This is a genomic window from Ruegeria sp. CDSA141 (genome assembly GCF_059612005.1).
In genome coordinates, this window is sequence record NZ_JBXWPT010000001.1 from 618,126 (window position 1) to 733,066 (window position 114,941).

103 protein-coding genes and 5 tRNA genes (2 of these 108 cut by a window edge) are annotated in these 114,941 nt (G+C 57.8%); 53 read left to right on the top strand and 55 right to left on the bottom strand.

Annotated features, from left to right (window positions below; translation table 11 throughout):
* The 6 genes from AC2FLP_RS03145 to AC2FLP_RS03170 all read right to left on the bottom strand — a co-directional run.
* Positions 1-611: the start of a replicative DNA helicase gene (locus tag AC2FLP_RS03145; protein WP_117868773.1), read on the bottom strand. The gene continues 880 nt to the left of window position 1, outside the view; 611 of the gene's 1,491 nt are visible here — the first part of the coding sequence; its start codon is at positions 609-611; the stop codon falls past the left edge of the window.
* A 260-nt stretch (positions 612-871) separates the two neighbouring features.
* Positions 872-1,549 (bottom strand): orotate phosphoribosyltransferase, encoded by a 678-nt coding sequence (locus AC2FLP_RS03150; RefSeq protein WP_117868774.1) that lies wholly within the window; start codon positions 1,547-1,549, stop codon positions 872-874.
* A 142-nt stretch (positions 1,550-1,691) separates the two neighbouring features.
* On the bottom strand, positions 1,692-2,873 hold the full coding sequence (locus AC2FLP_RS03155) for an ammonium transporter (RefSeq protein ID WP_117868775.1): 1,182 nt from the start codon (positions 2,871-2,873) through the stop codon (positions 1,692-1,694).
* A gap of 197 nt (positions 2,874-3,070) precedes the next feature.
* Entirely contained in the window at positions 3,071-3,547 is a 477-nt protein-coding gene (locus tag AC2FLP_RS03160; RefSeq protein ID WP_496680787.1) for a CinA family protein, read from the bottom strand.
* Positions 3,544-4,041, bottom strand: coding sequence for a phosphatidylglycerophosphatase A family protein (locus tag AC2FLP_RS03165; protein WP_496680784.1), 498 nt, complete (start codon positions 4,039-4,041; stop codon positions 3,544-3,546). Before AC2FLP_RS03165 ends, AC2FLP_RS03160 begins: the two co-directional genes overlap by 4 nt.
* Positions 4,038-5,168, bottom strand: a complete 1,131-nt coding sequence (locus AC2FLP_RS03170; RefSeq protein ID WP_117868778.1) for a bifunctional 2-C-methyl-D-erythritol 4-phosphate cytidylyltransferase/2-C-methyl-D-erythritol 2,4-cyclodiphosphate synthase — start codon at positions 5,166-5,168, stop codon at positions 4,038-4,040. The genes AC2FLP_RS03165 and AC2FLP_RS03170 overlap by 4 nt, the downstream gene beginning before the upstream one ends.
* Before the next feature lie 182 nt (positions 5,169-5,350).
* On the opposite strand from AC2FLP_RS03170, the gene dusB reads away from it, so the two are divergent.
* The 5 genes from dusB to ntrX all read left to right on the top strand — a co-directional run bounded on the left by dusB (position 5,351) and on the right by ntrX (position 12,580).
* Positions 5,351-6,334, top strand: a complete 984-nt coding sequence (gene dusB, locus AC2FLP_RS03175) for a tRNA dihydrouridine synthase DusB (RefSeq protein WP_496680782.1) — start codon at positions 5,351-5,353, stop codon at positions 6,332-6,334.
* On the top strand, positions 6,331-7,419 hold the full coding sequence (locus AC2FLP_RS03180) for a two-component system sensor histidine kinase NtrB (RefSeq protein WP_496680780.1): 1,089 nt from the start codon (positions 6,331-6,333) through the stop codon (positions 7,417-7,419). The genes dusB and AC2FLP_RS03180 overlap by 4 nt, the downstream gene beginning before the upstream one ends.
* Positions 7,419-8,786 carry a response regulator gene (locus AC2FLP_RS03185; protein ID WP_496680778.1) on the top strand — a complete coding sequence of 456 codons (1,368 nt, stop codon included), beginning with the start codon at positions 7,419-7,421 and terminating at the stop codon, positions 8,784-8,786. Before AC2FLP_RS03180 ends, AC2FLP_RS03185 begins: the two co-directional genes overlap by 1 nt.
* 123 nt (positions 8,787-8,909) lie before the next feature.
* Positions 8,910-11,174 carry a sensor histidine kinase NtrY-like gene (locus AC2FLP_RS03190; RefSeq protein ID WP_496681603.1) on the top strand — a complete coding sequence of 755 codons (2,265 nt, stop codon included), beginning with the start codon at positions 8,910-8,912 and terminating at the stop codon, positions 11,172-11,174.
* Positions 11,171-12,580: a nitrogen assimilation response regulator NtrX gene (ntrX, locus tag AC2FLP_RS03195; RefSeq protein WP_117868782.1), complete on the top strand. Its 1,410-nt coding sequence runs from the start codon at positions 11,171-11,173 to the stop codon at positions 12,578-12,580. Before AC2FLP_RS03190 ends, ntrX begins: the two co-directional genes overlap by 4 nt.
* 77 nt (positions 12,581-12,657) lie before the next feature.
* On the opposite strand, the gene AC2FLP_RS03200 is transcribed toward ntrX, so the two are convergent.
* On the bottom strand, positions 12,658-13,137 hold the full coding sequence (locus tag AC2FLP_RS03200) for a hypothetical protein (protein ID WP_171632096.1): 480 nt from the start codon (positions 13,135-13,137) through the stop codon (positions 12,658-12,660).
* A gap of 96 nt (positions 13,138-13,233) precedes the next feature.
* Here AC2FLP_RS03200 and trkA point away from each other — a divergent pair, with 96 nt between their 5' ends.
* The 5 genes from trkA (at position 13,234) to AC2FLP_RS03225 (ending at position 18,117) form a co-directional block, all read left to right on the top strand.
* Positions 13,234-14,610, top strand: coding sequence for a Trk system potassium transporter TrkA (trkA, locus tag AC2FLP_RS03205; protein ID WP_117872734.1), 1,377 nt, complete (start codon positions 13,234-13,236; stop codon positions 14,608-14,610).
* Positions 14,610-16,148: a TrkH family potassium uptake protein gene (locus tag AC2FLP_RS03210; RefSeq protein ID WP_117868784.1), complete on the top strand. Its 1,539-nt coding sequence runs from the start codon at positions 14,610-14,612 to the stop codon at positions 16,146-16,148. Before trkA ends, AC2FLP_RS03210 begins: the two co-directional genes overlap by 1 nt.
* A gap of 132 nt (positions 16,149-16,280) precedes the next feature.
* On the top strand, positions 16,281-16,520 hold the full coding sequence (hfq, locus tag AC2FLP_RS03215) for an RNA chaperone Hfq (RefSeq protein WP_005982826.1): 240 nt from the start codon (positions 16,281-16,283) through the stop codon (positions 16,518-16,520).
* Positions 16,520-17,797, top strand: coding sequence for a GTPase HflX (gene hflX, locus AC2FLP_RS03220; RefSeq protein ID WP_496680774.1), 1,278 nt, complete (start codon positions 16,520-16,522; stop codon positions 17,795-17,797). The genes hfq and hflX overlap by 1 nt, the downstream gene beginning before the upstream one ends.
* A gap of 14 nt (positions 17,798-17,811) precedes the next feature.
* The gene (locus tag AC2FLP_RS03225) at positions 17,812-18,117 is read left to right on the top strand and encodes a putative quinol monooxygenase (RefSeq protein WP_496680772.1); all 306 of its coding nucleotides are present in this window, start codon (positions 17,812-17,814) and stop codon (positions 18,115-18,117) included.
* 1 nt (position 18,118) lies between these two features.
* Here the strand turns inward: AC2FLP_RS03225 and AC2FLP_RS03230 are convergent, their stop codons facing one another.
* From AC2FLP_RS03230 to hemB, 4 genes are all read right to left on the bottom strand, one after another.
* Positions 18,119-18,514, bottom strand: a complete 396-nt coding sequence (locus tag AC2FLP_RS03230) for a nuclear transport factor 2 family protein (protein ID WP_299893730.1) — start codon at positions 18,512-18,514, stop codon at positions 18,119-18,121.
* A gap of 109 nt (positions 18,515-18,623) precedes the next feature.
* The gene (locus AC2FLP_RS03235; protein WP_496680769.1) at positions 18,624-21,086 is read right to left on the bottom strand and encodes a penicillin acylase family protein; all 2,463 of its coding nucleotides are present in this window, start codon (positions 21,084-21,086) and stop codon (positions 18,624-18,626) included.
* 168 nt (positions 21,087-21,254) lie between these two features.
* Complete coding sequence (locus AC2FLP_RS03240; RefSeq protein WP_117868788.1) at positions 21,255-21,827, bottom strand: lipid-binding SYLF domain-containing protein; 573 nt, start codon at positions 21,825-21,827, stop codon at positions 21,255-21,257.
* Between the two features lie 141 nt (positions 21,828-21,968).
* Positions 21,969-22,967 carry a porphobilinogen synthase gene (gene hemB / locus AC2FLP_RS03245; protein ID WP_496680765.1) on the bottom strand — a complete coding sequence of 333 codons (999 nt, stop codon included), beginning with the start codon at positions 22,965-22,967 and terminating at the stop codon, positions 21,969-21,971.
* Positions 22,968-23,087: 120 nt separating this feature from the next.
* Between hemB and AC2FLP_RS03250 the strand changes: the two genes are divergently transcribed.
* Both AC2FLP_RS03250 and mfd read left to right on the top strand, forming a co-directional pair.
* Positions 23,088-23,612, top strand: coding sequence for a component of SufBCD complex (locus tag AC2FLP_RS03250; protein WP_496676474.1), 525 nt, complete (start codon positions 23,088-23,090; stop codon positions 23,610-23,612).
* Between the two features lie 21 nt (positions 23,613-23,633).
* The gene (gene mfd, locus AC2FLP_RS03255; RefSeq protein ID WP_496680763.1) at positions 23,634-27,092 is read left to right on the top strand and encodes a transcription-repair coupling factor; all 3,459 of its coding nucleotides are present in this window, start codon (positions 23,634-23,636) and stop codon (positions 27,090-27,092) included.
* A 144-nt stretch (positions 27,093-27,236) separates the two neighbouring features.
* Here mfd and AC2FLP_RS03260 read toward each other — a convergent pair whose 3' ends face one another.
* From AC2FLP_RS03260 to AC2FLP_RS03275, 4 genes are all read right to left on the bottom strand, one after another.
* Positions 27,237-28,895 (bottom strand): hypothetical protein, encoded by a 1,659-nt coding sequence (locus AC2FLP_RS03260; RefSeq protein WP_496680760.1) that lies wholly within the window; start codon positions 28,893-28,895, stop codon positions 27,237-27,239.
* A 58-nt stretch (positions 28,896-28,953) separates the two neighbouring features.
* Entirely contained in the window at positions 28,954-30,162 is a 1,209-nt protein-coding gene (locus AC2FLP_RS03265) for a multidrug effflux MFS transporter (protein WP_299893715.1), read from the bottom strand.
* Between the two features lie 76 nt (positions 30,163-30,238).
* Entirely contained in the window at positions 30,239-30,898 is a 660-nt protein-coding gene (locus AC2FLP_RS03270; RefSeq protein ID WP_117868793.1) for a DsbA family oxidoreductase, read from the bottom strand.
* Complete coding sequence (locus AC2FLP_RS03275) at positions 30,895-32,412, bottom strand: class I adenylate-forming enzyme family protein (RefSeq protein WP_496680757.1); 1,518 nt, start codon at positions 32,410-32,412, stop codon at positions 30,895-30,897. The genes AC2FLP_RS03270 and AC2FLP_RS03275 overlap by 4 nt, the downstream gene beginning before the upstream one ends.
* Positions 32,413-32,476: 64 nt before the next feature.
* Between AC2FLP_RS03275 and AC2FLP_RS03280 the strand changes: the two genes are divergently transcribed.
* Positions 32,477-33,100, top strand: a complete 624-nt coding sequence (locus AC2FLP_RS03280) for a helix-turn-helix domain-containing protein (RefSeq protein ID WP_117868795.1) — start codon at positions 32,477-32,479, stop codon at positions 33,098-33,100.
* Here AC2FLP_RS03280 and AC2FLP_RS03285 read toward each other — a convergent pair.
* Positions 33,089-33,328, bottom strand: a complete 240-nt coding sequence (locus AC2FLP_RS03285; RefSeq protein ID WP_117868796.1) for a hypothetical protein — start codon at positions 33,326-33,328, stop codon at positions 33,089-33,091. The two genes, AC2FLP_RS03280 and AC2FLP_RS03285, sit on opposite strands and share 12 nt — an antisense overlap.
* A gap of 558 nt (positions 33,329-33,886) precedes the next feature.
* On the bottom strand, positions 33,887-35,704 hold the full coding sequence (locus tag AC2FLP_RS03290) for an extracellular solute-binding protein (RefSeq protein ID WP_496680754.1): 1,818 nt from the start codon (positions 35,702-35,704) through the stop codon (positions 33,887-33,889).
* Between the two features lie 298 nt (positions 35,705-36,002).
* On the opposite strand from AC2FLP_RS03290, the gene AC2FLP_RS03295 reads away from it, so the two are divergent.
* Positions 36,003-36,776: a 3-hydroxybutyrate dehydrogenase gene (locus tag AC2FLP_RS03295; protein WP_496676456.1), complete on the top strand. Its 774-nt coding sequence runs from the start codon at positions 36,003-36,005 to the stop codon at positions 36,774-36,776.
* Positions 36,777-36,843: 67 nt separating this feature from the next.
* Positions 36,844-37,869 carry a patatin-like phospholipase family protein gene (locus AC2FLP_RS03300; RefSeq protein ID WP_496680751.1) on the top strand — a complete coding sequence of 342 codons (1,026 nt, stop codon included), beginning with the start codon at positions 36,844-36,846 and terminating at the stop codon, positions 37,867-37,869.
* Here the strand turns inward: AC2FLP_RS03300 and AC2FLP_RS03305 are convergent, their stop codons facing one another.
* The 3 genes from AC2FLP_RS03305 to AC2FLP_RS03315 form a co-directional block, all read right to left on the bottom strand.
* Positions 37,870-38,547 (bottom strand): DUF502 domain-containing protein, encoded by a 678-nt coding sequence (locus AC2FLP_RS03305; RefSeq protein WP_117868800.1) that lies wholly within the window; start codon positions 38,545-38,547, stop codon positions 37,870-37,872. It abuts the gene before it with no gap.
* Between the two features lie 64 nt (positions 38,548-38,611).
* On the bottom strand, positions 38,612-39,523 hold the full coding sequence (locus tag AC2FLP_RS03310) for a pseudouridine-5'-phosphate glycosidase (RefSeq protein ID WP_299893702.1): 912 nt from the start codon (positions 39,521-39,523) through the stop codon (positions 38,612-38,614).
* Complete coding sequence (locus AC2FLP_RS03315; RefSeq protein ID WP_299893700.1) at positions 39,520-40,413, bottom strand: PfkB family carbohydrate kinase; 894 nt, start codon at positions 40,411-40,413, stop codon at positions 39,520-39,522. Before AC2FLP_RS03315 ends, AC2FLP_RS03310 begins: the two co-directional genes overlap by 4 nt.
* 171 nt (positions 40,414-40,584) lie before the next feature.
* On the opposite strand from AC2FLP_RS03315, the gene AC2FLP_RS03320 reads away from it, so the two are divergent.
* Positions 40,585-41,727 carry a HupE/UreJ family protein gene (locus tag AC2FLP_RS03320; RefSeq protein WP_496680748.1) on the top strand — a complete coding sequence of 381 codons (1,143 nt, stop codon included), beginning with the start codon at positions 40,585-40,587 and terminating at the stop codon, positions 41,725-41,727.
* On the opposite strand, the gene AC2FLP_RS03325 is transcribed toward AC2FLP_RS03320, so the two are convergent.
* On the bottom strand, positions 41,724-42,344 hold the full coding sequence (locus AC2FLP_RS03325; protein ID WP_496680745.1) for a thiamine phosphate synthase: 621 nt from the start codon (positions 42,342-42,344) through the stop codon (positions 41,724-41,726). The genes AC2FLP_RS03320 and AC2FLP_RS03325 overlap by 4 nt on opposite strands.
* Before the next feature lie 155 nt (positions 42,345-42,499).
* On the opposite strand from AC2FLP_RS03325, the gene AC2FLP_RS03330 reads away from it, so the two are divergent.
* The 4 genes from AC2FLP_RS03330 to AC2FLP_RS03345 all read left to right on the top strand — a co-directional run bounded on the left by AC2FLP_RS03330 (position 42,500) and on the right by AC2FLP_RS03345 (position 46,820).
* Positions 42,500-43,243: an RNA methyltransferase gene (locus AC2FLP_RS03330; RefSeq protein WP_117868805.1), complete on the top strand. Its 744-nt coding sequence runs from the start codon at positions 42,500-42,502 to the stop codon at positions 43,241-43,243.
* Positions 43,244-43,302: 59 nt separating this feature from the next.
* The gene (ctaA, locus tag AC2FLP_RS03335; RefSeq protein ID WP_299893691.1) at positions 43,303-44,448 is read left to right on the top strand and encodes a heme A synthase; all 1,146 of its coding nucleotides are present in this window, start codon (positions 43,303-43,305) and stop codon (positions 44,446-44,448) included.
* A gap of 4 nt (positions 44,449-44,452) precedes the next feature.
* Positions 44,453-45,922 carry a carboxypeptidase M32 gene (locus AC2FLP_RS03340; protein WP_496680742.1) on the top strand — a complete coding sequence of 490 codons (1,470 nt, stop codon included), beginning with the start codon at positions 44,453-44,455 and terminating at the stop codon, positions 45,920-45,922.
* 175 nt (positions 45,923-46,097) lie between these two features.
* Positions 46,098-46,820: a CE1 family esterase gene (locus AC2FLP_RS03345; RefSeq protein WP_496680740.1), complete on the top strand. Its 723-nt coding sequence runs from the start codon at positions 46,098-46,100 to the stop codon at positions 46,818-46,820.
* 157 nt (positions 46,821-46,977) lie between these two features.
* Here the strand turns inward: AC2FLP_RS03345 and trhA are convergent, their stop codons facing one another.
* Positions 46,978-47,640, bottom strand: coding sequence for a PAQR family membrane homeostasis protein TrhA (gene trhA / locus AC2FLP_RS03350; protein WP_117868810.1), 663 nt, complete (start codon positions 47,638-47,640; stop codon positions 46,978-46,980).
* 131 nt (positions 47,641-47,771) lie between these two features.
* Positions 47,772-50,498: a DNA gyrase subunit A gene (gyrA, locus tag AC2FLP_RS03355; protein ID WP_496680737.1), complete on the bottom strand. Its 2,727-nt coding sequence runs from the start codon at positions 50,496-50,498 to the stop codon at positions 47,772-47,774.
* A 193-nt stretch (positions 50,499-50,691) separates the two neighbouring features.
* Between gyrA and AC2FLP_RS03360 the strand changes: the two genes are divergently transcribed.
* Positions 50,692-50,961 (top strand): usg protein, encoded by a 270-nt coding sequence (locus AC2FLP_RS03360; protein ID WP_117868812.1) that lies wholly within the window; start codon positions 50,692-50,694, stop codon positions 50,959-50,961.
* Positions 50,962-51,062: 101 nt separating this feature from the next.
* Positions 51,063-51,740 carry a lipid-binding SYLF domain-containing protein gene (locus tag AC2FLP_RS03365; protein ID WP_299893682.1) on the top strand — a complete coding sequence of 226 codons (678 nt, stop codon included), beginning with the start codon at positions 51,063-51,065 and terminating at the stop codon, positions 51,738-51,740.
* Here the strand turns inward: AC2FLP_RS03365 and AC2FLP_RS03370 are convergent, their stop codons facing one another.
* The gene (locus AC2FLP_RS03370) at positions 51,741-52,694 is read right to left on the bottom strand and encodes a radical SAM protein (RefSeq protein WP_299895687.1); all 954 of its coding nucleotides are present in this window, start codon (positions 52,692-52,694) and stop codon (positions 51,741-51,743) included.
* 163 nt (positions 52,695-52,857) lie between these two features.
* Between AC2FLP_RS03370 and zwf the strand changes: the two genes are divergently transcribed.
* From zwf to AC2FLP_RS03390, 4 genes are all read left to right on the top strand, one after another.
* Complete coding sequence (gene zwf, locus AC2FLP_RS03375) at positions 52,858-54,312, top strand: glucose-6-phosphate dehydrogenase (protein WP_496680733.1); 1,455 nt, start codon at positions 52,858-52,860, stop codon at positions 54,310-54,312.
* A complete protein-coding gene (gene pgl, locus AC2FLP_RS03380; protein ID WP_299643068.1) occupies positions 54,309-54,980 on the top strand; it encodes a 6-phosphogluconolactonase in 672 nt (223 codons plus the stop codon). The genes zwf and pgl overlap by 4 nt, the downstream gene beginning before the upstream one ends.
* 4 nt (positions 54,981-54,984) lie before the next feature.
* Complete coding sequence (gene pgi / locus AC2FLP_RS03385; RefSeq protein ID WP_496680730.1) at positions 54,985-56,589, top strand: glucose-6-phosphate isomerase; 1,605 nt, start codon at positions 54,985-54,987, stop codon at positions 56,587-56,589.
* 185 nt (positions 56,590-56,774) lie between these two features.
* Positions 56,775-58,394, top strand: a complete 1,620-nt coding sequence (locus tag AC2FLP_RS03390; protein ID WP_299893676.1) for a long-chain-fatty-acid--CoA ligase — start codon at positions 56,775-56,777, stop codon at positions 58,392-58,394.
* A 21-nt stretch (positions 58,395-58,415) separates the two neighbouring features.
* Here the strand turns inward: AC2FLP_RS03390 and AC2FLP_RS03395 are convergent.
* From AC2FLP_RS03395 to AC2FLP_RS03405, 3 genes are all read right to left on the bottom strand, one after another.
* Positions 58,416-58,490, bottom strand: a tRNA-Asn gene (locus AC2FLP_RS03395).
* A 126-nt stretch (positions 58,491-58,616) separates the two neighbouring features.
* Positions 58,617-58,691: transfer RNA gene (locus AC2FLP_RS03400), tRNA-Asn, on the bottom strand.
* A 76-nt stretch (positions 58,692-58,767) separates the two neighbouring features.
* Positions 58,768-59,682: an MBL fold metallo-hydrolase gene (locus tag AC2FLP_RS03405; RefSeq protein ID WP_299893675.1), complete on the bottom strand. Its 915-nt coding sequence runs from the start codon at positions 59,680-59,682 to the stop codon at positions 58,768-58,770.
* A 44-nt stretch (positions 59,683-59,726) separates the two neighbouring features.
* Between AC2FLP_RS03405 and AC2FLP_RS03410 the strand changes: the two genes are divergently transcribed.
* Positions 59,727-61,046: an ATP-binding protein gene (locus AC2FLP_RS03410; RefSeq protein ID WP_299893673.1), complete on the top strand. Its 1,320-nt coding sequence runs from the start codon at positions 59,727-59,729 to the stop codon at positions 61,044-61,046.
* Between the two features lie 97 nt (positions 61,047-61,143).
* Positions 61,144-61,701 (top strand): hypothetical protein, encoded by a 558-nt coding sequence (locus AC2FLP_RS03415; RefSeq protein ID WP_117868833.1) that lies wholly within the window; start codon positions 61,144-61,146, stop codon positions 61,699-61,701.
* Between the two features lie 53 nt (positions 61,702-61,754).
* Here the strand turns inward: AC2FLP_RS03415 and AC2FLP_RS03420 are convergent.
* Positions 61,755-61,831, bottom strand: a tRNA-Ile gene (locus tag AC2FLP_RS03420).
* Positions 61,832-61,938: 107 nt separating this feature from the next.
* On the opposite strand from AC2FLP_RS03420, the gene purM reads away from it, so the two are divergent.
* The 3 genes from purM (at position 61,939) to rnd (ending at position 64,850) form a co-directional block, all read left to right on the top strand.
* Entirely contained in the window at positions 61,939-62,985 is a 1,047-nt protein-coding gene (gene purM / locus AC2FLP_RS03425) for a phosphoribosylformylglycinamidine cyclo-ligase (RefSeq protein ID WP_299893669.1), read from the top strand.
* On the top strand, positions 62,982-63,578 hold the full coding sequence (gene purN / locus AC2FLP_RS03430; protein ID WP_496680725.1) for a phosphoribosylglycinamide formyltransferase: 597 nt from the start codon (positions 62,982-62,984) through the stop codon (positions 63,576-63,578). The genes purM and purN overlap by 4 nt, the downstream gene beginning before the upstream one ends.
* 114 nt (positions 63,579-63,692) lie before the next feature.
* Positions 63,693-64,850, top strand: a complete 1,158-nt coding sequence (rnd, locus tag AC2FLP_RS03435) for a ribonuclease D (protein WP_496680722.1) — start codon at positions 63,693-63,695, stop codon at positions 64,848-64,850.
* A gap of 6 nt (positions 64,851-64,856) precedes the next feature.
* Here rnd and AC2FLP_RS03440 read toward each other — a convergent pair whose 3' ends face one another.
* Positions 64,857-65,387, bottom strand: a complete 531-nt coding sequence (locus tag AC2FLP_RS03440; protein ID WP_496680720.1) for a hypothetical protein — start codon at positions 65,385-65,387, stop codon at positions 64,857-64,859.
* A gap of 139 nt (positions 65,388-65,526) precedes the next feature.
* Here AC2FLP_RS03440 and AC2FLP_RS03445 point away from each other — a divergent pair, with 139 nt between their 5' ends.
* Complete coding sequence (locus AC2FLP_RS03445; protein WP_117868838.1) at positions 65,527-65,937, top strand: SufE family protein; 411 nt, start codon at positions 65,527-65,529, stop codon at positions 65,935-65,937.
* 1 nt (position 65,938) lies between these two features.
* Here AC2FLP_RS03445 and AC2FLP_RS03450 read toward each other — a convergent pair whose 3' ends face one another.
* The 3 genes from AC2FLP_RS03450 to AC2FLP_RS03460 all read right to left on the bottom strand — a co-directional run bounded on the left by AC2FLP_RS03450 (position 65,939) and on the right by AC2FLP_RS03460 (position 68,559).
* Positions 65,939-66,598, bottom strand: coding sequence for a DUF1638 domain-containing protein (locus AC2FLP_RS03450; RefSeq protein WP_299893660.1), 660 nt, complete (start codon positions 66,596-66,598; stop codon positions 65,939-65,941).
* Between the two features lie 77 nt (positions 66,599-66,675).
* Positions 66,676-67,713: a Hint domain-containing protein gene (locus AC2FLP_RS03455; RefSeq protein WP_496680716.1), complete on the bottom strand. Its 1,038-nt coding sequence runs from the start codon at positions 67,711-67,713 to the stop codon at positions 66,676-66,678.
* 147 nt (positions 67,714-67,860) lie between these two features.
* A complete protein-coding gene (locus AC2FLP_RS03460; RefSeq protein WP_117868841.1) occupies positions 67,861-68,559 on the bottom strand; it encodes a corrinoid protein in 699 nt (232 codons plus the stop codon).
* A 274-nt stretch (positions 68,560-68,833) separates the two neighbouring features.
* Between AC2FLP_RS03460 and AC2FLP_RS03465 the strand changes: the two genes are divergently transcribed.
* On the top strand, positions 68,834-69,901 hold the full coding sequence (locus AC2FLP_RS03465) for a PA0069 family radical SAM protein (RefSeq protein ID WP_496680713.1): 1,068 nt from the start codon (positions 68,834-68,836) through the stop codon (positions 69,899-69,901).
* Positions 69,902-70,031: 130 nt separating this feature from the next.
* Here AC2FLP_RS03465 and gltA read toward each other — a convergent pair whose 3' ends face one another.
* Both gltA and gltX read right to left on the bottom strand, forming a co-directional pair.
* Positions 70,032-71,327 carry a citrate synthase gene (gene gltA / locus AC2FLP_RS03470; protein WP_117872740.1) on the bottom strand — a complete coding sequence of 432 codons (1,296 nt, stop codon included), beginning with the start codon at positions 71,325-71,327 and terminating at the stop codon, positions 70,032-70,034.
* Positions 71,328-71,448: 121 nt separating this feature from the next.
* Positions 71,449-72,849 (bottom strand): glutamate--tRNA ligase, encoded by a 1,401-nt coding sequence (gltX, locus tag AC2FLP_RS03475; protein WP_496680711.1) that lies wholly within the window; start codon positions 72,847-72,849, stop codon positions 71,449-71,451.
* A gap of 78 nt (positions 72,850-72,927) precedes the next feature.
* Here gltX and AC2FLP_RS03480 point away from each other — a divergent pair, with 78 nt between their 5' ends.
* Positions 72,928-74,976 carry a ComEC/Rec2 family competence protein gene (locus AC2FLP_RS03480; RefSeq protein WP_496680708.1) on the top strand — a complete coding sequence of 683 codons (2,049 nt, stop codon included), beginning with the start codon at positions 72,928-72,930 and terminating at the stop codon, positions 74,974-74,976.
* Here the strand turns inward: AC2FLP_RS03480 and lexA are convergent.
* The 6 genes from lexA to AC2FLP_RS03510 form a co-directional block, all read right to left on the bottom strand.
* Positions 74,970-75,668 (bottom strand): transcriptional repressor LexA, encoded by a 699-nt coding sequence (lexA, locus tag AC2FLP_RS03485; protein WP_299893653.1) that lies wholly within the window; start codon positions 75,666-75,668, stop codon positions 74,970-74,972. The two genes, AC2FLP_RS03480 and lexA, sit on opposite strands and share 7 nt — an antisense overlap.
* Positions 75,669-75,746: 78 nt before the next feature.
* On the bottom strand, positions 75,747-76,919 hold the full coding sequence (locus tag AC2FLP_RS03490) for a molybdopterin molybdotransferase MoeA (RefSeq protein ID WP_496680706.1): 1,173 nt from the start codon (positions 76,917-76,919) through the stop codon (positions 75,747-75,749).
* Positions 76,916-77,389, bottom strand: a complete 474-nt coding sequence (gene moaC, locus AC2FLP_RS03495; RefSeq protein ID WP_299893649.1) for a cyclic pyranopterin monophosphate synthase MoaC — start codon at positions 77,387-77,389, stop codon at positions 76,916-76,918. The genes AC2FLP_RS03490 and moaC overlap by 4 nt, the downstream gene beginning before the upstream one ends.
* Positions 77,389-78,201 (bottom strand): indole-3-glycerol phosphate synthase TrpC, encoded by an 813-nt coding sequence (gene trpC / locus AC2FLP_RS03500; protein ID WP_117868847.1) that lies wholly within the window; start codon positions 78,199-78,201, stop codon positions 77,389-77,391. The genes moaC and trpC overlap by 1 nt, the downstream gene beginning before the upstream one ends.
* Positions 78,198-79,217, bottom strand: a complete 1,020-nt coding sequence (trpD, locus tag AC2FLP_RS03505; RefSeq protein ID WP_299893645.1) for an anthranilate phosphoribosyltransferase — start codon at positions 79,215-79,217, stop codon at positions 78,198-78,200. Before trpD ends, trpC begins: the two co-directional genes overlap by 4 nt.
* Complete coding sequence (locus AC2FLP_RS03510) at positions 79,214-79,795, bottom strand: anthranilate synthase component II (protein WP_117868849.1); 582 nt, start codon at positions 79,793-79,795, stop codon at positions 79,214-79,216. The genes trpD and AC2FLP_RS03510 overlap by 4 nt, the downstream gene beginning before the upstream one ends.
* A 174-nt stretch (positions 79,796-79,969) precedes the next feature.
* Here AC2FLP_RS03510 and AC2FLP_RS03515 point away from each other — a divergent pair, with 174 nt between their 5' ends.
* On the top strand, positions 79,970-81,427 hold the full coding sequence (locus AC2FLP_RS03515) for a polysaccharide deacteylase family 2 protein (RefSeq protein ID WP_299893641.1): 1,458 nt from the start codon (positions 79,970-79,972) through the stop codon (positions 81,425-81,427).
* Between the two features lie 58 nt (positions 81,428-81,485).
* On the opposite strand, the gene trpE is transcribed toward AC2FLP_RS03515, so the two are convergent.
* The 5 genes from trpE to fabI form a co-directional block, all read right to left on the bottom strand.
* Complete coding sequence (gene trpE / locus AC2FLP_RS03520) at positions 81,486-82,997, bottom strand: anthranilate synthase component I (RefSeq protein WP_117868850.1); 1,512 nt, start codon at positions 82,995-82,997, stop codon at positions 81,486-81,488.
* A gap of 11 nt (positions 82,998-83,008) precedes the next feature.
* Positions 83,009-84,850 carry a peptidylprolyl isomerase gene (locus tag AC2FLP_RS03525; protein WP_496680701.1) on the bottom strand — a complete coding sequence of 614 codons (1,842 nt, stop codon included), beginning with the start codon at positions 84,848-84,850 and terminating at the stop codon, positions 83,009-83,011.
* Between the two features lie 80 nt (positions 84,851-84,930).
* Positions 84,931-86,106 carry an aminotransferase gene (locus AC2FLP_RS03530; protein ID WP_496680699.1) on the bottom strand — a complete coding sequence of 392 codons (1,176 nt, stop codon included), beginning with the start codon at positions 86,104-86,106 and terminating at the stop codon, positions 84,931-84,933.
* A gap of 21 nt (positions 86,107-86,127) precedes the next feature.
* Positions 86,128-86,637 (bottom strand): xanthine phosphoribosyltransferase, encoded by a 510-nt coding sequence (gene gpt, locus AC2FLP_RS03535; RefSeq protein WP_117868852.1) that lies wholly within the window; start codon positions 86,635-86,637, stop codon positions 86,128-86,130.
* Between the two features lie 4 nt (positions 86,638-86,641).
* Positions 86,642-87,448 carry an enoyl-ACP reductase FabI gene (gene fabI, locus AC2FLP_RS03540; RefSeq protein WP_299893634.1) on the bottom strand — a complete coding sequence of 269 codons (807 nt, stop codon included), beginning with the start codon at positions 87,446-87,448 and terminating at the stop codon, positions 86,642-86,644.
* Between the two features lie 135 nt (positions 87,449-87,583).
* Between fabI and pdxH the strand changes: the two genes are divergently transcribed.
* The 4 genes from pdxH (at position 87,584) to AC2FLP_RS03560 (ending at position 89,431) form a co-directional block, all read left to right on the top strand.
* Positions 87,584-88,189: a pyridoxamine 5'-phosphate oxidase gene (gene pdxH / locus AC2FLP_RS03545; RefSeq protein ID WP_117872743.1), complete on the top strand. Its 606-nt coding sequence runs from the start codon at positions 87,584-87,586 to the stop codon at positions 88,187-88,189.
* Positions 88,190-88,331: 142 nt separating this feature from the next.
* A complete protein-coding gene (locus AC2FLP_RS03550; protein ID WP_371415306.1) occupies positions 88,332-88,838 on the top strand; it encodes a cold-shock protein in 507 nt (168 codons plus the stop codon).
* 5 nt (positions 88,839-88,843) lie between these two features.
* Positions 88,844-89,311 carry a DUF192 domain-containing protein gene (locus AC2FLP_RS03555; protein WP_496676095.1) on the top strand — a complete coding sequence of 156 codons (468 nt, stop codon included), beginning with the start codon at positions 88,844-88,846 and terminating at the stop codon, positions 89,309-89,311.
* A 43-nt stretch (positions 89,312-89,354) separates the two neighbouring features.
* Positions 89,355-89,431: transfer RNA gene (locus tag AC2FLP_RS03560), tRNA-Pro, on the top strand.
* A gap of 11 nt (positions 89,432-89,442) precedes the next feature.
* Here the strand turns inward: AC2FLP_RS03560 and AC2FLP_RS03565 are convergent.
* Positions 89,443-89,877 carry a hypothetical protein gene (locus AC2FLP_RS03565; protein ID WP_496680695.1) on the bottom strand — a complete coding sequence of 145 codons (435 nt, stop codon included), beginning with the start codon at positions 89,875-89,877 and terminating at the stop codon, positions 89,443-89,445.
* Positions 89,878-90,419: 542 nt separating this feature from the next.
* Between AC2FLP_RS03565 and AC2FLP_RS03570 the strand changes: the two genes are divergently transcribed.
* Both AC2FLP_RS03570 and AC2FLP_RS03575 read left to right on the top strand, forming a co-directional pair.
* Positions 90,420-94,040, top strand: a complete 3,621-nt coding sequence (locus tag AC2FLP_RS03570; protein ID WP_496680693.1) for a vitamin B12-dependent ribonucleotide reductase — start codon at positions 90,420-90,422, stop codon at positions 94,038-94,040.
* A gap of 540 nt (positions 94,041-94,580) precedes the next feature.
* The gene (locus tag AC2FLP_RS03575) at positions 94,581-94,826 is read left to right on the top strand and encodes an EF-hand domain-containing protein (RefSeq protein ID WP_496680691.1); all 246 of its coding nucleotides are present in this window, start codon (positions 94,581-94,583) and stop codon (positions 94,824-94,826) included.
* Between the two features lie 45 nt (positions 94,827-94,871).
* Here AC2FLP_RS03575 and AC2FLP_RS03580 read toward each other — a convergent pair whose 3' ends face one another.
* Positions 94,872-96,416, bottom strand: a complete 1,545-nt coding sequence (locus AC2FLP_RS03580; RefSeq protein WP_496680689.1) for a trimethylamine methyltransferase family protein — start codon at positions 96,414-96,416, stop codon at positions 94,872-94,874.
* Between the two features lie 401 nt (positions 96,417-96,817).
* Here AC2FLP_RS03580 and AC2FLP_RS03585 point away from each other — a divergent pair, with 401 nt between their 5' ends.
* On the top strand, positions 96,818-97,348 hold the full coding sequence (locus AC2FLP_RS03585; RefSeq protein WP_299893618.1) for an outer membrane protein: 531 nt from the start codon (positions 96,818-96,820) through the stop codon (positions 97,346-97,348).
* A gap of 8 nt (positions 97,349-97,356) precedes the next feature.
* Here the strand turns inward: AC2FLP_RS03585 and AC2FLP_RS03590 are convergent, their stop codons facing one another.
* Positions 97,357-98,544, bottom strand: coding sequence for a pyridoxal phosphate-dependent aminotransferase (locus AC2FLP_RS03590; RefSeq protein ID WP_496680686.1), 1,188 nt, complete (start codon positions 98,542-98,544; stop codon positions 97,357-97,359).
* A gap of 56 nt (positions 98,545-98,600) precedes the next feature.
* The gene (locus AC2FLP_RS03595) at positions 98,601-99,098 is read right to left on the bottom strand and encodes an MmcQ/YjbR family DNA-binding protein (RefSeq protein WP_496680684.1); all 498 of its coding nucleotides are present in this window, start codon (positions 99,096-99,098) and stop codon (positions 98,601-98,603) included.
* Between the two features lie 66 nt (positions 99,099-99,164).
* On the opposite strand from AC2FLP_RS03595, the gene cysS reads away from it, so the two are divergent.
* Genes cysS through AC2FLP_RS03610 form a run of 3 tightly spaced genes read left to right on the top strand, consistent with a single transcriptional unit; the run spans position 99,165 to position 102,975 of the window.
* A complete protein-coding gene (gene cysS, locus AC2FLP_RS03600) occupies positions 99,165-100,562 on the top strand; it encodes a cysteine--tRNA ligase (protein ID WP_496680682.1) in 1,398 nt (465 codons plus the stop codon).
* Positions 100,562-102,196, top strand: a complete 1,635-nt coding sequence (gene cimA, locus AC2FLP_RS03605; RefSeq protein ID WP_496680680.1) for a citramalate synthase — start codon at positions 100,562-100,564, stop codon at positions 102,194-102,196. Before cysS ends, cimA begins: the two co-directional genes overlap by 1 nt.
* 2 nt (positions 102,197-102,198) lie before the next feature.
* The gene (locus tag AC2FLP_RS03610; protein ID WP_299895679.1) at positions 102,199-102,975 is read left to right on the top strand and encodes a squalene/phytoene synthase family protein; all 777 of its coding nucleotides are present in this window, start codon (positions 102,199-102,201) and stop codon (positions 102,973-102,975) included.
* On the opposite strand, the gene AC2FLP_RS03615 is transcribed toward AC2FLP_RS03610, so the two are convergent.
* Positions 102,976-104,202: an MFS transporter gene (locus AC2FLP_RS03615; RefSeq protein WP_496680678.1), complete on the bottom strand. Its 1,227-nt coding sequence runs from the start codon at positions 104,200-104,202 to the stop codon at positions 102,976-102,978. It lies immediately after the preceding gene.
* Between the two features lie 97 nt (positions 104,203-104,299).
* Between AC2FLP_RS03615 and AC2FLP_RS03620 the strand changes: the two genes are divergently transcribed.
* Genes AC2FLP_RS03620 through AC2FLP_RS03630 form a run of 3 tightly spaced genes read left to right on the top strand, consistent with a single transcriptional unit; the run spans position 104,300 to position 106,097 of the window.
* The gene (locus AC2FLP_RS03620; protein ID WP_299893608.1) at positions 104,300-104,932 is read left to right on the top strand and encodes a DNA-3-methyladenine glycosylase family protein; all 633 of its coding nucleotides are present in this window, start codon (positions 104,300-104,302) and stop codon (positions 104,930-104,932) included.
* On the top strand, positions 104,929-105,594 hold the full coding sequence (locus AC2FLP_RS03625; protein ID WP_496680676.1) for an alpha/beta hydrolase: 666 nt from the start codon (positions 104,929-104,931) through the stop codon (positions 105,592-105,594). Before AC2FLP_RS03620 ends, AC2FLP_RS03625 begins: the two co-directional genes overlap by 4 nt.
* A gap of 20 nt (positions 105,595-105,614) precedes the next feature.
* Positions 105,615-106,097, top strand: coding sequence for a GNAT family N-acetyltransferase (locus AC2FLP_RS03630; protein ID WP_496681583.1), 483 nt, complete (start codon positions 105,615-105,617; stop codon positions 106,095-106,097).
* On the opposite strand, the gene AC2FLP_RS03635 is transcribed toward AC2FLP_RS03630, so the two are convergent.
* Both AC2FLP_RS03635 and AC2FLP_RS03640 read right to left on the bottom strand, forming a co-directional pair.
* Positions 106,082-106,507, bottom strand: coding sequence for a VOC family protein (locus tag AC2FLP_RS03635; RefSeq protein WP_117868867.1), 426 nt, complete (start codon positions 106,505-106,507; stop codon positions 106,082-106,084). The genes AC2FLP_RS03630 and AC2FLP_RS03635 overlap by 16 nt on opposite strands.
* A 32-nt stretch (positions 106,508-106,539) precedes the next feature.
* On the bottom strand, positions 106,540-107,145 hold the full coding sequence (locus tag AC2FLP_RS03640) for an rRNA large subunit pseudouridine synthase E (protein WP_496681581.1): 606 nt from the start codon (positions 107,143-107,145) through the stop codon (positions 106,540-106,542).
* A 213-nt stretch (positions 107,146-107,358) separates the two neighbouring features.
* On the opposite strand from AC2FLP_RS03640, the gene AC2FLP_RS03645 reads away from it, so the two are divergent.
* On the top strand, positions 107,359-107,946 hold the full coding sequence (locus tag AC2FLP_RS03645) for an HNH endonuclease (protein WP_117868868.1): 588 nt from the start codon (positions 107,359-107,361) through the stop codon (positions 107,944-107,946).
* Here the strand turns inward: AC2FLP_RS03645 and AC2FLP_RS03650 are convergent.
* Together AC2FLP_RS03650 and AC2FLP_RS03655 are read right to left on the bottom strand one after the other, a co-directional pair.
* Complete coding sequence (locus tag AC2FLP_RS03650; RefSeq protein WP_496680672.1) at positions 107,943-108,413, bottom strand: disulfide bond formation protein B; 471 nt, start codon at positions 108,411-108,413, stop codon at positions 107,943-107,945. The two genes, AC2FLP_RS03645 and AC2FLP_RS03650, sit on opposite strands and share 4 nt — an antisense overlap.
* On the bottom strand, positions 108,410-108,988 hold the full coding sequence (locus AC2FLP_RS03655; RefSeq protein WP_117868870.1) for a YqaA family protein: 579 nt from the start codon (positions 108,986-108,988) through the stop codon (positions 108,410-108,412). The genes AC2FLP_RS03650 and AC2FLP_RS03655 overlap by 4 nt, the downstream gene beginning before the upstream one ends.
* Before the next feature lie 147 nt (positions 108,989-109,135).
* Here AC2FLP_RS03655 and AC2FLP_RS03660 point away from each other — a divergent pair.
* Positions 109,136-109,221: transfer RNA gene (locus AC2FLP_RS03660), tRNA-Leu, on the top strand.
* A gap of 391 nt (positions 109,222-109,612) precedes the next feature.
* Here AC2FLP_RS03660 and AC2FLP_RS03665 read toward each other — a convergent pair.
* A complete protein-coding gene (locus tag AC2FLP_RS03665; protein ID WP_496680670.1) occupies positions 109,613-110,230 on the bottom strand; it encodes a DUF4329 domain-containing protein in 618 nt (205 codons plus the stop codon).
* A 995-nt stretch (positions 110,231-111,225) separates the two neighbouring features.
* Between AC2FLP_RS03665 and AC2FLP_RS03670 the strand changes: the two genes are divergently transcribed.
* From AC2FLP_RS03670 to AC2FLP_RS03680, 3 genes are all read left to right on the top strand, one after another.
* Positions 111,226-112,194: a TAXI family TRAP transporter solute-binding subunit gene (locus AC2FLP_RS03670; protein ID WP_117868872.1), complete on the top strand. Its 969-nt coding sequence runs from the start codon at positions 111,226-111,228 to the stop codon at positions 112,192-112,194.
* A gap of 98 nt (positions 112,195-112,292) precedes the next feature.
* Positions 112,293-114,902: a TRAP transporter permease gene (locus tag AC2FLP_RS03675; RefSeq protein ID WP_299893597.1), complete on the top strand. Its 2,610-nt coding sequence runs from the start codon at positions 112,293-112,295 to the stop codon at positions 114,900-114,902.
* Positions 114,899-114,941 carry the 5' end (the start) of a universal stress protein gene (locus AC2FLP_RS03680; protein ID WP_299893595.1) on the top strand. 389 nt of this gene lie beyond the right edge of the window, so only the first 43 of its 432 coding nucleotides appear in the window; its start codon is at positions 114,899-114,901; the stop codon falls past the right edge of the window. Before AC2FLP_RS03675 ends, AC2FLP_RS03680 begins: the two co-directional genes overlap by 4 nt.

Consider the following 114,941-nt stretch of genomic DNA (forward strand, 5'->3'; position numbering starts at 1 on the left):
GCCAGACCGGTGGAAATCCCAGCCATGCCGCCACCGCGCTGGTAGGCCTCGTTGGTGACGTTGACGGCTTCGGTGACAGCCTTGAGGAAGGATTGAAAGCCTTGCTCGGTCTGGCCCTGCTCGGACAGCTGATAAAGCAGTTGCTCGGCCTCGACGATCTGTTCTTTCGGCTCGCTGGCGATATCGACCCGCGCCGCCTTGTCCGAGATATCGCGGCCCAGCCGGATCAATTCGCGCCGGATGGCGAGGTCATAGATCATCTGGGCATAGTCGTGCACCGCGAATGCGCTGATCGAGGCACCGGCCAGCTTGACCAGGTAGGCGGGACCGCCCAGTTCTTTCAGGCCCTCATCCTCGGCCATGAACGATTTGAGCGTTACGGGCGAGGCGAGCGCATTCTTTGCGATACGGGCCGCGGCCACTTCGTAAATCCGGGCATGGACCGGATCGTAGAAATGTTCAGCCCCGATGATCGAGGCGACCCGGTCATACAGGTCGTTATTGGTCAGGATCGCACCCAGGAGCTGTTGTTCGGCTTCAATGGAATGCGGCATGGTTTCGGCGTTCTGAATCTGTGCCGCTGCCTGCTCGATGCTGCTAATCTCGTTCATTTTTGTCCCCGCTGCCCGTTCCGAGGTTCTACACGCGAAGCCCCGGTTCAGGCTATCTGCAAATGAATGGGGGTAAGTTGGGATAACCACCCCCGGCCTCGGGATAACTGCCCACCTTAATGGGGATAACTTCCGTCCAGTTTTGCACGGCAGTGAGGTTATCGCAACATTTGGTGTCGTAACTGCAATTTTCGCCTAGATAGGCACGATTTCGGACGATTCGAATATCAACTATCCCCAATTCGCCCACAGGCTTGAGGTCACGACTTATGGGCTTCCTGCCATCCGCGCGGGTCATTCAGGAAGGCCTCGACACCGTCAAGTGTTTCTTGGTCAAAGGTTTTCTGCGCCTTGGCCTCGGCCAGAACGTCCCACCATGTGCAAAGGCTGTGCAATTGAACCCCGTGATCGCCCAGTGTCTTCTCGGTCTCGGGGAAGATGCCGTAATAGAAGATCACTGCAGTATGGCTACAAGTAGCACCGGTTTCGCGGATCGCGTCGACAAAGGACAGTTTCGAGCCGCCGTCGGTTGTCAGGTCTTCGACCAGCAGTACACGTTCGCCTTCGCTCATCGCGCCTTCGATACGGGCATTGCGGCCGTAGCCCTTGGGTTTCTTGCGGACATAAGTCATGGGCAGGGCCATGCGTTCGGCGACCATGGCGGCAAAGGGGATCCCCGCCGTTTCCCCGCCTGCGATGTTGTCGAACGCCTCGAAGCCTGCGTCGCGCATTACTGTGACGGTCAGGAAATCCATCAGGGTCGAGCGGATACGCGGGTACGAGATCAGTTTGCGGCAGTCGATATATGTTGGGCTGGGCAGGCCGCTGGCCAGCGTGAACGGTTCGCGCGCATTGAAATGCACGGCTTTGATCTCCAGCAACATCCGCGCGGTCAGGCGGGCGATTTCGGTGCTGTCGGGAAAGGAACTGGGGATCATGGTGCAAACCTCGGGGCTGAAAACACGTTGCGGGCTGATAGCCCGACCCTTGTGCCGGAGTCGAGAGGGATTGGACAAAAGAAAAGCGGACCCCCAAGAGGTCCGCTTTTGCCCTTACGGGCGATGGGCAGCCAAGGTGGGCTTAACTGCTCATGTCATAGGCCCGCTCGCCATGTACCGAGAGGTCGAGGCCATTTGTCTCGGTCTCGGCGTCTACGCGAAGTGGCGTGATCTGTGCAACCAGTTTGACCAACACAAACGTGACAACTGCCGTAAAGGCACCCACGATAATCAGCCCACCCAACTGCGCGGTCCAGGTTCCGAGGCCAAACAGGGCGATCATGATCGTGCCGAAGATACCGCCGACGCCATGCACGGCGAACACATCCAGCGTGTCGTCGATATTCAGCTTGTTGCGCACGACGCTGACGGCTTCCTGACACAGAACGCCGGCCACCGCGCCAATGATCAGGGCCTGAACCGGACCGACGAAACCCGAAGCGGGCGTGATCGAGGCCAGACCGGCGATTGTGCCCGTGACCAGACCAACCATCGAGGCCTTGCCAAAACGGATACGTTCCCACAGGGCCCAGCTTAGGGATGCGGTGGCAGCGGACAGGTGCGTTACGGTCAGGGCCATCGCTGCTCCGCCATCGGCGGCCAGTTGCGAGCCACCATTGAAACCGAACCAGCCAACCCAAAGCATTGCGGCACCGATCATGACATAGCCGGGATTATGCGGAGGCGTGGTACGGTTACGCCGAGGGCCGAGGATAACCGCGATGATCAGGGCTGCCAGACCAGCGGTTTCATGCACCACGATGCCGCCAGCAAAGTCGCGCACTCCGATCTCGCCCAGAATGCCGCCATCAGCCAGCATCCCGCCACCCCAGATCCAGTGCACCACCGGTGCATAGCACAGTAGCATCCAAAGGGCCGAGAAGGTCAGGACAAAGCCAAAACCCACACGCTCGACATAGGCGCCCACAATCAACGCCGGAGTGATTATGGCGAAGGTCATCTGAAAGGCAAAGAACAGGATCTCGGGCAGGGTTCCTGCAAGGCTGTCCACGTCGACGCCGTTGAGGAAGGCTTTGCCCAAACCACCCCAAAGTCCGCTTTCACCGGGGCCGAACGCGATGGAATACCCTGCGACCAGCCAAAGGACGCTCATCAAACAGGCAATTGAAAAGCAGTGCATGAACACGCTGAGGACATTTCGGGCACGCACGAGGCCGCCATAGAACAGGGCGAGGCCTGGCAATGTCATGAAAAGGACCAATGCGGTTGCAACGATGATCCAGGCTGTATCTGCTCCGTTCATGGGCCATTCTCCCTTCCGAATGAGTGCGCCGGTCCGTCGAAACTCGGCACAGATCGGCGCTGTGTGAGCGGTGTGGGCTGTTTCAATCCACCGTCGGTTGGAGAAAAAAGAGGCAAGGCGAAAAAAAGCGCCTGTTTTGGCAGCCTTTTTTCAACTGACTTCAAAAGAAGCGGTTTCAGGGGCCATGTGCTGAAAGTTTAGGCGTCTGCGGAAAGGGCCGTGTACAGCAGGCCCAAGGCGTGGTCGCGCGCCGCACGCCGCACGGCATCGCGACCGGTTGCGCCGAATTCGACGGTTTCGACATGCGTCGGCTGTCCCTCGGCGGCCAGCCCGAAACACACACGCCCTTCAGGTTTGAATTCGGACCCGCCCGGCCCGGCAATACCGGTGATCGAGACGGCAAGTTGCGCTCGTGAATTGCGCAGCGCGCCTTCTGCCATTTCGCGGGCAACCTCTTCGGAAACCGCACCGTGCGCGTTCAGCGTTTCGGCCTGAACGCCCAGCATGTCCTGTTTGGCTTGGTTGGTGTAGGTGACGAAACCCCGATCCACGACGGCAGAGCTGCCGGGAATGTCAGTCAGGGCCGCAGCGACCATGCCGCCGGTGCAGCTTTCGGCGGTGGCGATCATCACGCCTTGCGCCTTGGCGCGGTCCAGCAGGTCTGTCACGTTCATAGCCCCAGAACTCCGTGTGCTATACCTGCCAGAACCATCACGCCGATGGCTGCAAAAACACCCGCAATCACGTCGTCCAGCATCACGCCCATCGGATCTCCGCGGCGATCAGCCCAGCCAATGGGCCCCGGTTTGGTGATGTCGAACAGACGGAACAGGATGAACCCAGCAACCCAGCCGGGCCAGAGCGCGGCAATGTCGATTCCATGCGCCCATGACGGATAGGAAATCGCCCAAAGCGCGATGAACTGGCCTGCGACCTCATCAATGACAATTTCGGACGGGTCATGGTCATCCTGACCCCTGGTCATTACCCGCGTGGCCCAGAGGCCGCCGATAAAAACTGCAACCGTTGCGATCGCCAGCAACGGGAAACCACCCAGCGTGTGCAATACCCAGGCCATCGGCAAGGCCACCAGCGACCCCCAGGTGCCGGGGGCGGGGCGCATATAGCCAACGCCGCCAACCGTACCGATCATCTGTGCGATATTCATGCCTTCACCAGACAGGCTGTGGCGAGCGAGGCGATGCCCTCGCTACGGCCGGTAAAGCCCAATCGCTCGGACGTTGTCGCCTTGACCGAAACCTGATCTGCGCGCAGGTTCATGATGTCAGACATCTTTTCCCGCATGGTTTCTGAATGCGGGCCAATTTTCGGATATTCGCAGACCAGCGTGCAATCGACGTTCGAGATACGGTATCCCATCTGTTCTACCAGCTCGACCGCGTGGCGCAGGAAAATCTCACTGGCTGCGCCTTTCCATTGCGGATCCGAAGGTGGGAAATGCTGTCCGATATCCCCCTGAGCGAGCGCGCCATAGATCGCATCGGTGACTGCGTGCATCCCGACATCGGCATCCGAATGGCCTTGCAGCCCGCGGTCATGCGGCACCTTCACACCGCAAAGGATCACATGATCTCCATCGCCAAAACGGTGCACATCGTACCCGTTGCCCAGCCTTACATCCATGTCCGTTTCCATTATGCGTTCCGCCCGGGCAAAATCCTCGGGGCAAGTGATTTTCAGATTGTCAGCATCGCCCGGTACGATGCAGACATCGAGCCCGGCGGCTCGGGCAACCTCGACATCATCTGCCGCGCCGCCGGGATGGGCAGCGTGGGCAGCGGTGATGGCGTCATAGTGAAACCCTTGCGGAGTTTGTGCGGCGAACAGGTTGCTGCGATCCTGCGTGCCGGTCACAACCTGTTCATGCCCGATCCACAGCGCATCTGTAACCGCCAGCCCGGGCGCCGCCGCCGGACATGTGTCCAGGGCGTTCAGAACGTCCTGTATGATGCGGGGTGTGACGCAAGGCCTTGCCACGTCGTGGATCAAAACGCGCTGCACGTTCAGGCCGGCCAGTGCGGCCAATCCATTGCGCACCGATCCCGCGCGATCCGTTCCGCCCGAGGCAAGGATCAGGTCGGTTTCACGAAATTCTTCCCATGCGGCGCTATCTTCGTCGGACAACACCAGAACAATGTGATCCAGCTGTCCGCGAAAGCGCTGGATCGTCCAATCGGCCACCCGCCGACCCGCAAGGCTACGCCATTGCTTTGGCACGCCACCCCCGGCGCGCGACCCGCGACCGGCGGCAACTATGATGGCGGCGGTTGTCATATGTGCACGCTCTCCTCGTGATGGGCATTGTTTAGGCGGAGGTGAATGCAGAGGCAATCACCCATGGTTATGTGATTAAAAAACAGGCAAATGATGATTTTGCGGGCTTGTTACGTGCTGATTTGTTGTTCACATGCGCAGAAAACGATATCAAAACCACAACTGCCCAAGGATTAAGCACGTTGACTTTGCATCTTTCTGACAAGGAAGTCGCGCAGCCTGTTTTGCTGGCGCCCATGGCCGGAATCACCGACCGCCCGTTTCGCGATCTAGTGATGCGTTTTGGTGCGGGCATGGTGGTCAGTGAAATGGTCGCCAGTCAAGAGATGGTGCAGGCCAAACCCGGCGTGCGGGAGCGGGCGGAACTGTCCGCGGACATGGAAAACACCGCCGTACAACTGGCAGGTCGCGAGGCGCATTGGATGGCCGAGGCGGCCCGTCAGGTCGCCGACCGTGGCGCGCGTGTGATCGACATCAACATGGGGTGCCCCGCCAAGAAGGTAACAAACGGTTACTCCGGCTCGGCCCTTCTGAAAACGCCAGATCACGCGCTTGCACTGATTGAGGCCGTGGTGGGCGCGGTCGATCTGCCGGTGACGCTGAAAACCCGGTTGGGATGGGACGACAATCTGTTGAACGCGCCCGACGTGGCGCGTCGCGCTCAAGACGCGGGTATTCAGATGGTCACGATCCATGGCCGCACACGCTGTCAGTTCTACAAGGGTCACGCCGATTGGCAGGCGATCCGGGCGGTGAAAGAGGCCGTATCGATCCCGGTCATCGCGAACGGAGATATCGTGGACACTGCCGCCGCGCGAACCGCGTTGCGCCAGTCCGGCGCGGATGGGGTTATGGTTGGCCGTGGAGCTCAGGGCAAGCCCTGGCTGTTGGCACAAATCTGTCACGACCTGTACGGGGCCGAGACACCTGACATTCCGACCGGTCATGATCTGATTGATATGGTTTGCGCGCATTATCAGTCGATGCTGGATTTCTACGGCACCGATCTGGGTCTGCGTGTCGCCCGCAAGCATCTGGGGTGGTACATGGACGAAGCCGCAACACCTGCGCCTCTGCGCCGGGCGGTCCTAACGTCACGCGATCCGGGGGAAGTGCTGCGCCTGTTGGCGGGTGCGCTCAGCGACACGGACGAGGTGGCGGCATGAATTCTGACACCAGCATCTGGAACTCGCTGCCGGTTCCGGCGTTCATTATTGATGAAAAGGACTGGATATCCGATGTGAATGCTGCGGGTGAGGGGTTTCTGAACGCGTCGCGCAAATCGGTGATCGGCCATCCTGTGTGGGATCAGATTGCCGTGGACGCACCGTTGGAAGAGGCATTTGAGCGCGCCCGTTGGCAGGGCACACCTTTGTTCGTGAATGATGTGGATGTGGGATCGGGTAGCCGGGCACCGCTGCAATGCGCGTTGCAGATTGCACCTTTGGTTGGGCATCCGGGTTCCATGATCATGATCATCTCGCCTCGCGAGCTGGCAGGTCGGATGACGCGCGGAAACACGGTCAAGTCGGCAGCACAATCCGCCATCGGCATGGCCGAGATGCTGGCACATGAGATCAAGAATCCGCTGGCCGGGATCACCGGTGCCGCGCAGTTGCTTAGCATGAATATACCGCCGAAAGATCTTGAACTGACTGACCTTATTGTCGCCGAAAGCCGCCGGATCGTGAAGTTGCTGGAACAGGTCGAGCAATTCGGCAATCTGCAGAAACCGGACTTCAAACCGGTCAACATCCACGATGTGCTGGATCGCGCAAGACGGTCCGCGTTGCTGGGGTTTGGTGCGGATATGACGATCATCGAAGACTATGACCCGTCGCTGCCGCTGGCCTATGGAGACCCGGACCAGTTTTTGCAAGTGGTCCTGAACCTGCTTAAGAATGCGTCCGAGGCGGCGGGACCGCAGGGTGGAACGATTCGTCTGCGCACCTATTTCGAACATTCCTTCCGGCTGCGTCGCAGCGACGGGTCAGGGCATTCGCTGCCCTTGCAGATCGAAATTATCGACGATGGTCCGGGGCTGCCTGAAAACATCCGTGGCGACATTTTCGATCCGTTCGTATCCGGCAGGGAAAACGGCACCGGCCTGGGGTTGGCGCTGGTCAGCAAGATCATATCGGACCATGACGGCTGGATTTCGGCCGAATCCGTTCCCGGGCGTACGGTATTCAAACTGTCGCTGCGCCGCGCGCCGCGAGATACAATCGACGACATGAAGGAGAGCACCTGATGGATGGCACCGTACTGGTTGCGGACGACGATCGCACGATCCGCACTGTTCTGACGCAGGCCCTGACGCGTGCCGGGTGCAAGGTGCACGCGACCTCTTCGCTGACCACTCTGATGCGCTGGGTCAGCGAGGGGAAGGGGGACGTGGTGATTTCGGACGTGGTCATGCCGGATGGAAACGGTCTTGAGATGCTGCCGAAGATTGCCGAAGACCGCCCCGGTTTGCCGGTGATCGTGATTTCCGCACAAAACACTATCATGACGGCGATTCAGGCAACTGAGGCGGACGCCTACGACTATCTGCCCAAACCGTTCGACCTGCCGGATCTGATGAAACGTACGGCTCGGGCGCTGGATCAGAAACAACGTGCCCAGCCAGTGCCATCCGAAGGCACAAGCGAGCGCCCCGAAGAGCTGCCTCTGGTCGGGCGTACACCGGTGATGCAGGCCCTTTACCGATTGGTCGCACGGGTGATGAACACGGATCTCTCGGTCATGATTTCTGGTGAAAGTGGCACGGGCAAGTCACTGATTGCGCGGGCTATTCATGATTTCTCCGACCGTCGAACCTTGCCCTTTGTCACAGTCACAGCTGCTGAACTGCGCGATCTGGAAGGCCCGGCGCGCGTGATGGCGCGGGTTCGCGGCGGCACGCTGTTGATAGATGAAATCGCAAATATCGAGGATGAAGTTCAGGCGCGCATCGTGCGCATGATGGACACACCGGGCGATCACGTTCCTCGTTTCATGGCCACCAGCCAAACAGACCTGACCGAAGGGATGGAGAACGGACGTATCCGCCAGGACCTTTATTATCGTCTGTGTGGGGCCACGATCCACGTACCGTCATTGCGAGAAAGGGTGGACGACATTCCGTTGCTGGCCGAGCATTTTCTGACGCGGGAAGAGCGGGAAAACGGCACCAAGCGCTGGCTCAGCCCCGAGGCGGTGGAGTTGGTGCGGCGCTATTCCTGGCCTGGGAACGTACGGCAACTGGAAAATGCCGTGCGCCGGTTGGGTCTGACCAGCAGGGCTGATGAAATTTCGAAAACCGAAGTGGAAATGGTGCTGGGCAGCCAACCCGAGGCAGAACCGGTCCTGAGCGGTGGAGAACGCGAAAAGCTGTCGACCTCGGTCGAGCGTCACTTGCGGAGGTATTTTGATCTGCATGGCAACATTCTGCCTCCCCCGGGTCTGTATCAGCGCATATTGCGTGAAGTTGAGGCCCCACTGATCGAAATCGCACTGGATGCAACTGGCGGAAATCAGGCGAAATGTGCCGATCTTTTGGGAATCAACCGAAATACGCTGCGAAAAAAGATTACTGATCTCGATATTCAGGTGACACGTCGACGCAAACTGATGTAATATCGCCACACAAACCGTGGCATCCCGGCATCTGTTGGGAAAAGATCACGATATATGGCGGTAAGCCGCGCAAGCGGCACATCAGGATGAGGGCAGACAGTGGCAACCCGAGCACAGAGCGGGATGATCCCATCGATCAGTCGATGGAGTAAATCACGGAAACTGCGCAATTTTGGCACTTTGGGGCTGGTCCTCATGGGCCCCGTTCTGGCGCTGGCCACTTACCTTGTTATCGGTCCCTTTGATCTTGGCGCGACAGCTCCAACCTTGCGACTGATTCTGTTGGCCGACCTTGTATACGTTCTGGTTGTTGCAGCACTTGTGCTTGGACAGGTTGGCAGCTTGATTGCCGCACGTCGGGCGAAATCGGCGGGCTCGCGCCTGCATTTGCGCCTGATCGGGGCGTTTACACTGCTAGCGCTGGTTCCAACGGTAACCGTAGCGATATTTGCCGGATTGACCGTCAACATCGGCCTTGAGGGCTGGTTTTCCGACCGGGTGCGCCAGGTTGTGGGATCTTCGCTGACCGCAGCAGAAGCCTATGAACAGGAACACCGTCGTGGATTGACACAAGACGCGTCTGTTCTGGCGCGATATCTGGATAATGCGCGATCGCTGGATTTCTATATCTCGGACGCAGAACTGCGCGAAGTTCTGGCGCAGGGGCAGGCTCAGATTCAACGGGGGCTGCGCGAAGCCTATGTCATCGACGGCGGTGGCGAAATCAAATCGCGTGGCGATCGGTCCTACCTGTTCAACTACGAAGCCCCAACCGCCGAGCAGATTGCTGAAGTCGCCGACAAGGGTCTGCTGATCATTGCCGACTGGCCCAACAATGAGTTCCGTGCGCTGGTCCCTCTCAAAGCCTTTCTGGACCGCTACCTCTATGTCAGCCGCGAGGTGGACGGACAGTTGTTGACCCTGCTGGACGATACCAAGGAAACGGCAAAGTTCTACCAGCAGCTTGAAAGTGAACGGGGCAGGGTGTTGTTCGAGTTCGGTCTTTTGTATCTGGGCTTTGCCTTGATCCTAATCCTTGCGGCAATGTCCTTGGGCATGTGGTTTGCCGAACGGCTGTCGCGTCCCGTGGGACGGTTGACCACTGCGGCACAGCGGGTTGGGGCCGGTGATCTGAGCGTTCAGGTTATTGAAGAAGCCAGCGATGACGAAATCGCGATGCTGGGCCGGTATTTCAACCAGATGACCCGGCAGTTGAAAGGGCAGCGGGATACGTTGTTGGAGAACACGCGGCAGATTGAAAGCCGACGCCGTCTGTTTGACTCGGTGCTCAGCTCGGTCACGTCCGGTGTCGTTGGCGTAGATCCGGAAGGATGCATCACATTCGTGAACCGTTCTGCCGAGCGGTTGCTGGATTGGACCCGGGGCGAGCAGCATCTGGCCATTGGCATTGCAGTGCCAGAGTTCTTGCCCTTGTTTGAAAGTCTGAAAGACAGCGGGCAAGAGGCCGTTCAGGGAGAAATCAAGGTGACCCGCAAGGGGCGGCTTGAGAACCTTTTGGTCCGTATGGCCATCCGGCGCGGAGAAGACGGGGGCCTGGAAGGATATGTGGTTGCCTTTGATGACGTAACCGATCTGGTCAGCGCCCAACGGATGGCGGCTTGGGGCGATGTGGCCCGCCGCATCGCGCATGAGATCAAGAACCCTCTGACCCCGATTCAGCTGAGCGCGGAACGGATCAAGCGCAAGTTCTCGCGCAAGCTGGACGAGGAAGATAGCAGCAGTCTGGATTCGATGACCAACGTGATTGTGCGGCAGACCAACGATCTGCGTCGCATCGTGGATGAATTCTCGAAGTTTGCACGGATGCCTGAACCTGAACGCAGGGAAGAGAACCTTGTTGATCTGGTGCGTGAGGCGGTCCTGTTGCAACAGGCTGGGCAACCGGATGTGCTGATCGATGCCGATCTGCCGCAACAGCCTATCATGGCTGATGTGGATGCAACCATGCTGAACCAGGCGCTTACCAACCTTATCAAGAATGCCGGGGAAGCCATTGTAACTCTTATGAAAAAAGGGGCTCCCGACAACCTTCAGCCACAGATCAAAGTGGCGGTTACCAGTGATGATGCGGGTACGGTCATCACCATTGCAGATAACGGGATCGGTCTGCCCGAGGATCGGGCACGGCTGTTTGAACCCTATGTAACGACACGTGACGAAGGGACCGGGCTGGGCCTGCCCATCGTCAAGAAGATCATTGAAGAGCATGGCGGCGCGCTGACCCTCGAGGACGCGCCCGTATTTGACGGACAGGACCATTTTGGCGCGATGGCCGTGATCCGATTGCCGGGGGTTACTATGTCCCCAACGGCAGCGCCACAGAAGCAGGCAATTAGAACCAACAAACTGAAAGCAGGCCAAAGATGAGTGACATTCTGATCGTAGATGACGAACGCGATATTCGCGAGCTGGTGTCCGACATTCTGGAGGACGAAGGCTATTCCACCCGGCTGGCGGCCAACTCGGACGAGTGCATGGCGTCAATCAACTCTGAACCGCCGGGGCTGTTGATCCTGGATATCTGGCTGAAAGACAGCCGCATGGATGGCATCGACATCCTGAAAGCAGTGAAACGTGACAACCCGGATGTACCGGTGGTGATCATTTCGGGCCATGGCAACATCGAAATTGCCGTCGCTGCAATCAAGCAGGGCGCGTATGATTTTATCGAAAAGCCTTTTAACATTGACCAATTGATGGTGGTGATCCGCCGTGCGATGGAGACCTCTCGCCTGCGTCGCGAAAATGCGTCTCTGAAGCGGAAAGAAGTCAACAATTCAGACATGATCGGCAAATCCGCTGCGTTCCGCGCCATGCAGGGGCAGTTGGACAAGGTGACCAAGTCAAATGGCCGCGTGATGCTCAGCGGTCCTGCAGGTTCCGGCAAGGAGATTGCAGCGCGGTACATCCATGCCCACTCCAACCGCGCCAACGGGCCTTTTATCACCGTAAACTGTGCCGGGATCGAGCCTGAGCGTGTCGAAGAGGTTCTGTTTGGTCGGGAATCGGCGGAACGTGGCGTGGAATCCGGACTGTTGGAAGAGGCACATGGTGGTGTGGTCTATTTTGACGAAGTTGCCGACATGCCCCTTGGCACTCAATCCAAAATCCTGCGAGTGCTGGTAGATCAGCAATTCCAGCGCGTCGGTGGAAGTGACAAGGTGCGCGTGGACCTTCGCGTGATCTCGTCGACAAACAAGGATCTTGATGAGGAAATCGCCGCCGAGCGGTTCCGGGAAGAGCTGTACCACCGTCTGAATGTTGTCCCGATAGCAGTTCCGTCACTGGAAGATCGGCGCGAAGATATTCCGGTTTTGGCGCAGCACTTCATTGAGATGTGCAACGAAACCCAGGGTTTGCCGATCCGAGAATTGTCGGAAGAGGCCGTTGCCCTTCTGCAGACAATGACCTGGCCCGGCAACGTGCGCCAGCTCAAGAACCTGATCGAGCGTGTTCTGATCCTGGGCGATGGATCCGGCCCGATTGAGGCGCGCGAGCTACCCAATGAAGAAGAAAAGGCTGAAGAGACCGGTCGTGTTGTGTTGTCTGGCGCACTGGCCACATTGCCGCTGCGCGAAGCCCGCGAGGCGTTCGAGCGAGAGTATCTGCTGACTCAGATCAACCGGTTTGGCGGCAATATCAGTCGCACGGCCAGCTTTGTTGGCATGGAGCGCAGCGCATTGCATCGGAAGTTGAAGTCGCTGGGTGTGGTGACTTCGAACAAATCCGGGGCGCGTGTTGCGCAAATTGATGAACCTGAACCGGCAGAATAGTCTGCCGGTCGCACGGTCTCAGGTTGGGCTTGACCCAATCTGAAAGTGCAGGCCGCGCACACGAAAAATATCAGGCTTCAGCCGGCCTGACCGGGCGTTATGATCTGAAATGAGCCGTCATCGAATTTCACAAAGCACGAGGCGCTGTTGAGCGGCGGCAAAGTGGTGGTGCGGGTTGCGGGCACGCGTGATTTCACGTTCTGCTTGCACGGCGGCAGGCTGACTGGTCGAAACCCTTTCTGGGCCATGCATTGCGCTTCGACCGTGTTGCGCAAGCCCTGGTTTACATCCACGGTATAGACCCTGCCAGGCTGCCACCAGCCGGGCGATTGATAGCAACGACCTCTGCCGTCGCAATACGTGCGCCCGGGCCAGTAGGTTGGCGGGCTTTGGCGGATCTGATTGGCGACCGGGACCTCTTTGACCGCCTTGAGCTGGCATTGGGTGGTCTCTTTTTGCAGGCGCGATACGGTTTCACCCTCGCGATAGTAGAGCGAAAGCGGTCCGCAAGAAGACAATACCATCAGAGGTAGCAGCATAGGAAACAGCGTTTTCATATGCTTATCTTGCCGCAGCTGGGCTGCGATGACAATTCAATTGACCGCTTTGGGGGCATCTGTCATTCAATCCCTTCAGGCAGAAGGGCCAGAAGCATGAAGGTCATTATTTGCGGTGCGGGTCAGGTCGGCTGGCAGATCGCGCGGCATCTTTCGGGCGAGCTGAACGATGTTACCGTCGTGGACAACAATCCCGACCTCGTAAGGCGGGCGACGGAAACGCTGGATGTGCAGGGGATTGCCGGGTTTGCAAGTTACCCGGACGTGCTGGAACGGGCAGGGGCGCGTGACGCAGACATGATCATTGCCGCCACCCATTCGGACGAGGTGAACATGGTCACCTGCCAGATGGCGCACTCGGTCTTTTCGATCCAGCGCAAGATTGCGCGCCTGCGGTCGAAATCCTATCTGGAGGCAATTCACTCGGATCTCTACCGTCGTGATCATCTGCCGATTGATGTGGTGATCAGTCCCGAACGCGAAGTTGCCGCCGCCGCCATGCGCCGCCTGTCTGCCCCATCCGCCTTTGACACCGAGATTTTCATGGATGGCAAGGCGCAGCTACTGGGAGTGCGGGTGGAAGAGGATTGCCCGATCATAAACACACCGTTGCGGCAGCTTACGGATCTGTTCTCGACCCTCAGTTCCATTGTGGTTGGGGTGAGGCGCGAAGGCACGCTGTTTGCCCCCGAGTCGGAAGATCAGCTGTTTGTGGGCGACGAGTGTTATGTCTTTACCAACGTCAAGGACGTGGATCGCACCATGGAGGTGTTTGGCAAGGCGCAGAAGCGGCAGGATCGTGTGGTGATCGTGGGCGGCGGAAATGTCGGGCTGGAAGTGGCCAGAACCCTGGAAGAACGCGAAAGCCGTGTGCGGGCCAAGATCATCGAACGCGACCGTCATTGCGCTGAACTCGCCGCCGAAGCTCTGGAACGGACGATTGTGTTGCATGGCGACGGGCTGGATGCAGGGTTGCTGAGCGAAGCAGGGATCGAGCGGGCCGATGCGATGCTGGCGGTTACGGATGACGACCGCACGAACATGCTGGCCGCGGTGCGTGCCAAGGCCGAAGGGTGTGCTCTGGCGATTGCGTTGATCAACGACCCCAGCATGGTGGCCCTGATGGGGCCTCTGGGGATCGATGCCTATATCAATCCGCGGGCGACAACCGTCAGCTCGATCCTGCGACACATCCGCCATGGGCGGGTGCGTCAGGTCTATTCAATCGGGGACGCCGAGGCTGAGGTGATCGAGGCCGAGGTTCTGTCGACCTCGCCTATGGCCGGGCAACGGCTGCGCGATATCGACTTCCCCGAGGGTGTGCTTGTGGGCGCGGTGCGCAAGGGAGACGAAGTTCTGCGACCGACCGGCAGCCTGCGGATCGATGAAAAAGATGTGGTCGCAATCTTTGCCATGGCCAAGGACGTGCCAGAGGTTGAACGCCTGATGCAGGTTTCAATCGATTTCTTCTGATGGCGCATGCGAGGACACAACGGGTTGGTTTGTTGCGGCGGTTGCCGTTATTTCTGCTGATCTGGGGCATAGCGTCACTGGCCATGTGGATTCCGGCGATTTACGCGCTGGCACTGGACGATCACGACACGTCACGGTCCTTTCTGTATTCCGGGATTCTGGGTTTGTTTCTGGTCGCTACGATCGCGATGGCGTCCTCCAACCGCATACCCCGGCGCGGGACGTTGGGGCAGTTGGCGGTGATGTTGGCCTGTTTTACCCTCCTGCCCATTTTTCTTGCGATCCCGTTTCACGATGCACTTGGAACGACCATCTTCCTGAACGCCTATTTCGATATGGTCAGTGCCCTGACAACCACCGGGGCGGACCTGTTTCCTGACCCGGCCCGACTGTCGGCCCCGCTGCATTTGTGGCGCGCCATGGTCGGTTGGATGGGGGGCTTGCTGATGTGGATCGCTGCCGCCGCGATACTTGCGCCACTGTCGCTTGGCGGGTTCGAGGTCACTGCCAGTGGGCAACCGGGGCGCCCGGTGTCGGGTGTGGCGCAAAGCGAACGCGTGGATCCGCGTGGTCGTCTGATCCGTGTCGCGAAGACCCTGACACCGGTTTATGTCGGGCTGACTGCCGTGATCTGGGTTCTTCTGCTGATTGCTGGCGAAGTCGGTCTGACGGCTGTGTGTCATGCAATGGCAGTTATGGCCACGTCCGGCATCTCACCGGTCGGTGGGATGGAGGGGGCGCAGGCCGGTTTTACGGGCGAGGCCATTCTGTTCCTGTTCCTGTTCTTCGCGCTCTCGCGCCTGACTTTTTCAAAGGATACAGCCACAACGGGTTATTCCCGTCTGGATGCGGACCCAGAATTTCGTATTGGCCTGATGATTGTACTTGCTGTCGCGATCCTGTTGTTCTTCCGCGTTGTTGCGGGCGTGACAGAAATCGGTGGGCAACTGGAACCATTGCAAGCGTTGCAAGTCATCTGGGGGATGCTGTTCACCACTCTCGCCTTCCTGACAACAGCCGGATTCGAGAGCGCGAACTGGAACGACGCTCAGCAACTGTCAGGTTTGGGAACGCCTGGTTTGCTATTGATGGGGCTGGCATTGATCGGCGGCGGGGTTGCGACAACGGCCGGGGGGGTCAAACTGTTACGGGTCTTCGCCCTGTATCTGAATGGCGCGCGTGAGATTGATCGCCTGATCTATCCTTCGTCCATCAGCAGTGCAGGGGGCGGAAACCGTCGCATTCAAAGCGACGGGGCGTTCATCGCCTGGATCTTCCTGATGCTCTTTGCACTGACCCTTGCCGTGTTCAACCTTCTGCTGGCGGCGATGGGGTCCGGGTTCGAACAGGCCATGGTGCTCAGCGTTGCCACGCTCAGCACGACGGGACCATTGATCGACCTAGCCACGGACGTTCCAATTCGCCTGATCGACCTCTCCGCTGGTGCCAAACTGACGTTGTGCGCGGCGATGGTCGTAGGTCGCCTGGAAACGCTGGCGATTATTGCCCTGATCACCCCGTCGCTTTGGCGGGATTGAGCCGGGTGCAACTTGCGGTCGCTAACGCCTGATTTTTCATCTGGAATATCTGTGCGTAGCACTCCATACTCTGCCGGAGGGAGCGCGTTGGTCCGCAGCGCGTAGCAAGAACAATGGCGAGATTATAAAAATATGGCTTCGGACAGACAGAATCTTCAGGATGCCTTCCTGAACAATGTACGGAAAGCTAAGGTTCCGGTAACGATCTTCCTGATCAACGGGGTGAAATTGCAGGGTGTTATTACCTGGTTCGACAATTTTTGCGTATTGTTGCGCCGCGACGGACAGTCGCAGTTGGTATACAAACACGCGATTTCGACCATCATGCCGTCGCAGCCGATCAATCTGTATGAGGGCGAAGACGCCTCTTGATGGAACATGACCGGATGCGCACCCGGGCCTGGGTGCTGCATCCTGAAATCAAATCAGATGAACAGCGCCGTGTCCCTGAACCGGCGCTGGAAGAGGCGGTCGCACTGGCCGCTGCATTGCCCGATCTGGATGTGATCGGATCCGAAATCGTGCGACTTCAACGCGCGCAGGCCGGGTATTTGTTCGGCAGCGGCAAGATTGAAGAACTTGGTGAGCGTTTTCACGACAACGAAGTTGAGCTGGTTCTGATCGACGGGCCGGTGACACCGGTGCAGCAGCGCAATCTGGAAAAGGCATGGAAGGTCAAGATCCTCGACCGGACCGGGTTGATCCTTGAGATTTTCAGCGACCGAGCCCGCACGCGGGAAGGGGTGTTGCAGGTCGAAATGGCGGCGCTCAGCTATCAGCGGACGCGGCTGGTACGGGCCTGGACCCACCTTGAACGTCAGCGCGGTGGTTTGGGATTTGTCGGCGGACCCGGTGAAACCCAAATCGAAGCCGACCGTCGTGCCATTGACGAGCAACTGGTGCGTTTGCGGCGTCAGTTGCAGAAGGTGGTCAAGACCCGGACATTGCACCGGGCCGCCCGGGCCAAGGTGCCGTATCCAATCGTCGCACTCGTGGGCTACACAAACGCAGGCAAATCCACGCTGTTCAATCACCTGACCGGGGCCGAGGTGATGGCCAAGGACATGCTGTTTGCCACACTGGATCCAACCATGCGCCGCGTGCAATTGCCCGATGGTCCCGAAGTGATCCTGTCAGACACGGTGGGCTTTATCTCGAACCTTCCGACCGAGCTTGTGGCGGCCTTCCGGGCGACGCTGGAAGAGGTCTTGGGGGCCGATCTGATCGTCCATGTGCGTGATATCAGCCATGAGGAAACGGAGGCGCAGGCGCAGGATGTCGAGGCGATCCTGACCTCGCTGGGTGTCGACGACGAGCGGCCCCGGCTTGAGGTCTGGAACAAGATAGACTTGCTGAGCGCCGATGAGCGCGAGGCGACGCTGGCGCGCGCGGAACGAGATCCTGAGATTTTTGCCATTTCTGCTGTAACCGGCGAAGGGATCGCACCTTTGCTGTCCGAGATCGCGATGCGTCTGCAAGGTGCACGGCGTGAGGCAGTTCTGGACCTGTCTTTCGCTGACGGTAACAAGCGGGCCTGGCTGTTCCGTCAGGATGTTGTACGCAACGAAGAACAAACCGAAGACGGGTTTCGTATCACCGTTTTGTGGACCGAGAAACAAGCGGCTCAGTTCGAGGCGCTGAAGAATTAGCGGTGGAACTGGATATGTCTGACAAGCCGGACCACAGAGTGTTCCTGAACGGCCATATCGATGTGCCTGCGGACCGGCTGGAAGAGGTGCGCGCGGCGTTGCCGGACCATGTAAAACTGACCCGCGCGGAAGAGGGCTGCATTTCTTTCGACGTGATCGAGGATCAGAGCAGGCCGGGTCGGTTCGACGTGTCAGAAGTGTTTGCAGATCAGCAAGCGTTCGATGCGCATCAGGCGAGGGCGCAGGCATCTGACTGGGCTCGGGTCACTCAGGGGATACCGCGACACTACAGGATAGAAAGCGCATCCAACGGGGGGTAGGTCAGGCCCCGTCTATCTGTCGTTGATAGTCATCCGCGTCGAACCAGCCTGTTGATGATTGTACAAGGTAGTCCGGCGTCAGTTCCCATTCCTCCCATCCACGCGTGACAACGTGATTGCCGGTCTCGGCATTGTGCCCTTCGCGCGTCCAGACGAAAATGGCACGAGTTCCGGCCCATCGCATCATGTCACAGCGCACTTCCAGATCCGGAAAACTGGCGTAAGATTCGCGCACCAGGTTGGCGATTGCTTCGCGTCCTTTGGCTGGTTCGCTATCGTTGAAGGTGATCTGCCCGTCACGTGCAAAGAAACCGGCAACTGCGTCAGCGTCGCCAGAGCTCCATGCGATTGCGTAGTCGCGCGCAAGATTATTTAGGACATCCCGAATACTGGCCATACTCGTCCCCCTTTGGTCCCACATAATCAGTCCGATAATGTTAGGCGAATTTGACCTTGGGCGCCACGAGGCGTGGAAAATCGGGGCGGGGACTTGCCGAATAGGCGGATTATCGCGGGATCAGATTGGTTGTTCCGACAGCCGCGGCGCGGGCCAGATCAAGATCCAGTGACATGGGGATGTATTCGCCACGCCGCCACAACTGCGCCTGATCGTCATAGTAGCGTGACAGGAAATGACCCGATTGCCCGGTCGCCGTAATGAAGACCGAGCTGTTGGGGTCGGCGAAGTCATAAACCCCGCGATACCCGGCGCCGTGCACATTCTGGAACGGATCCGGCCCTTCGCCCGACGTGCGGCCTCGCAGCAGCGTGTTGTCGCCGCCACTGGTCGATTGGTGAATGTTAACAAAAAACCGCAATATGGGGGCGGATCCCAGCACGGGATGATCATGAGTTGCCTGATGCGCGTCGCCCCAACGCAGAGATTCAAGCGCGCTGCCATATCGTTCGGAGATCCAGATCAGCGCGTCGTCCAGCGCGAGCCGTGCCATTTCCGTGCAAGTCTCAACCGGTGCGCTTTGAATCACGTCGCACCAGACACCAGCGCCGTCAATTTCGCGATAGACCCGCTCGATGAACAGCGGTTCGACATGTTTGTATTCGCTGGCCAGTGGCCCAAGCTCGTCCGAGATCAGCCGGATTTGCAGCGCACGCAGCCAGGCCGCATAGATCAACGGCTCGGGCAGGTGTTCGTTCATCTCACCGTTCCAGTCCGCCAGCAGCGACAGCGCGATCTGGCGCTGACGCTCCAGAGTTCCTTCAGGGGCCGAAGCCCCGGTAAACCACAGATCGGCACCGATCAGCGGCAGCAGGGACCGCGCAGTAAAGCTGACCGTGTCCAATTGCGCTTCGATAAAACTGTCGCGGGTATGCACCTCGCGCGATTGCATCAGGCGTTCCCAGCGATGCACGCGCTGCGTATCACCCCATTCATACGAGACGTGCTCCGGAAACGGGCGGTCGATGATCTTGTTGTTCGTGTTGCCAAGAACACCGCCGACGGGGGCCACGAAATCCGGGTTGTCGGCATAGGGCAGGCGGCCTTGCCAGCGATTGGCTTCGATCCAGCCGGGCGATGGGATACGCCCACGGCTTTGGTTTTGCAGATCACGCCGTGGCATGGCGCCGATCAGCTTCATCCCAATCGTCGTCTTGTCGACCAGCGACAGATTCTGAGAAGGCGCGATGAACTGTTCACCGACCGCGATGGCCTGTTCCACGTTGTCGGCGTTCATCAGAGCCATGGACGCCGACATCGACGTGTCTTGCGGGCTGAGCGCCGTCCAGGACAGAGATGCCACGTGGCCCGGCGGCGTGATGGTTTCCAGCTTGTAGTCCGTGCCCGGCAGCACCGGCCCATTGTCCGTCCAACGCAGGGTCAGCGTAACCGGAGCCTCACCCTTGATCTCTATGATCGAAGGGCGGGTCTGGAATTCCTTGAAGCCGGTCGGGGTCAGGTATTCCTCGGGGTTGTCAGGATTGAGCTGCTCGATATGAACGTCCTGATCGTCAAGATACGAGGATGTAAGTCCCCATCCCAACCGGTCGCTGCGTCCTGTCATGATGGCGGGCACACCCGGGATCGAGGCCCCGATGACACCGCCTTTTTTCAGATCGAGATGCGCCAGGTACCAAATCCCGGGAGCAGTGAAACCCAAATGAGGGTCGTTGGCCAACAGAGTCCCGCCACTTGCAGAACGTGACGGCGCGGCGGTCCAGGCGTTTGACGCTCCGGCCAGACCACGTTTGGGAAGGGGTGAAAGAGGTGTTTCGGGAATATCCGTTCCCGCCGCATAACGCCGAAGATTTGGGAACAGCGTGGCATATTCCGGCAACGCCGCGATGCCGGGCCCGGGAACGTCGGGCAGGATATCCGCCAGACGATCGGGGTTGTTCAGCATCAGCGACGTGCGCGCACGCAGAACTTCATCGGTCAGGTGACCTGACAGTTGCAGCGCCATCAGCTTGATCATCGCGATACTGTCACCCGGTTGCCAGGGTGAGACCGGAGCGTTGAACAGGAACATCTCAGGTGCGCCGCGACCCAACGCCTCTTCGTTGATCTCGGTCAGACGGGCATTGACCCCGGCGGAATAGGCACGCAAGGCGGCCTTGGTATAATCGTCCTGCACCTCGACCGAGCGGTGAGCCAGCCCATAAAGGTCCAATCTGCGCAGCAGCTTGTCGATGTGAAGCGTGCGCGGGCCAAAAACCTCAGACAGACGGCCTTGCGCGGTACGGCGCATGACCGTCATCTGCCACAGTCGGTCCTGTGCATGGGCATATCCCAATCCAAAAAACACATCGGGATCGGTCTGGCCCAGAATATGTGGCACGTTGGCGGTGTCGCGTACGATTTCGACCGGGGCGGTCAAACCGTCAACCTCAAGCGTTTGGTCATAGTCCGGCAGGGATTGGCTGGCCAGAAAATAGACAAGGCCCATAGCGGCGAGGATCAGGATGATCAGACCCGACGCGATGCGCACCAGCCAGCGGAAAACAAGACCCATTACTGCCCCAGATTCTTATTAAGTGAACGTTGGTCTGAGACTAGAGGATGGTCGGTCTGACCGAAAGAGGAACGCGGCAAGAACCTGCGCGGAGAGGGTTGAAATTAAATGCCCCGCCGCAGTGTTGCGCTGCGACGGGGCCGTGTGTGGGGGAAGTGGTAATCCGGGTTATGGAATGATGCGGGTGTATTTCGTTCCTTCGACGGTTGCGCCGATCTGAAGGCCAGCTTGCCCGAAGATCGCGGCCAGAACAGGGCTGCGCAGAGTCGTGGTGTCGGTCGACAACGAGTCGCCCTGATCGCTGACCACATATCCGATGTCGGCCCCGGCGGTCCAACCGCTTGAACGACGGAAATCATTCAGCGCATCTTCTGTCATGAAGAACAGCACATGCGCATATTGCTGAGCGCCGATCTGCAATCCGGCGGTGCCTTTGACGGCCGAGTAGTAATCGACTGTAGCGCCGTTGATACGCAACGCGCCGCGGCCATAGCCGCCGCCGAATACAAACCCCGCCTCGGTGATCAATGGCATGACAAGCAAGCCGTTGGCTTTGTTCGCGATTTCCACGGTGTTGGGGTATCGGCTGTACATCTCGGTCAGCGTGGCATCGACGCGGGCGTCGATCGTGGCCGAGTTAGAATTGCCGACGCCGTTGCCGCAGGCAGCGGTCAGGGTCAGGCCTGCCATGCCCAAGGCAAAGCCGCGACGGTTCAGTCGGGGGGAGTTGGAACTGCTCATGGTTTTTTCTCTGTAACTGTGCCTGATATGTCGGGTGATCCCGATCTTGCTGGCAAGGATACGCCGATTAGGGCGATGTGTCACGGGAAAGCTGCCCGCTGAAGGGGATTTGTCGGCGAAAAGTTGCGACTCTTCGGGGTTTTAGCCTTGCAGGATGCGGGCAACCTGAGGTGAGAAATAGGTCAGGATGCCATCGCATCCTGCGCGCTTGAAGGCCAGCAGGCTTTCAAGCATTGCCTTTTCTCCGTCGATCCAGCCATTCTGGGCGGCAGCCTGGATCATCGCGTATTCGCCCGAGACCTGGTAGGCATAGGTGGGTGCGCCGAAACTGTCTTTCACACGACGACAGATATCCAGATAGGGCATTCCGGGTTTGATCATCACCATGTCCGCGCCCTCGGTCAGGTCACGCTCGATCAGGCGCAACGCCTCGTTCGAGTTGGCAGGATCCATCTGGTAGGTTTTCTTGTCACCGGTCAGCGCGCCTGACGCGCCGACGGCGTCGCGGAAGGGGCCGTAAAAAGCGCTGGCATATTTCGCGGCATAGCTGAGGATCATCACGTTGTGATGCCCGGCGCCTTCCAATGCGCGGCGCATCTCCCCGATCCGGCCGTCCATCATGTCCGACGGCCCGATGATGTCGGCTCCGGCGTCGGCCTGGGCAAGGGTCATCTTGACCAGCGCTTCGATGGTCTGATCATTCACGATCTCGCCGTCGACGACGTAACCGTCATGACCATTTATATTGTACGGGTCCAGCGCCACGTCTGTCATCACCGCGATGTCAGGGGCTGCCGCCTTGATCGCACGGATGGCCCGGTTCGACAGGTTGTCAGGGTTCCAGGCCTCGGCGCAGTCTTCTGTTTTCAGCGCAGAATCCGTATAGGGAAAGATGCATATCGCGGGGATTCCAAGCGCCTGCGCTTCGATGGCCGCTTTTGCAATCAGATCCACCGAACGGCGGACCACGCCCGGCATCGAGGGTACGGGCTCTTCAATCCCTTCACCGTCGCGTACGAAAACGGGCCAGATCAGGTCATCCGTGGTCAAGGTGTTCTCGCGCACAAGCCCGCGAATTGCCTGAGATTGACGGGCACGCCGAAAGCGGGTCATGGGATAGGGTGCAATGGTCGGTTTCATGGCGCGTTCTCCTTGAACATTTGTGCATTGGGTGGCATGAATTCACAAAGGTCTCAAGGGTATCAATGGACGCGGCAGCGTGGCAGAACCTCTCTGAGAGGTTTGAATAAAGGGTTGGGTTTGGACTGGTACTCTTCGATCTTTGAAGTCATCGACATGCGCAGCTTCTCGAATCTCTGGTTCTGGATCGTGCTGGCGGTTGTCTGGTCATCGGCAAGCCACTGGGTGATGGGTATTCCCTACGATCTGGTGGTTCGTGCCCGACGCATTGGCGGGCAGGTCGAGATCGACCTTCTGGACATCGTTCGCATACACACCAACCGAATACTGTTGATCGTCGACATGTCCGGCACCATCTTACTGGCATTTGGGTGTTTTTTGTTCACCGGCTTGGCCACGCTGGGGTTCTACTATGGGGTCGAGTTCGCACAGGCCGTGTTTCTGCTTTTGTTTCCATTGACGCTTGTTCTGCTGGTGAACATCGTGCATGCACGACGATTGCGGCGGCAGGAACTGACGCTCGACTCCGTTTCGAAAACCATTGCGCGCTGTCGGCTTTATACCCAGATCATAGGCATGATCTCGATACTGGTCACTTCGTTCTGGGGCATGTATCAGAACATCTCGATTGGCGTTCTGGGATAGCAAAATCTGAAAGGCGAGGCGATGAAGGCTCCGAACCACGTGACAGTTGGCGGCGCCCCTGAAGGGTTTGACGCGCAGCTTGTGCTGAACGAAATCGCCCGCAGCAACGGGCCGGTGGCCCATGTCGCGCGAGATGACAAGCGGATGGAGGCGATGCGCGCTGCGCTGGCTTTCTTTGCCCCCGACATGCCGGTCTTCGTGTTTCCTGGCTGGGATTGTCTGCCTTATGACCGGGTGTCCCCCAATGCGGATATCTCGGCGGCCCGCGTTGCCACGCTGGCTGCGCTGGTTCACCAGATGCCGCAGAAATTCGTGTTGTTGACGACATTGAATGCGGCTACCCAACGCGTCCCGGCGCGAGACGTGTTGCGCGAGGCGGCTTTTACCGCCCGCGTCGATCAGCGCATTGACGAGACCGCGCTGCGCAACTTCCTGGTGCGCATGGGGTTCACGCAAAGCCCCACCGTGATGGAGCCGGGCGATTATGCCATTCGCGGCGGTATCATCGACATCTTCCCGCCGGGTGAATCGGGCCCTGTCCGTCTGGACTTGTTCGGAGATGTACTGGACGGCGCGCGCCGTTTTGATCCCGTGTCTCAGCGCACGACCGAAAAGCTGGACGTGGTCGAACTTGCTCCGGTGTCCGAGGTCATTCTGGATGACGCGGCCATCACACGGTTCCGCCAGAACTATCGCATTGAATTCGGCGCTGCCGGCACCGATGATCCGCTTTACGAGGCTGTAAGCGCCGGTCGCAAACATCAGGGCATCGAACATTGGCTGCCATTCTTCCACGACAAGCTTGAAACGCTGTTTGATTATTTGCCGGATGCCACGATCACTGTCGATGATCAGGTTGCACCGGCCAGACTGGCCCGATGGGACACGATTGCCGATCAATATGAAACCAGGCGACTGGCGCTGGAAAACCGATCCCGTATGGATACGGTCTACAAACCCACACCTCCGGGCCTGCTGTATCTCGATGATGCCGCGTGGGAGGCGGCCGTCGGAGATCGGCGTGTCATGCAGTTCAGCCCCTTGCCGCAGGCGTCGGGTCCGGGTGTCATCGATGCGGGCGGGCGGATCGGGCGCAACTTTGCCCCCGAACGTCAGCAGGAAAGCATCAGCCTGTTCGGTGCTTTGGCCAGCCACATTGCAGCCAGGCTCGACAAAGGTCCGGTGCTGATTGCGTCCTATTCGGAAGGTGCGCGCGAACGTCTGACTGGCTTGATCGAGGATGAAGGTCTGGCCGAGGCGATTCCGATAACAAATGGCACGCGTATCGGAAAGCGCGGCTTGCACCTTGCCGTCTGGGCGCTGGAGCACGGTTTTGAGGCCCCCGACCTGACGGTGATCGCCGAACAGGATGTTCTGGGCGACAGGCTGATCCGCCAACCCAAGAAGCGCCGCAAGGCCGAAAATTTCCTGACCGAGACCCAATCCCTCAGCCCCGGTGATCTGGTGGTGCATGTTGACCACGGGATCGGTCGTTACATGGGGATGGAGGTCGTCACGGCCGCCGGTGCCGCCCATGAATGTCTGCTGCTGGAATATGCCGAGCATGCAAAGCTGTACCTGCCGGTCGAAAACATCGAACTGCTGTCGAAATACGGCCATGACGAAGGTCTCTTGGATCGACTTGGCGGCGGCGCATGGCAGGCCAAGAAAGCCAAGCTGAAAGAACGCATCCGCGAGATGGCCGACAAGCTGATCCGCATCGCGGCTGAACGTGCCTTGCGAAAAGCTCCGGTAATGGACCCACCTCCGCATGCATGGGAAGAGTTCAGCGCCCGTTTCCCATATCAGGAAACCGACGACCAGTTGAGCGCGATCTCGGATGTGATGGAGGACATGCACTCCGGCGCGCCGATGGACCGGCTGATCTGCGGTGACGTCGGCTTTGGCAAGACCGAGGTGGCAATGCGCGCCGCCTTTGTCGCCGCCATGTCCGGCGTGCAGGTGGCGGTCGTGGCACCAACAACACTGCTGGCCCGCCAGCACGCAGCAAGCTTCAGGGAACGGTTCCGTGGGTTTCCTCTGGAGGTTCGGCAATTGTCGCGCTTTGTCTCGGCGAAAGAGGCCCAGAAAACCCGCGACGGTTTGGCGCGCGGTACGGTGGATATCGTGATCGGGACCCATGCGCTGCTGGCCAAGAACATAAGGTTTAACAATCTGGGTCTGCTGATCATCGACGAGGAACAGCATTTCGGTGTCAGCCATAAGGAACGGCTGAAACAACTGCGCAGTGACATCCATGTACTTACACTGACCGCGACCCCGATTCCACGAACGCTGCAATTGTCGCTGACCGGGGTGCGCGACCTGTCGATCATTGGCACCCCGCCAATCGACCGTTTGGCAATCAGAACCTATGTTAGCGAATTCGACGCGGTCACGATCCGAGAGGCGCTTCTGCGCGAACACTATCGTGGCGGCCAAAGCTTCTACGTCGTTCCACGCATCTCGGACCTGCCCGAGATCGAGGAGTTTTTGAAAGAGCAGCTGCCGGAACTGACCTATGTGGTTGCACATGGGCAAATGGCAGCCGGTGAGCTCGATGATCGCATGAACGCGTTCTATGACGGTAAATACGATGTGCTGCTGGCTACAACGATTGTCGAAAGCGGGCTGGATATTCCGACGGCGAACACGATGGTTGTGCACCGCGCGGATATGTTCGGCCTTGCGCAGCTCTATCAGATCAGGGGTCGCGTTGGGCGCTCGAAAACTCGTGCCTATGCCTATCTGACCACCAAACCACGCCAGAAGCTGACCGCCACGGCCGAGAAACGCCTGCGTGTCCTGGGATCGCTGGACACGTTGGGCGCCGGGTTTACGCTGGCTTCTCAGGATCTCGACATTCGCGGCGCGGGGAACCTGCTGGGTGAAGAGCAGTCCGGCCAGATGCGTGACGTCGGCTATGAACTTTATCAATCCATGCTGGAAGAGGCGATTGCCAAGATCAAAGCGGGTGAAATGGAGGGGCTGTCAGATGCTGATGACCAGTGGGCCCCGCAGATCAATCTGGGCGTGCCGGTTCTGATTCCCGAGGATTACGTACCCGATCTCGATGTTCGTCTGGGCCTTTACCGCCGCCTGTCATCGCTCTCGACCAAGGTTGAACTGGAGGGTTTTGCTGCGGAGTTGATCGACCGTTTTGGCAAGTTGCCGAAAGAGGTTAACACTCTGATGCTGGTCGTGCGCATCAAAGCCATGTGCAAACGGGCGGGCATTGCCAAGCTGGACGGCGGCCCGAAAGGGGCGACGATCCAGTTCCACAATGACAAGTTCGCATCACCAGAAGGTTTGGTCGAGTTCATTCAAAACCAGCGCGGCATGGCCAAGGTCAAGGATAACAAGATCGTCGTGCGCCGGGATTGGAAGAAAGACAGCGACAAGATCAAAGGGGCCTTTGCGATTGCCCGCGACCTTGCTGAAAAAGTGGTCGCGGAAAAGAAAAAGGCCAAGGCAGGTTAAGCTGTGGGATTTGGGCTTTGCCCCTGCCGCATGCAGTGCGTCTCGGCCGAGATCATTGCGGCCAGATGAACAAGGGATCCCAGCTTCATCTGGCTGAAAGTATCCCCGCCGGAGGCATCGCGTGGCAGCGCGATCCAACACACCTCATTCATGCATTGCGGCCTGCGCGCAGAAACAGGACGCTGCAACCGCCCGATCTGCCCGGGCCAGAGCCAGATCCAGGCGTTGTTTGACCTGTAGGATTTCAACATCTTCCCCCCGGGCTTTGAGACAATCGTACAGCCCCTTCAGGCTCCACACGTTGTCGGGATGGATCGAAGCGCGGCTGAGCGAGCCACCAAGGCCAAGATCTTCGCGATAGACAGCCTCTGCTTCTGCCGTATGACCTTGTTCGAACAGCAACGTGCCAAGCGCGTGGCGGGTGGGCTGCATCCAGCCCCAGGGCTCGTCATATGGCAGGGTGTCATCCAACTCGACCGAGCGGCGCAAATGGGCAAAAGCGATCTCAAAATTCCCCTTTCGGTACTCGATCTCACCACGCAGCATTTCCCGGGCAATTTCCAGCAGGTCTATCACGCGGTTGTTGTGCAACCTGCGCGTTTCCGGAACGCATTCCTTGGCTGCGAGAAACAGGTTCTCTTCCGCTTCGGCATGGGCAACATCACCACTAGCGGCACGTGCGATGGCGCGGGCGTAGTGGGTCGTGGCCGTCAGGGTACGGTAGAGATCCGGATCGGAGGGCAGCTCCAGCGCCTTGGCCTCTTCCCAGCGACCAAAGCGGATCAGGATGTGCGGCCCCATGGACATGTAGCTTTCGAAGTAATCCGCCATGGGGGGGCTTTCGATACGAAGCATTTCTTCGGGCGTCGTTTCCCACAAACCCTGATTGGCGCGCAGGGCAGGTTCGATTTGCCCCAGAAACAGCGCGCCGTAGATGGCGAAGTGATAGTTGTGTTGACGGTAGCCGGTGTAGATATTGAATGCCCCCTCGCGTTCGTAATACTTCAGATCGGCATCCGAGGCCTTTTCGTTCCAATGCACCACGTTGTGGTAGTGGCCGCAGAGGACGTCGATATGTGTCGGCATGTGAACGAGGTGGCCTGCATCAGGTACCAATGTGCGCAGGACATCACCGGCTTTCAGGGCTTTTTCCGGGGTGGGCGACATTTCCATCAGGTGAACATATAGATGCAGCAGACCGGGATGCGACATGGCGGCCGGATCGCTGGCCATGGCTGTTTCCAATACTTCCTGAGCCTCAAGCGTTGCGGCGCCTTCAGCAGGCTGGCCGGTTTTCAGATCCCACATTTTCCAGGGCGTCAGGTTCAAAAGCGCTTCGACAAAGAGTGTGCGCAGGTCAAGGTGATCGGAGTGCGCAGCGAACGCCGCGCGCATCGCTTCGGCAAAATCGTGATCCCAAAGGTGCATGTCCTCGGCCGGATCCCGCTGCGGGTATCGCGCTGGAAGAGCCCGGATCAGTGCCTGCTCAACAGGCGTGCAGCCGTCAGCCAATCGAAGTGCGTTTTGCGTGGCATCATAAGCCAGCGCCAGCGCCTTGCTGCGTCCCTGCTCGTCCTGCAAGTCCCATGGTAGGTTGTAATTCGGTCCCGCCGCGTAGGCGACGCCCCAATATGCCATGGCGCATTGGGGGTCATGTTCAGCTGCGCGCTGGAAACAAACCACGGCTTCTTCGTGATTGTATCCATAGGTCCAGTTCAGGCCGCGGTCGAACCACAGCTGAGCCTCGGGAACCGAGGTCGTTACCGGACAGGAATAGCTGCCCAGATCATAGTATTCACGCATCAGAAGCCCTCCGCTCGGTTCAGGTCGAGAGTAACGTGTTTCTGACGAGTCGCACAGATCAGGCTGGCAGACGCTCTTCGACGCGGCCCATATGCAGCATTAGCCCGAAGGCCAGAATGCACATGCTCAGGACGCCAAATGTCAAAGGCGCGATGGACCCATCGAAAAGCAACCCGATCGGCGCGGCAATAGCCGCAGCCAAAACCGTCGAAATGGATCCGATGACCGAGGCTGCCATTCCGGCAATATGCCCCATCGGCTCCATCGCGATGGCGTTCAGGTTGCCCAATGTTACCCCGGCCATGAAAAACACCATGGTTTGCCAGAATACAAACAGTGCAAATGAGGCGTCCGGCGAAAGGTGCATGGTGTTAAGCGTCATAACAAAAGCGGTGATCAGGATTTGTCCCCCCAGCGCCCATGTCACCATCCGGCGCATGCCCACACGCACCACAAGTGCTGCATTCAACAAGCTGGCCGACCCAGACATCAAAGCCACGAACCCAAACCAGAATGGAAAGCTGTCGGCACGGTCATGGATTACGTCATAGACTGGCTGAACCATTGTCAGCATGGTGAACAGCACCCCCATACACAGCGTCTGAACCATGATCGAAAGGCGGACAGTCGGATGGGTAAACATTTCTTTCGTGGCCGAGAGCATCAGCGGAAAGCGGAAGGGGCGACGGTTTTCTCGTGCCAGAGATTCCGGCAGGCGAACGCCCATCCAAGAGATGATGACCAACGCAAACAGAATGAACGATACAAAGATCCCGCGCCAGCCGAACAATGCGATCACACCCGCGCCCAGCATCGGTGCGGCTGCGGGTACCAACGTGAAAATCATCATCGCAATAGAGATGATCCGCGCCATTTCGCGACCCGAATACAAGTCGCGAATGATCGCCATGGCTACCACGCGTGGGCCAGCCGCGCCCAACCCCTGAACCACACGTGCGATCAATACCAGTTCCAGTGAGGAGCTGGCCCAGGCAACCGCTGAGGCCGCAATGTAAAGGGCTGCGCCACCGTAAATAACTGGCTTGCGTCCCAGAGCATCTGAGAGAGGGCCGGTAAAAAACGTTCCGATCCCCATCCCCAACACAAAAGACGTCAGGATCAGTTGCGCCCGATTGACATCATCTGGGCTGAGCTGCGCGCCGATCTCGGGCAGCGCAGGCAGCATTGAATCGATCGAAAAGGCGATGGTGGCGAACATCATTGCAATCAGCGCAATGAATTCCGCCTTCGACATGCGATTGGCCATGAAGCACTCCTAACCCGTTCGCGCTATCACGGCGGGTCGGCATAGGCCAGACTGGAAATTTGCACAGACCTCTGTGCTATTCTGCAGGAGAAGCCTCAAGTTGAGACATGATCTCAGCGATGACTTTCTCCCACATTTCAGGAGGTTGCGCGCCCGGCACCGCATGTTGGTTCGCGACAATGAAGGTCGGAACCGAACTGACGCCCATTTCGCGAGAATGAGCATCGCGGTTGCGGATATCCTCGCGGTCGGCGTCGGATTTCAGCAGCTTCATGACCACGGCTGCGTCCATTCCGGTGCTGTCTGCGATGTCGGCCAGCACCTCGTGGTCGCCGATGTCGCGGCCCTGCACGAAATAGGCGTCGAACAGCGCATCCACCACCTCGTTCTGCTTGCCCTCGATCCCTGCCCAGTGGATCAGGCGATGGGCGTCCAGCGTGTTGGGGGTACGTTTCATGGCCTCGAAGTTGATGTTCAGACCGGCCTTTTCGGCATGTTCCACCACCGGCGCATAGGCGCGCAACGCGCCGTCCTTGCCGCCGAACTTGCGCTCAAGATACTCGCGCCGATCCATACCCGCATCCGGCATGTCAGGATTCAACTGGAACGGATGCCATTCAATGACAAAGGGGTGGTCGGGCACATTGGCCAGAGCCTTGTCCAGATGGGTTTTGCCAATATAGCACCACGGGCAGATCGGATCGGACAGGATATCGAGCTTGACGGTCTGGGTCATTTTGTTGGTGCCTCGAAATAGGCCGGCAGCGCCCGGCGCAGGAGTTTGCCATTTCCGCCGGTTGGCAGGGCAGGCAAATGGATGAAGGCGCGAGGCTGTTTGTACCGCGCCAGGTTGGCTTCGACATAGGTGCGCAACGGCGTATCGTCCAGCTTTTCCGGGCCCGTATAAAAGGCCGCTATCACAAATGTGTCCGGTTTGACCTCGACTGCCGCTGCGCCGACTTGGGTTATGCCCGGATAGCGGGCAAGAACGGCTTCGACCTCGACCGGGGACACGCGATAGCCACCCGCGTTCATCATGTCGTCGTCGCGGCCCAGATAGCTGATCTGGCCATCCACTGCCATGGCCCCCTGATCGCCAGTCAGAAACCATTCACCCTGCATCCGCGTTTCAACGTCCTCGGGTGCGTTAAGATAGGTCAGCATCAACCCGGGGTCAGAGCGGTGAATGGCAATTGTACCTTCCTGCCCCTGTGGCACCGGACCGTCCGGACCAAGGATCGCCACTCGACGCCCGGGTTGCGGTTGTCCCAGTGCGTCGCCGCGCGCAGGATGGTCCGGGCTGGAGGAAATGAAGGTAGAGCATTCGGACATGCCGTAGGCTTCGAACAGCTCGGTGCCGGTGGCATTCAGCCACTGTTCGTGCAGGGCGCGCGACAGTTTCTCGCCCGCGCATAATCCGTGGCGCAGGTCTGGCAGCTCCATCCGATTGTGCCCTTGCACTATCTTGCGAAAGACCCCCGGAGCCGCAGCAAAGATCGTTGCGCCATGCTGGCGTAGCAAGGCAGGCAACGCATTGATTTCGGTGCCGGGTTCCGGGATCAGGGCCGTCGCACCGATGGTCCATGGGTCCATCAAGCCAGTGCCCAGCGTATAGGTCCAGTTGAAAGCCCCCGCGTGACACAGCCGGTCGGTCTCGCGCAGACCATACCAGCCATCGACCATCATCTGCCGCGCCCAGATTGCCCGGTGGGCATGGGCCACGGCACGAGGCTTGCCCGAAGTTCCAGAGGTGTAGACGACATAGGCCATACGTTCCGGATCGCCCATGTCAAAACCTGCCGTGGGCAGGTTTCGCATCGCTTTCAACTCGTCCAGCCTGATCTGCTTGGAATGCGAGGCACAGGCAACATCCGGATCGTGCAGTATGGCCGCCGGAGAAAGCTCGTCGATCATTTTGGCGGTTTCGGGTTCTGTCAGTTGCGACGATGTCGGCACCGGTACGATACCCACGGCAATTGCACCCAGATAGGCAATCGGGAAGTCCACAGTATTGCCCAGCCGCATCAGGGCGATATCTCCGGGTTTCAATCCTGCCCGCAGCAACCCCGCGCCGGTGCCCAGCACGGCTGTTTTCAGATTGCGAAAGCTCCAATCCTGCGTATCGTTTTCACGCAAGACTGACAAAGCCACTTTATCCGGGGCTTGATCCGCGCAGCCCAGAACATGAGCTGCCAGATTGAAAGGCGTGGGGCAGGGCGCAGGCGCCCCCTGATCGAAGATTGACAACATGGCCTCTGGCTATCGCGCCGCCTGTCGCGTTGCAAGCGTGGCTGGCCGGGCCTATAGAAGGGTCATGAGCACTCAAGATCCCAAATCTCTGATCCGAATTGCCCGCAACTCTGGCGAACACACCGAAGTTGAACCGTTGGACCTTGGCGCGCGTGTGAGAGAGCTGCGCAAAGCACGGGAATGGACATTGGAGCAAGCCGCCAGTCAGGCCGGTTTGGCACGTTCGACCCTCAGCAAGATCGAAAACGGGCAGATGTCGCCGACCTACGACGCGCTCAAGAAGCTTGCGACTGGATTGGAGATTTCGGTTCCGCAGCTTTTCACGCCGCCCCAGCGCGATCAGGTGATCGGGCGTATGGCGATAACCCGTCTGGGCGACGGCACGGCGCACGCCACAACCACTTATGAACATGAGTTGCTGGCCGAAACCCTGACCAAGAAACAAATGCTGCCCTATCGTGCGCGGGTCCGCGCGAGATCAATGGAGGAATTTGACGGCTGGGTGCGCCATGACGGAGAAGAGTTCATGTATGTACTGACCGGTGTCGTCAAGCTTTACACCGAGTTTTATGAGCCGGTGGAGATGCGCAGGGGCGACAGCGCCTATTACGACGGCAGCATGGGCCACAATGTGATTTCCGTCAGTGACGAAGACGCGACTATCCTTTGGGTCACATCACTTGCTTAAAGCGGCACTGCTGAATTCACGGTTCAGCCCTTCGGTGAACAGGAAGTCTTCGACCTCCTCATGCGCCTCATTCATTGTAAGTTGGTGACGTTCGGCCAAATAGGCTTCAAATCCTTTTCGATCCTTCAACACGCGCATCATGTCTTTGTCACGCAAGTTCGGAAAACGCCGCTTTGCGCGTTCGCAGGCCGCGCTCCAGTCTTTTGTAAGATCGGTCCAGTTCATCATCAATGAGCTTCCCTTAGCAACGATTAGGACTGCTCTCCCCCACATCAGAGTACGAACGGGGTGCCGTAACGAAAGACATGACAAAATGTCGCATCCTGAGGCCGCGCCTTTTTTGGGGGGAATTGTGCCCGCTGCGAAGTATCCGCAGCGGGGCGACGGGCCTACATTTGGTGTGAGTGGTGGCGGGCCCGGTTGTTCTTTGGTTCCCAGCGTCCGATTGTCCAGGCAGTCCGGGACCTTGGGTTGGCATAAGCTATCTATGACGACTAAATATGCCATTTTTATACAGGTTTTTCTAGATGAGTAAAACTGTTTGAGGGCGTTTCCTGCGGGATCACCCGGTGGTGATGGTGTTGGCGGTCCAGTACGGCGGTTTGGGTGCGATCAAACGATATCTTGTATGACGCGGCAATGTGCTGAATTTTGCCGACTGATGGAATCTTCCTGACCGCAGATTGTACAGAACAGCTGAAACTTCGAGCTTCTGACGTTCGGAATACCCGCTTGGAAAGACCAGCCGGGATCACATACCCATCGGCTGGCCCTGGGGTCACGCCTCTACCGGGCGTCGTACCACCACACTTCTGGCATGTATTGCGGACCGTCACCATAGATGGGCAGGGTTTTCGGGTGCTTCAGTTCCTTGACATGCGCAATGCGTCCGATGTCAAAGCTCCAGATCGGGATGACATAGCGGCCTGCTGTCAGTACCCGGTCCAGCGCGCGGGTGGCATCGGTAAAGTCCTCGCGGGTTTTTGAGGCGAGCATGGCATCGATCATTGCGTCAACTGCGGGCGAGGATACGCCCATCAGGTTGCGTGTGCCGGGGGCATCAGCAGTCTCGCTGCCCCAATAAAGACGCTGTTCGTTGCCAGGAGACAGAGAAAGCGCCCGGCGGAATGTCGTGACGTCAAAGTCCAGTTCAGAGGTGCGTCCGACATATTGGGCATTGTCGACTTGTTCCGTCGTGACCTGAATGCCAAGGCGTTCCAGCGCGCGGGAATAGATCTCGACCACTGTTGCCATCTCGCTGTCGCCCTGTTGAAGCAGGAAAGTCACCTGAAAGGCATCACCATTTCCATTGCGCAGTGCGCCGTCCTGAACGGTCCAACCTGCCTCGGTCAAAAGCTTGGTGGCCTCGCGAAGGTTTGCCCGGTTCCGGGCCGACCCGTCACCCTTCGGCAGCTCATACCCTTCCAGCGTGCCTGGCAACAGGATGTCAGCGTAAGGAAGCAACAGGTCTTTTATCTGCCCTTGGGCCGGGCCGGGCTGCATGGCAAGGTCGGAGCCCGAGAAATAAGACGTGATCCTTGGTTGGGCGCCACCGGTTACCGTGTCGTTGATGAACTCAAAATTGAAGGCAAGCATCAGCGCTTCGCGCACACGCCAGTCGTCGAACGGAGCCTTTCGTGTGTTCATCACGAACCCGGTCATTCCCGAAGGCTTTCCATGCGGAATTTCAGTTTTGATCACATCGCCCCGCTGCACAGCGGGAAAGTTGTATTGCGTGTCCCATTTGTCGGCATTGAATTCACGGACGGCCGACAACTCTCCGGCCTTGAAGGCTTCGAACAAGACGCTGCCGTCGCCGTAGAATTCGATCCGCAGCTCATCAAGGTTCATGGTGCCGCGGCGAAACGGAATGTCGTTCCCCCAATAGTCCGGATTGCGTCGCAGATTCACGTAGCGTCCCGCTTCGTAGCTATCGATCACATAGGGGCCGGTTCCAATCGGCACATCATGCAGTTGCGCGTCAGCGAAGTCCTTTACCTCCCATTGTGCCTTTTGCAGGATCGGACGCATCCCTGCCAGCAGCGCAAGCTCTCGATCGGGTTCATTGAACGTGATCCGCACCGAGCGCGGGCCTGTTTGTTCGATGTCGTCGATCTTGCCCCAAAGACCGCGATAGCGCAGATGCCCCTGCGTGCCCAAAGTCTCGTAAGACCAGATCACATCATCGATCGTGACCGGGCTGCCGTCGGAAAAACGCGCCTCTTCCCGCAGGGTGAATTCGACCCAGGACCGGTCTGGATCGGTCTCAACTGATTCGGCTAACAGCCCGTAAAGTGTGAAAGGTTCGTCCCAGGATCGCCCCATCAGGCTTTCATGGGTCCAGAAAGGCAATTGCCATGGCGAAGTGCCTTTTTGCAAAAACGGGTTCAGACTGTTAAAGCCGCCCGTGTTTCCGAAAACAGCTTTGCCACCTTTGAGCGCATCCGGGTTCGCATAGGGGAGAGACACAAAATCCGGTGGTAGGGCCGGGTCCCCGTACATAGCTATGCCATGAGACGATTCTGCATGGGCGACAGACATCACGAAAATGCTGGCGATTCCCGCCGCAAGTGATCGAAACGGACGGAGAAATTCCGGGCTCATTTTGGAAACAATCCTGCTCTGGCCTTATTTTGTTGGAGATCATCGTAGTGATGATTTTTCTTATTATCAAACTTTTAGCTTGGACCAAGGCGCAGAATTGCTTATAAAGGTTGCACTGCTCGATAGGTTTCTTGCCTGTATGAAACCTGCCTCAATAACTTAACGCCCGCTTCGTGCGGGCGTTTTTTTGTGCGTCGCGAAGTCTCAGGCCGGGATTCCAATCTGATGTGTTTCCCCGTTTTCTTTGCAGGTGCAGCATGGCATGGTGCGCCTGATTAACGCTTGAGGGAGAATGGACATGAGCCTGTCCGGTAAAACGGCAATCATCACGGGATCAAATTCGGGCATCGGGCTGGGCGTAGCGCGCGAGCTGGCCAAGGCGGGTGCCGATGTGGTTCTGAATTCCTTTACGGATCGCGATGAAGATCATGCGCTTGCCGCAGAGATTGCGAAAGAAACCGGAACCAATGCGCGCTACATCAAGGCCGACATGTCCAAGGGCGAGGAATGCCGATCACTGATCGAACAGGCGGGGTCCTGTGATATTCTGGTGAACAATGCTGGTATTCAGCATGTCTCTCCGATCGATAAGTTCCCGGTTGAAAAATGGGACGCGATTATCGCAATCAACATGAACTCGGCCTTTCACACCACGGCGGCTGCGTTGCCGATGATGCGCAAGGCGGGTTGGGGGCGGGTGGTGAACATCGCCTCGGCCCATGGTCTGACGGCATCCCCTTACAAGGCGGCATATGTTGCGGCCAAGCACGGCGTGGTTGGAATGACCAAGACCGTAGCGCTGGAAACCGCGCAGGAACCGATCACCTGCAATGCCATCTGCCCGGGCTACGTTCTGACGCCGCTGGTCGAGGCGCAGATCCCCGACACGATGAAAGAATACAACATGAGCCGCGAGGATGTGGTGAAGAACATTCTTTTGGAACGGCAACCCTCCAAGGAGTTCGCCACCGTCGAGCAATTGGGTGGAACGACTATCTTCCTGTGTTCGGACGCGGCGGCTCAGATCACCGGAACCACAATTTCAGTCGATGGTGGCTGGACAGCACTTTGAGGTTTAAAGGGGGCCATTGCCCTCATTCCCCCGAAGCATTCTTTTGCAGAGACGAAGGGGCAGCGACGTGAAACGGATCAATCTGGCTTTGCAGGGGGGGGGCGCGCATGGCGCGTTCACCTGGGGTGTGCTTGACCGGCTGCTGGATGAGGAAGACATCGAGGTCGCTGCCATCACCGGAACTTCCGCAGGGGCGCTGAACGCAGCAGCGTACAAGTCGGGAATTGTTCATTCAGGGCGCGAAGGAGCGCGGGCGCGCCTGGACGGGTTGTGGCAGCGCATGGGCGCGATTGGCGACATGCGTTTCGCCAACTGGTTTCGCGGCCTGGAACCGGCGACCATTGCGCAGGCGATGGAGTATTCGGTACCGTTTTCAATCGGGGATGCGTGGTCGCGAATGGTGTCGCCCTATGCGTATGGGCCGTTCTACAGCAACCCGCTGGAACCGGTGGTGGACAGGTTCAATTTTGACGAGATTTGCGCGGAAGAAGGCCCGCGCCTTTTCGTGTGTGCCACTTGCGTACGCAGCGGCAAGATCCGCGTCTTTACCGGCGACGAGATCAGCACGGACGCTATCCTGGCCTCGGCCTGTTTACCGACCCTGTTCAAGGCGGTTGAGATTTTTGATCCGAAAACAAACCGGACCGAAGCCTACTGGGACGGCGGGTATACCGGCAATCCGGCTCTCTATCCGCTGTTCAACGATGATTTGCCAGATGACGTGGTGATCGTGAACATCAATCCGCTGGAGCGCGACGAAGTTCCGGTCACACCGCAGCAAATTCAGAACCGGATCAACGAGATCAGCTTCAACTCATCCCTGTTTCGTGAGTTGCGGGCGATCAGCTTTGTCCAACGGTTGCTGAAAGAGGGCAAGCTGACCTCCGGAGAGATGAGCCGCGTTCTGATTCACATGATTGCAGATAACGAGTTGATGAACAGCCTGTCTGTTGCCACCAAGACCGTGCCCAATCCGGTCATTCTGCATAAGCTGAAACAGGCCGGACGGGACGCCGCGGACGGTTTTCTTGCCAAACACAAGGACGATTTGGGGCAGACCAGCACAATTGATCTGCCTGCGATGTTCAGCTGATCACTCGGGTGGCTGGGTCGGATCTTTTCCATTCGGATAGACAAGCCCCGCTGAAATCACCAGTTTGGCTGCGTCTTCGATGCTCATATCCAGCAAGATCACGTCTTCTGCGGGGAAGAACAACAGAAACCCCGACGTCGGGTTGGGCGTCGTGGGCACGAATACGCTCAGCAGCTCTCCGCCGGTTTCGGCACGTTCGCTTACCTCACCCTTGGCGCTGGTGGAGACAAAGCCGATGGCCCAGATCCCGCGACGCGGGTACTGGATCAGGCAGGCTTTTTCAAAAGAACGCTCAGTCTGGGCAAACACTGTTTCCGAAATCTGTTTGATCCCGGAATAGACCGAGCGCACGACGGGCATCCGGTCAACAACGCTTTCGGCGAAGTGGATCAGGGAACGGCCCAGAATACCCTTGGCGATCCAGCCGACCAGAATGGTGAAGATCAGGAAGATGACCACGCCCACACCGCGCAGGTTGATGCCCACGTACTGTTCTGGCTGGAACTGGTGTGGCACCAGTGGAAGAACCGCGCTATCGATCCAGCCGACCACCGACCAGATCAGCCAGACCGTCAACCAGACAGGCGCAATGACAACGACGCCCGTCAGAAAGGACGCGCGCAGCCGTGAAAGCATGCCTGGGCGGCGGTGAGGTTCTTCGTCGAACGGTGTATTCATGGTGGTTCCGAATGGTTTCCGGAATTAGGTAGTCAATCCACGGCCTTGGTACAATAGGTTAACGTCACCTCTGTTTGACCAGCGCTTGCGCGATCTTTGCCGCCAACCGTGCATTGTTTCGAACAAGGGCGATGTTGGCGACCAAGGACCGGCCTTCGGTCTTTTCAAAGATTCGTTGCAGCAGATAGGGGGTCACTGCTTTGCCGGTGATACGATGGGCATCCGCATCTGACTGAGCCTCGGCGATGATCGGGGCCAGTTCCTCGGACGGGATCTGATCAGCGGCCGGGATCGGATTTGCCACCAACTGCCCGCCGGGCAGACCCAGCGCGCGGCGGGTGGAGTGGGCTTTGGCGATGGCGTCGGCACTGTCCATACGAAGGGGCGCGGCAAAGGGCGACTTTGCCGACCAGAACGCAGGAAACTCGTCCTGACCATGTGCAATCACAGGCACGCCCAGCGTTTCCAGAACCTCAAGCGTTTTGGCGAGGTCGAGGATGGCTTTCGCCCCGGCTGCGACGACAGTCACCGGAGTATGCCCAAGCTCGTGCAGATCGGCAGAGATGTCGAACGTGGTCTCGGCACCCTGATGCACGCCGCCGATACCGCCGGTGGCAAAAATCTCGATCCCGGCATAATGCGCTGCGATCATAGTCGCCGCAACGGTGGTGGCCCCGGTGCCACCGGTCGAGATGCACGCTGCCATGTCCGCGCGCGAGATCTTGGCGACACCCTGGGCCTGACCCAGCCATTGCAGCTGATCCTGCTCCAGCCCCACATGCAATTTGCCTTCGATCACGGCCATTGTCGCAGGAACCGCACCCGCATCTCGGATGTCCTGTTCGACCTGTGCCGCGACTTCGATGTTCTGCGGGTAGGGCATCCCATGGGTGATGATGGTGCTTTCCAGCGCAACGATGGGCAGGCCCGCGTCCTTGGCGGCGCTGACCTCGGCTGAGTATTGAATGTCGATCACAGTGGGGTTTCTCCGGAAACGTAGGTTGCAGCGGCGTGCAGGGCGCGGGCCATAGCCTCGTCACTGGATGCACCGCCGGATTCTGAGGCGATATGGGCCGCCATGAAAGTGTCCCCGGCGCCGGTCACGCGTGTGACCAGAACGGCAGGGGGTGTTTGTGTCAGGATATCATCAGAACTCCCGACGGTGGCTGAATTGCCGCCATCGGTGACCAGAGCGCGCAGCGCGCCACGATCCAGCAGGCCCTTAGCGGCGGATTCGGAGTCGGTGAACTCGCGCTGACACAGGATGCCGGCCTCTTCGAGATTCACGTAAAGCGTGGCGCGTGCGTGTTTCAGGAAGGGTAGCAACCGTTCGGCTTTGCCGGGCGAGGCCGGGGCCACGCGAAGATCAGCGCGAGAGAAAGCAGGGCTTTGAGCAATCTCTTCAAGCAGGTCCAGTGTCAGGTTGCCGTCGAGTGCGATTGGGCCTTCAAACGGTGTGTTTTCGTAGCCCAATGGCCCGTGCATCAAGGGGCGTAGTATCTTTGCGCCAGCGGCTTCCAGCGAATGCGCGTCGGCAATCGCCGCGATCAACCCGTTCGCCCCTTCGACAGCCATGTAGCGGTCAGTCGGCAAATCCTGCGAACGATAGATGTGATCCGTCACCATGCCGAGGCGCGAACAGGCGTGAACCAGCTCGTCACCTTCTGGGTCGCGGCCAATGGCAGTCAGCAGGGTGGGCGTCATGCCAAAGCGTACCAGTGTCATGGCGATGTTCATCGCGACGCCGCCGGGCAGGCGGGTGATCCGGCCCGGCACGTCCGAGCCTTGCCTCATGGCGCTGGCCGATCGACCGATGACGTCCCACAGGACCGAGCCGATGCACAGGATATTGGTGTTCTGAGTCATACGGGATGTCATGCCGCAGCGATGGTGCCCGTGCAAGCCGGAACGTTATCGCTATAAGAGATTCCCGATCTGCCGGGGCTGATGTTTCCTTTGGGCTTGCGATCCGTGGCCTTCGCGGGAACAATCGAGAGCAATGATTGGTGATTTAATTTTCCTGTTGGAGCGTTTCGTATGAATGGCCCTGCCTTCCGTGCCATCCTTCGAGTCCTCAAAACCTGCGCCCTGAGTATTATTGTTCTTCTGACTGTGCTTCCTGGAACTGTTAAGGCACAAACCGCCCCACCAACAGTTGTCGATTTCTGGGTCAAAGCTGACACGCTGTTTCTGGAGGTGAAATTGAATGCCGAGGTGATGCTGGCCGGGGCCGACCCGACACAGCCAGAAACCTATTCTGACGATACACAGTACCGATCTCTGCGGCGGAAGGTGTCGTCGGAACTGGAACCGCAGATCAGAGACTTTGTTCAGGTCTGGAAGCAAAGCCTTGTGGTCGAAGCGCCTGATCGCCTGGACCTGTCTTATGAAGGTGTGCGTATTCCGGTGGTGGGCGACACGGAAAAAGTGCGTGTTTCCAAGTTGTTGTTGACTGCACGTTTGCCGGATCATGCATCGAATCTGCGCCTGACCTGGCCGCAGTACAGCGGGTCAGTCGTTCTTCGTCAGCAAAACGTGATGGCCCCGTATACAGGGTTTCTGACTGCCGGAGAAATCAGCCCACTGATCCCGTTGCAGGGCGGGGCATCGCTGACAACAGAGCAGACACTGCAGACGTATTTCGCAAAGGGGATCGGCCGTTTTGTTCAAAGCCCCCTCAAGCCATCCATCGTTGTTCTGACACTCGTAATGCTGACACTGAGCCTGCGGCCTGTGGTGTCTCAGGTGGCGTTTTTGGCTGCAGGAGTTTTTATCGGGCTCGGGTTGGGCATGTACGGCGCGCTGGACGTGCCAGAAAATGTGCAGGACCAGGCGTTGGTGGCCTCGATCATCATTCTGGCGCTATGGAACCTGGTGGCCCGGCACTTGCAGGTCTGGCGACTGTTGGCTGTGCTTGCCGCAGGTTGTGTTCAAGGATTGGTACTGGCTTCGGATTTGACAAGGATCGGGGTGCCGCCCGATCATCTGGCCCCGGCTGTTTTTGGGTTTGGCGTCGGAAATACACTGCCTGTCATCCTTGTGGCTGTTCTGACCTTTGCCTGCGCGCTTTTGGTTGCTGGCGGGTCACACAGAACACGAGGCCGGATTTCGGTTCTGGCCTCGATGCTGATCGCCGGAATCGGCGTGTATTGGATGGCTGAACCCTGGTTGCTGGCTTAAGACATCGCCGCCAGCAGCGTGTTCAGCGCGGCCAGCGGGTCGTCGCTGCCCCAGATTTCGTCGCCGATACCGAAGAAATCGGTGCAGGGGGCCAGATCACGGATCAGCTCGGGCGTCAGACTGCCTTCGGCCACGACCGGGACCTCGATCATCTGGGACCACCATTGGAACAAATCCTTTTCGGCGCGGGTTCCGTCCCCCAATGTGGCGGTTCCGACGGGCCCGAAGGCCACGTAATCCGCGCCGTGTTCGCCCGCCGTTATGCCGTCATGGCTGGACGCGCCGCAGAAGCTGCCGACAATCGCATCGGTGCCCAGTTCCTTGCGCGCGGCGCGGACCGAGCGTGCGCCGTCATCCAGATGCACCCCGTCCAGCCCTAGACGTTGCGCCAACAGCACGTGGTTCGATATCACGATGGCCACGTCGCGGGCGTGGGCCACTTCGCGGCAGGCATCAGCGGCACGGGCGATGGTGTCTTCGTCGTTGCCAGCCAGCGCCAGGCGGATGCAGGCGATCTCGGCCCCGTCCAGAACCGATGCCAGTTTGCCGGGGAACGTGCTCAGCTCGATCGTCGGAGGCGTTATCAGGTAAATCTGCGGCTGCTCGGGGGTGTCCATGGGCGCGTCCTTCGGGTTTCAGTCTTTGGCGCGGTTTAGCGGATTGCGGCGGGGAAGCAAACTTTTATGGCTGAGGCCGCGCAAATAACACCCCCAGCGCCTTGCCCTGCAAGTGCGTGCCGATTACAGCAGGCCAAGTTTTCATAAGGTGAACCATGCCAAGCGACAAATCCCAGCCTTCCTTCGTGCTTGTTCGCCCGCAGATGGGTGAGAATATCGGTGCTGCTGCCCGGGCAATGTGGAACTTTGGACTGGACCGAATGCGCATCGTGGCGCCCCGTGACGGCTGGCCAAACCCCAAGGCAGTGGCGATGTCCAGCGGTGCAGGCCGGTTGCTGGATGAAGCACTGCTGTTTCACGATCTGGCCGGATCGCTGGCCGACAGCACCTTTGTCTTCGCCACCACTGCACGGCAACGCGGGCTGACGAAACCCGTCTACAGCCCCGAGCGCGCCATGCAGATCGCTGCTGAAAAAGTCGCGGCGGGCGAAAAGGTTGCGGTTCTGTTCGGCCCCGAACGTGCGGGGTTGGAGAACGAAGACATCGCCAAGGCAAACGCAATCATCTCGGTGCCGGTGAACCCGGAATACGCGTCGCTGAACCTGGGCCAATGCGTTTTGCTGACCGCTTATGAGTGGATGCGCCAGACTGGCGACGTGGTGCACGAATCTACAGATCTGGGCAAAGGTGACTGGGCCACGGGGATCGAGGTTGAAAAACTGGTCGAGCACTACGAGGACCGGTTGGAAGAGGCCGGGTTCTTCTATCCCCCCGAAAAGGCCGAGGGCATGAAAACCAACCTGCGCAATCTGTGGTCGCGGATGCGGATGACGCGGGCCGATGTGCAGATGCTGCACGGGATCATGCGGCAGATGGTCCGCTGGAAAGACAAAGGCTGAGGCTGGACCTATCTTCCGCCACACCCTAGCTTGCGACGAAATCAGGACATGAGGACAGCATGAGCGGTAAGCGCAGCATCTTCGAAGAGGTCTCGGACACGGAAAAACAACAGGCGGTTCAACCCGGTATGATCGACCGGGGGCGCGGCGGCGCACGCAAGGCGATCCGCGTTTGGCTGATGATCCTGTTTGCCTTGGTCGTCGCGATGATCGCAGTCGGAGGCCTGACGCGCCTGACCGACAGCGGTCTTTCGATCACCGAATGGCGCCCGATCACCGGAGCCATCCCGCCAATGATCGACGCGGACTGGCAGGCTGAATTCGACAAATACAAGCAGATTGACCAGTGGCGCATCCAGAACCAGTGGATGGAGCTGAGTGACTTCAAAACTATCTACTGGTGGGAATGGGGCCACCGCCAATTGGGCCGCGTGATCGGGCTGGTCTGGGCCATCGGGTTCTTTGGCTTTCTTGTCGCGCGCAAGGTACCCACGGGTTGGACCGGCAAGCTGCTGATCCCGGGCCTGTTGGGCGGCGTTCAGGGCGCGGTCGGTTGGTGGATGGTCGCCTCGGGCGTGACGCAGGGCGAGGGCATGACAGCCGTTGCCAGTTATCGTCTGGCCACGCATCTGGGGCTAGCCTTCGTGATTCTGGGCTTCCTGGCGTGGTATATCTTTGAGCTTGGCCGCGATGAACGTGACCTGATGCAGGCGCGTCGAGCCAAAGAGGCAAAACTGTTCTCGCTTGCGACTGGCCTGATGCATTTCGCTTTTTTGCAAATACTCATCGGCGCGCTGGTCGCCGGGATCGACGCCGGGAGATCTTACACCGACTGGCCGTTGATTGGGGGGCAATTGTTGCCACCGGATGCCACTGCTTTGGAGCCGGTGTGGCGAAACTTCTTTGAAAGCCCCGGACTGGTGCAGTTCATTCACCGCTGTGCCGGTTACCTGCTGTTTATCTTTGCCATTGTCGTGTGGCGGCGTGGCAACGCCAGCGCGCATCCGCAGACACGCTTTGCCTTCAATGCAGCTTTTGCTGCGCTGTCGTTGCAGGTCGTCGTCGGCATCGTGACCGTAGTTTACGGAGCACCATGGCAGATCGCCATATTCCACCAATTCATGGCCGTTGTCGTCTGGACCCTGATCCTGCGCGCACGATTCCTGACAGCCTATCCAATCGCAACATCTGTGCGCGGAGTTTGAAAATATGACCGCTTTCAACGAACTGATGGCTTTTCAACGTGAAACCTCGGCTTTGGGCCAGATCGCGGGTCGGCTTGGCTGGGACCAGGAAACCGTCATGCCGCGCGGGGCTGCACCTCAGCGTGCCGAAGAAATGGCCGCTATCGAGGCGGTCCTTCACGCACGCCGATCGGATCCACGCGTTGCAGAGTGGCTGGATCAGGCTGCCCCACAGGATGAAGTCGGTAAGGCGCAACTGCGCGAAATCCGGCGCGCCTATGATCGGGCGGTCAAGGTGCCTGCCGATCTGGCTACGGCGATTGCCCGAATTACGTCCGCCGCACAGGGAACCTGGGCCCAGGCGCGCGCGGACGAAGATGTCTCGGCGTTCCTTCCGGTGCTGGAAGAGGTCGTATCGCTGAAGCGTCAGGAAGGTGAGGCGCTGGCGCAGGGCGGAGATGTCTATGACGCCATGGTTGAAGATTACGAACCCTATACGACTGGCGCTCAGATCGCGGCCATTTTCGATGAGATGCGCCCGCGTCTGGTGGCCTTGCGCGCGGCCGTTCTGGATCGCCCGGAACCTGCTGCGCTGAGCGGTAGCTTTGATGAGCTGACCCAGATGCAGCTTGCGCAAAAGCTGGCGGTCGCTTTCGGCTATGACCTCAACAACGGCCGTGTGGATAAGGCGGTTCACCCGTTCAGCTCGGGCTCGGGTCTTGATGTGCGCATCACCACGCGAACCAGCGAAACAGACCCGTTCAACTGCTTTTTTTCAACCATTCACGAGGTCGGCCACGCCGCTTACGAACAGGGGATCGACCGCGACTACCTGCTGACGCCACTGGGGTGCGGCGTGTCCATGGGCGTGCATGAAAGCCAAAGCCGGATCTATGAAAACCAGCTCGGCCGTTCCCGTGCGTTTACGGGCTGGTTGTTCGATCAGATGAAGGGCGCATTCGGCGATTTCGGAATTGCAGATGCCGACGCTTTCTACGCCACTGTCAACCGGGTTCACAACGGCTATATCCGCACCGAAGCGGACGAGGTCCAGTATAACCTGCATATCATGCTGCGGTTCGATCTGGAGCGCGCGCTGATGGCCGGAGACTTGCAGGTCAGCGAACTTGAGGCGGCGTGGAACGACCGCTTCAAGGCTGACTTCGGCTATGCGGTGGACAAGCCGTCGAACGGCTGTTTGCAGGATGTGCATTGGTCGGTTGGGCTGTTTGGTTACTTTCCGACCTACTCGCTGGGCAACGTCTATGCTGGATGCCTGTATCAGGCCCTGCGCGGCGGCGTGCCCGATCTGGATGCGCAACTGGCAGAAGGCGACACATCTGGCGCAACTGCTTGGCTGCGCGAACACGTCCAGCAGCACGGCGGGCTTTATGCCCCGCGCGAGATTACCCGACGGGCAAGCGGCATTGAGCCGGGGCCCGAACCTTTGCTGGGATATCTGGAACAGAAGTTTAGCGCGATATATGGGCTGTGAAAGCGCGGAGCGGCAACTGAACAGTAAGGCTCATTGCTCTTGGCATTGAAGCAATGGCTCTGGTTTTAGCACTCAAACCAGCGCGACCTGCGGATAGCTTCTCACATCTGTATCAAGCACAGGGATGTGATGGCGTAGTACCCCATGTATGGTTTCCAGGCGACAATAAAACGTATTGAATCCTAAGGGCGAAGGACCATTCCCGGCCGTGATCTTTCTTCATGGATCCCGCGGAACGGGGCAAAAGGCTATCCAGAGTGCATTTCCCGTCAAGTCGATACTGGAACGCGGGTATGCCATCGTCGCTCCGACTGCGCTGGAAATTGAGTACCAAAGCGGCCCGGGCACAGGATGGGTTTGGAATGACGCATATTATGGCCGGCATGATTTTGAGTTCATTGCGAATGTGCTTGAGGACGTTTTAGCTCGATCCCCTATTGATCCGGCGCAGATCGTAACCACGGGCCATTCCCGAGGTGAATCCTTCGCTTGGTATCTTGCCTGTGCAGATGTTGACCCACGTCTGAAGGCTTTTGCCCCCGTTGCTGGAACACCAGTGCGCGGCGAACCTGGGAAATGTGCGGCAGCAGATTTCGATTTCAACATGTACTTTAGCCATGGTTATGACGACACAGTTATTCCTTTCGCGGGTTCCGGGTCTTCGTGGTCTGATCCGGGATATATGGGGGCAGTGGAAGCCACACTAAGGCTTGGGGTCTCTGCGGGCTGTAAAAGGGATAAAGTCGTTCCGCAGGATAGCTATGATCAGCGCGTTCTGAGCGATTGTGATACTGGTTCGACCATTTCTGTTATCGGCGATGAGGTCGGGCATGGCGTTCCAAATGGCTGGAGCGATCTGATGCTTGACTGGTTTGAGACAGTGAGCGCTTTGGAATAGGGGGCTTCCAACACAAAACGGGTCTGGTGAAGACGGAGAGACGGTCGCGGGACATGCCGCGCAATTTGTCTTCGGCTTCACGCGGAATACTATTTTCGGGCGACGCCAACTTTCGTTTTACGCAAACTTTTTCCCGAACAAATACGCGCAGGTTAACCTAAACGACCTGAAACAGTTCGATTCGGGCCGCGACCGCTGCAAAGAACAAAACGCTGCCCAGCAGCACAAATACATGCCAGATCGTGTTGTGGAACGGCAGCCAGTCCAGCAGGTAGAAGGCGACCCCGGCCGTGTACACGAGCCCTCCGGCAATCATCAGTGTAACGATCGTAGGCGACAGGTCTGCCAACATGGATTGCCCGGCCCAGACCACCGCCCAACCCATCAATAGGTATAGCGCAAGCCCGAACCATCGGAACCGGTTTGGGTCCAGCATCTTGAGAACCGACCCAAGTGTTGCCGAAGACCACAATCCGAGTAATAGCCCCGGGGGCTGAGCACCGGACAACAGTAGAAACGGTGTGTAGGTCCCTGCGATCTTGACGTAGATGCCGGAATGATCGAGGCGCTGCAGGAACCCGCGCCATTCCTCGTTTTCGACCATGTTATACAAGGCGGAAAACGTGAGCATGAGTATCAGCGTCACCCCGTAAACCGAGGCACCCAGAACCGCAGATTGATCATACCGGTAATAGATGGTCATTGTGATCAGCAGTGGTACGGCAACCAACGCACTTGAGACACCGAGCACATGGACCACCCCGTCGCTGATACGTTCCGTGCGACTGTAAGCTGGTCGGATATGCGCAAATGACCACATATGAAAAAGCTAGGCGGCAGAATGGCTTCGGGCAAGCGGATCATCCGGAGAGTTGTCGATATCGTGATCCAGAATGACAAAACGCCCGCAGAGCGAGCGTTTTGTTTCAGATCCGTAATTGAGCGTGAGGGTTATTCTTCGGTTTCCTCATCACCCTGATCAGCGATCCAGGCAACGCTGACGACCACTTCGCCCTTTCCGGTATTGAAGACTTTCACGCCACCTGCCGAGCGGGAGCGGAAGGAAATACCTTCCACCGGAACCCGGATCGATTGGCCTTTGGATGTCGCCAGCATGATCTGGTCGTCGAGTTCAACCGGGAAAGAAGCCACCAGTTCTCCGCCGCGCATCGCCTTGTCCATCGCAGCAACACCCATGCCGCCTCGTCCGCGGACAGGGTAGTCGTGACTGGAACTCAGCTTGCCCGCACCGCCAGCAGTGATGGTCAGGATCAGGTTTTCCGCCGCTGACATCTCGGCGTACCGCTCCTGCGGCAGCAGGCTGTCGGCATTGCCCTCCTCATCGTCCGTCTCACCATCGTCGGTGACACCGGCTACGGCGCGGCGCATCTTGAGGTACGCGGCACGCTCGTCTGAGTCAGCTTCAAAGTGGCGGATCACCGACATCGAGACCACGCGGTCGCCATTGGTCAGTTTGATGCCACGCACACCGGTCGACTCGCGCGAGTTGAAGACGCGCACATCCGTAGTCCGGAAGCGGATGGCCCGACCTGAGTTGGTCACAAGCATCACGTCTTCATCTTCCGAACAGATTCGCGCATTCACCAGTTCCACGCCTTCAGGCAGTTTCATTGCGATCTTGCCGTTTCGGCGGACGTTGGTGAAATCCGACAGGCGGTTGCGGCGCACGTCACCCGCGCTGGTGGCGAAGATGATCTGAAGGTTCTCCCACTCTTCATCCGGCACATCGACAGGCATGATCGCGGCGATGGAAACCCCGGTTGGGATCGGCAGGATATTGACGATCGCCTTGCCCTTGCCGGTACGACTGGACTGCGGCAAGCGCCAGGTCTTGAGTTTGTAGACCATGCCTTCTGTGGTGAAGAACAGCAGTTGGGTATGCGTGTTCGCCACGAAGAGGTTGGTAACAACATCCTCTTCCTTGGTCTGCATCCCCGAAAGACCCTTGCCACCGCGTTTCTGCGCTCGGAAATCAGCCAGCGGGGTTCGCTTGATGTAGCCGCCCGAGGTGACGGTCACGACCATGTCTTCACGTTCAATCAGGTCTTCGTCTTCCATGTCGCCGGACCAGTCGACGATCTCGGTGCGGCGTGGTACTGCAAATTGCTCGCGTACGCTGCGCAGTTCATCAGCAATGATGCTCATGATGCGTTCGCGTGAAGACAGAATATCAAGGTATTCCTTGATCTTACCAGCCAGTTCTTCCAGCTCGTCGGTGACTTCTTTGACGCCAATTTGGGTCAGCCGTTGCAGTCGAAGATCAAGGATTGCGCGGGCCTGAACCTCGGTCAGGTTGTAGGTTCCGTCGTCGTTCATCTTGGACAGCGGATCGTCGATCAGGCGCAGATAGCTTTCGATCTCGGATGCGGGCCAGCGGCGGGTCATCAGCTTTTCGCGTGCTTCAGCCGCATCTGCCGACGAACGGATCGTCGCGACCACTTCATCGACGTTGGATACCGCCACGGCCAGACCACACAGAATGTGGCTACGTTCGCGGGCCTTGCGCAGGTCGTATGCAGTACGTCGCGCGACAACATCCTCGCGGAAGTCGATAAACGAGGTCAGGAACCGGCGCAGTGTCAGTTGCTCGGGTCGGCCACCATTCAGCGCCAGCATGTTGCAGCCGAACGAAGTCTGCATCGGCGAGAAGCGGAAAAGTTGGTTCAGCACCACTTCAGGCGTGGCATCCCGTTTCAGTTCCACTACGACACGAACACCGTTGCGGTCGGACTCATCCTGTACGTGACTGACGCCTTCGATGCGTTTCTCGCGCACGGCTTCGGCGATCTTTTCGATCATCGCGGCCTTGTTCACCTGATAGGGAATCTCATCAACCACAATGGCGTAACGGTCTTTACGGATCTCTTCGACGCGGGTCTTAGAGCGGATGATGACGCTGCCGCGCCCCTCAAGATACGCTTTGCGCGCGCCGGACCGTCCCAGCATAACGGCGCCGGTCGGGAAATCGGGACCGGGGACATATTCGATCAGTTGTTCTGACGTCAGGTCCGGGTCGTCGATCAGTGCCAGCGTGGCATCGACCACTTCGCCCAGATTGTGCGGCGGAATGTTGGTCGCCATACCCACGGCGATACCACCGGCACCGTTGACGAGCATGTTTGGGAAACGGGCGGGCAAGACGGTCGGTTCCCGGTCCTTGCCATCGTAGTTGTCCTGAAAATCGACCGTTTCTTTTTCGATATCCGCCAGCAGGGCGCTTGCGGGCTTGTCCATTCGCACTTCGGTATATCGCATGGCCGCTGGGTTGTCGCCGTCCATCGAGCCGAAGTTGCCCTGTCCATCCAGCAAGGGCAGCGACATCGAGAAATCCTGTGCCATCCGCACCAACGCGTCATAGATCGCGCTGTCACCGTGCGGATGGTATTTACCCATCACATCGCCAACCGGACGGGCCGATTTGCGATAAGATTTGTCGTGGGTGTTTCCGGTTTCGTGCATCGCATACAGGATGCGGCGGTGAACCGGTTTCAGCCCATCACGCAGATCGGGGATCGCGCGGCTGACGATGACCGACATGGCATAGTCCAGGTAGGAGGTGCGCATCTCGGATTCGATGGAGACCGTCGGGCCGTCGTAGACAGGGCGCTCGGGCGGGATTTCGTCCATGTTTTCAGGAATTTCTGGCGTATCGCTCACGTAAACTGCCCGTATATTGTGCTGGGTCTATATCTTGTGGATGCACCTTATCAGACCCGGCACATAAGGTGCAAGCAAGCAGCGTTTCCTGAGGCTGAAATCCTCGGTAACACCCAAGTAACATATTGTTATCTAAGAATTAGGAAGTTTTCGTGCTAACCTGAAGACATCTTGCAACAAACCGGAGGTCTGCATGAAGACAAGCGAAACAGAATTGATGCTCAAGGGCTATGGTCTGACAACGGCTGAATTTTTCTACCATATGCCCGATTATATCCACGTCCTGAATACCTTCATCTGGCAGGAATACGACCTTGCGCCGGATCATCCCAAGCTGTTCGAATTCATCGAGTTTTGGCAGCGAGAGATCGAAGGGCCGCTGCATTCGGTCAAATTCACTCACCGCAAGATGATTGCGCCGGGTGAGTGGCGCAACATGGTCGGTGAGTTTCGCGTGAACTGAGCGGTCGGCTAAGTTTGCCTGAACGTCGGAAATCCCGTTCTCATTTGAGGCAAGTCGCGTATGGTGGCAGCCAATCTGTTGGTGTCACAGGAAAACAAATCATGACAAGAGCCTTTCTCTTTGCTGCGGCGCTTATTGCTGCAGCGCTTTGCGTGAACCGCCCTGTTTTTGCAGAAGGTGTTCTGGACAAGATCAAGAAAGGCGCCGAAAGCGTCGGGAACACGATCGACAAAGGTGCCGCCGCCGTCGATGAGACCATCGATTCAACTTCAGAATTGCTGTCCAATGAGGCAACACCGGAGGAAACTCGCGCCAAGCTGGACGCGATGGCAGGCGAAATTCTGGATCAGCTTCTGACGGAGAACCCCGAGGCGCAGGCCCTGTATGACATCAGTGCCGGATATGCGGTGTTCGATTCTCGTAAGGTGACAGTGTTTCCCGTGTCGGCGGGTTATGGCCGTGGCGTTGCAGTGTCAAAAGACACCGGACAGCATACGTATATGAACATGGGGACAGGCGGTGTTGGCGGTGCCATCGGCATCGGCGGTTTCCAGACCAAATTCGTGATCCTGTTCGAAACCCCTACTGATCTGGATAAGTTCATCAGCCAGGGTTACGACGCCACCGCAGAAACAGGGGCCATGTATGGCGAGGATAAAACCGGCGAAACCCTGCGCTTTACCGATGGGCGCTCGTTCTTTGTTCTCAACAAAAAGGGGTGGCGCGTATCGGCCGGCGCGTCGGGCACCAAGTTCTGGAAATCGCCCGAGCTGAACTGATCAGCCAGAACAGCTGGCGCCGCCCAAGACACAGAACTTGGCGCAATGAGGGTGGTTCAGATGCACGTCCGACTCGGCCTCGGCAAGGGTATGACCCATCTCGAACTCCGGCTCGTAGGGCAGTAGGGTGCAGGCCAGGACAGCAGGTTTTTCGGCCCCCTTGCGTTTGACCACCATACGGGCGCTGGCGCACATGACGTCGTTGGGGGATTTGCCCAGAATTCCCCAGCAAGCCGTGGTGATTTCGGGGACTTCAAAAGTTTCGTCCATTTCGGGGAACAGAACGGTCCGAGCCGGGTTTTGCGGGTCAATATCGAATCCGTGCTCGGCAAAGAATCTGGCATAACCCGTACGGCTTTCCGCCTCTGAATCTCCCCAGACGGTGCGTCCGGCAATGGCCATGTTGAAACCGTGGTCGCGCAACCACTCCATCCCGGCCAAGGTTTTGTCGAAACTACCCTCGCCGCGCTCTTCATCGTGCAGGGCCGGGCGGAAGTGATCGACCGAAATGCGCAAAGTCAACATGTGGTTGAATTCCTTTTGCAACCCCAGCAAGCCTTCGCGCATTTTGCGGCGCATCATCGGAGCCATTGCGTTGGTCAGGATCAGAACCTCGTATCCTCGTTCCAGCGCGGCGCGTGTCATGTCGATCATTTCCGGGTTCATGAACGGCTCACCACCCGTGAACCCGATCTCGCGCACGGGCCAATTGCGAGCTTCGATTTGATCCAGGTAGTCACGAACCTCGTCAGCCGTGATGTAAACCAAAGCATCATTGGTCGGGCTGCTGGCTATGTAGCAACTCACACATTCGATGTTGCACAACGTGCCTGTATTGAACCAAAGGGTTTCGGGGCGTGTCAGGGAAACCGTTGCGCGGGCCTGTCCGTCAGCTGTCACCGATTTGTTTTGAAACTTGCCGTTATTGGCAAGCTGAGGGGCGTTGTCTTTCATTCCCGCATCCGGTTCTTTGAGGTCGTCGTTCTGATCTAGCCCTTCGCCGCCGATTTGGTAAGGGTGACGCAGCGGTTCTGACAGAGTTTTGATCAGTGTGATTTCTCGGTATATGGTTGCGCTAACATTGGACATGACGGAAGGGGCGAGGTAAGGACAACTCATGGTTTCACGCGTCATACCAGTTGATCCCTTTGATCTGATTATTTTCGGTGGCACCGGCGATCTGGCGCAGCGCAAGATCCTGCCTGCGCTTTACCGTCGCTTTTGCGCCGGGCAATGGCATGAAGATGCGAAGATTATCGCAGCAGCGCGTGCGGGCCATTCCAAAGATGATTTCCGACGGATGGTCACAAAGTCGCTTCACCAGCATGCCGTGGTCCGGGCCGCGGATTCGCAGGCACTGTCCCGTTTCCTGCAGCGGGTCGACTATGTCCCGCTGGATGCTATGTCAGACGCAGGATGGGATGTGTTGGGTGAAAAACTCTCACCCAACCGCGTGCGCGCGTTCTATTTCTCGGTCGGCCCCAGTCTGTTTGGACCCCTGGCCGAGCGTGTCCGGGCCTATGATCTGGCGACGGAAGAGACGCGCATTGTGGTGGAAAAGCCGTTTGGGCATGATCTGAACAGTGCGCGAGAACTGAATGCCACACTCGCTGCGCATTTTGATGAAAGCCAGATTTACCGGATCGATCATTATCTGGGCAAGGAAACCGTCCAGAACCTGATGGCGGTACGGTTTGGCAATATGTTGTTCGAACCGCTGTGGAACAGCCAGTATGTAGACCACATCCAGATCACGGTTGCGGAAACCGTCGGTATCGAAGGGCGCGAAGAATACTATGAGCGCGCGGGTGCGATGCGTGACATGGTGCAAAACCACCTGATGCAGCTGCTGTGTCTGATTGCCATGGAACCCCCGGCAAAGTTCGATCCGGACGCTGTACGAGATGAAAAGCTCAAGGTGATCCGGGCGCTTGATCCTGTGGAACCGCATCACATCGTGCGCGGCCAGTTTTCGGAGGGGCCGGACGGGCCGGGATACCGTGAATGTGTTGGCAATCCACGCTCGACCACCGAAAGCTACGTGGCGCTGAAGGCGCATGTCAGCAATTGGCGATGGGCGGGTACGCCGTTTTATTTGCGTACGGGTAAACGGCTGGTGGCGCGCTCTTCGATTATCAACGTGATGTTCAAGGACGCACCGCATTCGATTTTCGGGGAAGAAGCCGGGCGTCACGCCAATGCGTTGTCGATCCGATTGCAACCCAATGAGGGGATCACACTGAAAGTGACGATCAAGGAACCAGGGCCGGGCGGGATGCGTTTGATCGACGTGCCTTTGGATATGAGTTTTGCCGAAGCGCTGGGGCCGGAAAATCAGGACCCGCCAGATGCTTACGAACGTCTCGTTATGGACGTGATCCGGGGTAACCAGACGCTGTTCATGCGTGGAGACGAGGTCGAGGCCGCATGGGCCTGGACCGATCCGATCATCGCCGGATGGCTGGCGCGTGGGGACGTGCCCAAACCTTATGACAGCGGCAGCACAGGGCCGGGCGACGCCGAGCTGCTGATGAAACGCGACGGTCGCCGCTGGCAAGGAATAAAGCCATGAACATTCAGGAATATGCCGATCGGGAAATGCTTGCGATCGATGTGGCAAACGCGTTGGCGGGTGAGCTTGAAGCCGCTTTGTTGCACAACGACACGGTTGCGTTGGCCGTCCCCGGCGGGACAACGCCGGGGCCGATTTTTGACAGTCTGTGCGCCGCTGATCTTGAGTGGGACCGCGTACGCGTTCTGCCCACGGATGAGCGCTGCGTACCGGCTGATCATGAACGTTCGAACGAACGCCTGATCCGGGAGAGACTGCTGACCAACCGGGCATCCGTGGCGCAGTTTATTCCACTCTATGTGCCGGGCACAGAGCCTGAAGCGGCGTTGCCCGAGGTTGAATCGCTGATCGCGCCAGTGCTGCCATTGTCGGTTCTGGTCCTGGGGATGGGGGAAGACATGCATACGGCCTCGTTGTTCCCCGGAATGGAGGGGCTTGCCAAGGCTCTCGACAGCCAAGCGCCAACCTTGATCGTCGCCCGGACCGATGTGCAGCCAGAAGCTCGGATTTCTTTGACGGCCCCTGTTCTGGACGGGGCTTTGTCGAAACATCTGGTCATCTACGGGCAGGCAAAACGAGACGTTTTGGAAAAAGCCATGTCAATGCCACCGGAAGAGGCACCGATCGCCGCCGTTCTCAGTGGCGTGACGGTTCATTGGGCGGAGTGAGGCAATGCAGCTGAGTGCTTTGAAGACACTTGCGACGGCCGAACGCCGTATCGTCGATCTGTTCGCAGAGGATGCAAACCGAGCCGGGTCGTTTTCAGTCTCATCCAAGGATATGCTGTTCGATTATTCGAAAACACAGATCGATGAAGACGTGCGCGTGGCGCTGCTGCAATTGTGCGAAGAAGCCGGGCTTGCGACACAGCGCGACGCCATGTTTGCCGGGAAGAAGATCAACGAAACCGAAGGGCGCGCAGTGCTGCACACTGCCTTGCGCAACCTTGATGGCGGGCCGATCGAGGTGGACGGTCAGGATGTTATGCCCGGGGTTCTGGGCACACTGCATCGGATGCGTGTCTTTGCCGAGGAGGTGCGCGGCGGCGCCATTGCAGGGGCAGGGGGCAGTTTTACCGATGTGGTGAATATCGGCATCGGAGGATCTGACCTTGGCCCGGTGATGGCCACGCACGCACTGGCCCCTTATCACGATGGTCCGCGTGTGCATTACGTCTCGAATGTGGATGGGGCCCATATTGCAGACACGTTGCGCCAGCTGGACCCGACACGGACGCTGGTGATTGTCGCGTCGAAAACATTCACCACGATCGAAACGATGACCAATGCGCACACGGCCCGCGCCTGGATGTCTGAGGGTGGGGGGGATCCGTCCCGCCAGTTTGCTGCCGTATCCAGCGCGCTGGACAAGACGCAGGCTTTCGGCATCCCCGAGGCACATGTATTTGGTTTCGCCGATTGGGTGGGCGGGCGCTATTCGGTCTGGGGGCCGGTTGGATTGCCAGTCATGATTGCCGTCGGTTCAAATGCATTTGACGCGTTTCTGCGCGGCGGGCAGGCGATGGATCTGCATTTCCGCTCGGCGGATTGGGGTGATAACATGCCTGTGATACTGGCGCTGGTCGGTATCTGGCACCGTCAGGTTCTGGGTTATTCCAGCCGGGCCGTGCTGCCCTATGATCAGCGGCTGCTGCGCCTGCCTGCATATTTCCAGCAGTTGGAAATGGAATCGAATGGCAAATCTGTCGCGATGGACGGATCAACCCTGACCGTCCCTTCGGGGCCCGTTGTCTGGGGTGAGCCAGGAACCAACGGTCAACATGCATTTTATCAGCTGATCCATCAGGGCGCGGATGTCATACCCTGTGAATTCATGGTCGCTGCCGAAGCGCACGAACCTGAGCTGATTCACCATCACCGCCTGCTTTTGGCCAACTGTCTGGCGCAGTCAGAGGCTTTGATGCGTGGTCGTTCTTTGGATGAAGCCCGTGAACGCATGGCGGAAAAAGGCCTTGATGGCGACGAACTTGATCGGCAGGCGCGACACCGGGTATTTCCCGGTAATCGTCCTTCCACAACACTGATGTATCCGAAGCTTACACCGTTCGTTCTGGGGCAGATTATCGCGCTGTATGAGCATCGTGTGTTCGTTGAAGGCGTTCTGCTGGGCATCAATTCCTTTGATCAGTGGGGGGTGGAGTTGGGCAAAGAGCTTGCCAACTCTCTTGGGCCTGTCGTGGATGGTGTTGCGAGCGCTGAAGATAAAGACGGATCAACCGCTGCATTGGTCGCCTATGCGCTGAAACACCGGGATTAACGGTAGAAAATGCTGCCTGTCACCTTGGTGGGCAGCATTCTTTTATTGTCAGACAATTAAATGATTGGCAGGGTTCCTCCGTAGGAAACGACTGGATTGACGCATCGGGTCACGCCCCAAGCTGTCAATGTCAGGTGGAAAAGGCAGAGGCCATCTAAGGTCTCGCCAAGGACGGGAGGATGTCCATGCTGGGACAGATGATGACGCAGCCCCTGCTGATTTCGTCGCTGATCGAACACGCAAAGCGCTATCACGGTCAGACCGAGATTGTCTCGGTCGAAACGGATGGAACGGTCACTGAAACCAACTGGTCCGAGATTGCAGTGAATGCGCGACGAATGGCGTCGGCATTGACGACTCTGGGGCTGGAGCCGCAGGACAGGATCGGGACACTGGCCTGGAACAATCGGCGGCATCTTGAGATCTATTTTGCCACTTCCGGCGCGGGCTATGTCTGTCACACGGTCAATCCCCGCCTGTTCCCCGAGCAGCTGACCTTTATCATCAATCATGCCAAGGACAGGGTTCTGTTCTTTGATGCGACGTTCCTTCCGCTGGTCGCTGCGCTGCATGACGCTTTGTCCGAGGTTCAGCATTTTGTCCTCATGGGGCCTCGCAATGAAGAGGCTGCGGCTCAGGTTCCTGATCTGAAGTTCTATGACGAGTTGATCCAGACAGGAGATGCGAATTTCCAGTGGGCCGACCTGGATGAAAAAACCGCCTGCGGTCTGTGCTATACGTCGGGAACGACGGGCAATCCAAAGGGCGTGTTGTATTCTCACAGGTCAACACTGCTGCACAGTTTTGCATCGAACACACGGGATGTGATCGGGTATTCTGCGATGGATGTTGTTATGCCTGTTGTGCCGATGTTCCATGTCAACGCGTGGGGGTCGCCTTACGCCTGTGCCATGTCGGGATCGCGGCTTGTGTTGCCTGGACCGGATTTACATGGTGAAGCGCTGGTCAATCTGATCGATACCTATGGCGTGACACTGGCCATGGGCGTGCCTACCATCTGGCAGGGTCTGCTGGCCCATGCCGCGGCATGCGGAACCGAACTCAAAAGTCTTGATCGCACTGTTATTGGCGGCGCAGCCTGTCCGCCGTCGATGATTGAAACATTCCGCGAAACCTATGGCGTTGACACGGTTCACGCCTGGGGCATGAGCGAGATGAGCCCGCTGGGCACGACGAATTACCCACTGGCCAAACACCTGAAGCTGCCGCCGGAAGAACAGCACAAGATTCGCCTGAGCCAGGGAAGACCGCCCTTTGGGGTTGAGTTGAAAATCGTGGACGAAGATGGGAATGATCTTCCGCATGACGGTGAAACTCAGGGCGATTTGCTGGTGCGGGGCCACTGGGTTCTGGACAGCTACTTCCAGTTGCAGGATCAGAATCTGTTGCAGGATGGCTGGTTCGCGACCGGGGATGTGGCCACTTTGGACCCGGATGGTTACATGACCATTCGCGACAGATCCAAGGACATCATCAAATCCGGTGGGGAATGGATCAGTTCGGTCGAGCTTGAGAACATCGCCGTGGCCCACCCCCAGCTTGCGACGGCCGCCGTGGTCGGTGTTCCGCATCCGAAATGGGATGAACGCCCCTTGCTGGTTGCCGTGAAAGCCGATGGAGTAGAACCTAGCGAACAGGATTTGCTGTCCTTTTTCGATGGCAAAATCGCCAAATGGCAGATTCCTGACAAGGTTGTCTTTGTTGATGCGCTGCCACTGAGTGCAACAGGAAAGGTCTTGAAACGCAAGCTGCGAGCAGAGTTCGGGAATGCCCTGACAGGGTAGGTCTGCTGCGTTTTGGGGAATTGGCTCCGGCGGTAGGGATCGAACCTACGACCAATTGATTAACAGTCAACTGCTCTACCGCTGAGCTACGCCGGAACGGTTCGCGCCGTATAGCAATCCGGTTTCCCGGCGTCCAGAGGGGGCGTGTGTTTTTTCGACGAAAAAACCGGCAGAAACCGATGCGATTTTTGGCGTCATTGAAGGTCTTAACGAGGGGGGATTTGGCTCCGGCGGTAGGGATCGAACCTACGACCAATTGATTAACAGTCAACTGCTCTACCGCTGAGCTACGCCGGAACTGAGGCGCGTATAGCAACCCCGATTCCAGACGTCCAGTGGTTAAGTAAGAGAACGATCAAAAATTTTTGCTGTTTTAGAGAAACCGTCGAAAAACAGATGCAACCGACAGTGGGCCAATGGGCGCCACTTTGGTTTTCCCAGTCAGATCAATGAGATGAGCGAAAACATTTCGCTCGGCCGCTGGCAACAATGCCGCTGGCGTATCCGTATAGATGCGCTCAGCCAGATGCCGAGCTGTCCCGTCTGCATCTTCCAACGCGCTCAGGATCTGGGCCTCGCGGGTTTGGCGATGCGCAATCAGCCAGTCCAAACGTTCGGCAGGGCTGGTGATCGGTGCACCATGGCCCGCGTGGAAAACCGACCAGTCGCGCGCGCGCAGCCGATGGCAAGCAGCCATGAAGTCGGTCAGATCACCATCCGGAGGGGACACCAACGAGCTGGCCCAACCCATGACATGATCCGCTGTGAAACAGATGTTCTGCCAGGCCAAGGCAATGTGATTGCCCAGATGGCCCGGAGTGTGAATGACTTCGAGCTGCCATCCGTCACCATTGATGAACTCACCGTCCGCCACTTCGACATCCGGGCGAAACGTGCTGTCGATGCCTTCGCCGCCGCCAGTCAGCCCCTGCGCGGCAAGATCGGTCATGACGGCGCTGCGTCCTGCCTCGGGCCCACCATAGGAATAAATCTCTGCCCCCGTGCGCGCCGCCAGCGGAGCCGCCAGAGGTGAATGGTCCACATGCGTATGTGTGACAATGATATGGCTGATCCTTTGACCCGGCGCCAAGGAATCCAGAATCGCGCCCAGATGTGCTTCGCTTGCTGGGCCTGGATCGATGACCGCGATGTCGCGATCACCCAGCAGGTATGTGTTGGTGCCACGATAAGTCATCGGAGAGGGATTCGGGGCCAGAATACGTCGCAAACCCGGGTGCAGTTCCTCGGGTTTTCCAACGGGTGGATTGAAATCATCTGGTGATGGCATTCTGTGCTCTTCCTCTTGTCCGGGCAGCCCGCTAGGTTTAGCGCATGTCTTCGCACTGGCTCAAACCTTATATGCCTCGCAGTCTTTACGCCCGGGCGGCGCTGATCCTGGTTTTGCCTGTGATCGTGCTGTTGCTGGTCGTGGGTATCGCTTTCCTTCAAAAGCATCTTGAGGATGTCACCGGCCAGATGACGCGCGCGGCATCCCGTGAGGTGATGTTGATCACGACAATGATCGAGGGCGCGGAAACACAACAACAGGCGCTGGCGTCGATTCGTCCCGATTTGCAGGCCCTTGAGATGAAGGCCAGATTTCTTGGCGTTAACGAAGAACCTGCGATCGGCGCGCGGCGATGGTATGACTTCATCGCACCACAGGTCGAATCTGAACTACATATTTGGCTGCCCGATCTCGTCGCCGTTGCTTTGCCCAGCAGCAAGGAGGCTCGGGTTTATCTGGATACGCATCTGGGCCTGCTGCAATTGACATTTGATCGGCGCAGGTTGTCGCCTGCGGCTCCGCATCAATTGATTGTCACCATGGTGTTCTTTGCGGTCATAATGACGACGATCTCGTTTCTTTACATGCGAAACCAATTGCGTCCCATTACGCGCCTCGCCGATGCGGCGCAGGCATTCGGGCGTGGGCGAATCGTTCCGTATTCACCCGGCGGAGCAATCGAGGTACGCGCGGCGGGTAACGCGTTTCTGGATATGCGATCCCGGATCGAACGCCAGATGGAGCAGCGGACGTTGATGCTGTCTGGTGTCAGTCACGATCTGCGTACTCCGCTGACTCGTCTGAAGCTTGGACTGTCGATGTTGCCCGAAGATGAGGCCGCACCATTGCAAAAGGATGTGACTGAAATGCAGTCCTTGCTGGATGCGTTTCTGGAATTTTCGCGTGGGGCCGCCGAAGGATCGACGGAAGAGGTCCGACCGGATGAATTTCTCCGCCAGATCGTGGATGACGCGAAACGGACCGGTCATCAGGCAGACCTGATTGCGGTCGAAGGGCAGGGTACAGTCATGCTGCGCCCCATGGCTGTGCGCCGGGCGGTCGAAAACCTGATAGGAAACGCCGTTCGCTATGGCAGCCGAGCCGAGGTCAGCCTGTTTCTGAACGCGAAATCGATGCGAATCCGCGTTGAGGATGACGGCCCCGGTATACCGGCGGACCAGCGTGCTGAAGCGGTCAAGCCATTCACGCGTCTCGACCCGGCACGCAATCAGAATCAGGGCAGTGGCGTTGGCCTAGGTCTTGCGATTGTGGCCGATGTCGCACGCGCGCACGGCGGTATTTTGCGTCTGGGCAAAAGTGAGCGTCTTGGCGGGCTGTGCGCGGATATAATCATAGGCCGATAAATCCCCATTATGTCTGTGTATTGAATTCAATTTTGCTAATTTGTCTGTCCATGGCATCCTGTTCCCATATTTTTTTCATTTTTGGGGGACGCATGAGATGGTTATCGCAGGATTCGTAAAACTGGCCGAAAAGGGGTTCGTTGGTTGCGCAACAATTGCGGCCTTGCTGCCACTTTGGCAGTGGTATGAAGAAACCGATGAAAGACGGGTCGAACGTCTGATCGGCTTTATCGGTTCAGGCGATACCTGTCTGAAATGGTTGCGGTCCGACCTTGTTGAGTCGCTGGCGTCCGAGTTGTGGTACGCGTCGCAGCAGGAAGTAGTTGATGGCGACGAGGATCTTGCGCCGCTGCCGGTTCAGGTGCGTGCCAATATGGCGATTTTTTGTGCTGAAATGCTGGACTATTTGCAGAATGATTTTGGCAAGTTCGATGAACCTGTTGCCTTCGACTATTACATGATGATCATGGATGCTTCGTTCTGGGTCGATCCTGCGGATTTTGAAACGTATTTGGCTGCGGTGCATCAAGATCCGGACCTGTCCGGCAGTCACGAGAATTACAGCTTTGGTGGGCGCGATGGCTATTCCTTTGAGTGGCAAGTGACACAAGAAAAGTTCGACGCGTATTTCGGAATCGAAGAATCGAGTGAATGAGGCAACGCGTTCGCGTGCAGGCGATAAAAGCAGATCCTGATGTTTCGGCGAAATGGTAGGCCCGGAGGGACTCGAACCCCCAACCAAAGCGTTATGAGCGCTCTGCTCTAACCAATTGAGCTACAGGCCCGCCTAAGCGCCTTGGGTATCACGGTGAACAGCCGCGTCAAGCCTGACCGTTGCAACAAACGCCACAATCGAATAACCCGCCCGCAAAGCTTTCTTGAGGGACCGAACATGACAGCGGGTAAAAACGGAATCACCTATGCCGATGCAGGTGTGGATATCGACGCGGGGAATGCCCTGGTCGATCGGATCAAGCCCGCCGCCAAGCGGACCAACCGACCCGGTGTGATGAGCGGCCTGGGCGGATTCGGCGCACTGTTCGATCTGAGGGCTGCCGGATACCAAGACCCTATCCTGGTAGGTGCGACGGATGGTGTGGGCACCAAGTTGCGGATCGCGATCGATACTGGTGTCGTGGACGGAGTCGGGGTCGATCTGGTGGCCATGTGCGTCAATGACCTGATCTGCCAGGGGGCCGAGCCGCTGTTCTTCCTCGACTATTTCGCAACCGGTAAGCTGGATACCGATACGGCGGCACGGATCATCGAAGGGATTGCCGACGGATGCGCACAGTCCGGCTGTGCCTTGATCGGTGGTGAAACCGCCGAGATGCCGGGCATGTATCCAGATGGAGATTTTGATCTGGCCGGTTTTGCGGTTGGTGCGATGGAACGCGGCGCAGATCTGCCTGCGGGCGTTCAATCCGGGGACGTGTTGTTGGGCCTGGCCTCGAACGGGGTGCATTCCAACGGCTATTCGCTTGTGCGTAAGCTGGTCGAGCTGTCCGGTCTGGGCTGGGATTCGCCGTCGCCCTTTGGTGAGGGGATTCTGGGTGAGGCGCTGCTGACGCCCACACGCCTTTACGTAAAACCGGTTTTGGCTGCGGTTCGTGCGGGTGGTGTACACGCGCTGGCGCATATCACCGGCGGTGGATTGACCGAAAATCTTCCGCGTGTGCTGCCCGAAGGGTTAGGGGCCGAGATCGATCTGGACAGCTGGCGGTTGCCGCCCGTCTTTAACTGGATGGCAGAGACCGGTGGAATCGTAGAGGCGGAAATGCTCAAGACCTTCAATTGCGGCATCGGCCTGATTGTCGTGTGCGCTGCGGACAAGGCTGATGACCTGTCGTCCCTGTTGACGGATGCTGGTGAAACCGTCGCTCGGATCGGTACCGTCACCGAAGCGCCCGGTGTTGCCTATTCAGGCAAACTGCTGTGAGTCACAAGCGCGTCGCGATCCTGATTTCCGGGGGCGGGTCGAACATGTTGTCGCTGGTCGACAGCATGACCGGAGATCATCCGGCGCGGCCTTGTTTGGTGCTCTCCAATGATGCGCAGGCTGGCGGGCTGAAAAAAGCTGCGGACCGTGGCATTCCGACCGCAGTGGTTGATCATCGCCCGTTCAGGGGGGATCGCGCCGCGTTTGAATCCGAGCTTCTGAAGCCCCTGCAAGAGGCGAAGCCTGACATTGTCTGTCTGGCTGGCTTCATGCGGGTTTTGACAGCAGATTTCGTGTCCCGATTTCAAGGTCGGATGCTGAATATTCACCCTTCATTATTGCCCAAATACAAAGGGTTACACACTCATGTGCGCGCGATTGAGGCCGGGGATTCAGAGCACGGCTGCTCGGTGCATGAGGTGACGGCGGCGCTGGATGACGGTCCGATTCTGGGCCAGGCGCGGGTTCCAATTGAAACGGAAGATACACCAGAGTCGCTGGCTGCGCGGGTGTTGGTGTGGGAGCATAAACTGTACCCCGAAGTGTTGCGGCGCTTTGCAGAAGGCAACAGGTCGCCAGTCCTGTTGCCCTGAACACGTTCTGGGTGATTTACACCCGTATAAAAATCGGCCTATGGTCGTCGACAACGCTCGGGACGACGACAATAACGGGCAGTCACAAAAACAAGAGCGATACTAGTACGGCGCATGAAAACCCTGACGACGACGCAAGAGCTGGCCGATTTCTGCAAGGCCGCTGCAGACAATCCCTATATCACAGTTGATACCGAATTCCTGCGCGAGCGGACCTATTACTCCAAATTGTGCCTGGTGCAATTGGCGGTCCCGTCCGAGGATGAAGACAGCGCGGTTCTGGTTGATCCGCTTGCCGATGGCCTGTCGCTTGAACCGCTTTATGACCTGTTCCGGAACGAAGACGTGGTTAAGGTGTTCCATGCTGCCCGTCAGGATCTTGAGATATTCTGGGTCGAAGCCGGCGTCTTTCCCAAGCCGCTGTTTGACACACAGGTCGCAGCGATGGTGTGTGGATTTGGCGAACAGGTTGGCTATGAAACTCTGGTCCGGAAAATCTGCAAGCAGGGCGTTGATAAGACTTCTCGGTTCACCGACTGGTCCCGCCGTCCTCTGACTGATGCTCAAAAAAACTATGCTCTGGCAGACGTGACGCATTTGCGCGGGATCTATGAATACCTGGCCGCAGAACTTGAAAAGACAGAGCGCAGCCATTGGGTTGCCGAAGAACTGCGGACGCTGACACAGCCCGCCACATATGACATCCGTCCCGAAGAGGCCTGGAAACGGGTAAAGACGCGTACGAACTCGGCCAAGTTTCTGGTTATCGTGCGCGAACTGGCGCAGTTTCGCGAAGCCTACGCACAGGAAAACAACGTGCCTCGGAACCGTGTGTTCAAGGACGATGCGTTGGTTGAGTTGGCTTCGACCAAACCCAAAACGCATTCGGATTTGGGCGGATCCCGCCTTTTGCTGCGCGAAGCCCGCAAAGGAGCGATTGCCGAAGGTATTCTGGCCGCAGTCCAGCGTGGCGTGAATTGCCCGGCCGACAAATTACCGAAGGTCGACAATTCGCGCGACAAGCTCAAGGTCAACCCGGCACTGTCAGACCTGTTGCGGGTTCTTCTTAAATCCAAAACCGAAAGCTCTGGTGTGGCGGCGAAATTGATCGCCACAAGCTCGGAACTGGATCAGATCGCGGCCGGTGAGCGCGATCTTCCGGCGATGTCCGGTTGGCGGTTCGAGGTCTTCGGCGAGGACGCGCTCAAGCTGTGTGAAGGAAAAATTGCCTTGGCGGCCAAAGGGCAGTCGGTCAAGGTGGTTACGCTTTAACGGCGCTTACCGGCGCCGTGATTCGAGGGCGTTCTGTTGCCCGACCACACGGACCAGACGAATACCTTCCAGTTCCTGTTTCGAGACATTGATGGCGTCTGATACCATCCGTGTACGCTCTGACCCTTGCGGTGTCTCATAGCTGGGGTAGGTCACGCGGAATACGAACTCCAGTGTTCCTTTTTTCTGGTTTTCGTCCAATTCAACAGGAACCAGACGCGCATCGTACGCCCCCTGTCGGACAGCCGTGCCGGACGCATATATGATCGCGCCGGTGGGTGTTGGGTCGATGCGCAACTCGTCAATCTGACCAATTGGAATGCTGGTGTCTTCGGCATCGGGGCGTGAAAACAGACCGGTACCTTCGCTTTGCTGAGGAACGAGTGCGTCGGCGGCATTCGGATCGCGTGGGGTATCGGCATCGACAGATCTGCTAGATCCAAACCAGTTCGACGGGTTTACCCTAGAGTCACGCCAACTGCTGCAGGCAGTCAGGGTCAGCGTGGCGATAATGAGAACGGACAGAGATTTTTGCATGGACCCACAGACTTTCACACGAGTTCAGGCAATGGGTTAGCGCAATTTCTTCGCGTTGAAAAGCCACCGCGGGGGCTGGACAGTAGCTGGTCGTCGGCTTACGTCACAATTATGAATGTAACCGAAGGACCACCGCATCATGGCCACGCCCGCCTTTGAAGAGATTGTCGAGGATTTCGAATTTCTCGAGGATTGGGAAGACCGGTATCGCCATGTCATCGAGCAGGGCAAGGCGATGGAGCCTCTGGACGACGCGTTCAAGGTTCCGGCGACAAAGGTGCATGGATGTGCCAGTCAGGTCTGGCTGCATCCGATGATTGAGTCCGGTGTCTTCAAGTTTGATGGCGACAGTGATGCACTGATCGTGCGTGGGCTGATCGCGGTTCTTCGGTCTTTGTACAACGGGTTGCCGGTAGCCGAAGTTCCCAAAGTCGATGCAGGGGCTGAACTGGCACGCCTTGGGCTGAACGACCACCTGTCCGCTCAGCGCTCAAACGGTCTGCGGTCGATGATCGAACGCATCCGACAGGTCGCACAGGAAAATGCCTGATTCATCTTGGGCGGTTTGCCCAGTCTGATAACGTGTTTTCCAGATCGCCGTAACCGGTGAACCGGCGTTCGAACTCCAGTCCCATTCGGTCTGCACATTCGCGGGCGCGTTGCGTCAGGTCCGGGCTGTCGATCTGGGCCTGATAGATCAGTTTGGTGTAATTCCCGAAATACATGTCACGCAGTTCCGGGTGGCGATCCAATCCAAGGGGCTTCCAGACAAAAGCGTCGAATTGCCGGGCCAGAAAATCTGTAAGATAGAAGGCCGTTGTTTCGTCTTCTCCACGGTCCTGAAAGGCCTGATTCCCTTCGAAGAAGGAATAGCAATGCGGTCCCTTCACCATTTCGACCCCCAGTTTCTCGCAGGCCGTTTGCAACAGACCTCCGGTCCCGCAATCGGCGTACACGACATAGATCTTGTCAAAATTGCCCTGATGCTTGGCCACTGCGTCTTCCACGGCCTGCGTGATCCGTTCCGGGTGAACGTGCAGGATCGCCGGCAGGCAGGTCAGAGCCATGTGATCCCAGCCATTTCGCGTTTTGATATCCAGTATTTCCCGCGCAAGAGCGCCGCAAGCGATCAATAGGATGCTGCCCTTGCCCACATCGTCATAGCCCTTTGTGGTCAGGCTTGCATCATCTGGCAGAGATTCGTTTGACATCAGTTGGCATCCTTCGGGGCTGTTTCCATAGGAGGATGATTGCGGCCATTGGGCAAGCCCCGATCCGACATCTCATGTCAGGCCGCCGACGCATGCGCCTCGAACGCCGCCAACAGGGGCCGGGCCAGCGGTCCGTACGCAGCGATGCCATTCAGCGACAGGTCCGGAAACAGCGACTGGATCTCTTGCCGTGCGGCAATGTCGAGACTGTTCCAGATTTGCGCGCCGGGGTGAAGGCTCTCGCTCAGGCACCCTTGTGCCCAGAGTAGCTCATGCTGGTCGAACAGCAAATGGATGTAAGTCACCATCCTTCCGGGTCGCAGAACGATGTCAGACCCATTCACGAGATGTTTGGCAGGTGCCAGTGCTTCGCAATGACCGGTATGTAGCTCAAGACGCCAATCCCTGATCAGCATGCGGTGCTGCTGCGACACCAGAAGATCGCGCGTGTTTCCAACCGCACCAGCTTTGAAAAGAACAGGCGCATGCGGACCCGTTGCCTTGACGGATCGCCGCCCCATCCAGCGCAGGGTTTGCAGCCCATGATCATGGGTTTCGATACTGTCGCCAAGGGACAGGGTTTCAATCGGCCGCTCGCCCAGATCAGTGCGGATCAGCGTACCGGGTGTAAAGCAGGGAACCAGGTCCCAATCCTCGCGACGGGCTGTCAGGCCTGAATACCGGTTTCCGGCAAGACTGTTGAATGTGATCGAGCGGACAGGGCCAGCCTCCAAAGCTGATTGGTCTGAATTGTCCGAGAATTCCGGCATCAGATAGGTGTTGCCATCCACATCCTGCGCCACGACTGCGGTAATCTTGGTTGTTGATCCATCAAAATAGGTGATCGTGGCGTTGTAAATCGAAGTGCCATCGAATGTCTGCGGCGGCCCGCCATCGATCGAAAACCGATCATTGGTTGACATGTTGTTCATGTTGTAGATCGAACCCGGATTGCCGATCGCGTTCCAGGTGGCGCTGTCGTGAGCCAGCGGTTCGCCCGATCCGCCAAAGGTTCGCCCCACGAGCGCCGAGGCGTTCTCGGCTATGGTGTTGCCTTCGGAACTGTCGATATCGGCAAGATTGCCGAGCGAAATGACTGTGAACGTAGTTGGCACGAGACCCCCTTGGATTAGGATGCCTCGTTTTTTTTGGACCCGATTTCGTTTAAAATCGGATTATCCTCATCGTCTGATGAAGAAACGCCCCTGAATCGAAAAGGCCGCCCTGGATCGGGCGGCCTTTCAATCAGGATCTTACGGGTCTTACCCAGCCAGTTGATTGTGCTTGCGGCCAACAAATTCCTTGGCGGTTTCCACTGCAACAGCAGCGTCGCGGCAATAGGCGTCTGCGCCGATGGCCTTGCCGAACTCTTCATTCAGCGGTGCGCCGCCGACCAAAACGATATAGTCGTCGCGAACGCCTTGCTCGACCAACGTGTCGATGACCACTTTCATGTAGGGCATGGTGGTGGTCAGCAGGGCGGACATACCCAGGATATCGGGTTGTTCATTTTCCAGCGCTTCCAGATAGTTTTCGACCGGGTTGTTGATTCCCAGATCGACAACTTCGAAGCCTGCGCCTTCCATCATCATCGACACAAGGTTTTTGCCGATGTCGTGGATGTCGCCCTTTACGGTGCCGATGACCATCTTGCCGACGCGCGGTGCGCCGGTTTCTGCCAACAACGGCTTGAGGATGAACATGCCGCCTTTCATGGCGTTCGCAGCCAGCAGAACCTCGGGCACGAACAGGATGCCGTCGCGGAAGTCATGGCCCACGATGGTCATGCCACCGACCAGAGCCTTGGTCAGAATGTCATAAGGCGTCCATCCCCGTTCCAGCAGGATATTGGTGGCTTCTTCGATCTCTTCCTTCAGGCCGTCATAGAGATCGTCGAACATCTGCTCGACCAGTTCGTCGTCATTCAGTTCGGACAGGACGATGTCTTCTTCGTCGGACATGGGGTATTCCCTGTGCTGGGCGGGCTATCGGCCCGTGGTGGCATTTTTTCCGTTTTGGCCAAAACGTCGCATCCTGACTGTGACGATTGCGACGTCGGTCGTTTCGGGACCGACCTATAAGACAAAAAATGGGGTGGCTCGATAGAAAAGTCTGCAAGATTATCCTGTATTCCCTTCATCTCGTTCTCTTTGGTTGGAGATTTGGGATTGCTTGCGCAAACTCTTTAGTGTGCCTATGTTCGAGTTGGGAACAAATAGCGAACAAGTGAATGTTATGAGTGCAACGCAACCAATCAAGGCAAGAGGCGCAGCGTCGAACGAATCTGGTCGGTTCGAACGCTTCGCCACCGAGGCAATTGATGACGGATGGGATAACGCCGAGGCACTGCCATTTCTTCGAACCGAGACGCGTGAAGAGTTTTCCCGCAGCGCGATTACCTACAACAAATCCCCCGATTTGCCCTTCGATCGTTCGATCAACCCGTATCGAGGGTGTGAACATGGCTGCGTTTACTGCTTTGCGCGGCCAAGCCACGCCTATCTGGGCCTGTCTGCCGGTTTGGATTTTGAAACGCGTCTGATCGCGCGGCCCAACATGAGCAGTGTTCTGCGCAAGGAATTGTCCGCCAAGTCGTACAAAGTGGCACCGCTTGCAATTGGTACAAATACAGACCCGTATCAGCCAATTGAGAAAAAGCATATGATTACAAAAGCATGTCTTGAGGTGCTGCGTGAATTTAACCATCCGGTTGCAATCGTCACCAAGGGAGCTCTGATTGAGCGCGATCTTGAGTTGCTCGCCGACATGGCCGGTCGGGGGCTGGTGCGCGTTGGTATTTCACTGACCACTCTGGACGCTGACCTTTCCCGCCGCATGGAGCCTCGGGCGCCGTCACCGCCTCGTCGTTTGCGTGTGATCAGGGCACTGACCGAAGCCGGTGTTCCGGTGCGTGTGATGACATCACCCATTGTGCCTGGACTGACGGATCATGAACTGGAAAACCTGTTGGAAGCCGGAAAAGAAGCCGGTGCAGATGCCGCCAGCTGGATCATGTTGCGCTTGCCGCGTGAGGTTTCGCAGCTTTGGCAGGACTGGCTGGCCGGCCATGAGCCCTCAAGAGCGGAAAAGATCATGTCCAAACTGCGGGAAATGCATGGTGGGCGGGATTACGATCCGCGTTGGGGTCACAGAATGCGGGGCGAGGGTGAGTACGCGGGAATCATCGCTCAAAGGTTTTCGAAGTCCTGCAAGCGTCTGGGGTTGTCCGTAAAGTCGGCCCCGTTGCGCTGCGACCTGTTTGCGGTGCCACCGCAGCCCGGAGATCAGATGAGCCTGTTCTGAGGTCATGCGCCCCAATTTATTGTGCTGCCTTACGATTGAATACCGTTTTTCGAACTTCCATTGCTCTAACCCCCAAAAAAAGGCCCCGGTTGAACCGGGGCCTTTGGAATAGACTGCTTACATGCGCCAATCAGCGATTTTCGATATCGACGTAATCGCGCAGTGTTTCGCCTAGATACAGTTGGCGCGGACGCCCGATCTTGTTCTGAGGATCTGCGATCATCTCTTTCCACTGGCTGACCCACCCAACGGTGCGCGACAGGGCAAAGATCGGCGTGAACATCGAGGTCGGGAAACCCATCGCTTCGAGGATGATGCCCGAGTAGAAATCGACATTCGGGAACAGCTTTTTCTCGGCGAAATACGGATCTTCCAGTGCTTCCTTCTCCAGCTCCTTGGCGACCTGAAGTTTCGGGTTGTTTTCAATGCCGAGAAGATCCAGAACCTCGTCTGCCGACTGCTTCATGACCTTGGCGCGTGGATCGAAGTTCTTGTAGACACGGTGGCCAAAGCCCATCAGGCGGAACGGATCATCTTTGTCTTTGGCCCGTGCGATATATTCGGGAATGCGATCAACAGTGCCGATCTCTTCCAGCATTTCCAGGCACGCTTGGTTGGCGCCACCGTGGGCAGGACCCCAAAGGCAGGCAACACCGGCGGCGATACAGGCAAACGGGTTCGCGCCCGACGACGAAGCCAGACGTACTGTAGATGTCGAAGCATTCTGCTCGTGATCCGCGTGCAGGGTCAAAATCCGGTCCATGGCGCGGCTGAGGATCGGGTTGACCTCATATTCCTCGGCAGGAACGCTGAAGCACATGCGCAGGAAGTTAGACGCATAGTCCAGATCATTGCGCGGATATACGAAGGGCTGACCTGTATGGTATTTGTATGCCCACGCAGCAATTGTCGGCATCTTGGCGATCAGACGATGCGATGCAATTTCACGCTGCCGCGGGTCGGCGACATCAGTTGAATCATGATAAAAGGCCGACATCGCGCCGACTACACCAACCATGATGGCCATCGGATGTGCGTCACGACGGAAACCACGATAGAAATACTGCATCTGTTCGTGCAGCATGGTGTGTCGGGTGATCGTGGTTTCGAACTTCTCCAGATCCTTCGCCGCCGGCAGCTCTCCGTACAACAGAAGATAGCAGACCTCGAGGAAGTGCGATTTCTCGGCCAGTTGGTCGATCGGATAACCGCGGTGCAGCAGCTCGCCTTTTTCGCCGTCGATATAGGTGATGGTGCTGTCGCAGCTTGCGGTCGAAGTGAAGCCGGGGTCGTAGGTAAAAACGCCAGCCTGGCTATATAGTTTTCGAATATCAATGACATCCGGACCAGCGGTCGGAGAATGAATAGGCAACTCATACTCTTTGCCGTGAACGGTCAGAGTGGCTGTTTTGTTGCTTTCAGTCATGGTTGTCCCTTCTTCATTCATGCGTACGCCAGAGAAACCTCCGGTGATACGGGCAACGACTGCGCGTGGACGCGCAGTCCGGGTGTTAGCGGAGCAGCGTTACCCGTTTATGAAACTTGGGTTATTTCGCTGCTTCAGAAAGCCGCGCCAGGGTTTCTTCCCGTCCCAGCACAAGCATCATGTCAAAAACCGAAGGCGTAACGGCACGACCCGCCAGAGCGGCCCTCAGCGGACCGGCCAGCTTGCCGAACTTGAGCTCCTTTGACTCGGCAAAGGAATTCAGGGCCTCCTCCAGTTCGTTCCGCGACCAGCTAGCATTTTGCAGCTGCGGCGTCAATTCCGTCAGTATACCATCGGATACAGATGCCAGTGCCTTTGCTGCCTTTTCATCCGGAACGATTGGTCGACTTGTCAATACAAAATGAGCCTTTTCAAGCAGTTCTGGGAAGGTTTTGGCCCGATCCTTGAGGCAATACATCGCACGTTCCAGATCACTGGATTGTGTTTCCGTAAGGGGCTTCAGATCTGCTGCGGTCAGATATGCTTCGATCTCCTGCCGCAGCGCAGCATCATCCGAGATTGCGATGTGCTGTCCACACAGGTTTTCAAGCTTTTTCAGATCGAACCGCGCGGGGCTCTTGCCGATCCCATCCAGATCGAACCATTCCTTTGCCTGTTCATCTGTGAAAAACTCGTCGTCACCATGGCTCCAGCCCAGCCGGGCCAGATAATTTCGCATTCCGGCGGCGGGATAACCCATGGCCTGATATTCCTGCGCCCCAAGTGCACCGTGGCGTTTGGACAGTTTCTTGCCATCAGGCCCGTGAATCAGCGGGATATGTGCCCAGACCGGAACGTCCCAGCCCATTGCTTCGTATATCATCATCTGCCGCGCGGCATTGTTGAGGTGATCGTCACCGCGGATCACGTGGGTAACACCCATATCGTGATCGTCCACAACCACTGCCAGCATGTAGACGGGTGTTCCGTCCGACCGCAGAAGGATCATGTCATCCAACTGATCATTGTGAATGCTCACGTCGCCCTGAACCTGGTCGCGGATCACGGTCGACCCGTCCTGAGGCGCCTTGATGCGAATAGCAAAAGGCGCGTCCGGATGTGTCGAAGGATCGGCGTCTCGCCACGGGCTGCGGAACAGGGTTGATTTCCCTTCAGCCCGTGCTTGTTCACGGAATGCAGCGATTTCATCCTGTGTCGAGAAACATTTGTATGCTTTGCCCTCGGCCAGCAACTGATGCGCGATTTCGGCGTGACGGGCAGCCCCTTCGAATTGGCTGATGACATCGCCATCGTGGTCCAGTCCAAGCCATTCCATGCCCTGAAGGATCGCGGCGGTCGCTTCAGGCGTTGAGCGTTCGCGGTCCGTGTCTTCGATCCGAAGCAGGAACTTGCCGCCACGCCCGCGCGCATAAAGCCAATTGAACAACGCGGTCCGCGCGCCGCCGATATGCAGGAAACCGGTGGGCGAGGGGGCAAAACGAGTGACGACCTGGTCGGACATTGTGGGAATTAACCTTTTGGTAACCGTATCTGGCATAGTTTGACGCCTGTCTAACGAGCCCGAAGGACGGGGGCAACCATGCGTGTTCTTGCACGGGTCGAGGCCGCGCTGCTGCACCAGACAGGGTACCTGTTCCCCTGGACGCCGGTTTTGCTGGCAACGGGGATTGGTCTGTATTTCGGCGTCAGCGTCGAGCCGGATTGGTCAGTTTATTCTGGCTTTGCCTGTCTTGGAATCGCTCTTGTCGCCTTGTGCCGCCGGCTGCCACCGGGGGTGGGAACGTTGGCAATCGGGGGGGCGCTGATCACTGCAGGTTTCATTCTTGCAGGCGTTCGCGCCCAAATGGTGGCAGAGCCGGTTCTGTCGTGGCGATATTATGGCCCTGTCGAGGGGAGGGTCGTCGCCATGGATCGGTCTGCCTCGGATGCGTTGCGGTTGACGCTTGATCAGGTACGTATAGGGGATGTACCTCAGGAGCGCAGGCCGCAGCGCATCCGTCTTTCCGTTAATGGTCCGGCGGGCACTATCGCTCCGGGGCAGCGTATTATGACCACGGGTCATCTTTCGCCGCCGCAAGGCCCGGTAGAGCCCGGAGGGTTCGACTTTCGCCGCCATGCCTGGTTTCAACGATTGGGCGCGGTCGGCTATACCCGCGTCCCGGTCATGACCATCGCAACAGCGACAGAGGGGATCGACGGCATTCGGGTCACTGCGATCCGCATGGCCATTTCGCAGCGGGTAAGGCAGATCCTGCCCGGAGAAATCGGTGGATTTGCCGCGGCCGTCACCACCGGAGATCGCAGTGGGATGGGGCAGGAGACGTTATCATCCTTGCGGGCTTCAAATCTGGCGCATCTGCTGGCCATTTCCGGGCTTCATATGGGGCTTTTGACCGGTTTCATGTTCGTGGCTTGCCGATTGGGTCTGTCGCTATGTCCTCCTGTGGCGTTGAGACTTCCAGTTCGGAAAGTGGCCGCTGTGCTCGCGCTTTGTGCCGCAACCCTTTATCTGTTGTTGTCCGGGGGCAACGTTGCGACCGAACGCGCCTTTGTCATGGTCAGTGTGATGCTGGGTGCCGTGTTGATCGACAGACGTGCGATTTCGCTGCGTGCGGTTGCTGTTGCCGCAGTAATCGTGCTGGTTCTTCGACCCGAGTCGCTGCTGAGCCCCGGATTTCAAATGTCGTTCGCCGCAACCACAGCGTTGGTTGCAGTCTTCGGAGCGTTGCGAGAGGCAGGTCCGTTGCCCGGTCCAAACTGGTTAAAACCAGTCGTTGGCGTGGTGATGTCATCTGCAATTGCTGGTCTTGCGACAGCCCCCATTGGTGCGGCGCATTTCAATACGATGTCCCATTACGGTCTGCTGGCAAACCTGCTTTCCGTACCTTTCATGGGCCTTTTTGTCGTGCCCTCTGCCGTCATTGCGTCGCTTCTGGCCCCGTTTGGACTGGAGGCAATTGCCCTGACTGTCATGGGGTGGGCGTTGCATTGGATCCTTACGGTTTCCGGCTGGGTGTCGCACCTGGAGGGCGCGCAGAGTTTTGTTGTCAGCCCGCCTTGGTACATCCTGCCCCTGGTCGCATTTGGCGCCTTATGGATGGCCTTATGGCAGGGAAAAGCGCGATGGGCCGGAGCAATGCCTGTTGTCTTGGCATTTCTGCTTTGGAACTCGGGGCACAGACCGGATGTCCTGATTGCGGAAAACGGCGGATTGGTGGGCGTGATGACCGAAAAGGGCAGGGCCCTCAGCAAAAGCAATGGAAGCGGGTTTGTCGCCGGTGTCTGGCTTGAAAATGACGGAGACGGCGTTGATCAGATCGAGGCGGCGCTCAGATGGCCGGACAGCAGCATCGTTCAACGATACCCGCTGAAGGACTATGAGATCATCCATATCACCGGAAAAAGGGCGGCGCAGGCGTTTGATGAATGTCGGGATAACCAGATCATCATCTCGGCTGTTGCGCTTACCCTGCAAGGTTCGTGCGGGGTATTTGATCCGGAACGGTTGTACAAAACCGGCAGCCTGTCGGTTTCGAACGGAAAGATGACCTCAAGCGCAGACATGACCGGCCATCGGCTTTGGTCCCCGAAACCTGCCGGGGACCGTCATTCCAAGCAGGTTCAATAGGTGCGGATCAGTCCGACCAACCGGCCTTGAACCTTGACCTTCTCGTCGGGCAGGACGCGCGTTTCATAGGCCGGGTTTGCAGCCTCCAGCGCGATTGCATTGCCGCGGCGGAAGTACCGCTTGAGGGTCGCTTCCTGATCCTCGACCAAGGCAACGACGATGTCACCGTTATCCGCGGTCGAGGTTTCCCGAATAACGACCACATCACCGTCATTGATGCCAGCGTCGATCATCGAGTCGCCGCGAACTTCCAATGCATAGTGCTGACCCTGTCCCGAAACCATGGGGCCAGGAACGGCCACGTGATGCGAAACATGGCTGATCGCTTCGATGGGAACACCGGCTGCGATCCGGCCCATGACTGGCAACTCCAGCGCGTCCACCGATACAGGTTCTACATTCGCAGGGCGAGGGCCCTTGGGCCTGTCGCCTTCGATAACGCGGGGCGTGAAGCCGGCCGTCGGCTCGCCGCCAAGGCTTTCGGGCAATTTCACAATCTCAATAGCGCGAGCGCGATGGGCAAGGCGGCGGATAAACCCGCGTTCCTCCAATGCGGTGATCAACCTGTGAATGCCGGATTTCGACCGCAGGTCGAGAGCAGCCTTCATTTCATCAAAACTGGGCGGAACACCGTCCGCCTGCACGCGTTTGTGGATGAATTCCAGCAAATCCAATTGCTTCTTGGTCAGCATCGCTCACACCTCGTCGTTCATGCGTTTTCTTTTGTTCTACGCATGTTCACGTTTTGTGTCAACAAATTTGAGAACATCCTAGATCGGCAGGTATTCAACCATTTCCCCGATGTCGCGCGCCGGATCGTGTGGGGCACGGACCAACAGCGCGTTGGACTGGGCCAGTACACTGAGAAGGGAACTGTCCTGATCTGCGCAAGCTTCGATTCCGGCATCAGTGACCACGGCGCGCATATAGTGTTCGCGCGGTCCGTTCTCCGGCAGGAGACCACTCAGCCGTGCTGTGCGGAAGGGGGGCAGCACCTGTTCAAGCCCCAGCATCCGGCGCACCATCGGAGCCAGAAACAGATAGCCGCAGACCATGGCGCTGACCGGATTACCCGGTAATCCGACCATGGCCGCTTCGCCGATACGACCGGCCATCAGGGGTTTTCCGGGGCGCATTCGGATCTTGTAGAAAGATTGCTTCATCCCCAACCCCTGCGCGACGTCCGACACGAGGTCATAATCGCCAACCGACGCCCCGCCGATCGTCACGACAAGGTCTGCACCCCGCGCAAGTTCGAAGGCGGTTTCAAGCGATGATACTGTGTCGCGTGCAATTGGAAGCACGCGAACCAGAGCACCCAATCCTTCGAGCATTGCCTGCAGGCCGAATGTGTTCGAGGCAATGATCTGATCCGGGCCGGGTTCTTCCCCGGGCATGACCAACTCGTCACCGGTCGAGATGAGAGCGATCACGGGCCTGCGTGAGACCGGGGCTCGATGGATATTCATCGCGGCCATCAAGGCAACATCTTCAGCGCGGATCAAACGCGGTGCGGATATGGATGTGCCAGCCTTGAAATCCACGCCAGCGGGTCGGATGTTCGTTTTGGTGCCGGGTGTTTCCGTGATTGTCAGAAGATCACCGCGGCGGCCTGTATCCTCTTGAATCACAACGAAATCCGCGCCATCGGGCACGGGGGCGCCAGTATAGATTCGAACTGCCTGTCCGGGGCCTACAGTGCCCTCAAAACGACGTCCGGCTGCTGACTCGCCCACAACTTTGAACATGGCGTGCGGTTCGACCTCGTCAGATTTGACTGCATAGCCATCCATCGAAGACGCGGCAAAAGGCGGTTGGTCCCGCGTTGCCGTGACGTCCCGCGACAAAACACGCCCTGCGGACTGGGCTAGTGGAACCTCTTCTGCCGTCAATGGCCCCACAAGATCGAACAGCAGGGCGCGCGCCTCTTCGACAGTAATCATTTTGCCTCGTAACGCCCTGATTTACCGCCATCTTTAAGCAGAACGCGAATGCCGCCTATTTCCATCGCCTTATCGACGGCCTTGGTCATGTCGTATACCGTCAAGGCGGCTGTCGATACGGCGGTCAGCGCTTCCATCTCAACCCCGGTCTGGCCCGAGGTCTTGACGGTGGCCTCGATCAGAACACCCGGCAGATCCGGGTCAAGTGTCAGCTCGACCGCCACTTTGGTCACCGGCAGAGGGTGACACAACGGAATAAGGTCCGGCGTTTTCTTGGCGCCCATAATGCCGGCCAAACGGGCAATGCCCAGAACATCGCCTTTCTTGGCGCGGCCTTCCGAAATGAGTTCAAAGGTTTCTGACGCCATCTTGATGTGACCTGCGGCGACGGCGACACGATCTGTCACGTCCTTGGCCGAGACATCGACCATATGCGCCTGACCTTGGGCATCGAAATGGGTCAGCGGCATCACATTACTCCGGGGATCAGCGGTTTAGACAGGATGTGACGCGTTGCCGCTTCGACATCGTCCTGGCGCATCAGACTTTCACCGATCAAAAAGCAGCGGGCCCCATACCGCGCTATGTCCCTCAGATCGTCTGGCGTGCTCAGTCCGCTTTCGCAAACGATGGTGCGATCGGCGGGCACCAGCTTGGACAGGCGACGCGTCGTGTCGAGCGTTGTCTCGAATGTCTTCAGATTGCGGTTGTTGATACCGATCAGAGGGCTTTTCAGTTGTGCGGCGCGTTCAAGCTCTGCTTCGTCGTGGACTTCGATCAGAACGTCCATCTCCCAATCGAATGCAGTGTTTTCCAGTTCAGCCGCCTGATCATCACTGACCGAGGCCATGATGATCAGAATACAGTCCGCACCCAGGGCGCGTGCTTCGACCACCTGATACGGGTCGTACATGAAATCCTTACGCAAAGCGGGCAGAGATGTCGCCTCGCGTGCTTGCGTCAGGTACTCTTTCCTGCCCTGAAAACTGGGGGTGTCAGTCAGGACGGACAAACACGCCGCGCCACCATCTTCATAAGCCTTTGCAAGAGCGGGTGGATCAAAGTCAGGTCTGATCAGACCCTTGGACGGGCTGGCTTTCTTGATCTCTGCGATCAGGCCATAGCCTTGGCGAGATGCGGATTGCAGAGCCTTCGCAAATCCACGTGTTTCCGAGGCGGCCCGTGCCTCATCTTCCAGTGTTTCCAAAGATTTCTGGGCTTTGTCCGCCCCGACTTCTTCCAGTTTGTAGGTTTTGATTCTGTCTAGAACGGTTTCGGTCATGCGGCTTCCTGTGTCTTGGCGGCCAAGGCCGTGATTTTGTTTTTGGCATTGCCACTGTCGATACTGTCAGCAGCCATGGCCACGCCTTCGCGCAGATCGTTTGCGGCCTCTGCGACGACCAGAGCGGCGGCCGAATTCAGCAGCACGGCATCACGATACGCTGACGGGGCACCGTCCAGCAAAGCCCGGAACGCAACGGCGTTTTCCTCGGGTGTGCCACCGATGATTTCTTCGAAAGGATGCACGGGAAGACCTGCGTCTTCTGGGTGCAGTTCGACCTCTTTCACGATCCCGTCTTCCAGGGCGGCGACCCAGCTGATGCCGGTGATCGTAAGCTCGTCCGTCCCGTCCGAGCCATGCACCAGCCAAGCCCGGTCCGACCCCAGCAGGCCAAGCGTTTCGGCCATCGGGCGGATCAGATCGCGGCTGAAGGCGCCGGTCAATTGTCGTTTGACGCCAGCAGGGTTGGTCAGGGGGCCAAGAATATTGAAAATCGTGCGCGTTCCCAGTTCCTGCCGGGTCGGCATTACGTGGGCGATGGCAGGATGGTGCATTGGCGCCATCATGAAGCCAATTCCGACGTCTTTCAGCGCGTTCTCAACGACTTGTGGGCCAACCATGACATTGATGCCCATCTGGCCTAATGCGTCCGCCGCGCCGGATTTAGAACTCAGGTTGCGATTGCCGTGTTTCGCGACCGTTACTCCAGCACCGGCCACGACAAAGGCTGTCGCGGTCGAGATATTTAGGGTGCCTTTGCCATCGCCACCGGTGCCTACGATATCCATCGCTCCCTCAGGTGCGTTCACGGCATTGCATTTCGCGCGCATCACGGCCGCGGCCGCAGCATATTCATCGACCGTCTCACCGCGCGTCCGCATGGCCATGAGCAAACCGCCGATCTGGCTGGGCGTGGCTTCGCCATCGAACAATATGGCAAAGGCCTTTTCGGCCTCATCACGAGTCAAAGGGCGATCGGCAGCGGCTCCGATCAGCGGTTTAAGCGCGTCGCTCATGCCGGGACTTTCAGTTCTTGCAGGAAGTTCTTGAGAAGGGCGTGGCCGTGCTCGGATGCGATGGATTCCGGATGGAACTGCACACCGTGGATCGGCAATTCCTTGTGTTGCAGTCCCATGATGGTGCCGTCTTCCAGCTCGGCCGTAATCTCCAGGCAATCGGGCAGGGTCTCGCGCTCGACCACCAGCGAATGATACCGGGTTGCTTCAAAGGGTGAGGGCAGTCCGGCAAACAGGCCTTTGCCGGTGTGCTTCACCGTGCCCATCTTGCCATGAACGATCTCGTGACATCGAACCACCTTGCCGCCAAACACCTGACCTATGGTCTGATGGCCCAGGCAAACCCCCAATAGTGGTGTTTTGGTTTCGGCAGCAGCTTGTGTCAGTGCAAGACAAATCCCCGCCTGATCCGGGTCGCAGGGACCGGGGCTCAGCAGGATGCCGGCAGGGTTCATGGCCATCGCTTCCTGCACATCCAGCGCATCATTGCGACGAATGACCATTTCGGCACCAAGTTCGCCTAAATAATGTACCAAATTGTAGGTAAACGAGTCGTAGTTGTCGATCAGCAGCAGCATATGGGCACTTATCTTCGCTTGGGCATTTCGGGCTGGCGATGCAGCCCCGGGCCACGGTATAATGTCCGCACATACATGCTCAGGCTTGAGCGGCAGCGTCAAGAGGACATACCGTTTCTGACGCGTTCAATTGGCCGAGCGCCACACCAGATGGCGCAGAGCTGGACGAGGCAGATGAAAGAGGCGAAAGGCAGGAAAATGGGCGGATTTTTCGGAGGAATGGTCGCTGGGGCGGTCGTTGTTTTGATCTTGGGTGCGGTCGTATCTCTCAAGACGCCGATGGTGAATACCCCGGTTGTCGCAACCAAAGCACCGGCGCCGACGATTTCTGAAACACCCGAGGCTCCGGCTGAAGTGGCTGAGGCTGGTTCCGATGCTGACCTCGTGGAACTGGCTCCGCGTGCGCCAGAAGCCGCCGATGACGCCGGCGAGGATCTGGCCGATCTGTCGGGTCTGGAAACATCAGTCGATTCTCAGCCAGTTGTTGGCGCGGCAACGGACGCGCTGAACCAACCGGAAGCAGCAGGTGCAAATGAAGTGTCTTTTGTGACCGAAGCACCTGCCGCCCTGCCAGAGCCAAGTCAGGTTCCGGCGATTCAGCCAGACGATGCGCTGCCTGCCGTAAGTGATGAAACACTGGCCCCGCCAGCAGAGCTCGAGAACACCGAGGTGGCCGTTCTTGCTCCCGAACCAGACCCTCTGCCACAGGCCGTGCCAGAACCGGAGCCAGAGACGACAGAGGCCGAAGAACAGAACCCCTTTGAAAACAGCCCGATTGCTGTGGAAGGGGATGAAGACACCCTGCCACGCGAACTGCCGCGTATTGCTGCGCTGCCCCAGATCGGGGGTGAGCAGGAAGCAAGTGCCAGTTCATTTATCGGAAAACGTGTCGCACCGTTGACGGAACGCGATGATGAGCCCGTCGTGGAACAGGCCTCGGTTGAACAGCCGAAATTGGCCAAACCGATCGAGCGTTTTGCGGCAAAGTTCGAAAACCCCGAAGCCAAGCCGTTGATGTCGATCATTCTGATTGATGACGAGGGCGCTTTCGGGTCCGAGGCGTTGCAGGACTTTCCGTATCCGATCAGCTTCGCCGTGAATCCATCGGATCCTGACGCGGCAGAAAAGATGGCACGTCACCGCGAGGCCGGGTTCGAGGTGCTGGCCCTGGCGGATTTACCCGAGGCGGCAAGCGCACAGGATGCCGAAGTGTCGCTGTCGGTGTGGCTGGATACCCTGCCGGAAACAGTAGGTATTCTGGAAGGCGTGAACAGCGGGATTCAGGGCAATCGCAAACTGGCCGATCAGGTCGCTGCGATTGCTGCGGGAACCGGCCGGGGGCTGATTACGCAGGACAATGGGCTCAACACTGTGCAGAAGCTGGCAGCCCGAAACGGAATTCCGTCCAGTGTCGTTTTCCGTGATATAGACGGCGCACGGCAGGACCCCAAAATCATGCGCAGGTTCCTGGATCAGGCCGCTTTCCGTGCCGGTCAGGAAGGGACAGTGGTCATGCTGGGGCGCGTGCGTCCCGAGACGATTTCAGCCCTGTTGCTGTGGGGGCTGGAAGATCGGGGCAACCGTGTGGCAATGGCTCCGATCTCGGCTGTCATGATGAAACAGGTGCAGTGAACCGCGCAGAAAGCAACGATAAGGGGCGGTGATCATCTGATCGGCCGCCCTTGTTTTTTTAGCCGTTTCCGTTCCCGGTGAACCGGGCGGCATCTGCCGCGGCGCGCCGTATGGCGTTGGATTTATGAACGGTTTCCATGAACTCGGCTTCGGGATCGCTGTCATAAACGACGCCACCGCCGGCTTGGATATAGAGTTTCTGGTCTTTCACGATGGCCGTGCGCAGGGCGATACACATGTCCATGTCGCCGCCCGCGCTGAAATAGCCGACGCCGCCGCCATAGACGCCGCGCTTTTCAGGCTCCAGCTCGTCGATGATCTCCATCGCGCGAACTTTGGGCGCGCCCGAGACCGTGCCTGCCGGCATCCCGGCAAAGAAAGCGTCCAGCGCGTCTTTGTCTTCGGCCAGTTCGCCCACCACGTTCGACACAATGTGCATCACGTGGCTGTAGCGTTCGATAATGAACTCTTCAGTCGGACGCACGGTTCCGATCTTTGAAACGCGACCGGTATCGTTACGACCCAGATCCAGCAGCATCAGATGCTCGGCCAGTTCTTTCTTGTCGGCCAGAAGATCAAGCTCGTTCGCCTTGTCTTCCTCTGGCGTCGCGCCGCGAGGGCGGGTGCCAGCGATGGGGCGAATGGTCACTTCATTGCCAAACACACGTACCAGAATCTCGGGGCTTGCGCCCACGACCTGAAAACCGCCGAAGTTGAAATAGAACATGAACGGCGACGGATTCGTGCGCCGCAAGGAACGGTAGAGTGCGAAGGGCGGCAGCGGAAAATCCTGCGTCCAGCGTTGAGCCGGAACAACCTGGAAAATGTCACCCGCGCGGATGTATTCCTTGGCCTTTTCAACCGCCTCCATATAGCCGGACTTGGTAAAGTTCGACACCGGTGCGGCGACTTCGCGCGCGTCACCCAGATCGCGGGTTTCTGCGGGCATCGCACGTTCCAGATCCCGGACCGCATCCATTACACGCTCAGCCGCCTGCGCATACGCAGCTTTGGCGGATTGACCGTCACTGGCCCAGGCGGGTGAAACCACTGTTACCTCACCCTTGACCCCATCCAGCACCGCGATGACAGACGGGCGCAGCATGATCGCATCGGGCAGACCCAGGGGATCGGGGTTCACATCCGGAAGGTATTCCACCAGCCGAACCATGTCATATCCCAGATACCCGAACAGCCCGGCAGCGGCCTGGGGTAAGTCATCGGGCAATTCCATTCGGCTTTCGGCCAGAAGCGCCCGCAGGTTGTCCATCGGGTTGCCATCTTGAGGCGAGAACGCCTCGGAATCGAAACGGGCCGAGCGGTTCAGCTCAGATGTTTCGCCGCGACAGCGCCAGACCAGATCAGGTTTCATACCAATGATCGAATAGCGGCCACGCACCTCACCGCCCGTCACCGATTCCAGCATGAACGCGTCTTTCTGCGCGCCCGTCAGCTTGAGCATCAGTGACACAGGTGTGTCCAGATCGGCGGCCAGACGTGTGTAAACCACCTGGTTTTCGCCCGCTTCATAGGCGCGCGCGAAGGTGTCGAATTCGGGTGTCAGGGCCATATTGGTCTCGTTTAAAAGCTCGCCTGCACGGCGTTCAGAGCCTGCTGATCCACGACGGGGCGCGCCCGGGTCTGGGCATCACGCACGTAGGCGTTGAAAATATTCTGTGCCAGAGCCTGATCCATCTGTGTGCTCAAGGCATCATGCAACTGGCGCAGTTCATCCGTATCTTCCGGAGGCAGGATTTCATCCAGACGTACAATCCAGGCCGCTCCGTTGCCGCCAATAACGCGCAACTCGCCGGGTTCCATGGCGAATACTTCGTTCATGAAATCGGCAGGAACGTCATCCAGAAACGCGGTACGGGTCAGGGCGTTTTCGACGCGGAAGGGCAGACCGGTCGTGGCAAAATCACCGTCAGTGGCCAGTTGGTTCAGTATGGCATCCGCCTTTTCCCGCAGGGCTTTGTTGGCCTCGGTCTGTTGCCAGGCCGCAGCGACACGGTCGCGTGCGCTCTCCAGTGGTTCTGGGCGGCGCGGCAGAACCTCGTCCAGGCGCAGGGCAAAAACTGACCCGTCTTCGAGGAATGCGATTTCAGGGAAATCCCCTTCCTGCACAGCTTCCGCGGCCGCTCGGAACCCGTCATATGCCGCAACGCCTTCAGCGCTGTCGCGGGTCCAGTCGATCTGACCCAGTTCCATTTCGGTTTCTTCAGCCAGTTCTTCCAGAGTGGCACCGCCGGCCAGCATGTCGTTGATATCTTCGGATTGCGCCTCGATAAGACGGCGGGCGCGTTCCGTCGCCAACTCTTCCCGAAGTGCCGGCTCGGCCTCTTCAAATGGAACATTGTTCGCGGCCAGTGATCCGTTGACACGGAACAGGGCCGGACCAAACACCGAAGGCAACGGGCCTACGACTGTGTCAAGCTCGGCCGCAAATACGGCGTCCGCAGCATCGCCCAGATCCTCACGTGTCACGTCGCCCAGATCGATGTCGTTGAGTTCAAGATCGCGATCCCGAACCAACTGTTCAAAGGTCGTGCCACCAACTTCAAGCTGCGCCAAAGCGTCATTGGCGGCCTGTTCGTTCGAGAAGTTCAGGCGTTCAACCAGTCGGCGTTCGGGCTGGTTGTATTCGTCGGACCGTTCTTCATAAAGTTTCCGCAGCGCGTCTTCGTCGATTTCCACCGTGTCAACCAACATTGCAGGCGACAGAATCGTATAGCTAAGTTTCTTGGTGCGGGGCAGCGTAAACTGGTCACCGTTGTCATCATAGAATGTCTGGATCTGCGCATCCGTTGGGTCGGTCACGGGTGTATCCAGCGCTTCGGTTCCAACGGTTGCGACCGTAAAGCTGCGCCGGGCACCGATGTAGTCGACCATCGTGCCCGTCAGCGTTGCCGGCATTTTCACGCCGCCCATGATTGCGCCCTGTACGATCGTTCGGGCGGATTCCTTGCGCAGATCGGATTCGAATTCGGAATCGGTCATGCCGACCTGTTCCAGCTGAAAGCGATAGGATTCACGGTCAAAAGTTCCGTTTACACCCTGAAACGCCGGAATCGAGATGATCTCTTGCTGAAGATTCTCATCGCCGATGGAAATCCCAAGCTGACCGACCTCGTTATCCAGCGCTGCCAAAGCGGTCAGGCGGGCAAGGGCGTTTCGGTCCAGACCGAGCTCGCGAGCTTGCGACATCTGCAAAGGTTGCCCGGATTGTGCTTCGACCGCTCGGATCTCGCGCTGCAATTCGCGCACATAATCTTCGACCGAGATGCTTTCGTCGCCGACTTGCGCAACTGTGCGGATCGTCCCGCTGAGGTTGACCGCGCCGAATCCCGCAAGGCCCAGCATCAGCAGGCCCATCAGAATCCAGACAAAGGTTTTCGAAAGACTTTTAGCGCCTGCGGCCATGATGCCCTCTTGTTTTTTCGGCAGAGTTCTGCCCTGTCGGTTGCGGCCCTGAATACGACGCACACCGCCGAGGGGCAAGCTTAGAAGGACAGGTCCTGCAACCGGTCGAACAATTGACCCAGCCCGGCCCGATCCAGATTGGCAAAAGCAATGCGAACCTGTCGTTTTCCGGCCGGGTCATGATCCGGCATGAACATGGTGCCGGGTAACAGCAGCACACCTGCTTCGCTGACCAGACGACGGGCAAACTCATCCGACGGCATGTCAAACGGATGTTCGAGATAGGCGAAATAGGCTCCAAGTCCCAAAAGTCGCCACCCCCGGACTTCAAGCGCCGGAATCCCTTCTGCAATGGCTGCGCGGCGGTCCAGAATTTCATCGCGCTCGCCGGCCAGCCATTGCGACAGGTTTTGCATCCCCCATAACGCTGCGAACTGGCCGATCTGGCCCGGGCAAATGGCGACCGTGTCCAGAAATTTCTCCACCTCGGCCAACAGCGCCGGGCTTGTCGCGATGGCGCCAACCCGGTGGCCCGTCAGACGATAAGCCTTGGAAAAAGAGTACAGGTGGACAAGGGTTTCGTCCCAGTCTGGTTGCTGAAACAGATCATGAGGGGGGCCACTGCGACTGTCGAAATCGCGATAGGTTTCATCGACGATCAGGCGAATCCCGGTTTCACGGGCCAGCTTATAGAAGGTCCTGACAAGTTCGGCAGGGTATTCGACACCGCCCGGATTGTTGGGCGTGACCAGTGCAATGGCGCGGGTCTTGTCCGTAATCAAATCGCGCGCACGCTCTGGATCGGGTAGAAGGTCATCGCCGGTCGGCAGGTCCACGGCCTGTACTCCGGCCATGTCCAACCACATTTTATGGTTGAAATACCATGGGGTTGGCAGAATGACCTCATCCGCTTCGCCGGTGATCGCCGATATCACGGCCGAAAACGCCTGATTGCAGCCTGATGTGATGGCGATCCGAGGTGCATCTACCTGTGCGGCATAGTGAGAACTGATCTGCGCCGCCAGTTCAGCGCGCAGATCGTCATTGCCCAAAACTGGGCCATAAAGATGTGCGCTGTCTTCGCGAACGGCAAACTCGGCCATGGCCTGCCGCAAGGCCAGCGGCGGCGGATCGACCGGGGCCGCCTGGCTTACGTTGATCAACGGGCGGTCGGATGAGAACGCAACGCCCTCGACCCATCGGCGTGCCTCCATCACCGGAGGTGCGAATGTTGCGGCGGTACGGCTGAGCGTCATGTGCGGTCTACTGTTCTGGAATCAATCGGTGCCGCGATACGGCTCGACATATTGAAGGGCCATATCCCATGGGAAAAAGATCCATGTGTCCTGGCTGACCTCGGTGATGAAGGTATCCACCATCGGGCGGCCCTTGGGTTTGGCGTAAACCGTTGCGAAATGTGCCTTCGGATACATATCCCGCACCAGTTCCAGCGTCTTTCCACTGTCTACAAGGTCGTCGATGATCAGAATACCGGTCCCGTCGCCCATCAGATCGACGTCCGGAGCTTTCAACACCTCTGCCTCACCCTGTTCCTGATGGTGGTATGAACGTACGCTGATCGTATCGACTGTGCGGATGTCCAGTTCGCGGCTGACGATCATTGCAGGCGCCATGCCCCCGCGCGTGATCGCGACAACACCCCGCCAGTTGCCATCATCGGGCCCTTGCCCGTCAAGACGCCAAGCCAGTGCACGCGAATCGCGATGAATTTGGTCCCAGCTGATGTGAAAGCCTTTTTCGTGGGGCAGGCGGTCTTTGGCGCTCATGTTTTTAACCTTTTTCAACGTCCGGTGCGTCAACGGCCTTCATGCCGACAATATGATACCCGGAATCCACGTGCAGGTTTTCACCGGTTACGCCGCTGGACAGATCCGACAACAGATACAGGGCCGAGTTTCCGACATCGTCAATGGTCACGTTCCGACGTAGGGGAGAGTTATATTCATTCCACTTCATGATATAGCGGAAGTCACCGATACCACTGGCGGCCAGAGTTTTGATCGGGCCGGCTGAAATAGAGTTCACCCGGATGCCATCCTTGCCCAGATCTTCAGCCAGGTATTTGACCGACGCCTCAAGCGCGGCCTTGGCAACCCCCATCACATTGTAATGCGGCATGACCTGTTCGGCCCCGTAGTACGTAAGCGTCAAGGCACTACCGCCTTCGGACATCATCTTTTCTGCGCGCTGCATCACTGCTGTGAAAGAATAGACCGACACATCCATCGTCAGTTTGAAATTGGCGCGGCTGGTGTCGACATACCGGCCGCGCAGTTCGTTCTTGTCAGAAAAGCCGATGGCGTGAACGACGAAGTCCAGTTTGCCCCATTTCTCTTCCAGTGCCGTAAAAAGCGCATCAATAGATGCCTCGTCACTGACGTCGCAGGGCAGAACGATTTCGCTCGCCAATTGCGCCGCCAGTGGGTCGACGCGCTTTTTCAAAGCGTCGCCTTGATAGGAAAAGGCCAGCTCGGCCCCGGCATTCGACAAGGCGCGGGCGATTCCCCATGCTATTGATTTGTCATTGGCCAGTCCCATGATGAGGCCGCGCTTGCCGGCCATCAACTGATTTGACATGTTCGGTTCTCCGCCTGTCTTCGCGTTATGTTGAGTTGGTTTATGCCATTGGTTGCGTTGCATCAAGGCCGTGCGCTCTTGCCCGCAGCGGGTTCTCGCCTTAGGTTCGTCGTTAATACTTTCCAGGGGATGGAAATGACCGAGCGTGATGGCATCTTTGCTGGCTCCGATCCGTTTGAAATAGCGGCCCGGTGGTTGGCTGAGGCTGAAGAAACCGAACTGAACGATCCGAATGCGATTGCGCTTGCAACCGTTGACCCGGATGGCTTGCCCAATGCACGCATGGTGTTGTTGAAGGAAATCGAAGCGGATTCGTTTGTTTTCTTTACCAACTACGAAAGTGCCAAAGCCAGAGAACTGGACACCGCCGGAAAAGCTGCGTTTGTGATGCATTGGAAATCTTTGCGGCGTCAACTTCGTGTTCGTGGTACAATAAGTCGTGAAAACGGGCCCCAGGCAGATGAGTATTATGCATCAAGGTCATTGAAAAGCCGGCTGGGCGCGTGGGCTTCAAAGCAGTCGCAACCGCTTTCGAGCCGGACAGCTTTGATGGCAGAGGTCGCAAAAGTGACCGCGAAACTTGGGCCGAATCCACCGCGTCCGCCATTTTGGGGCGGGTACAGATTGACGCCTACAGAGATTGAGTTCTGGGCCGATGGAGCATTCCGCTTGCATGATCGGTTCAGATGGCAACGAATTGAGCCGGGATCGGCGTGGCATGTTGAAAGGTTGAATCCATGACGTTCACGTGTCGTGAAATGCAACAAGCAGAAAATAAAGGATTTTTTCAGCTTGAATTTGCCTGCCATTCCCATAAACAACAAACCCTTAACGAACTGTTGATATTCGCGATGGGAAAACCGTGCCAGAAGACCTGAACAACATGTACCGCGTCCGTGGACACGTAAAATGGTTCGACCCTGCCAAGGGTTATGGCTTTGTTGTGTCCGAAGAGGGCGGCCCTGATATCCTGTTGCACGTGAATGTTCTGCGCAATTTCGGCCAGAGCTCGGTTGCGGACGGTGCCAGCATTGAAATCATGACTCACCGCACGGACCGGGGGGTTCAGGCGGTAGAGGTTGTCGCCATTGATCCGCCGGCGCGGACCGACTCGATGATGCTTGCCGACTTCGCCGAGCTGGATCCGGAGGTTATTGCAGAAGCGCCCCTGGAAGCCGCGCGGGTAAAGTGGTTCGACAAAGGCAAAGGTTTCGGATTTGCGAATGTCTTTGGGCGTAACGAAGACGTATTCCTTCACATTGAGGTGTTGCGCCGCTCGGGGCTCGCTGATCTTCAGCCCGGCGAAGCGCTGGCCATGAGAGTGATCGACGGCAAGCGTGGCCGGATGGCCGCGCAGGTTCTGGCCTGGGAAGCAGCATTGGATAGCTGAACCGCATGAAACGGATTCTGGCAGTCTTGACCATATTCTTAACGTTGTGGGCAGGAAGTGCTGTTGCTGCATGCAGGTCGGACCGGGTGACGCTCAGAAATGACAGTGCGACGGTGCAGTTTAACGTCGAAGTCGCTGTCACGCCGCAGGAGAGAGCCCGCGGATTGATGTTTCGCGAATCGTTGCCGACTCGATCCGGCATGTTGTTCGTGTTTGATCCGCCGCAGCCTGTTGCCTTCTGGATGAAGAACACCCTGATCCCGCTTGATATGATTTTTGTGGATCGCACCGGTTTGGTGACGCGTGTGCATGAAGGGGCGATTCCGGGTGATCTTACGCCGATTGAAGGGGGCGATTCCGTTTTTGCGGTGTTGGAAATTAATGGCGGATTGTCTGCGCGCTACTCCATCGCGCCCGGGACAGAGATGAAGCACGAAATTTTTTCGCAAGGACCCGCAATTTGGCCCTGTTAGGGCTTTTCAAATCAGATCGGCATCGTTAGGAAGGCGCACGGTCCGGGGCGTGGCGCAGTCTGGTAGCGCACCTGTTTTGGGTACAGGGGGTCGTAGGTTCGAATCCTGCCGCCCCGACCATTTCCATCAAGCTAATTCGGCGAGCCTCCCATTGACTGGTAGAGCTCGCTGATGGCCTGGTCCAAAACCTTGCTTTCAACTGGAACTTCAACTGCGGTGCCGGATTTTTGCGGCACGTGGAAGAAAACGCGTGCGTCTACGCGATATCCGGCGTTTGTTTTCGTTGATGTAAGGCGCATGACACTTTGAGGAAGATCCTGCGGATGGCCGTCATAGTTCAGATTCAGATAAGCCGTCGCCTTGGGAGGCAGGAATTCACTGCATTCAAAAACTTGATTCCTGATTTTCTTGAAAGACTCGCCGGGGCCCGAACAACTGGTTTCAAACGTGTCGAACAGTCGCTGAGGGAAGGTGTCAAACTGTGCGCTGCGTGACGCGATGGGCACATCTTGTGGTGCGCACGCCACGATGCAGGCTACCGCCGGGATAAAACGAAGCAACTCCATTCGTTTGAGTCTCCTCCCTCTTGGGGGCACCGTTTTGTGCAGGGCGCGGGTCCGTCTGCCCGAACGGTGTTGATTCTCGTTCAGCGTAACCAGCATGCCATTAGTTGATCAAATGCTGATAACTATGCTGGTAAAAACGGGAATTCGTTATGAGACTTCCAAGCGCCGGCGGAAATTTGCCGTGGATGAAGCTGTGGAGGAATCGCCGCCCGCTCGCAGACGGGCTTACACAACGGTCAGGTCAATATAAAAGATTTCAAAAATGACCGAAAAAGGGCGTTGACCTACTATGGGAACATACGTCAAATTGTATGAGCCAACGAGAGTGCCACAATATCTGGTGTTTAAACCGGAAAAGGCAGCGGGCGAGGGTCGGATAAGCACAAGCGATTTACGTGCGGTCGCACTAGCGGCTTTACGCTGTCTCAGGCAGCGAACAGTACCTTTTTGCACGCTTCTCAGGGCGTTGTGGGCGACACCCTGCAACACAAGATTTGGTGTCGGGAATCGGAAATTGAGCTGTATTAACCAGGGCTGCGGACATGAAGATTGAAAGAAAATTCACCAAATCGGATCAGGACGCCTATGCGGAACTGAATTTTGTGTCCGCAACGTCTGAAATCCGAAATCCGGACGGTACAATTGTTTTTCGGCTGGATGACGTCGAAGTCCCTTCCAGCTGGTCGCAGGTCGCAAGCGATGTAATTGCGCAGAAATACTTCCGCAAGGCGGGGGTGCCCACCAAGCTCAAGAAAGTGAAAGAAAAAGATGTTCCCGAATTTCTGTGGCGCTCGGTTCCGGCTGAGGGCGCAGAGTTCGAAGGAGAAACATCGTCGAAGCAAGTGTTCGACCGTCTGGCCGGTGCCTGGGCCTATTGGGGCTGGAAGGGCGGCTATTTCTCGACCGAGGAAGACGCGCGCGCCTATTTTGACGAGATGCGCTATATGCTGGCGACCCAGCGCGCGGCACCGAACTCTCCGCAATGGTTCAACACTGGCCTGCACTGGGCCTACGGCATCGACGGACCGGCGCAGGGGCACCACTATGTCGACTACAAGACCGGCAAGCTGACCAAGTCGAAATCGGCCTATGAACATCCGCAGCCGCATGCCTGCTTCATCCAGTCGGTTGATGACGACCTGGTTAACGAAGGCGGCATCATGGATCTGTGGGTGCGCGAGGCGCGCCTGTTCAAATACGGCTCGGGCACCGGGACCAACTTCAGCCATCTGCGTGCAGAAGGAGAGGCGCTGTCGGGTGGCGGTAAGTCTTCGGGGCTGATGGGCTTTCTCAAGATCGGCGACCGCGCCGCTGGCGCGATCAAATCAGGCGGGACAACCCGTCGGGCAGCAAAGATGGTGATCGTCGATGCAGATCACCCTGACATCGAGAAATTCATCGAATGGAAGGTGATTGAAGAGCAGAAGGTAGCCTCGATCGTTGCCGGATCGAAGATGCACGAGAAGATGCTGAACGGCCTTTTCGAGGCTATCCGCACGTGGGACGGCGCGCAGGAAGATGCCTACGATCCGAAAAAGAACGACGCGTTGAAAACGGCCGTTCGAGAGGCAAAAAAGGTCGCGATCCCGGAGACTTATGTCAAACGCGTTCTGGATTACGCCAAGCAGGGCCACGACAGCATCGAGTTCCCGACTTATGATACAGACTGGGATTCGGACGCTTACAGCTCGGTCTCGGGCCAGAACTCGAACAACTCGATCCGCGTGACCAACGCGTTCCTGACTGCTGTCGAGAAAGACGCGGACTGGCAGCTGATCAACCGCACCGATGGCAAAGTCGCAAAGACCGTCAAGGCGCGCGATCTTTGGGAAAAGGTTGGTCACGCCGCATGGGCTTGTGCTGATCCGGGCATCCAGTTCCACGACACGGTCAACGAATGGCACACATGCCCCGAAGATGGTGAGATCCGAGGCTCGAACCCGTGCTCGGAATACATGTTCCTTGACGACACGGCCTGTAATCTGGCGTCGATGAACCTGCTGACCTTCCTCAAGGATGGAGAGTTCCAGGCAGCGGACTATATGCATGCCTCACGCCTGTGGACCCTGACGCTGGAAATCTCGGTGACGATGGCGCAGTTCCCGTCGAAAGAAATTGCGCAACTGTCCTATGACTTCCGCACCTTGGGTCTAGGCTATGCCAATATCGGCGGATTGCTGATGAACATGGGCTACAGCTACGACTCGGACGAGGGTCGGGCGATCTGTGGCGCGCTGACTGCGATCATGACCGGCGTGGCCTATGCGACCTCGGCCGAGATTGCCGGTGAGCTTGGCCCGTTCACAGGCTATGAGCGCAACGCGGACCACATGCTGCGCGTCATCCGCAACCATCGCCGTGCGGCGCAAGGCGTGACAGACGGATACGAGAAACTGGCGGTCAAGCCAGTGCCACTGGATCATGGCAACTGCCCCGACAAGCGTCTGGTCGATCTGGCCATGTCAGCCTGGGATGAGGCGCTGAGCCTTGGTGAGAAGAACGGCTATCGCAACGCGCAGGCCACCGTGATTGCTCCAACCGGCACCATTGGTCTGGTGATGGATTGCGACACCACCGGGATTGAGCCTGACTTTGCACTGGTGAAGTTCAAGAAGCTGGCCGGTGGCGGCTACTTCAAGATCATCAACCGCTCGGTGCCTTCGGCGCTGGAAAAGCTGGGCTATTCCTCGTCGCAGATCGAAGAGATCGTATCCTATGCCGTAGGTCACGGCACCATCGGCAACGCGCCGGGGATCAACCATACCTCGCTGACCGGTCACGGCTTTGGCCCGAATGAACTGGCAAAGGTGGACGCCGCATTGGAAAGCGCCTTCGACATCCGGTTCGTCTTCAACCAATGGACACTGGGTGAAGATTTCTGCACGGGCGTTCTTGGCATCCCGGCGACTAAACTGAACGATCCGACCTTCGATCTGCTGCGGCATCTGGGCTTTACCCGTGCGGATATCGAGGCAGCCAATGACCACGTTTGCGGAACCATGACACTGGAAGGTGCGCCGCATCTGAAGGAAGAGCACTACTCGATCTTCGATTGCGCCAATCCGTGTGGCAAGAAAGGCAAGCGTTTCCTTGGAGTTGGCAGTCATATCACCATGATGGCGGCGGCACAGAGCTTCATCTCGGGTGCGATCTCGAAAACGATCAACATGCCGAATGACGCGACCATCGAAGACTGCCAGAAAGCCTATGAACTCAGCTGGTCGTTGGGTGTGAAGGCCAACGCGCTTTATCGTGACGGCTCGAAACTGTCGCAGCCGCTGGCGGCTGCACTGGTCGAGGATGACGACGAGGCGGCAGAAGTGCTGGAAAGCGGTTCGATGCAGGAAAAGGCCGTCGTCCTGGCAGAAAAGGTGATCGAGAAGGTTGTGGTCAAAGAGATCATCCGCAGCCATCGCGAGAAACTGCCGCATCGCCGCAAGGGCTATACCCAGAAGGCAATCGTCGGTGGCCACAAGGTGTACCTGCGCACAGGTGAGTTCGAAGACGGTCAGTTGGGCGAGATTTTCATCGACATGCACAAGGAAGGCGCTGGCTTCCGGGCGATGATGAACAACTTCGCCATCGCCGTGTCGGTTGGCCTGCAATATGGCGTGCCGCTGGAAGAGTTCGTGGATGCGTTCACGTTCACCAAGTTCGAACCGGCGGGGATGGTGCAGGGTAACGATTCGATCAAGAATGCGACGTCGATCCTGGATTACATCTTCCGCGAACTGGCCGTGTCCTACTTGGATCGCACCGATCTGGCCCATGTGAAACCCGAGGGCGCTACCTTTGACGATCTGGGTCGCGGTGAAGACGAGGGTGTCTCGAACGTCTCTGAAATCAGCGAAAGTGCCGCGTCCAAGTCTTTGGAAGTGTTGAAACAAATCAGCTCGACTGGGTATCTGCGTAAGCGCTTGCCACAGGATCTGGCTGTGTTCAATGCTGGCCAGGCTGAATTGAATGGCATGGCCGAACCCGCAGCTGCTTTCGAAGAACCGCCAGCCGAAACGGCGGTGGCCACCAGCATGGACGCCCGCACAAAGGCCAAGATGCAGGGTTATGAAGGTGACCCTTGTGGTGAATGCGGAAACTACACGCTGGTGCGCAACGGCACCTGCATGAAGTGCAACACCTGCGGCGCGACAAGCGGGTGTAGCTGAGAACAACGCCCCGGCACCCCGGGGCGTAGGGGTCGGACGCTGCCCTAGGTAACCGACCCCGACGAACACGGAGAAAGGACACAAAACTTACCAATTGACCTTTCTCCACTCGGCCGACATGCCCGTGTTGGCCGGGAACAGGGTGGGGCGGAATACTTGCTCCTTCCCACTCTTTCACGGAACGGGTGCGCTCGTTCCATGCGACGTCCAGGCCGCAGGCAAAAAAATACCGGGCGGTCAACGAAATGAGCCTGGATGGCGAAACTGACAGGGGGCTTCGGCCCCCTTTCTTTTTTGCGCCGAGCTGCTCGGATAAGCGCAGTCTTGCCGGATCAGGCAATGCCTTTCGGGCATGTCCCGCCGAAAAGGGTCTGGCGGAGTTTTGCCCGGCGGCGCTTCGCGACTCCGACTCGGTCAAACACGCAAGGATTGGCGCGATTTCCTCCCGATCGCGCAAAACGGGTGACGCGCGCGGCTGTTGCGGTGTTTCTGGGGCCTGTCCGGACGAAGACATAATCAACCTATCCAGGAGGCACCAAAATGAAACCGCAGTATTTGATTGGGATTTCCATCGCTGCTCTGACCCTGCCGGGAGTGCTCTCGGCGCAGTCCACAACCGATGCCAATGGCGATGGCGTTCTGACCATCGAGGAAATCCAGGCCGTGTTGCCCGACGTTGACGCCGACACGTTCTCGGCGATGGACGCAAACGGCGACGGGGCGCTGGACGCTGATGAGGTGGCCGTTGCGCAAGAGGCAGGATTGCTTCCGCCCAGCAACGGATAAACAAGAAAGGGCGGCCCGACACTCATCGGGCCGCTTTTTCAGATGCTATATCGGCAAGTGAATGTTGAACTTTTCCCGAAGCTCCGCGTCAAGCAGCGGGTCGAACCGGGCCGCTGACGGGGTGGACAGTATCTCTTCCTTGCGGGCAGTTGCCTTTTCAACCAGATCCGGCTTGCCGAGCTCCACCCACTCCTTGGGAGAAGAGCGGTCGCCAAACGTCGGATAGACATAGTCAGCCTGCATCCGGCTGAGGGTTGCATCCGTTCCCAGATAATGACCAGGCCCCCCCATGCATACGGACGCGATCTGATCCAGTGCCAAGGTTTCATCCGTCACTTCGATCCCGCGCACACAGCGCTGTGCCTGACCGATCAGGTCGTCGCTGAGAATGAGGCTTTCGAAGCAGAAGCCCAGCAGAGAAGCGTGCATACCAGCGGCCTCATAAACCATGTTCAACCCGGACAACCCCGCCATCACGTTCGAGCACATCTGTTCCCATCCGGCTTGCATGTCAGGCAGCTTCGAATCTGATGCACCGGCTGCTGCGCCTCCCGGCAAATCGTAGAAACGGTGCATCTGGGCACAACCTGCCGTCAACAGGGCTTGTTCACCCGAACCGATGGACATTGCGCCAGTTCGCAGATCAAGGCCAAAGGGCCAAGTGCCAAAAATTGCGGGGGCACCGGGGCTTACGGCATTTACATAAACCAGACCAGCAAGGCATTCCGCTGTCGCCTGGGCGATTGCACCGGCGATTGTCGATGGCGCGGTGGCACCAGCCATCCCGGCTGACAGCAACAGCACCGGCATACCGGCCTTGATGCACTCCTCCATCACTTCACAGCTTTCTGTGGCGAATTTCATCGGCGGGACGACGAAGCAGTTCGAGTTCGAGACAAAAGGGCGCTCGCGATATTTGTCTTCGCCGCCCGCGATCATGTAGATCATCTCCATCGCGGGGGCGACGTGGCTTGGTTCCGTGAAGGACGTGCCGATATGTTTGAACGTTCCCGAACAACTTGCGTAGATCGTGTTCAGGTCCATTTCCAGGTTGTCGGCGATATCGCGACAGACCATGGGGCGTTGAACAAAGTGAATATTGTCAAGCTGCTGGCAGATGCGTGCGGCATCATGCAGGTCTTGCACGGTTGAATCGCGATATTCACGACCATGAACGTCGACCATGGAAACGGCGGCGCCAGCCGTGCCGTAATGTACTTTGGTACCTGCCAGTTCCAGATCGGTCTTTCCATCGCGGCTGTACAACGTAACCTTGCGGTTCGCTTTTGCGATCGTGTCTTCGACAAGGGCACGGGGAAAGCGGATGCGGCCATCATCACCCAAAATACAGCCTGCACCGACCAAAAAGTCGATTCCGCTTTGCGGAGCGTCGGCAAGACCAATAGTCTCAAGTGCTGTCAGGGCGGCCTCGTGGATACGTTCTATCTGTGCCTGTGTCAGGACATTCAGAACACCGCCTTCCATACCGGGGCGCACGGGGCGCAGATGATCAGGCAATGCAGTGGCACGGGCCGCGCGACGCGCTGCGCGTCCGCCGCTGCGCGAGGTGTTGCGGGATTGGTCGTTCATTTCTTTTTCCGATCGTTGAGAGATGTTTGGGGAACTGGCTAATGGCCGCTTACGGCCGCCCTCTCGCTGCACGCCCCCTGTCCGCACCAATGGTGCGGCTGATCAGGCTGATTTTCCAGTCGTGGTCCGTCATTCCGCCTCTCAACGTTTGGCGCAAGAATTCCAAAACACGGCGACGCAATCTGTTCTGTTTGCGACCTCAACGGAATTTACTTCAGCAAATATCTGCCCAACAAAACTCTGACGGATTTCTGAGACAGATTTTCTCCCGCGATGACTGAAATCTGTTATACTGCATTCACTTACCCTTGAGCTTTACGTGCAGGGAATTGAATTCCGACAAAAGCGATCCCAGTTAATTTTGAACCTAACACATGATCTGAAGCCCGAGCGAAGTTGCGTTGAACCAGACTTTTAAACCTCTTCCTGCCCTGATTGCTGCGGCTCTGATCGTCAGCGCCAGCTCTGGTTTGGCAGAGGATTGGACGGGTGGCTACGTAGGGCTCAGCTTTGGATACGCGGATGCGGATGGACCGGGGGGATCAAGCGGAGATGACACTTCTTTTGGGGCGCATGTAGGCTATGATCAGGACTTCGGGAATTTCGTTCTTGGCGGTGAACTTGAATACAACCGCCTGTCCCTGAACCTAAACCAGTCTCAGGGAAGCCTGGACAGCATGACCCGTTTGAAACTGCGTGGCGGGTACGATTTCGGCAGTGCGCTGGGGTATGTGGTCGTTGGCGCGGCACGGGCCGAAACATCCGTCGATAGCGATACCGCCGCCGTTTACGGAATCGGCATTGCTTATCCGATTGGTGAGAATTTTGTCATCAGCGGTGAAGCGCTGCGGCAAGACTTCGATGATGTTACCCGATCCACCGGTGGCTTGGATTCCAACGTCTTCAATCTGCGTACAACATTCCGTTTCTGACAAACGGTCTATTCTGCTGCGTGCTTCCTCGCAAGTTGTGACGCGAAAGTACAAAGCGTTTTCAGTGCCACTGCAAAGCGTTCATCCTCCACGGTCATGGCAACCCGTATGTGCCCGGTAGCAGCCTTGCCGAAGCTTTCGCCGGGCATGACGGCAATTCTGTGTGCGTTCAGCAGCGCGTTGGCAAACGTGTCCCCCGACAACCCGGTCGCGCGGATATCCAGCATCAGATACATGGCACCCTGCGTAGGTACGAGGCCTACGGTGTTTTGCGAGGCCAGTATATCCATTGCCAGGGCACGTCGACGGCGGAACGGGGCGGCGATCTTTTCTTCCAGTTCAACATCTGCGGTCAGCGCATAACTGGAGGCATCCTGCACGAACCCGGGAACGCCGTAGGTGGTGTGGGTGGCCAGGTTGATCAGATGGCTGATGACCTCTTCGGGGCCGACGACCCATCCACACCGCGACCCGGTCATGGCGTGGGACTTGGACATGGATCCAACCACAAGTGTGCGTTCTGCCATGCCGGACAGCGTACGCGGAGAAATGTGTTCGCCGTCCCAGACCTGCGTGTCGTAAACCTCATCCGAAATCAGCCAGAGATCGCGCCGCTGGCAGACATCGGCGACCTCCTCCAGCGATTGACGGGAATAGACCACACCGGTCGGATTGTTCGGCGTGTTGATCAACAGCGAAACAGCGCCTTCAGCAGCAGCGTCGATCCACTCGGCTTTGGGCTGGAAAGCGTCTTCAGCGGTGGTTTGAACCGCGCGGGCAACAGCGCCAACGCCCCGAATTGTTCCGGGATAGGTGGCATAGTAAGGGTCGAGGAACAGGCCCACATCACCGGGGTCGCACACGGCCATATGTGACGCGAACAGGGCGGCTTGCCCGCCGGGGGTGATCAGAACGTTCTTCCGCGAGGTCGGAACACCAGTGCGGGTCTGAACCCGTGCGGCAACCGTGTCGCGCAGCAGGTCTGTGCCGGGCACCATCGCGTAACCTGTATGGCCGTTGCGGGCCGAGAGCTCCATCGCCTGAAGAATCGAAGGGTCGGTTCGGGTGTCATGTTCACCGATTGTCAGCTCGGTTACGGCTAGTCCTTCGCTCAGCATCCGGCGGGCGCGGTAAAACACGTCCCAGCCGTCGCTGCCGCCGCCGGTGATCTGCGTGATGCGTTCAGACAATTTCATACCATCGCCCCTGGTTGCCTTGCGCTGAATGGGGCAGAGCAGAAACGGTTTGTCAATCAGCTTCGCGGTGGCAAGGTCGCCTGAAGTTTTTTAGTCAACGACGCGCGAACGAGGTCATATGAAACCGTCAAACGATGGCGCAGCTCGTCTGTTTCGGCATCAAACGGCAGGCGGACCCAGCTACGGTGAAAATAGGGGGCTTTCATTCCGACACCAGCATCGATCACCATCTGCGCCGTTTCAACGTCGGGCGTTTTGACCGACACGCCGTCATTTGCAATTCCGATACAGGCAAACATCTTGCCGCCGATTTTCCAGGCGTCATGCCCGCCGCCCCACGGGTCCGACAGCTCGGCTCCGGGGAGTTCTTTGCAGATGGAATTGACGTAGTTTCGATCCATGACCGGCACTGTGCCGAAGCGTTCGAGTAAACTCAATGCTTGGCTTGAGGGTGACGCCATGATAACCGATGGGACATGAACCCGGTGACCTGCATCATTATCTGCTGCATTACCTGCTGATTTATCAAGCGGGCCGGTTTCTTTCGTTTTCATCCCTGAGACAAGTTGCTAAGCCCGCGCCAACGCGCAAGCCTTTGCTGTTTCCTAGGAGCCCGACCGATGACGACGATCAAGCTGCACAACACGCAGACGCGGACGAAAGAAGACTTCGTACCGATCGATCCTGAAAACGTGCGGATGTATGTCTGTGGTCCGACGGTCTATGACCGCGCGCATCTGGGCAACGCCCGCCCGGTTGTGGTGTTCGACGTTCTTTATCGTCTGTTGCGCCATGTCTACGGCGCAGAACACGTGACCTATGTGCGCAACTTCACCGACGTGGACGATAAAATCAACGCGACCGCCCTCAAGCGCAAGCAGGCCGGGGCCGAAGGAACGCTCGAGCAGTTGGTGCAGGAACGATCTGATGAAACCATCGGCTGGTACCTGCATGATATGGGTGCTTTGGGCACGTTGGAGCCAACCGAGATGCCGCGCGCGACCCAGTACATTGCTCAGATGATCGCAATGATCGAAGATCTGATCGCCAAGGGCCATGCCTATGCTGCCGAAGGCCATGTTCTGTTTGCTGTCGACAGTTGGAAAGAGAGCTACGGAAAACTGTCGGGGCGCTCGGTGGACGACATGATCGCAGGCGCGCGGGTCGAGGTGGCGCCCTACAAGAAGAACCCGATGGATTTTGTTCTGTGGAAACCGTCGACTGATGAACTGCCGGGCTGGGACAGCCCATGGGGGCGGGGACGTCCGGGGTGGCACATCGAATGCTCGGCCATGAGCTATGAGTTGTTGGGCGAGAGTTTTGATATCCACGGTGGCGGAAACGACCTGATGTTCCCGCACCACGAGAACGAGATCGCGCAGAGCAAATGCGCGCATCCGCATGGTGAATTCGCGCGGGTCTGGCTGCACAATGAGATGTTGCAGGTCGAAGGCAAGAAGATGTCCAAATCTCTGGGCAATTTCTTTACCGTGCATGATCTGCTGGAGCAGGGCGTTCCGGGCGAAGTGATCCGGTTCGTTTTCCTGCAGACGCATTATCGCAAGCCGATGGACTGGACCGAGAAGAAGGCCCGTGAGGCAGAGGCGACGCTGCGCAAGTGGCGGGCGCTGACATCAGGCATCGAACCCGCCGCCAGCGCGGCACCTGAAGTGATCGCAGCGCTGAGTGATGATCTGAACACAGCAGGTGCCATGGCCGAGCTTTACCGTCTGGCGTCAGATGGTGACGCCGCGGGATTGTTGGCAAGCGCACAATTGCTGGGCCTGCTGCTGCCTCAGATGGGAGGTTGGGCGGACACGACGTCCATAGACCTGAGCGGCCATGCGGACCGTTTGGCGAAGGCGCGCGCATCTGCAATGCAAAACAAGGATTTCTCAGAGGTCGATCGCCTGAAGGCGGCGTATCTTGCGGCGGGGCTTGAGGTTCGAATGAGCAAGGAAGGTGTCGAACTGGTGCCGGGCGCGGGCTTTGATGCGGCCAAGCTGGAGGAGGTCTGATGACCAGAGAACGCCTCTATCTTTATGACACCACCCTGCGTGACGGGCAGCAGACGCAGGGCGTGCAGTTTTCGACCGCTGAAAAAGTACAGATCGCACAGGCGCTGGACGCATTGGGGGTGGATTACATCGAAGGCGGCTGGCCCGGCGCCAACCCCACCGACAGCGCGTTTTTCGAAGCGGCGCCAAAGACCTCGGCCCGGTTGACGGCCTTTGGCATGACCAAGCGGGCGGGGCGCTCGGCCGAGAATGACGACGTTTTGGCAGCCGTGATGAATGCGGGTACGCAAGCCGTCTGTCTGGTTGGCAAGTCGCATGACTATCACGTGACCCATGCGCTTGGTATTTCGCTTGAAGAGAACACGGAAAACGTTCGTGCTTCGGTGGCACATATCGTTGCGCAAGGGCGCGAGGCGCTGTTCGATGCGGAACATTTCTTTGACGGGTACAAGGACAACCTGGAATACGCGACCGAAGTTTGCCGGGCCGCACTGGAGGCGGGTGCGCGTTGGGTTGTGCTGTGCGACACCAACGGTGGCGCGTTGCCGTCCGAGGTCGGGCGGATTGTATCAGAGGTGATCGCAGCAGGCCTGCCGGGTGAACGGTTGGGTATTCACACCCATAACGATACCGAGAATGCAGTAGCCTGTTCACTGGCGGCCGTCGAAGCAGGTGCCCGGCAGATTCAGGGAACGCTGAATGGTCTGGGTGAACGCTGTGGCAACGCGAACCTGACGGCCCTGATTCCGACATTGCTGTTGAAGGAACCCTATGCGTCGCAGTTTGAAACCGGCGTCAGCCCTGAGGCGCTGGCCGGGCTGACCCGCATCAGCCGCATGTTGGATGACGTCCTGAACCGGGTTCCCAGCAAGCAGGCGGCTTATGTCGGCGCGTCGGCTTTTGCGCACAAAGCGGGGTTGCACGCCAGCGCGATTCTCAAGGACCCATCGACTTACGAGCATGTGGACCCGGCGAGCATAGGCAATGAACGCATCATTCCTATGTCGAACCAGGCTGGTCAGTCGAACCTGCGCAAACGCCTGACCGAAGCAGGGTTGAGCGTTGAATCCGGTGATCCCGCATTGGGCCGAATCCTTGAACGGATCAAGGACCGTGAAGCGGATGGGTATTCCTATGACACCGCACAGGCCAGTTTCGAACTGTTGGCACGGGATGAACTGGGGCAACTGCCAGAATTCTTCGAGGTCAAGCGCTACAAGGTCACCGTTGAGCGGCGGAAAAACAAATACAACAAGATGGTCAGCCTGTCCGAGGCTGTCGTTGTGGTGAAAGTGGATGGTGAAAAGAAACTGTCGGTCAGCGAATCCATGGACGAGTCTGGCAACGACAGGGGGCCTGTGAACGCGCTGGCCAAGGCGTTGGCGAAGGATTTGGGTCAATACTCGCAGATTTTGTCGGACATGCGCCTTGTCGATTTCAAGGTCCGTATCACCCAGGGCGGCACCGAGGCGGTGACACGCGTCATTATCGACAGCGAAGATGGTCAGGGGCGACGTTGGTCGACCGTTGGCGTAAGCGCGAACATAGTTGATGCGTCCTTTGAGGCGCTGCTGGATGCGATCCAATGGAAATTGGTCCGTGATTGTGATCCGCAAAAGGCAGCGGCCGAGTGAGCGTGGTCTTTGACGATGATGTCAAAGCCTGCGCCGCACTGGTGCAGCGGGCTGATCCTGACAGGTTCCGCGCGACGATGGCGGCTCCGGTGTCGGCCCGGTCGGTGTTGTTTCCGGTCTATGCGCTGAATGTTGAAGTCGCCCGCGCGCCTTGGGTGACGCAAGAGTCCATGATCGCCGAGATGCGGTTGCAATGGTGGCGCGACGCGCTGCAGCAAATCGCAGAAGGCACCGCAGTTCGGAGGCATGAGGTGGTGACGCCTCTGTCCCGGGTCCTCTCGCCGCATCTGGCAGGTATTCTGGATGAATATGTCGCTGTAAGGCGTTGGGACATATATCGGGATCCGTTTGAAGATCAGGAACATTTTGACGCTTATATCAATCACAGTTCCGGGTCGCTTTTCGTGGCCTCAGCTCAGGCGCTGGGTGCGGCGGAGGAAAGCGTGCTGCGCGATTTCGGGTACGGAGTCGGTGTGGCAAATTGGTTCCGCGCCATTCCCGAACTAGAAAAGCGGGGTCGCGTTCCTTTGCTTGATGGTACGACGGGTGGCGTTCAGCAACTGGCACAATCTGCTTTGGACCGATTGCGCAAGGCGCGATCAAACCGGGACGACATAGCGCCTGATGCGCGTCCCGCGCTGTATGCAGGTTGGCTTGCGGAATGGGTTCTGAAGCAGGCCATCGCCCAGCCCGAGCGTGTGGCGGCAGGAACGCTTGAACAAGGCGAAATGCGTCAGCGACTGTCCCTGATGTGGACCGTCGGCAGCGGGCGCTGGTGATCAGACGCGTTCGGGGTCGGCCGGGCGCAGTACCAGCCACAACAATGCACCGCCTGCCAGAGTCAGCAAAGGGATCATGGCGAGGTTAACAGCATTCCACCCCTCGATTGCAGAGCCGCCTGAGCAGTTCATCAACCCGCCCGAGGCCAGCGATGCAAGTGTCACACCACCAAACACCAGAAGGTCATTGAGGCCCTGCATCCTACCACGCTCTTGCGGTTCATGAGATGCGGCCAGCATTGTGGTAGCGCCGATGAAACCAAAGTTCCAACCAATGCCCAAAAGAACAAGGGCGACAAAAAAGTTTCCAAGTTCAACGCCTTGCAGCGCAACCACCCCTGATGCGGCAAGAATGGTCAGGCCCAGAGCGACGATCTTTTCAACGCCAAACCGGGCAATCAGGTGCCCTGTGAAGAAGCTGGGGACATACATTGCCAGCACGTGACTTGTCACGATATCCGCCGCGTCATTGGCCGAAAACCCACAACCGACAACTGCAAGCGGTGTCGAGGTCATGACAAGATTCATCAGCGCATAAGACACCATGGCACAGACGATCGCGACGGCAATGCGGGGCGTTTTCAACAGCTCGATCCGTGACCGCCCCTTGGGTTCATCGGCCGCAGGTTTCGCAGGCGTGGGAATGTCGAGAAAAAAGAACAGGGCCGAGCCTAGAACGTTGATCCCGATTACAGCCATATATGTACCCAGAAAAGGGATGACGTAAGCTTCAGACGTAAGCTTCACGATCTGTGGACCGATGATGGCGGCCGCCAATCCGCCCGCCATGACGTATGAAATCGCCTTCGGGCGGTAATCGTCTGACGCGGTGTCTGCTGCTGCAAACCGGTAGAACCCGTGCGCACTCATGTAGATACCAGTCAGCAGGCTGCCGACAAGAAAGATGGGGAAGGAACCAAGGAACAGGCCATAGGCTCCGATCAGCCCGCCCAATGCGCCGGCGGTTGCCCCAACAAGAAACCCGACGCGACGGCCCCATTTTTGCATGATGGCCGAGATCGGCGTGGCCGCCAGCATCGATCCCAGAACGATCAGGGATATCGGCAGTGTCGCCAAACAGGGGTTCGAGGCCAGCGACTGACCTGCAAGTCCGCCAACGATGAACATCATGGGCATCTGCGCGCCCAGTATGGCTTGGGCAGCCACCAGCACGGCCACATTGCGTTTGGCCCGTCGGTCGTCCGGAAGGGTTGAAACCATGGTCATGGGCGAATGGTTATCGGCTAAGTGTTTGAGGCACAACCGGGTTGCATCTGCGTCACATGCGCCTAACGTGCCCGAGATAGCAGAGCAGGGAGGCCGCATGTCCGTAGGCCGCATCATCGAAACACCGGACTGTGTTGCGGAAGGGGCCGAATGGCTGGCCCAATCCTGTCCGCGCATGGCCTACGCGATGGATCAGACCGGCCCGTTGCCGCTGCGCCGCCGCCCTGACGGGTTTGCGCAATTGCTGAGTGCAATTGTCAGCCAGCAGGTGAGTGTGGCTTCGGCAAATGCGATCTGGAAACGGCTTCGGGATGCCAAGCTGACCGGCCCGCGCAAGATCATGTGGGCGACGGATGAAGAACTGCGGGCAGTTGGCCTGAGCCGGCAGAAGATCAGATATGCACGGGCTCTGGCCGAAGCACGCATCGACTATAAGGCACTGCGCGATGCAACTGACGCAGATGTCGTCGCTACATTGACGCAAGTTCCGGGTATCGGTGTCTGGACAGCCGAAATCTATGCCATGTTTTCACTGGGTCGTGCGGACGTCATCGCACCCGGTGATCTCGCCCTGCAAGAAGCAGCGCGTATCCTCTATGACCTGCCTGACCGTCCGACAGACAAGAAATTGCGCATAATGGCCGAGGCCTGGTCTCCCTGGCGTTCGGTTGCGGCGCGGGTGCTGTGGGCCTATTACCGGGTTGCAAAACAAAGAGAAGGGATCAGATGACACGGGTTTTGAATGCGCTCCGGAAAGAGCCTGTTTCGGGAGACACGCGCTCGGTCGTGGTGTTCGTGCATGGCTATGGCGCAAACGGTGCCGATCTGCTGGGTTTGGCCGATCCGCTGGGCGAGCATCTGCCTGACACATTGTTCGTGGCCCCGGACGCGCCCGAGCAGATCCCCGGAATGCCCAATGGGTATCAGTGGTTCCCGATCCCTTGGATCGATGGGTCTTCCGAGGATGAGGCCCGCCGTGGTATGGAAATGGCTGTCGAGGACTTCAACGCCTTTCTGGACGCGCTGATGGTGGACGAAGATGTGCTGCCCGAACAGGTTGTTCTGTTTGGTTTCAGCCAGGGCACGATGATGAGCCTGCATGTCGCACCACGCCGGGAAGATCCCGTGGCCGGGGTTGTAGCCTTTTCAGGCCGTTTGCTGGAGCCCGATCTGCTGCCGGATGAAACCGTCAGCCAGATGCCTGTCTTGCTGGTGCATGGCGACGCTGATGACGTTGTCCCGCCTCAATCATTGCCGGAAGCGGCCGAAGCCTTGCAAGCTGCTGGTTTCAAAGAGGTCTATGCCCATGTCATGAAAGGCACGGGGCACGGTATCGCGCCGGATGGGCTCAGCGTGGCGCTGGCCTTCATGCGCGACAAACTGAGCTTGTAAAAGTGATCGTCGTGCGACCAATGATGCGGGAGGATGTGGCCGAAGCGTGCCGCATCCTCAATCAGGTCATCGAGATTGGAGGCACAACCGCGTTCGAGGTTCCGTTTTCCGAGCCTTTGTTCGCGCAAAGCTATATGGAAGGCTTGGATAAGATATGCTGCCACGTTGGCTTGGATGAACAGGGTGACGTGGTTGGCTTTCAGTGGTTGGGTACGCATGACACGTTGCCTGAGGATTGCGCGGACATCGCCACGTTCACACGACGCAGACCCGCACTTCGTGGTGCTGGACGTGCCCTGTTTCGGGAAACGATCAAAACGGCCGCCGCATTGGGGTTTCGTGCAATCAATGCAACAATCCGGGCCGATAACATTTCGGGTCTAAGTTATTATGAAAAAATGGGTTTTCGGGATTACTCGATCGCTTATGGAGTGCCGTTGCGTGATGGCACGCCGGTAAACAGAATCTCGAAACGGTTTGAACAGGTTCAGTCCCACAAGTGACCTTCGGCGAACTCTACCGAGTTTCCGGCCGGATCGCGCACATACAAGGACCGTGCGCCTCCGGGCCAGTCAAACTCGGCGTCTACCGGAATATTCCAGTCCAGAAGGTGTTTGCGCATCGCTGCGATGTCCGCACCCGACAGCACAAGACACACATGTCCGGGGCCGCGCGCACCATGAGGCGGAACGGGCATGTCGGGGCTGACGGGCGGTTGTTCGGTCTTGTCGGGATTAAAAATCAGCAGCACCGATCCGCCGATGCGATAGAAAACATGGCGATCAGCAACACGTTGAATACGCTCCAGCCCAAGAACTTCACCGTAAAACTGCTCTGCCGCGTCCAGATCGTCGACGTAGAGCGCCGCTTCCAGAATGGCCGACGGGGCCGGGATGTTAGGCGTTATCTTCATGACCCCAGTTTAGCAGATCAGGGCAGGGTCTGTCACCGGCGCGGGCGACGGTCGCGCTTGCGTTGCGGGGCCGCGTTCAGCGTCGGCATTGGCAGACTGTCCCAGCGCCCGGGTTCAAGATCATCCAGGGTCCAGTCTCCGATGCGGTACCGGATCAGGCGCAGGGTCGGCAGGCCAACTGCCGCCGTCATCCGCCGCACCTGTCGGTTCTTGCCCTCGCGGATGGTCAGTTCAAGCCAACTGTCCGGCACGGTCTTGCGGTCGCGGATCGGTGGGGTTCGGGGCCAGAGCGCCACGGGCTCGTCGATCTGGCAGGCCTTGGCAGGGCGGGTCAGGCCGTCCTTCAATTCGACCCCGTTGCGAAGCGTTTTCAGGGCAGCCTCGTCGGGGATGCCTTCGACCTGAACCCAGTAGGTCTTGGGCATCTTGTGCTTTGGGTCCGAAATCTGTGATTGCAGCCTTCCATGATCCGTTAGCAGCATCAAACCTTCACTGTCACGGTCCAACCTTCCCGCCGGATAGACACCGGGCAGATCGATGAAATCGGACAGCGTGCTGCGTGGGCTATCCGCATTGGCGCGGTCCGTGAACTGCGGCAGCACGTCATATGGTTTGTTGAAGCGAATGAACCAGGACATGACCCGCGCATAGCCCGAAGGGCGCCCCCGGCGCAAGCTGTGGATAACTGTCATGTGCCTGTTACGGATTCGCTTTACCCAGTCTGCGACATATTGTGGAAACTCAGGGCTTGTCAGAGCTTTAACACGATATATAGTTATTAAAAGACCGGGGCGGGTGCTCCCCGCTCTGGTGTCACAAACGGGCAGCTGAGAGCGAGGAGCGATTCTGTGATGGACGGAGACTTCAGGACCGAATTTGTAAGGGAGCCGGGTACGCTCAAACAACACCCAGCCCTGGTTTTGAACGCCGATTATCGCCCCTTGTCCTATTACCCGCTGTCACTGTGGCCTTGGCAAGAAGCGATCAAGGCCGCCTGGTTGGACAGGGTGGATATAGTGGCTGAATATGACGAAGTCGTTCGCAGTCCGAGCACCGAAATCCGAATACCTTCGGTCGTTGTTTTGAAAGACTATGTAAAACCCAGAAAGCGCGTGGCCTTCACGCGCTTTAATTTATTTTTACGGGATGAATTCCGCTGCCAGTACTGCGGCAGCCGGGACAACCTGACCTTCGATCATGTGGTGCCGCGGGCCGCCGGTGGTGTGACCAGTTGGCAGAACGTGGTGGCGGCGTGCAGCCCGTGCAACCTGCGCAAAGGATCAAAATCGCTGCGCCAGGCCCGGATGACCTTACGCAAGCCGCCGCGCCAACCTGATGCCGAAGCGCTGCGCAATATCGGACGGAAATTCCCACCGAACCACCTGCATGAAAGCTGGATCGATTTTCTTTACTGGGATGCAGAGTTGGATCAGTTCTAAACCGCCCGGGATTTCCACGCGGCCAGCCAGATCAGCACCAGTATGGCAGAAGCAATGGCGTTCCAACCTGCCATCGAGATGCCGAACATCTCCCAAGGGATGTCATCGCAACGCACCAAAGGCGCGGACATGATTTGATCAAACAGATCGTCAGTGGACAGGCCGCTGATGCTACCCGATGTGCAGCTGCTTGGACCTTCCCACCAGCCTTGCTCGACTCCGGCGTGAAATGCACCCACAGCCGAAGTCGCCGCCGCAGCTGCCGCGCCCAGCAACGGCAGGAAGCGCAGCCTGGGCAACACCAGCGCCACTGCGCCAATGGCGATGGCCACCGCATGAGGATAGCGCTGCCAGATGCACATTTTACATGGTGCAAGCCCGCCCAGATGCTGAAAGCCAAAAGCGGCCAGAAGAAGGGCCAATGATCCAAGACTTGCCAGTGCGACAAGTTGCGAACGTCTTGTCATAAGTATTTCACCACCAGAAATCCGCCAAACAGGAGGATGATGAACAGAGTGAACATTAGCCCCAGGCGCTTTTCGATGAAATCGCGTATCGGCTCACCGAATCTCCAGAGCAGGCCTGCGACAAGGAAGAACCTCAAGGCGCGGGCCAGAATCGAGGTCGCTATGAAGGTTCCAATCGGCATGCCGGTCCAACCCGACATAATGGTGATGACCTTGTAGGGGAAGGGGGTCACACCAGCGGCCAGAACGGCCCAGAATCCGAAGTCGTTGAAACGGGTATTGAATTCTTCCATGGCATGGGCTTTCCCCATGGATTCCAGAATGGGCTGCCCGATGCTTTCATAGAAAAACGCACCAATCGCATACCCCAGCATGCCACCCAGAACCGAAGCCACCAGCGCCACGGTTGCGATCAACCATGCCCGGGACGGGCGGGCCAGAATCATCGGAATCATCAACACATCCGGAGGGATCGGAAAAAACGAACTTTCGATGAAAGCCACTATGGCCAGCGCCCACAGCGCGTGAGGGTGTTCGGCCAGACGAATGGTCCAGTCATAAAGCGATCGTAACATAAAGCACTCAAATCCCGTTCTCGGTCTGGAGCTAAGCCAAACCATGCGTCTGACGGACCGTCAACAGCCGAGGTTGAAACAAATGGATTATTGGATGGTTTTTGCCTCTGGACCTTCGCTTGGATGAGCGCTAATTCAGTGTCCGTGGCCCAAGTGGCGGAATGGTAGACGCAGGGGATTCAAAATCCCCCGGTAGTGATACCGTGCCGGTTCGAGTCCGGCCTTGGGTACCAAAGTAAAAACAGAGGGTTAGGGGAACCTACCCTCTGTTTTTTCTTTTCGGGGTTTTGGCTTGCTCACACTTTCGACTTAAACTCTCACGTTCTGACCCCGTTCTGTTCCGGCAGCAAAAAGTGATTGCTCAATCGTGAGTCGTTGATCTCAAGTACGATTATGCTTGGCTTGTCCTGCGAATTTGAAGCGAAGTGAAGACAGGCTGGTCATCCAGCTAACCTTGGCTGCAGGTGCTAAGTCAACTTCTTGAGCTCAAGCCGTCAGTGAAATCCGAGACCGATGAGCTTTTTCAGCGAGTCCAGGTGCGGACATTCAGAAACGCCAAAGGCACCCGATTGTGACCTACGGTTTTAATGGAGAACAAAGGTTTCGTGGTGTTCTTGTCCGAATCTAATCACTCTCGTAATCAAGAAGATCTTCATAAGAATAGACTGAGGAGATTTCGCCCTCGAGACCCGAAACAAAATTGGGGTCTTTCGGCAAGCATCCGATATCGCAGATTTGTCGTACTTCCATTCGCTCCGTATCAACGTACCACAAGCGTCCGCCTGGCGTTGCTACAAAGCCGTCGATACCTTCATCTTCGTCTGCCTCAATGTCGGCAACGCTCGGAACTTCAGCACTGTATTCTGGGTCAAACCCCCCGTGCGTGTGGTAAGACAAGACAAGTGCCATGCCATCTTCATCTTGATCCCAAACGCAACTTTTATTGTCACCTGGCTGAGCGGCGGTGGCAACGAGTTTTCCGGCTGCATCATATGCAAGGTAGCCACAATATTCTGTGTCATTTTTGAACGAAATGCCCTGAAGGCTGGACAATGTCGCTTTCGCCAAGCTGATTTCTTCCTGTGATTGGGCCATGACGGCCACGGGCGACCAGAGTGTCAAAACCGCAATTACCGTACGAAAACAACACGTGGCATCACGCATACTGTTGGCAAGACCAAAATGATAAGCCGCGAACGGAATGCAAAGAACCAACAAAACAGTAAAAGTAATCTCGATCATATTTCCCCCCTATTTTCAAAACCCTACAATCCGCGCGGTTTGGAACTGCGAAGGCAACCAGCAGGCGTTCCACCTGTACCTGCGTAGGCCGTCAGTTTACATGTTCGACAACCCCACGCCGTCAAGCTTCTGTGGTCACTCGAAGTGTCTATCTTCCATCTGCAAGCCTTACCCTTACTGGCCCCGTTCTTCGAGCTATGACAAAAAACAATATCGCAATGCAAAAAGTTCCGACCAGTATTGCCGCGATCAGCCAGGCGTCAATCCTGCTTTCCGACAATGTGATCGTCTTCAGGACGCTGCCCCTTATTTGTAGGCATCATTAAACAAAGTTGATAGAGTTTTGATCCCCCGCCTTCACGGGCGTGAGAGTTCGAGTCTCTCCTTGGTACCACACCCAACATATCAACCGCGAAGGCGTCAGCAAACAGCCCAGAAGCCTTGATCAAACTGCTGACCCCGCCTTTGATCTTCATGTCGTAATTGAGGTGTTCTGTAATCTGCTACGAAAGCCACAGCTTTCTCGTCCTGCATCAGCAGAAAGGTCATCTCATCTTCGACAGAATAGAACGTGGCTTCGCTTTCGATCGAGCTGGTCCTGATGCACTACTTGTCAGATCCGCCAGAACGTTCAAGCGTGACATGCCCTCCGACCACATCCGAGACGCGGTTCGCGCTGTCTCGAGGTGAATTGCGCCGGAGAGGAGGTCAAGTGTTGGATTTGGAGCGTTCGGAGGGACCCACACTGTACCCGATGAAGTGATGGGGAAAGTTAAGGATTTAACCTCAAATATGCGAATTGACGCAGGTCAGGCAAGTGCTGGCCTTGACATTGAGGGTATCTGAATGAAACCTCACAAGGGTTGGGAGAAATTGGAAAATTCAAAGAGTTGTAGCCGTTGCGATGCGGGCCGGTTTGTATTATCGGCACGCTTCTCTGAGCAAGGCGATCAATCTGATTTCCAACTGCCAGACAAAAAAGTGGGAGTTAACAAATGAAAAACAGCAGCAAATTGAGCGTCGGCGCCTTCGTCACGGCAGCCCTTTTGGCTCCGGCGGCATATGCCGAAGAGTTCATTACAATCGGTACCGGCGGTGTAACCGGCGTTTACTATCCGACCGGCGGCGCGATCTGTCGTCTGGTCAACAAGGGCCGGAAAGAGCACGGCGTGCGCTGCTCGGTCGAATCGACCGGTGGTTCAGTTTACAACATCAACACCATTCGCGAAGGCGAGCTGGAGTTTGGTGTGGCCCAGTCTGACTGGCAGTACCACGCCTACAACGGCACCTCGAAATTCGAAGAAGCTGGCCCGTTCGAAGGCCTGCGCGCCGTGTTCTCGGTCCACCCCGAGCCCTTCACCGTCGTGGCCCGTGCCGATTCCGGCATCACCAACTTCGAAGACCTGAAGGGTAAGCGCGTCAACATCGGCAATCCGGGTTCCGGTCAGCGCGGCACCATGGAAGTCCTGTTGGGCGAAATGGGCTGGACCACCGACGATTTCGAACTGGCGACCGAGCTGAAAGCGGCTGAACAGTCGGCAGCCTTGTGCGACAACCAGATCGACGCGATGGTTTACACCGTTGGTCACCCCTCGGGTTCGATCCAGGAAGCCACCACAGCCTGTGACTCGGTTCTGGTGAACGTCAGCGGTGAGGCCGTGGACAAGCTGGTCGGCGACAACTCGTTCTACCGTACCGCAACCATTCCCGGTGGCATGTACCGTGGTTCGGACGGTGACACCGCGACCTTCGGTGTCGGTGCAACTTTCGTGACCTCGGCAGATGTATCGGATGATGCTGTCTATGCGGTCGTCAGCTCGGTCTTTGAAAACTTCGATGATTTCAAAAAGCTGCACCCGGCATTTGCCAACCTCAAGCCCGAAGAGATGATTGCGGACGGCCTTTCGGCTCCGCTGCATCCGGGTGCCGAGAAGTACTACAAAGAAAAAGGCTGGATTCAGTAAACCAGACCTGACGCAGGGCGCCCAAGAGCGCCCTGCACAAAACCCGTAAGAAACGGGGTTTAGATGGCCGTAAAATGGCCGCGACGGGGAGACATTTAATGAATTCCGACACTCAATCCAATCGTCCGCTTTCCGAAGAAGAGCTTCAGGATCTGGTTGCATCTTCTGACGCAGGAGGGCGCAATCCGGTCGGGAACGTGGGCGTTTTCCTGGCGATCGTGGCCGCGATCTGGTCAATATTTCAAGTTGTTCTGGCTTCGCCCCTGGCGAACTATGTCTTGCCCGGAAGCGTCGTGAACAATGCACGGCAATTCCACCTGGCTTTTGCCCTATTTCTGGCTTTTGCGGCCTATCCGGCGCTCAAATCCAGCCCCCGGAACTATATCCCGATTCAGGATTGGATCATGGGATTGGTGGGTGCGTTCGTCGCGCTGTACGGCTATTTCTTTTACGACAAGATCGTCAATGCGGGCGGTTTGGCTGACGACACCGACAAATGGGTTGCGTTGCTTGGCTTGATCCTGCTGTTCGAGGCTGCGCGCCGTGCGCTTGGCCCGGCCATGGCAATCATTGCAACGATATTTTTGGCTTATGTCTTTTTCGGTGCCTCAGAATGGGTGCCTGAAGTTATCCGCTGGAAGGGCGCGAGCCTGAAAAAGGCGATGAGCCACATGTGGATCACGTCAGAGGGCGTGTTTGGTATCGCACTGGGTGTTTCCACGAAATTCGTCTTCCTGTTCGTGCTGTTTGGCGCATTGCTGGATAAAGCCGGGGCAGGGAACTACTTTATCAAGATGGCCTTTGGGGCCCTGGGCCACCTGCGTGGTGGTCCGGCCAAGGCGGCGGTTGTGGGTTCGGCTGCGACCGGCCTGATCTCGGGTTCGTCGATTGCCAATGTTGTCACCACCGGCACATTCACCATCCCGTTGATGAAACGTGTCGGGTTCAGCAGTGAACAAGCGGGCTCGGTCGAGGTTGCCAGCTCGGTCAACGGGCAGATCATGCCGCCGGTGATGGGGGCCGCTGCATTCCTGATGGTGGAATATGTGGGCATTTCTTACGTCGAGGTGATCACCCACGCCTTCCTGCCTGCCGCGATTTCCTACATCGCGCTGGTCTATATCGTGCACCTTGAGGCGGTGAAGCGGAACATGCCCACACTGGGCGACCGCGATGTGCATCTGGCGCGGACCGTGGTGGGGATGCTTGGGTTCTTCCTGGTTTTTGCAGGTCTTTGCTATGGATCACAATTCCCGGTGGATGCCGTGACAAGCTTGGTGCCGTCGGCGGCCGGTCTGGTGTTGAGCCTGATTATCTGCGCGGTATATGTCGCCCTGCTGTTTCTGGCTGCCCAGGTGCCTGACTTGGAACCGGACGACCCGAACGCAAAAGAGGTTACGCTGCCGGTTATCGCTGATATCTACAAGGCAGGTCTGCACTACCTGCTGCCGATCATCGTTCTGGTTTATTTCCTGATGATCGAACAGAAGTCACCGGGCCTGTCTGCCTTCTGGGCCACATCGCTGCTCTTTGTCATCCTGCTGACGCAGAAGCCGCTGAAAGCGATGTTCCGAGGGCAGAGCAACCTCTACAACAGCTTTATCGATGGTGTTGCTGACCTGTGGCAAGGACTGATCGACGGGGCACGCAACATGATCGGCATCGCGCTTGCCACGGCAACCGCGGGCGTGATCGTGGGAACAGTCACGTTGACGGGTGTTGGTCAGGTGATGGCCGATCTGGTCGAGTTCCTGTCGGGCGGCAATCTGATCCTGATGCTGGTCATGGTCGGGCTGCTCAGCCTGATCCTGGGCATGGGTTTGCCGACAACGGCGAACTATATCGTTGTCAGCTCGCTGATGGCTGGGGTGGTTGTTGAACTGGGTGCGCAAAGCGGGCTGATCGTTCCCCTGATCGCCGTCCATCTGTTCGTTTTCTACTTCGGGATCATGGCCGACGTGACACCTCCGGTCGGACTGGCCAGCTTTGCCGCTGCGGCTGTGTCGGGCGGCGATGCAATCAAAACCGGTTTCACCGCGTTCTTCTACAGCCTGCGTACCGTGGCGCTGCCCTTTGTCTTCATCTTCAACACAGATCTCCTGCTGATCGATGTAACGTGGGTTGAGGGGATTCTAGTCGCCATTTTCGCGACCATAGCGATCCTGGTGTTTACGGCTGGAACGATGGGGTATTTCCTGACCCGCAGCCGGATTTATGAAAGCATCGCCCTGATTTTCGTGGCATTCGCCCTGTTCAGGCCGGACTTCTTCATGGACCGCATCGCGCCTCCATTCCAAACGGTTGATCCGGCCGCGTTCGAAGAGACAATCGGTCAAACTCCGCCCGGAACGGAGGTACGGTTGGTGGTTTCCGGACCTGATTTTGACACGCTCGAGATGGTGGATACCACCGTCGTCGTCACCGTCGGAGAAGAGGAAGGCGGAGCCGCACGGGTCGAGGCAATGGGCCTGCTGATGATCCCCGAGGATGGGTTGGTCAAGCTTGAAGAGCCGCTGTTCGGCACACCTGTGGCCGACGATCTGGGAATCTTCGATTACTATGGGGATGAGGCCGTGCGCCTGACTTCGGTCAGTCTGCCGTCGAGCCAGCCGCCGAAGCAATTGGTTTATATCCCGGCGATGATCCTTCTCGGCCTTATCGCTTTCCTGCAACGCGGTCGTGCCGCAAGACAAGGAGTGCCCGCATGACACGTTCTGTTCTGTGTGCCGTTGATATCAGCAACGGCG

Coding starts and splice junctions, on each gene's coding strand:
- AC2FLP_RS03370 (WP_299895687.1), bottom strand. CDS start 52,694: ATGAAAGACAACGCCCCTCAGCTTGCCAATAACGGCAAGTTTCAAAAC.
- AC2FLP_RS03165 (WP_496680784.1), bottom strand. CDS start 4,041: ATGAATATCGCACAGATGATCGGTACGGTTGGCGGCGTTGGCTATATG.
- AC2FLP_RS03655 (WP_117868870.1), bottom strand. CDS start 108,988: ATGTTACGATCGCTTTATGACTGGACCATTCGTCTGGCCGAACACCCT.
- AC2FLP_RS03210 (WP_117868784.1), top strand. CDS start 14,610: ATGGCGCATGCGAGGACACAACGGGTTGGTTTGTTGCGGCGGTTGCCG.
- pgi (WP_496680730.1), top strand. CDS start 54,985: ATGCAGCTGAGTGCTTTGAAGACACTTGCGACGGCCGAACGCCGTATC.
- AC2FLP_RS03570 (WP_496680693.1), top strand. CDS start 90,420: ATGAAGATTGAAAGAAAATTCACCAAATCGGATCAGGACGCCTATGCG.
- AC2FLP_RS03340 (WP_496680742.1), top strand. CDS start 44,453: ATGACCGCTTTCAACGAACTGATGGCTTTTCAACGTGAAACCTCGGCT.
- AC2FLP_RS03415 (WP_117868833.1), top strand. CDS start 61,144: ATGGTTATCGCAGGATTCGTAAAACTGGCCGAAAAGGGGTTCGTTGGT.
- AC2FLP_RS03405 (WP_299893675.1), bottom strand. CDS start 59,682: ATGCCATCACCAGATGATTTCAATCCACCCGTTGGAAAACCCGAGGAA.
- AC2FLP_RS03155 (WP_117868775.1), bottom strand. CDS start 2,873: ATGAACGGAGCAGATACAGCCTGGATCATCGTTGCAACCGCATTGGTC.
- AC2FLP_RS03440 (WP_496680720.1), bottom strand. CDS start 65,387: ATGCAAAAATCTCTGTCCGTTCTCATTATCGCCACGCTGACCCTGACT.
- AC2FLP_RS03270 (WP_117868793.1), bottom strand. CDS start 30,898: ATGACCCAGACCGTCAAGCTCGATATCCTGTCCGATCCGATCTGCCCG.
- ctaA (WP_299893691.1), top strand. CDS start 43,303: ATGAGCGGTAAGCGCAGCATCTTCGAAGAGGTCTCGGACACGGAAAAA.
- AC2FLP_RS03260 (WP_496680760.1), bottom strand. CDS start 28,895: ATGCGTGAATACTATGATCTGGGCAGCTATTCCTGTCCGGTAACGACC.
- AC2FLP_RS03275 (WP_496680757.1), bottom strand. CDS start 32,412: ATGTTGTCAATCTTCGATCAGGGGGCGCCTGCGCCCTGCCCCACGCCT.
- AC2FLP_RS03325 (WP_496680745.1), bottom strand. CDS start 42,344: ATGGACACCCCCGAGCAGCCGCAGATTTACCTGATAACGCCTCCGACG.
- AC2FLP_RS03360 (WP_117868812.1), top strand. CDS start 50,692: ATGAAGACAAGCGAAACAGAATTGATGCTCAAGGGCTATGGTCTGACA.
- AC2FLP_RS03320 (WP_496680748.1), top strand. CDS start 40,585: ATGAATGGCCCTGCCTTCCGTGCCATCCTTCGAGTCCTCAAAACCTGC.
- AC2FLP_RS03465 (WP_496680713.1), top strand. CDS start 68,834: ATGAGTGCAACGCAACCAATCAAGGCAAGAGGCGCAGCGTCGAACGAA.
- AC2FLP_RS03450 (WP_299893660.1), bottom strand. CDS start 66,598: ATGTCAAACGAATCTCTGCCAGATGATGCAAGCCTGACCACAAAGGGC.
- trkA (WP_117872734.1), top strand. CDS start 13,234: ATGAAGGTCATTATTTGCGGTGCGGGTCAGGTCGGCTGGCAGATCGCG.
- AC2FLP_RS03285 (WP_117868796.1), bottom strand. CDS start 33,328: ATGATGAACTGGACCGATCTTACAAAAGACTGGAGCGCGGCCTGCGAA.
- AC2FLP_RS03460 (WP_117868841.1), bottom strand. CDS start 68,559: ATGTCCGACGAAGAAGACATCGTCCTGTCCGAACTGAATGACGACGAA.
- AC2FLP_RS03490 (WP_496680706.1), bottom strand. CDS start 76,919: ATGATTACTGTCGAAGAGGCGCGCGCCCTGCTGTTCGATCTTGTGGGG.
- cysS (WP_496680682.1), top strand. CDS start 99,165: ATGACGACGATCAAGCTGCACAACACGCAGACGCGGACGAAAGAAGAC.
- AC2FLP_RS03620 (WP_299893608.1), top strand. CDS start 104,300: ATGTCCGTAGGCCGCATCATCGAAACACCGGACTGTGTTGCGGAAGGG.
- gltX (WP_496680711.1), bottom strand. CDS start 72,849: ATGTCCGACCAGGTCGTCACTCGTTTTGCCCCCTCGCCCACCGGTTTC.
- AC2FLP_RS03580 (WP_496680689.1), bottom strand. CDS start 96,416: ATGAACGACCAATCCCGCAACACCTCGCGCAGCGGCGGACGCGCAGCG.
- AC2FLP_RS03515 (WP_299893641.1), top strand. CDS start 79,970: ATGAAAGAGGCGAAAGGCAGGAAAATGGGCGGATTTTTCGGAGGAATG.
- ntrX (WP_117868782.1), top strand. CDS start 11,171: ATGAGTGACATTCTGATCGTAGATGACGAACGCGATATTCGCGAGCTG.
- AC2FLP_RS03555 (WP_496676095.1), top strand. CDS start 88,844: ATGAAACGGATTCTGGCAGTCTTGACCATATTCTTAACGTTGTGGGCA.
- AC2FLP_RS03670 (WP_117868872.1), top strand. CDS start 111,226: ATGAAAAACAGCAGCAAATTGAGCGTCGGCGCCTTCGTCACGGCAGCC.
- gltA (WP_117872740.1), bottom strand. CDS start 71,327: ATGACTGAAAGCAACAAAACAGCCACTCTGACCGTTCACGGCAAAGAG.
- AC2FLP_RS03625 (WP_496680676.1), top strand. CDS start 104,929: ATGACACGGGTTTTGAATGCGCTCCGGAAAGAGCCTGTTTCGGGAGAC.
- AC2FLP_RS03180 (WP_496680780.1), top strand. CDS start 6,331: ATGAATTCTGACACCAGCATCTGGAACTCGCTGCCGGTTCCGGCGTTC.
- AC2FLP_RS03315 (WP_299893700.1), bottom strand. CDS start 40,413: ATGACTCAGAACACCAATATCCTGTGCATCGGCTCGGTCCTGTGGGAC.
- trhA (WP_117868810.1), bottom strand. CDS start 47,640: ATGTGGTCATTTGCGCATATCCGACCAGCTTACAGTCGCACGGAACGT.
- AC2FLP_RS03645 (WP_117868868.1), top strand. CDS start 107,359: ATGGACGGAGACTTCAGGACCGAATTTGTAAGGGAGCCGGGTACGCTC.
- AC2FLP_RS03575 (WP_496680691.1), top strand. CDS start 94,581: ATGAAACCGCAGTATTTGATTGGGATTTCCATCGCTGCTCTGACCCTG.
- AC2FLP_RS03230 (WP_299893730.1), bottom strand. CDS start 18,514: ATGGCCAGTATTCGGGATGTCCTAAATAATCTTGCGCGCGACTACGCA.
- AC2FLP_RS03290 (WP_496680754.1), bottom strand. CDS start 35,704: ATGAGCCCGGAATTTCTCCGTCCGTTTCGATCACTTGCGGCGGGAATC.
- trpC (WP_117868847.1), bottom strand. CDS start 78,201: ATGACCGAAACCGTTCTAGACAGAATCAAAACCTACAAACTGGAAGAA.
- lexA (WP_299893653.1), bottom strand. CDS start 75,668: ATGCTGACCAAGAAGCAATTGGATTTGCTGGAATTCATCCACAAACGC.
- trpD (WP_299893645.1), bottom strand. CDS start 79,217: ATGAGCGACGCGCTTAAACCGCTGATCGGAGCCGCTGCCGATCGCCCT.
- AC2FLP_RS03630 (WP_496681583.1), top strand. CDS start 105,615: ATGATGCGGGAGGATGTGGCCGAAGCGTGCCGCATCCTCAATCAGGTC.
- AC2FLP_RS03185 (WP_496680778.1), top strand. CDS start 7,419: ATGGATGGCACCGTACTGGTTGCGGACGACGATCGCACGATCCGCACT.
- pgl (WP_299643068.1), top strand. CDS start 54,309: ATGAACATTCAGGAATATGCCGATCGGGAAATGCTTGCGATCGATGTG.
- hflX (WP_496680774.1), top strand. CDS start 16,520: ATGGAACATGACCGGATGCGCACCCGGGCCTGGGTGCTGCATCCTGAA.
- AC2FLP_RS03650 (WP_496680672.1), bottom strand. CDS start 108,413: ATGACAAGACGTTCGCAACTTGTCGCACTGGCAAGTCTTGGATCATTG.
- AC2FLP_RS03390 (WP_299893676.1), top strand. CDS start 56,775: ATGCTGGGACAGATGATGACGCAGCCCCTGCTGATTTCGTCGCTGATC.
- AC2FLP_RS03265 (WP_299893715.1), bottom strand. CDS start 30,162: ATGGCCAATCGCATGTCGAAGGCGGAATTCATTGCGCTGATTGCAATG.
- AC2FLP_RS03410 (WP_299893673.1), top strand. CDS start 59,727: ATGTCTTCGCACTGGCTCAAACCTTATATGCCTCGCAGTCTTTACGCC.
- AC2FLP_RS03445 (WP_117868838.1), top strand. CDS start 65,527: ATGGCCACGCCCGCCTTTGAAGAGATTGTCGAGGATTTCGAATTTCTC.
- AC2FLP_RS03550 (WP_371415306.1), top strand. CDS start 88,332: ATGTACCGCGTCCGTGGACACGTAAAATGGTTCGACCCTGCCAAGGGT.
- AC2FLP_RS03665 (WP_496680670.1), bottom strand. CDS start 110,230: ATGATCGAGATTACTTTTACTGTTTTGTTGGTTCTTTGCATTCCGTTC.
- AC2FLP_RS03615 (WP_496680678.1), bottom strand. CDS start 104,202: ATGACCATGGTTTCAACCCTTCCGGACGACCGACGGGCCAAACGCAAT.
- AC2FLP_RS03365 (WP_299893682.1), top strand. CDS start 51,063: ATGACAAGAGCCTTTCTCTTTGCTGCGGCGCTTATTGCTGCAGCGCTT.
- AC2FLP_RS03675 (WP_299893597.1), top strand. CDS start 112,293: ATGAATTCCGACACTCAATCCAATCGTCCGCTTTCCGAAGAAGAGCTT.
- hfq (WP_005982826.1), top strand. CDS start 16,281: ATGGCTTCGGACAGACAGAATCTTCAGGATGCCTTCCTGAACAATGTA.
- purM (WP_299893669.1), top strand. CDS start 61,939: ATGACAGCGGGTAAAAACGGAATCACCTATGCCGATGCAGGTGTGGAT.
- AC2FLP_RS03565 (WP_496680695.1), bottom strand. CDS start 89,877: ATGGAGTTGCTTCGTTTTATCCCGGCGGTAGCCTGCATCGTGGCGTGC.
- AC2FLP_RS03590 (WP_496680686.1), bottom strand. CDS start 98,544: ATGAAATTGTCTGAACGCATCACGCAGATCACCGGCGGCGGCAGCGAC.
- AC2FLP_RS03595 (WP_496680684.1), bottom strand. CDS start 99,098: ATGAAAACGAAAGAAACCGGCCCGCTTGATAAATCAGCAGGTAATGCA.
- AC2FLP_RS03235 (WP_496680769.1), bottom strand. CDS start 21,086: ATGGGTCTTGTTTTCCGCTGGCTGGTGCGCATCGCGTCGGGTCTGATC.
- AC2FLP_RS03330 (WP_117868805.1), top strand. CDS start 42,500: ATGCCAAGCGACAAATCCCAGCCTTCCTTCGTGCTTGTTCGCCCGCAG.
- hemB (WP_496680765.1), bottom strand. CDS start 22,967: ATGAAACCGACCATTGCACCCTATCCCATGACCCGCTTTCGGCGTGCC.
- AC2FLP_RS03240 (WP_117868788.1), bottom strand. CDS start 21,827: ATGAGCAGTTCCAACTCCCCCCGACTGAACCGTCGCGGCTTTGCCTTG.
- AC2FLP_RS03635 (WP_117868867.1), bottom strand. CDS start 106,507: ATGAAGATAACGCCTAACATCCCGGCCCCGTCGGCCATTCTGGAAGCG.
- AC2FLP_RS03480 (WP_496680708.1), top strand. CDS start 72,928: ATGCGTGTTCTTGCACGGGTCGAGGCCGCGCTGCTGCACCAGACAGGG.
- AC2FLP_RS03640 (WP_496681581.1), bottom strand. CDS start 107,145: ATGTCCTGGTTCATTCGCTTCAACAAACCATATGACGTGCTGCCGCAG.
- mfd (WP_496680763.1), top strand. CDS start 23,634: ATGAAGGCTCCGAACCACGTGACAGTTGGCGGCGCCCCTGAAGGGTTT.
- AC2FLP_RS03295 (WP_496676456.1), top strand. CDS start 36,003: ATGAGCCTGTCCGGTAAAACGGCAATCATCACGGGATCAAATTCGGGC.
- AC2FLP_RS03200 (WP_171632096.1), bottom strand. CDS start 13,137: ATGAAAACGCTGTTTCCTATGCTGCTACCTCTGATGGTATTGTCTTCT.
- AC2FLP_RS03525 (WP_496680701.1), bottom strand. CDS start 84,850: ATGGCCGCAGGCGCTAAAAGTCTTTCGAAAACCTTTGTCTGGATTCTG.
- AC2FLP_RS03150 (WP_117868774.1), bottom strand. CDS start 1,549: ATGATCCCCAGTTCCTTTCCCGACAGCACCGAAATCGCCCGCCTGACC.
- AC2FLP_RS03305 (WP_117868800.1), bottom strand. CDS start 38,547: ATGAATACACCGTTCGACGAAGAACCTCACCGCCGCCCAGGCATGCTT.
- AC2FLP_RS03530 (WP_496680699.1), bottom strand. CDS start 86,106: ATGACGCTCAGCCGTACCGCCGCAACATTCGCACCTCCGGTGATGGAG.
- AC2FLP_RS03225 (WP_496680772.1), top strand. CDS start 17,812: ATGTCTGACAAGCCGGACCACAGAGTGTTCCTGAACGGCCATATCGAT.
- gpt (WP_117868852.1), bottom strand. CDS start 86,637: ATGAGCGCCAAAGACCGCCTGCCCCACGAAAAAGGCTTTCACATCAGC.
- fabI (WP_299893634.1), bottom strand. CDS start 87,448: ATGTCAAATCAGTTGATGGCCGGCAAGCGCGGCCTCATCATGGGACTG.
- AC2FLP_RS03160 (WP_496680787.1), bottom strand. CDS start 3,547: ATGAACGTGACAGACCTGCTGGACCGCGCCAAGGCGCAAGGCGTGATG.
- AC2FLP_RS03170 (WP_117868778.1), bottom strand. CDS start 5,168: ATGACAACCGCCGCCATCATAGTTGCCGCCGGTCGCGGGTCGCGCGCC.
- pdxH (WP_117872743.1), top strand. CDS start 87,584: ATGACCGAGCGTGATGGCATCTTTGCTGGCTCCGATCCGTTTGAAATA.
- AC2FLP_RS03280 (WP_117868795.1), top strand. CDS start 32,477: ATGAGCACTCAAGATCCCAAATCTCTGATCCGAATTGCCCGCAACTCT.
- cimA (WP_496680680.1), top strand. CDS start 100,562: ATGACCAGAGAACGCCTCTATCTTTATGACACCACCCTGCGTGACGGG.
- moaC (WP_299893649.1), bottom strand. CDS start 77,389: ATGCCGCTGACCCATTTCGATGCCCAAGGTCAGGCGCATATGGTCGAT.
- AC2FLP_RS03190 (WP_496681603.1), top strand. CDS start 8,910: ATGATCCCATCGATCAGTCGATGGAGTAAATCACGGAAACTGCGCAAT.
- trpE (WP_117868850.1), bottom strand. CDS start 82,997: ATGGCCCTGACACCCGAATTCGACACCTTCGCGCGCGCCTATGAAGCG.
- zwf (WP_496680733.1), top strand. CDS start 52,858: ATGGTTTCACGCGTCATACCAGTTGATCCCTTTGATCTGATTATTTTC.
- AC2FLP_RS03510 (WP_117868849.1), bottom strand. CDS start 79,795: ATGCTGCTGCTGATCGACAACTACGACTCGTTTACCTACAATTTGGTA.
- rnd (WP_496680722.1), top strand. CDS start 63,693: ATGAAAACCCTGACGACGACGCAAGAGCTGGCCGATTTCTGCAAGGCC.